110 protein-coding genes (1 of these 110 running past the window's edge) are annotated in these 115,343 nt (G+C 32.9%); 61 read left to right on the top strand and 49 right to left on the bottom strand.

Annotated features, from left to right (window positions below; all coding sequences use genetic code 11):
- Positions 1–79 precede the first annotated feature (79 nt).
- From ACFS3A_RS11665 to ACFS3A_RS11630, 8 genes are all read right to left on the bottom strand, one after another.
- On the bottom strand, positions 80–2,899 hold the full coding sequence (locus tag ACFS3A_RS11665) for a M16 family metallopeptidase (protein WP_379825632.1): 2,820 nt from the start codon (positions 2,897–2,899) through the stop codon (positions 80–82).
- A gap of 16 nt (positions 2,900–2,915) precedes the next feature.
- Positions 2,916–4,304, bottom strand: a complete 1,389-nt coding sequence (locus tag ACFS3A_RS11660) for a TlpA family protein disulfide reductase (protein ID WP_379825631.1) — start codon at positions 4,302–4,304, stop codon at positions 2,916–2,918.
- Positions 4,305–4,384: 80 nt separating this feature from the next.
- On the bottom strand, positions 4,385–5,875 hold the full coding sequence (locus ACFS3A_RS11655; protein ID WP_379825630.1) for a PKD-like family lipoprotein: 1,491 nt from the start codon (positions 5,873–5,875) through the stop codon (positions 4,385–4,387).
- A 34-nt stretch (positions 5,876–5,909) separates the two neighbouring features.
- Positions 5,910–6,683: a DUF4843 domain-containing protein gene (locus tag ACFS3A_RS11650; protein WP_379825629.1), complete on the bottom strand. Its 774-nt coding sequence runs from the start codon at positions 6,681–6,683 to the stop codon at positions 5,910–5,912.
- A gap of 15 nt (positions 6,684–6,698) precedes the next feature.
- Entirely contained in the window at positions 6,699–8,144 is a 1,446-nt protein-coding gene (locus tag ACFS3A_RS11645) for a RagB/SusD family nutrient uptake outer membrane protein (RefSeq protein WP_379825628.1), read from the bottom strand.
- A gap of 10 nt (positions 8,145–8,154) precedes the next feature.
- Entirely contained in the window at positions 8,155–11,526 is a 3,372-nt protein-coding gene (locus tag ACFS3A_RS11640) for a SusC/RagA family TonB-linked outer membrane protein (protein WP_379825627.1), read from the bottom strand.
- Between the two features lie 114 nt (positions 11,527–11,640).
- Positions 11,641–12,795, bottom strand: coding sequence for a FecR family protein (locus ACFS3A_RS11635; RefSeq protein WP_379825626.1), 1,155 nt, complete (start codon positions 12,793–12,795; stop codon positions 11,641–11,643).
- A 188-nt stretch (positions 12,796–12,983) separates the two neighbouring features.
- Positions 12,984–13,580 carry an RNA polymerase sigma-70 factor gene (locus tag ACFS3A_RS11630; protein ID WP_379825625.1) on the bottom strand — a complete coding sequence of 199 codons (597 nt, stop codon included), beginning with the start codon at positions 13,578–13,580 and terminating at the stop codon, positions 12,984–12,986.
- A 364-nt stretch (positions 13,581–13,944) separates the two neighbouring features.
- Here ACFS3A_RS11630 and pdxR point away from each other — a divergent pair, with 364 nt between their 5' ends.
- On the top strand, positions 13,945–15,357 hold the full coding sequence (gene pdxR / locus ACFS3A_RS11625) for a MocR-like pyridoxine biosynthesis transcription factor PdxR (protein WP_379825847.1): 1,413 nt from the start codon (positions 13,945–13,947) through the stop codon (positions 15,355–15,357).
- A gap of 247 nt (positions 15,358–15,604) precedes the next feature.
- Here pdxR and ACFS3A_RS11620 read toward each other — a convergent pair whose 3' ends face one another.
- Entirely contained in the window at positions 15,605–15,868 is a 264-nt protein-coding gene (locus tag ACFS3A_RS11620) for a DUF2024 family protein (RefSeq protein ID WP_379825624.1), read from the bottom strand.
- 175 nt (positions 15,869–16,043) lie between these two features.
- On the opposite strand from ACFS3A_RS11620, the gene ACFS3A_RS11615 reads away from it, so the two are divergent.
- Positions 16,044–16,775: a YggS family pyridoxal phosphate-dependent enzyme gene (locus tag ACFS3A_RS11615; protein WP_379825623.1), complete on the top strand. Its 732-nt coding sequence runs from the start codon at positions 16,044–16,046 to the stop codon at positions 16,773–16,775.
- Positions 16,776–16,989: 214 nt separating this feature from the next.
- Positions 16,990–17,703, top strand: coding sequence for an AAA family ATPase (locus ACFS3A_RS11610; protein ID WP_379825622.1), 714 nt, complete (start codon positions 16,990–16,992; stop codon positions 17,701–17,703).
- A 409-nt stretch (positions 17,704–18,112) separates the two neighbouring features.
- On the opposite strand, the gene ACFS3A_RS11605 is transcribed toward ACFS3A_RS11610, so the two are convergent.
- Positions 18,113–19,558 (bottom strand): glycosyltransferase, encoded by a 1,446-nt coding sequence (locus ACFS3A_RS11605; protein WP_379825621.1) that lies wholly within the window; start codon positions 19,556–19,558, stop codon positions 18,113–18,115.
- Positions 19,559–20,067: 509 nt separating this feature from the next.
- Here ACFS3A_RS11605 and ACFS3A_RS11600 point away from each other — a divergent pair.
- Both ACFS3A_RS11600 and ACFS3A_RS11595 read left to right on the top strand, forming a co-directional pair.
- Positions 20,068–20,520 (top strand): response regulator, encoded by a 453-nt coding sequence (locus ACFS3A_RS11600; protein ID WP_379825620.1) that lies wholly within the window; start codon positions 20,068–20,070, stop codon positions 20,518–20,520.
- A 12-nt stretch (positions 20,521–20,532) separates the two neighbouring features.
- Positions 20,533–24,552 (top strand): PAS domain S-box protein, encoded by a 4,020-nt coding sequence (locus ACFS3A_RS11595; protein WP_379825619.1) that lies wholly within the window; start codon positions 20,533–20,535, stop codon positions 24,550–24,552.
- A 76-nt stretch (positions 24,553–24,628) separates the two neighbouring features.
- Here the strand turns inward: ACFS3A_RS11595 and ACFS3A_RS11590 are convergent, their stop codons facing one another.
- Positions 24,629–25,048, bottom strand: coding sequence for a lipocalin-like domain-containing protein (locus tag ACFS3A_RS11590; RefSeq protein ID WP_379825618.1), 420 nt, complete (start codon positions 25,046–25,048; stop codon positions 24,629–24,631).
- Positions 25,049–25,155: 107 nt separating this feature from the next.
- Positions 25,156–26,148 (bottom strand): hypothetical protein, encoded by a 993-nt coding sequence (locus ACFS3A_RS11585; RefSeq protein ID WP_379825617.1) that lies wholly within the window; start codon positions 26,146–26,148, stop codon positions 25,156–25,158.
- Between the two features lie 372 nt (positions 26,149–26,520).
- Here ACFS3A_RS11585 and ACFS3A_RS11580 point away from each other — a divergent pair, with 372 nt between their 5' ends.
- The 14 genes from ACFS3A_RS11580 to ACFS3A_RS11515 all read left to right on the top strand — a co-directional run bounded on the left by ACFS3A_RS11580 (position 26,521) and on the right by ACFS3A_RS11515 (position 38,081).
- A complete protein-coding gene (locus ACFS3A_RS11580; RefSeq protein WP_379825616.1) occupies positions 26,521–26,715 on the top strand; it encodes a hypothetical protein in 195 nt (64 codons plus the stop codon).
- A 297-nt stretch (positions 26,716–27,012) separates the two neighbouring features.
- Positions 27,013–28,473 (top strand): tetratricopeptide repeat-containing sensor histidine kinase, encoded by a 1,461-nt coding sequence (locus ACFS3A_RS11575; RefSeq protein WP_379825615.1) that lies wholly within the window; start codon positions 27,013–27,015, stop codon positions 28,471–28,473.
- Between the two features lie 6 nt (positions 28,474–28,479).
- On the top strand, positions 28,480–29,148 hold the full coding sequence (locus tag ACFS3A_RS11570; protein WP_379825614.1) for a response regulator: 669 nt from the start codon (positions 28,480–28,482) through the stop codon (positions 29,146–29,148).
- A gap of 153 nt (positions 29,149–29,301) precedes the next feature.
- Positions 29,302–29,535: a hypothetical protein gene (locus tag ACFS3A_RS11565; RefSeq protein WP_379825613.1), complete on the top strand. Its 234-nt coding sequence runs from the start codon at positions 29,302–29,304 to the stop codon at positions 29,533–29,535.
- On the top strand, positions 29,532–29,813 hold the full coding sequence (yidD, locus tag ACFS3A_RS11560; RefSeq protein WP_379825612.1) for a membrane protein insertion efficiency factor YidD: 282 nt from the start codon (positions 29,532–29,534) through the stop codon (positions 29,811–29,813). Before ACFS3A_RS11565 ends, yidD begins: the two co-directional genes overlap by 4 nt.
- 92 nt (positions 29,814–29,905) lie before the next feature.
- Entirely contained in the window at positions 29,906–30,430 is a 525-nt protein-coding gene (locus ACFS3A_RS11555) for a hypothetical protein (RefSeq protein ID WP_379825611.1), read from the top strand.
- Positions 30,427–31,671, top strand: coding sequence for a DUF4407 domain-containing protein (locus ACFS3A_RS11550; RefSeq protein WP_379825610.1), 1,245 nt, complete (start codon positions 30,427–30,429; stop codon positions 31,669–31,671). The genes ACFS3A_RS11555 and ACFS3A_RS11550 overlap by 4 nt, the downstream gene beginning before the upstream one ends.
- Positions 31,655–33,202, top strand: a complete 1,548-nt coding sequence (locus tag ACFS3A_RS11545; protein ID WP_379825609.1) for a DUF4407 domain-containing protein — start codon at positions 31,655–31,657, stop codon at positions 33,200–33,202. The genes ACFS3A_RS11550 and ACFS3A_RS11545 overlap by 17 nt, the downstream gene beginning before the upstream one ends.
- 3 nt (positions 33,203–33,205) lie before the next feature.
- Positions 33,206–34,951, top strand: coding sequence for a DUF308 domain-containing protein (locus ACFS3A_RS11540; RefSeq protein ID WP_379825608.1), 1,746 nt, complete (start codon positions 33,206–33,208; stop codon positions 34,949–34,951).
- A gap of 2 nt (positions 34,952–34,953) precedes the next feature.
- Complete coding sequence (locus ACFS3A_RS11535; RefSeq protein ID WP_379825607.1) at positions 34,954–35,463, top strand: hypothetical protein; 510 nt, start codon at positions 34,954–34,956, stop codon at positions 35,461–35,463.
- Positions 35,464–35,571: 108 nt separating this feature from the next.
- Entirely contained in the window at positions 35,572–35,778 is a 207-nt protein-coding gene (locus ACFS3A_RS11530; RefSeq protein ID WP_379825606.1) for a hypothetical protein, read from the top strand.
- A gap of 107 nt (positions 35,779–35,885) precedes the next feature.
- Positions 35,886–36,296, top strand: a complete 411-nt coding sequence (locus tag ACFS3A_RS11525) for a hypothetical protein (protein ID WP_379825605.1) — start codon at positions 35,886–35,888, stop codon at positions 36,294–36,296.
- Positions 36,297–36,305: 9 nt separating this feature from the next.
- Positions 36,306–36,515: a hypothetical protein gene (locus ACFS3A_RS11520; protein ID WP_379825604.1), complete on the top strand. Its 210-nt coding sequence runs from the start codon at positions 36,306–36,308 to the stop codon at positions 36,513–36,515.
- A gap of 213 nt (positions 36,516–36,728) precedes the next feature.
- Complete coding sequence (locus tag ACFS3A_RS11515) at positions 36,729–38,081, top strand: GH1 family beta-glucosidase (protein WP_379825603.1); 1,353 nt, start codon at positions 36,729–36,731, stop codon at positions 38,079–38,081.
- A 78-nt stretch (positions 38,082–38,159) separates the two neighbouring features.
- Here the strand turns inward: ACFS3A_RS11515 and ACFS3A_RS11510 are convergent, their stop codons facing one another.
- A complete protein-coding gene (locus ACFS3A_RS11510) occupies positions 38,160–38,525 on the bottom strand; it encodes a hypothetical protein (RefSeq protein WP_379825602.1) in 366 nt (121 codons plus the stop codon).
- A 368-nt stretch (positions 38,526–38,893) separates the two neighbouring features.
- The gene (locus tag ACFS3A_RS11505) at positions 38,894–39,523 is read right to left on the bottom strand and encodes a hypothetical protein (RefSeq protein WP_379825601.1); all 630 of its coding nucleotides are present in this window, start codon (positions 39,521–39,523) and stop codon (positions 38,894–38,896) included.
- Between the two features lie 536 nt (positions 39,524–40,059).
- On the opposite strand from ACFS3A_RS11505, the gene ACFS3A_RS11500 reads away from it, so the two are divergent.
- Together ACFS3A_RS11500 and ACFS3A_RS11495 are read left to right on the top strand one after the other, a co-directional pair.
- A complete protein-coding gene (locus tag ACFS3A_RS11500) occupies positions 40,060–40,239 on the top strand; it encodes a hypothetical protein (protein WP_379825600.1) in 180 nt (59 codons plus the stop codon).
- Between the two features lie 58 nt (positions 40,240–40,297).
- Positions 40,298–42,037, top strand: coding sequence for a tetratricopeptide repeat-containing sensor histidine kinase (locus tag ACFS3A_RS11495; protein ID WP_379825599.1), 1,740 nt, complete (start codon positions 40,298–40,300; stop codon positions 42,035–42,037).
- 93 nt (positions 42,038–42,130) lie between these two features.
- On the opposite strand, the gene ACFS3A_RS11490 is transcribed toward ACFS3A_RS11495, so the two are convergent.
- Positions 42,131–42,664 carry a 5' nucleotidase, NT5C type gene (locus ACFS3A_RS11490; protein ID WP_379825597.1) on the bottom strand — a complete coding sequence of 178 codons (534 nt, stop codon included), beginning with the start codon at positions 42,662–42,664 and terminating at the stop codon, positions 42,131–42,133.
- Between the two features lie 88 nt (positions 42,665–42,752).
- On the opposite strand from ACFS3A_RS11490, the gene ACFS3A_RS11485 reads away from it, so the two are divergent.
- Positions 42,753–43,502, top strand: coding sequence for a DeoR/GlpR family DNA-binding transcription regulator (locus tag ACFS3A_RS11485; RefSeq protein ID WP_379825595.1), 750 nt, complete (start codon positions 42,753–42,755; stop codon positions 43,500–43,502).
- A 1,108-nt stretch (positions 43,503–44,610) separates the two neighbouring features.
- On the opposite strand, the gene ACFS3A_RS11480 is transcribed toward ACFS3A_RS11485, so the two are convergent.
- The 11 genes from ACFS3A_RS11480 to ACFS3A_RS11430 all read right to left on the bottom strand — a co-directional run bounded on the left by ACFS3A_RS11480 (position 44,611) and on the right by ACFS3A_RS11430 (position 56,588).
- Positions 44,611–45,123, bottom strand: coding sequence for a hypothetical protein (locus ACFS3A_RS11480; protein WP_379825594.1), 513 nt, complete (start codon positions 45,121–45,123; stop codon positions 44,611–44,613).
- The gene (locus tag ACFS3A_RS11475) at positions 45,101–45,406 is read right to left on the bottom strand and encodes a hypothetical protein (RefSeq protein ID WP_379825593.1); all 306 of its coding nucleotides are present in this window, start codon (positions 45,404–45,406) and stop codon (positions 45,101–45,103) included. The genes ACFS3A_RS11480 and ACFS3A_RS11475 overlap by 23 nt, the downstream gene beginning before the upstream one ends.
- Positions 45,407–45,414: 8 nt before the next feature.
- On the bottom strand, positions 45,415–45,918 hold the full coding sequence (locus ACFS3A_RS11470) for a hypothetical protein (protein ID WP_379825591.1): 504 nt from the start codon (positions 45,916–45,918) through the stop codon (positions 45,415–45,417).
- On the bottom strand, positions 45,896–47,302 hold the full coding sequence (locus tag ACFS3A_RS11465) for a hypothetical protein (protein ID WP_379825590.1): 1,407 nt from the start codon (positions 47,300–47,302) through the stop codon (positions 45,896–45,898). Before ACFS3A_RS11465 ends, ACFS3A_RS11470 begins: the two co-directional genes overlap by 23 nt.
- A 5-nt stretch (positions 47,303–47,307) precedes the next feature.
- A complete protein-coding gene (locus ACFS3A_RS11460; RefSeq protein WP_379825589.1) occupies positions 47,308–47,655 on the bottom strand; it encodes a hypothetical protein in 348 nt (115 codons plus the stop codon).
- A 5-nt stretch (positions 47,656–47,660) separates the two neighbouring features.
- Positions 47,661–49,469: a type VI secretion system Vgr family protein gene (locus tag ACFS3A_RS11455; protein ID WP_379825588.1), complete on the bottom strand. Its 1,809-nt coding sequence runs from the start codon at positions 49,467–49,469 to the stop codon at positions 47,661–47,663.
- A gap of 207 nt (positions 49,470–49,676) precedes the next feature.
- Positions 49,677–51,128: a TolC family protein gene (locus ACFS3A_RS11450; RefSeq protein ID WP_379825587.1), complete on the bottom strand. Its 1,452-nt coding sequence runs from the start codon at positions 51,126–51,128 to the stop codon at positions 49,677–49,679.
- Entirely contained in the window at positions 51,121–54,288 is a 3,168-nt protein-coding gene (locus tag ACFS3A_RS11445; protein WP_379825586.1) for an efflux RND transporter permease subunit, read from the bottom strand. Before ACFS3A_RS11445 ends, ACFS3A_RS11450 begins: the two co-directional genes overlap by 8 nt.
- Before the next feature lie 95 nt (positions 54,289–54,383).
- The gene (locus ACFS3A_RS11440) at positions 54,384–55,466 is read right to left on the bottom strand and encodes an efflux RND transporter periplasmic adaptor subunit (protein WP_379825585.1); all 1,083 of its coding nucleotides are present in this window, start codon (positions 55,464–55,466) and stop codon (positions 54,384–54,386) included.
- A 180-nt stretch (positions 55,467–55,646) separates the two neighbouring features.
- Positions 55,647–56,030 (bottom strand): hypothetical protein, encoded by a 384-nt coding sequence (locus ACFS3A_RS11435; protein WP_379825584.1) that lies wholly within the window; start codon positions 56,028–56,030, stop codon positions 55,647–55,649.
- A 153-nt stretch (positions 56,031–56,183) separates the two neighbouring features.
- Positions 56,184–56,588, bottom strand: a complete 405-nt coding sequence (locus ACFS3A_RS11430; RefSeq protein ID WP_379825582.1) for a GNAT family N-acetyltransferase — start codon at positions 56,586–56,588, stop codon at positions 56,184–56,186.
- Positions 56,589–56,761: 173 nt separating this feature from the next.
- Here ACFS3A_RS11430 and ACFS3A_RS11425 point away from each other — a divergent pair, with 173 nt between their 5' ends.
- On the top strand, positions 56,762–57,325 hold the full coding sequence (locus ACFS3A_RS11425; RefSeq protein ID WP_379825581.1) for an outer membrane beta-barrel protein: 564 nt from the start codon (positions 56,762–56,764) through the stop codon (positions 57,323–57,325).
- Positions 57,326–57,369: 44 nt separating this feature from the next.
- Here the strand turns inward: ACFS3A_RS11425 and ACFS3A_RS11420 are convergent, their stop codons facing one another.
- The 5 genes from ACFS3A_RS11420 to ACFS3A_RS11400 form a co-directional block, all read right to left on the bottom strand.
- Positions 57,370–57,984: a hypothetical protein gene (locus ACFS3A_RS11420; RefSeq protein WP_379825580.1), complete on the bottom strand. Its 615-nt coding sequence runs from the start codon at positions 57,982–57,984 to the stop codon at positions 57,370–57,372.
- A 152-nt stretch (positions 57,985–58,136) separates the two neighbouring features.
- The gene (locus ACFS3A_RS11415; RefSeq protein WP_379825579.1) at positions 58,137–58,529 is read right to left on the bottom strand and encodes an ACT domain-containing protein; all 393 of its coding nucleotides are present in this window, start codon (positions 58,527–58,529) and stop codon (positions 58,137–58,139) included.
- A gap of 6 nt (positions 58,530–58,535) precedes the next feature.
- The gene (locus tag ACFS3A_RS11410) at positions 58,536–60,413 is read right to left on the bottom strand and encodes a M1 family metallopeptidase (protein ID WP_379825578.1); all 1,878 of its coding nucleotides are present in this window, start codon (positions 60,411–60,413) and stop codon (positions 58,536–58,538) included.
- A gap of 261 nt (positions 60,414–60,674) precedes the next feature.
- A complete protein-coding gene (locus ACFS3A_RS11405) occupies positions 60,675–62,255 on the bottom strand; it encodes an NADP-dependent glyceraldehyde-3-phosphate dehydrogenase (RefSeq protein ID WP_379825577.1) in 1,581 nt (526 codons plus the stop codon).
- Positions 62,256–62,328: 73 nt separating this feature from the next.
- Positions 62,329–62,640, bottom strand: coding sequence for a rhodanese-like domain-containing protein (locus ACFS3A_RS11400; protein WP_091491996.1), 312 nt, complete (start codon positions 62,638–62,640; stop codon positions 62,329–62,331).
- 378 nt (positions 62,641–63,018) lie between these two features.
- On the opposite strand from ACFS3A_RS11400, the gene ACFS3A_RS11395 reads away from it, so the two are divergent.
- Together ACFS3A_RS11395 and ACFS3A_RS11390 are read left to right on the top strand one after the other, a co-directional pair.
- A complete protein-coding gene (locus ACFS3A_RS11395) occupies positions 63,019–63,645 on the top strand; it encodes a Crp/Fnr family transcriptional regulator (RefSeq protein ID WP_091491998.1) in 627 nt (208 codons plus the stop codon).
- A gap of 163 nt (positions 63,646–63,808) precedes the next feature.
- Positions 63,809–64,594: a sulfite exporter TauE/SafE family protein gene (locus ACFS3A_RS11390; protein WP_379825576.1), complete on the top strand. Its 786-nt coding sequence runs from the start codon at positions 63,809–63,811 to the stop codon at positions 64,592–64,594.
- Positions 64,595–64,820: 226 nt separating this feature from the next.
- On the opposite strand, the gene ACFS3A_RS11385 is transcribed toward ACFS3A_RS11390, so the two are convergent.
- The 6 genes from ACFS3A_RS11385 to ACFS3A_RS11360 all read right to left on the bottom strand — a co-directional run bounded on the left by ACFS3A_RS11385 (position 64,821) and on the right by ACFS3A_RS11360 (position 70,348).
- Positions 64,821–65,276 (bottom strand): GNAT family N-acetyltransferase, encoded by a 456-nt coding sequence (locus ACFS3A_RS11385; protein WP_379825575.1) that lies wholly within the window; start codon positions 65,274–65,276, stop codon positions 64,821–64,823.
- 91 nt (positions 65,277–65,367) lie between these two features.
- A complete protein-coding gene (locus ACFS3A_RS11380; protein WP_379825573.1) occupies positions 65,368–65,754 on the bottom strand; it encodes a helix-turn-helix transcriptional regulator in 387 nt (128 codons plus the stop codon).
- 234 nt (positions 65,755–65,988) lie between these two features.
- Positions 65,989–66,393, bottom strand: a complete 405-nt coding sequence (locus ACFS3A_RS11375; protein WP_379825572.1) for a hypothetical protein — start codon at positions 66,391–66,393, stop codon at positions 65,989–65,991.
- A gap of 545 nt (positions 66,394–66,938) precedes the next feature.
- Entirely contained in the window at positions 66,939–68,015 is a 1,077-nt protein-coding gene (gene cydB, locus ACFS3A_RS11370) for a cytochrome d ubiquinol oxidase subunit II (protein WP_379825571.1), read from the bottom strand.
- A gap of 2 nt (positions 68,016–68,017) precedes the next feature.
- Positions 68,018–69,364 (bottom strand): cytochrome ubiquinol oxidase subunit I, encoded by a 1,347-nt coding sequence (locus ACFS3A_RS11365; RefSeq protein WP_379825845.1) that lies wholly within the window; start codon positions 69,362–69,364, stop codon positions 68,018–68,020.
- Between the two features lie 393 nt (positions 69,365–69,757).
- Complete coding sequence (locus ACFS3A_RS11360) at positions 69,758–70,348, bottom strand: HD domain-containing protein (RefSeq protein ID WP_379825569.1); 591 nt, start codon at positions 70,346–70,348, stop codon at positions 69,758–69,760.
- Positions 70,349–70,561: 213 nt separating this feature from the next.
- Between ACFS3A_RS11360 and ACFS3A_RS11355 the strand changes: the two genes are divergently transcribed.
- The 22 genes from ACFS3A_RS11355 to ACFS3A_RS11250 all read left to right on the top strand — a co-directional run bounded on the left by ACFS3A_RS11355 (position 70,562) and on the right by ACFS3A_RS11250 (position 91,621).
- Positions 70,562–71,980: an MBL fold metallo-hydrolase gene (locus ACFS3A_RS11355; protein WP_379825568.1), complete on the top strand. Its 1,419-nt coding sequence runs from the start codon at positions 70,562–70,564 to the stop codon at positions 71,978–71,980.
- A 92-nt stretch (positions 71,981–72,072) separates the two neighbouring features.
- Positions 72,073–72,636, top strand: a complete 564-nt coding sequence (locus ACFS3A_RS11350; protein WP_379825842.1) for a YeeE/YedE family protein — start codon at positions 72,073–72,075, stop codon at positions 72,634–72,636.
- A 10-nt stretch (positions 72,637–72,646) separates the two neighbouring features.
- Positions 72,647–73,126, top strand: a complete 480-nt coding sequence (locus tag ACFS3A_RS11345) for a DUF6691 family protein (RefSeq protein WP_379825566.1) — start codon at positions 72,647–72,649, stop codon at positions 73,124–73,126.
- 218 nt (positions 73,127–73,344) lie between these two features.
- Positions 73,345–74,952, top strand: coding sequence for a glycerol-3-phosphate dehydrogenase/oxidase (locus ACFS3A_RS11340; protein WP_379825565.1), 1,608 nt, complete (start codon positions 73,345–73,347; stop codon positions 74,950–74,952).
- 289 nt (positions 74,953–75,241) lie between these two features.
- Positions 75,242–75,700: a MarR family winged helix-turn-helix transcriptional regulator gene (locus ACFS3A_RS11335; RefSeq protein ID WP_109194920.1), complete on the top strand. Its 459-nt coding sequence runs from the start codon at positions 75,242–75,244 to the stop codon at positions 75,698–75,700.
- Between the two features lie 10 nt (positions 75,701–75,710).
- Entirely contained in the window at positions 75,711–76,343 is a 633-nt protein-coding gene (locus ACFS3A_RS11330; protein ID WP_379825563.1) for an NAD(P)H-dependent oxidoreductase, read from the top strand.
- Positions 76,344–76,382: 39 nt separating this feature from the next.
- Entirely contained in the window at positions 76,383–76,949 is a 567-nt protein-coding gene (locus tag ACFS3A_RS11325; protein ID WP_379825562.1) for a YceI family protein, read from the top strand.
- 206 nt (positions 76,950–77,155) lie between these two features.
- Positions 77,156–78,436, top strand: coding sequence for a hypothetical protein (locus tag ACFS3A_RS11320; RefSeq protein ID WP_379825561.1), 1,281 nt, complete (start codon positions 77,156–77,158; stop codon positions 78,434–78,436).
- 302 nt (positions 78,437–78,738) lie between these two features.
- Entirely contained in the window at positions 78,739–80,139 is a 1,401-nt protein-coding gene (locus tag ACFS3A_RS11315; protein ID WP_379825559.1) for an anthranilate synthase component I family protein, read from the top strand.
- 91 nt (positions 80,140–80,230) lie between these two features.
- Entirely contained in the window at positions 80,231–80,671 is a 441-nt protein-coding gene (locus ACFS3A_RS11310; RefSeq protein WP_379825557.1) for a hypothetical protein, read from the top strand.
- A gap of 87 nt (positions 80,672–80,758) precedes the next feature.
- Complete coding sequence (locus ACFS3A_RS11305; protein WP_179002642.1) at positions 80,759–81,325, top strand: anthranilate synthase component II; 567 nt, start codon at positions 80,759–80,761, stop codon at positions 81,323–81,325.
- A 96-nt stretch (positions 81,326–81,421) separates the two neighbouring features.
- On the top strand, positions 81,422–82,414 hold the full coding sequence (gene trpD / locus ACFS3A_RS11300; RefSeq protein ID WP_379825556.1) for an anthranilate phosphoribosyltransferase: 993 nt from the start codon (positions 81,422–81,424) through the stop codon (positions 82,412–82,414).
- Positions 82,415–82,500: 86 nt separating this feature from the next.
- A complete protein-coding gene (gene trpC / locus ACFS3A_RS11295; protein WP_379825554.1) occupies positions 82,501–83,286 on the top strand; it encodes an indole-3-glycerol phosphate synthase TrpC in 786 nt (261 codons plus the stop codon).
- A 139-nt stretch (positions 83,287–83,425) separates the two neighbouring features.
- Positions 83,426–84,058, top strand: a complete 633-nt coding sequence (locus ACFS3A_RS11290; protein WP_379825553.1) for a phosphoribosylanthranilate isomerase — start codon at positions 83,426–83,428, stop codon at positions 84,056–84,058.
- A gap of 11 nt (positions 84,059–84,069) precedes the next feature.
- Positions 84,070–85,251, top strand: a complete 1,182-nt coding sequence (gene trpB / locus ACFS3A_RS11285) for a tryptophan synthase subunit beta (RefSeq protein WP_379825552.1) — start codon at positions 84,070–84,072, stop codon at positions 85,249–85,251.
- A gap of 70 nt (positions 85,252–85,321) precedes the next feature.
- On the top strand, positions 85,322–85,642 hold the full coding sequence (locus ACFS3A_RS11280; RefSeq protein ID WP_109194532.1) for a gamma-glutamylcyclotransferase family protein: 321 nt from the start codon (positions 85,322–85,324) through the stop codon (positions 85,640–85,642).
- A 69-nt stretch (positions 85,643–85,711) separates the two neighbouring features.
- The gene (trpA, locus tag ACFS3A_RS11275; protein ID WP_379825551.1) at positions 85,712–86,473 is read left to right on the top strand and encodes a tryptophan synthase subunit alpha; all 762 of its coding nucleotides are present in this window, start codon (positions 85,712–85,714) and stop codon (positions 86,471–86,473) included.
- Positions 86,474–86,485: 12 nt separating this feature from the next.
- Complete coding sequence (locus tag ACFS3A_RS11270) at positions 86,486–86,833, top strand: lipocalin-like domain-containing protein (protein WP_379825550.1); 348 nt, start codon at positions 86,486–86,488, stop codon at positions 86,831–86,833.
- Positions 86,834–86,994: 161 nt separating this feature from the next.
- Positions 86,995–87,624, top strand: a complete 630-nt coding sequence (locus ACFS3A_RS11265; RefSeq protein ID WP_379825549.1) for a TetR/AcrR family transcriptional regulator — start codon at positions 86,995–86,997, stop codon at positions 87,622–87,624.
- A complete protein-coding gene (locus tag ACFS3A_RS11260; RefSeq protein WP_379825547.1) occupies positions 87,614–88,936 on the top strand; it encodes a TolC family protein in 1,323 nt (440 codons plus the stop codon). The genes ACFS3A_RS11265 and ACFS3A_RS11260 overlap by 11 nt, the downstream gene beginning before the upstream one ends.
- 12 nt (positions 88,937–88,948) lie before the next feature.
- Entirely contained in the window at positions 88,949–90,028 is a 1,080-nt protein-coding gene (locus ACFS3A_RS11255; RefSeq protein WP_379825546.1) for an HlyD family secretion protein, read from the top strand.
- A gap of 3 nt (positions 90,029–90,031) precedes the next feature.
- Positions 90,032–91,621: an MDR family MFS transporter gene (locus ACFS3A_RS11250; RefSeq protein WP_379825545.1), complete on the top strand. Its 1,590-nt coding sequence runs from the start codon at positions 90,032–90,034 to the stop codon at positions 91,619–91,621.
- Positions 91,622–91,848: 227 nt separating this feature from the next.
- On the opposite strand, the gene yaaA is transcribed toward ACFS3A_RS11250, so the two are convergent.
- Positions 91,849–92,607 (bottom strand): peroxide stress protein YaaA, encoded by a 759-nt coding sequence (yaaA, locus tag ACFS3A_RS11245; protein ID WP_379825544.1) that lies wholly within the window; start codon positions 92,605–92,607, stop codon positions 91,849–91,851.
- Positions 92,608–93,137: 530 nt separating this feature from the next.
- Here yaaA and ACFS3A_RS11240 point away from each other — a divergent pair.
- From ACFS3A_RS11240 to ACFS3A_RS11230, 3 genes are read left to right on the top strand one after another with little or no spacing between them, the layout of a single operon-like run.
- Positions 93,138–93,512, top strand: a complete 375-nt coding sequence (locus ACFS3A_RS11240) for a GxxExxY protein (RefSeq protein ID WP_379825543.1) — start codon at positions 93,138–93,140, stop codon at positions 93,510–93,512.
- Positions 93,513–93,526: 14 nt separating this feature from the next.
- Positions 93,527–94,960 (top strand): CCA tRNA nucleotidyltransferase, encoded by a 1,434-nt coding sequence (locus ACFS3A_RS11235; protein ID WP_379825541.1) that lies wholly within the window; start codon positions 93,527–93,529, stop codon positions 94,958–94,960.
- 15 nt (positions 94,961–94,975) lie between these two features.
- A complete protein-coding gene (locus ACFS3A_RS11230) occupies positions 94,976–96,001 on the top strand; it encodes a COX15/CtaA family protein (RefSeq protein WP_379825539.1) in 1,026 nt (341 codons plus the stop codon).
- 96 nt (positions 96,002–96,097) lie between these two features.
- Here the strand turns inward: ACFS3A_RS11230 and ACFS3A_RS11225 are convergent, their stop codons facing one another.
- The 8 genes from ACFS3A_RS11225 to ACFS3A_RS11190 form a co-directional block, all read right to left on the bottom strand.
- Positions 96,098–96,862, bottom strand: a complete 765-nt coding sequence (locus ACFS3A_RS11225; protein WP_379825538.1) for a LytR/AlgR family response regulator transcription factor — start codon at positions 96,860–96,862, stop codon at positions 96,098–96,100.
- 39 nt (positions 96,863–96,901) lie between these two features.
- Entirely contained in the window at positions 96,902–97,285 is a 384-nt protein-coding gene (locus ACFS3A_RS11220; protein ID WP_379825537.1) for a 2TM domain-containing protein, read from the bottom strand.
- Positions 97,286–97,306: 21 nt separating this feature from the next.
- Positions 97,307–97,612, bottom strand: a complete 306-nt coding sequence (locus ACFS3A_RS11215; RefSeq protein ID WP_379825536.1) for a 2TM domain-containing protein — start codon at positions 97,610–97,612, stop codon at positions 97,307–97,309.
- Positions 97,613–97,614: 2 nt separating this feature from the next.
- Positions 97,615–97,944, bottom strand: a complete 330-nt coding sequence (locus tag ACFS3A_RS11210) for a 2TM domain-containing protein (protein WP_379825535.1) — start codon at positions 97,942–97,944, stop codon at positions 97,615–97,617.
- Positions 97,945–97,946: 2 nt separating this feature from the next.
- Positions 97,947–98,249 carry a 2TM domain-containing protein gene (locus ACFS3A_RS11205; protein ID WP_379825533.1) on the bottom strand — a complete coding sequence of 101 codons (303 nt, stop codon included), beginning with the start codon at positions 98,247–98,249 and terminating at the stop codon, positions 97,947–97,949.
- Positions 98,250–98,251: 2 nt separating this feature from the next.
- Positions 98,252–99,610 (bottom strand): 2TM domain-containing protein, encoded by a 1,359-nt coding sequence (locus ACFS3A_RS11200; protein ID WP_379825532.1) that lies wholly within the window; start codon positions 99,608–99,610, stop codon positions 98,252–98,254.
- Between the two features lie 22 nt (positions 99,611–99,632).
- Complete coding sequence (locus ACFS3A_RS11195) at positions 99,633–100,253, bottom strand: hypothetical protein (protein WP_379825530.1); 621 nt, start codon at positions 100,251–100,253, stop codon at positions 99,633–99,635.
- A 355-nt stretch (positions 100,254–100,608) separates the two neighbouring features.
- Positions 100,609–102,768 (bottom strand): TonB-dependent receptor, encoded by a 2,160-nt coding sequence (locus tag ACFS3A_RS11190; protein WP_379825529.1) that lies wholly within the window; start codon positions 102,766–102,768, stop codon positions 100,609–100,611.
- Positions 102,769–102,907: 139 nt separating this feature from the next.
- Between ACFS3A_RS11190 and ACFS3A_RS11185 the strand changes: the two genes are divergently transcribed.
- The 9 genes from ACFS3A_RS11185 (at position 102,908) to ACFS3A_RS11145 (ending at position 109,463) form a co-directional block, all read left to right on the top strand.
- Complete coding sequence (locus tag ACFS3A_RS11185; RefSeq protein WP_379825528.1) at positions 102,908–103,372, top strand: DinB family protein; 465 nt, start codon at positions 102,908–102,910, stop codon at positions 103,370–103,372.
- Between the two features lie 5 nt (positions 103,373–103,377).
- A complete protein-coding gene (locus ACFS3A_RS11180; protein ID WP_379825525.1) occupies positions 103,378–103,839 on the top strand; it encodes a YciI family protein in 462 nt (153 codons plus the stop codon).
- 8 nt (positions 103,840–103,847) lie between these two features.
- Entirely contained in the window at positions 103,848–104,417 is a 570-nt protein-coding gene (locus ACFS3A_RS11175; RefSeq protein WP_379825524.1) for a sugar O-acetyltransferase, read from the top strand.
- Positions 104,417–104,806 (top strand): SMU1112c/YaeR family gloxylase I-like metalloprotein, encoded by a 390-nt coding sequence (gene gloA2, locus ACFS3A_RS11170; protein ID WP_379825522.1) that lies wholly within the window; start codon positions 104,417–104,419, stop codon positions 104,804–104,806. Before ACFS3A_RS11175 ends, gloA2 begins: the two co-directional genes overlap by 1 nt.
- 362 nt (positions 104,807–105,168) lie before the next feature.
- Positions 105,169–106,449: a chloride channel protein gene (locus ACFS3A_RS11165; RefSeq protein ID WP_379825521.1), complete on the top strand. Its 1,281-nt coding sequence runs from the start codon at positions 105,169–105,171 to the stop codon at positions 106,447–106,449.
- Between the two features lie 100 nt (positions 106,450–106,549).
- On the top strand, positions 106,550–107,149 hold the full coding sequence (locus ACFS3A_RS11160) for an HPP family protein (RefSeq protein WP_379825519.1): 600 nt from the start codon (positions 106,550–106,552) through the stop codon (positions 107,147–107,149).
- 212 nt (positions 107,150–107,361) lie between these two features.
- Positions 107,362–107,904, top strand: a complete 543-nt coding sequence (locus ACFS3A_RS11155) for an IS1096 element passenger TnpR family protein (RefSeq protein ID WP_179002283.1) — start codon at positions 107,362–107,364, stop codon at positions 107,902–107,904.
- Positions 107,905–108,001: 97 nt separating this feature from the next.
- Positions 108,002–108,367 (top strand): four helix bundle protein, encoded by a 366-nt coding sequence (locus ACFS3A_RS11150; RefSeq protein WP_379825518.1) that lies wholly within the window; start codon positions 108,002–108,004, stop codon positions 108,365–108,367.
- A gap of 37 nt (positions 108,368–108,404) precedes the next feature.
- Entirely contained in the window at positions 108,405–109,463 is a 1,059-nt protein-coding gene (locus tag ACFS3A_RS11145; protein WP_379825517.1) for a nucleoid-associated protein, read from the top strand.
- An 86-nt stretch (positions 109,464–109,549) separates the two neighbouring features.
- Here ACFS3A_RS11145 and ACFS3A_RS11140 read toward each other — a convergent pair whose 3' ends face one another.
- The gene (locus ACFS3A_RS11140) at positions 109,550–110,131 is read right to left on the bottom strand and encodes a TetR/AcrR family transcriptional regulator (RefSeq protein WP_379825515.1); all 582 of its coding nucleotides are present in this window, start codon (positions 110,129–110,131) and stop codon (positions 109,550–109,552) included.
- Positions 110,132–110,201: 70 nt separating this feature from the next.
- Positions 110,202–110,954, bottom strand: coding sequence for an SDR family oxidoreductase (locus tag ACFS3A_RS11135; RefSeq protein ID WP_379825514.1), 753 nt, complete (start codon positions 110,952–110,954; stop codon positions 110,202–110,204).
- Positions 110,955–111,182: 228 nt separating this feature from the next.
- On the opposite strand from ACFS3A_RS11135, the gene ACFS3A_RS11130 reads away from it, so the two are divergent.
- Positions 111,183–113,552 carry a GAF domain-containing protein gene (locus tag ACFS3A_RS11130; protein WP_379825513.1) on the top strand — a complete coding sequence of 790 codons (2,370 nt, stop codon included), beginning with the start codon at positions 111,183–111,185 and terminating at the stop codon, positions 113,550–113,552.
- Between the two features lie 246 nt (positions 113,553–113,798).
- On the opposite strand, the gene ACFS3A_RS11125 is transcribed toward ACFS3A_RS11130, so the two are convergent.
- Entirely contained in the window at positions 113,799–114,977 is a 1,179-nt protein-coding gene (locus tag ACFS3A_RS11125; protein ID WP_379825512.1) for a Pycsar system effector family protein, read from the bottom strand.
- Positions 114,978–115,003: 26 nt separating this feature from the next.
- On the opposite strand from ACFS3A_RS11125, the gene ACFS3A_RS11120 reads away from it, so the two are divergent.
- Positions 115,004–115,343, top strand: partial view of a metallophosphoesterase gene (locus ACFS3A_RS11120; RefSeq protein ID WP_379825511.1) — the beginning only. It continues 3,392 nt past the right edge of the window; only the first 340 of its 3,732 coding nucleotides appear in the window; it begins with the start codon at positions 115,004–115,006; its stop codon lies beyond the right edge, outside the window.

Raw genomic sequence — 115,343 nt, 5'->3', positions numbered from 1 at the left:
TTACATTTGCTTCATAACTCAAAATAATAAATCTGTAGAGACATAAAAATCAACCTCTTTAGGAAAACTTATCTAAAATCTATTTTAAAGGTTTAAAAACGATTTCATACGAATCAGCTTTGTTTAAAAACGAATTCGCAAAATCCTGAATGTCTTTTACTGTAATAGATTTTACAATATCTTCATAATTTTTAGGGTCATCCATATTGTAGTTTTCTCTAAAATAATTGTAAAGCAGATCACTTGTGTATTTATTAAAATTTTTGCTGTCAGCTTTGGTCTTTAAATAATTCGTTCTAGTTTTCTCCAAATCTTCAGATACAATTTCTCCTTTTTTAATTTCATCAATTTCCTGATAAACAATTGGTAGTAATTGATCAACCCGATTTGCATCACAGTCAAATGAAATGAAAAGTATGGCTGTTGGAACTGGGTATTTTGTAGAAACACATTGTACACGTGTACCATAAGTTCCGCCTTCTTTTTCCCGGAGACTTTCTGTATATCTTAAAGTCAAAATATCACCTAGAAAAGAGGCCAAAATTTTATTCTTTTCAGTGTAGGCATAATCTTTAGTGTAGCTTATTTTTACAGTGCTTTTCGGAGTTTCCATTTTGATAAAAATTTCTTTGTTTATTTTACTGGAAATCCATTTAGCTTTTGAATCTTTAAATGTTTCTTTACGTTTAATACCTTTAATACTAGCAATATATTTCTCTAATAGTGGTTTTAAAACCTCAGGTGCCACATCTCCAACAATATTAAATTCAAAATTTGAAACATCAGCAAAACGATCTTCATAGATTGCTTTCATTTTATCAAAAGACAAACCGTCAATATATTGCTGATTTGTAGGATATACTTTGGAATTGTTTTTTCCATAAACAGCCACAGATAAACTATCGTTCATTATTGAATTAATATCTTTTTCTCTATTTTTAAAATTGTTTTGAAGCCTTTCTTTCAATAAAGCAAACTGCTCTTTATCAAATCTTGGTTTTTCAAAACGTAAATAAAGCAACTGCATCATTGTTTCGATATCTTTTACATTAGCTGACGCAGAAACATTTTCAGAAATAGCTGTAATGTACATTATGCAATTAGCCTGTTTCCCTTTCAACATTTTATCTAACTCTGTATCTGAAAATGCCCCAACACCCGACATTAAAGCAAGTTCTGAAAAACGATGGGCTGACGGAATATCTTTCTTTTCATATAGCGAAGTTCCACCATAACTATCAGCATATAAACTGACTGTTTTTTTATTTTTATCCGCAAATTTGTAATGCACTTTTACGCCATTACTCAATATATAAGTTGTAGCACCGATTTCTTTCACTTCTTTTTCCGACACAATTTTTCCAGGTTTTAAAACAGTACCATCCATAAGTGATTTAGAAACAAAAGTATCTACATAGGGCTGTAACGAAGCATCATTCTCTGCTTTTTCTATAATATCAAAAGCTTGATCCTGATTCAGATTATTTTCGTTTTCAACTCCAGTGACTGTTACGACACGATTTTGCGGTGTATATAATTTACTTAACTGCTCCTGCAGTGTTTTTGAATCCAGCTTTTGTAACATTTCTTTAACCATTTCAAACTCCGCTTTTGGATCGCTGATTACTTCGTGTTTCAGGTAATCGTCTTTTACCATTGAAATAATTCTCTTATGCGGAATTTCATTTATCTTTTCCAGATAATTTTCGTAACTTGAAATATTTTCAGCTACTGCTCTTTCTATTTCGCCTTTTGAAAAACCAAATTTGTAAGCGCGCACCCATTCCTTCATTACAGTTGTAAAAGCTTCTTGCTGTTTATTTGGTTTAGGAGCAATTCCTATAAATAAAATATCATTTAAACGGCTAAAGTTTTGAAAGCCTATTTGAGCACCTTTAAAAGGGCATTCCTGCTTTTGTCCCATTTCAGCCAATCGATTATTGATCAATGAAAAAGCAATGTCGCGTTGTGTAGATTTCTCTAAATCAGTAAAAGTTCCGGTTGGCTTTTCGGCTGTATGACGAATCATATAATTGATACTCGTAGACGAAATCTCTTTGTCTAAAGCCAATTTAAAAGTTGGAGCATTGTTATCTGGAATAGCAATTTCAAAACGCCTCTTTGGATTTTTAGGCATCGGAATATTCGCAAAAAGCTTTTTGATTTTCGCTTCAATTTCATTTGTATTAACATCTCCAACAATGGCGATTGCCTGTAAATCTGGTCGATACCAATCCTTATAGAAATCTTTTAGGGCCTGATATTTAAAATTTTTCACAATATCCATATCTCCAATTGGCATACGGTCTGCATATAATGAATTGTTATAAACAAAAGGTCCCATTTGGTTCAATATACGCATTCTGGCATCTTGTCTCGTTCTCCACTCTTCGTTAATTACACCACGTTCTGCATCTATTTCTTCATTTGTTAAAGACAGAAAGCCAGACCAATCATGTAAAACCAATAGACAGGTATCTATAACACTATCTTCTTTTGATGGAATGTTGTCTAGATTATAAACGGTTTCATCCATACTGGTATAGGCATTTATATTTTTTCCAAAAACGGCACCTTGTTTTTGCATCGTGTTGAGGATTCCTTTTCCTTCAAAATTTTTGGTTCCGTTAAAAGCCATATGTTCCAGAAAATGTGCCAGTCCTTTTTGTTGGTCGTTCTCTAAAATCGATCCTACATTTTGAATGATATAATAACTCGCCGTGTTTTTATTGACCGTTGTTGGATAAATATAATAGGTCATACCATTAGACAAAACCCCTTTTTTTATGGTTTGGTTGACGGCTATTGGATCATTTGCTTTAAAACTTTGTGCATGGTTTAAAAAAGTGCATCCAATTAAAAGTAAAAAAGCTAGTAACGATTTTGGTTTGTAAAACATCTGTTTTTTTATGTAATTATACTTTTAATAATTTATCTAATTCAACTCTCAATTCAGGCTCAGAAGGACGCATTGCATCTATATTTATAATTTTTCCTTCTTTATCAAATAATAAAAATCTAGGTATTGATCTTACATCATAATTTTTAGCAATGTCAGACTCAAAATCTTTGTCTGCCATTAACTGAATACCTTTTAAGTCTTCTTTTTTTACAAAGTCTTTCCATTTTTGAAGATCTTTGGCTCTATCCAGCGAAAGACTAATAAAGGCAATGTTTTTACTATGGTAATCTTCTTCCAGTTTTTTCATATGTGGAATTTCGGCTTTACAAGGACCGCACCAAGTTGCCCACAAATCGATGTACACGTATTTACCTCTAAAATCTGAAAATGCAACTGGTTTATCATTAATGTCATTATAAGAAAAATCTACACCCTTTTGTCCCACATCTTTATGAAGACCTTTTTCATAATCTACTAAAAAAGCCTTACTGGCATCGGAGATTAAATAGGGTCTTATTTTTGGGGCTATTTTTTCGTATTCTTCAAGTTTTAAGCGAGATTTTTCAAGACCATCACGAAGATAAACATCTTTTAAAGCTGGATCTGAAATTCCTTTTATAGCTTCTGGGAGATGATCTAAACGATCTATTTCCTTATCTCCAAACATTTTCATGTACATAAAATAATCTCCCATAAAGCTAACTCCATTCGCTAGTTTTAAAAGATCTGGGTCTGAAAATTTTATATCTGTTTTCCATTGTTTCATTACTGCTGGGCGGTTGTCTTTTTCGGGATGCATTGATCTAGGCATCATAAAAAACACATAACTCTGATCTTCAACATCTGTCGCAACGGCTAATTTTAATAATTTATTAAAAGACTGGTCTTTTGTGTTAATTGTTTTTTTGAAGGTTTCAGCTTTTGCCAAACCACCATCAATAAAAGGATAAAAATCTTTATAAGTTATGTTTTTACCCAAAATATTGAAAGCCGCAAAATCATTATAAATTTCATTTGCTTTTTGAACTAACACATTTTGTCCAATGTTTTTACCCGTCAAAACATATTTATCCTCAGTAATAGCAATGCTAATATCTAGCTTAGGCTCTAAATACAAACGAATTAACTGCCCTCTCCTTTTGTACTGTCCATAGTCAATATAATAAAACCCTGGCTTTGTAATAGGAAGCATAAAACCAAATTCCCCCTTTTCGCTTGTTTTTACGGTTGCGGCTACTAATGGTTTTCCCTCTTCGGCTTTATAAATAGTTATTTCTTTAATTGAAGTTTCAGGAATCGAAATGGTTCCATTTATTAAAGCGTAGTCTGTTGTAACTTCAGCAAATCCTAATTGGGTCATCAGGAAAATTACTAAAATGAAATATAGACTCTGTTTTTTCATAATATTGTTTATTTTTTGATTATTCTTTATTTTAAAGACGAATGAATTTTGAATATCCATTCGTCTTTTTTATGTACTGATTATCTCTCTCTATAAGCAACATCAACAATTTTGCACAAACCTTCGTATTTATTTAATAAAATTAAATTGCCATTTACTGGAGGAACTTGATATAATTCTAACTTTCCGGTAGTTCCATAACTTCCAACAATCAAATATTTGGATTTATTTGCAGCCCTTGGATTAAAATTTATATAAGTAATTTCCTCAGCACCTTTATCTAGCATCAATTTAGCTGTTTGGGTTCCGTTATCATACTCATATAATTTGCTTCCAACTGCATAAAATAAATATCCTGAATCTGGACTGACTGCAAATTTTGTTGCTTTATCAAAATCAGGCGCGTTCAAAATTTCTTTGTAATACACTTGTACCAAAGATCTATTGAAACGAAGCAAATTAAATTTTCCAGTAGTTAGGTTTTTCAGAACTGCAAAGTTCTCATTTTGATTGAAAGCAGAAGTGGTCATATAAATCAAATCAGAATTGGTATTATTCCAATCTAAAGTGTTGTCTGAACCAGTAACAGGAGGCATTGGTGAACAACTTCCTTTTGAAGTCGTGTATCTTACAAAACGTCTGGCTGTTTGATCATAAAACACTGGTGTTCCAAGCGAACTTCCATTCTCTGCTATAAATGGTGCCGCATAAAAAGTTTTAGTTTCTGTTTCTAATTTATTTTGAGGCAGACCATATTTTATTTGTAATGCTCTAAAAAAATAATAAATATCGCCTTTACTATAAATCAGATTTTCTCCGCTTCCAGTAGATTTCATAAAATCGACTCCAAAATTTGTAGGCAGCGATCCTCCTAAGGTTTCATATGCTAAATTTTGTGATTGTGTCCATCCAAAAGACTCCGGATCTAATCTCGCCGTTCCGTTTTCTGTTGTGGTTACATAAATTCCATAAACTAATGGCGAAAATATGGGCTGATCAAAACATTCTACATCTACTGCTTTTCCTGTTAATTTAAGAGCTGAACCTGCAATATCTAATACATCTGTAATAATACGTGTCGTTGATACGCCAGGGAGAATCGATATCATATCAAGGCGTGGTTTTCCGTTAGCATCACCAATAATCATCCACCCCTCATAAGTAGAAGAAACAACATTTAAAGTAAATGGCACATGCTTCCAGGTGATTCCGGTAACTTTGTCTTTTACAAAATAATAAACGTTGTATTTTGCAGGTGGTAACTTTAATTCAGCATCAAAATCTTTGTTTGTACCTATAACGAATTTAGAGTCTGCTACAAGTTTTATTGGATTGATAGCCACCCATTCGTACGTATAGCGGTCAGGATCTGTATTGTCATCTAAGGTCGCATTTAAATTTGGTGTAATTTTAAGTTTATCACCCGTATAAGCGGTATATGATTCTTCTATTCCCGTTACGTTGATTTCGTTGATTTTATTATAATTGTAATTTCCTTCATCATTGGCACAACTGGAAACCAAAATAATCAATACGGAAAGGGTTAAATGAATTTTTATTTTTTTTAACATCTTGTTCTATTTTTTAGTTTAAAATAAATGCGCTTTATGGAAAGATCATTTCTTTTCCATCCACTTCATAAATAATATTTCCTTGTGCTTTTTGATCTGCCAGATAACGTTTCATAAAATTTTGATAATATTGAATATCCGCAACTGACAATCCAGGAGATCCGAGTTTCTGATTAAACATAGCCGGATCTAAATGCATTAAATCACACATTAAGAAAAATTTCTTCGCCGTAAAAACTCCTAAAAAGCTGGCAAACCATCCTGGTGGCTGTGATAATTTATCATCAAATGTTAATTTGTATGAAATATAACTCATGTTTTTATTGGTAAGCGGATTTATTACCTTGCTTTTCATATTAGTAGCAAACGATTCGTTTTCTTCCAAATTTAAAATCAGCAAAAAGCTATTCGTTTTCATATCAGCAGTTCTGTACACTTTTACCTCAATTGTATCTACAGCTTTTCCGGCACCTATAACAATATTATCTGGAAGCTTAAAATGAGTTCCTTCTATAGCTGTGCTTTTTGAATCGATTGCAACTTTTACTTTTCTGTCGACATCACTTAACTTTCCTTGTACTCTAATAGGAATTTTGTAAATACGATCTACTATTGCTGGTTTATCTAGTGCAAAACTAAATCCTGTACTATCAGTCGTAATTAGTGACCCGTTTATCAGAGTTGGAAAAACAGAAAGCGAAAAATAAATATTATCTGTATTTTGATAAGTTTCTATTTCGTCTTGGTTGCATGAAGTAAATCCTAAAAAGAATAAAAATGCAAAGCTTAAAATCAATATTTTTTTCATGTTTATCTTTTTAAATTATTGAAAGTTAATTTCGGCATCTGGCAAAGGCACAACATATTGAAGAGCTCCCATTGTAATATTTCCAGAAGATGATGAACCATTTGGAATTGTAGTGGTATTATTTCTTTTGTAATAAAAGAAAAGCTGCCCTTCTCCCATAAATTCTTTCCTATATTCCTTTGTGACTTCCGTTGACAAATCAGCTGTAGCAGCTAGATTTGTTAAACCTCTGTTGTAACGAAGTGTATTCAGTAATGTGATACCATTTGCAGGTACTGTTGCAGTTTCGGCTGCAATTAAATACATTTCTGAGAGCTTGAACATTGGAATCTGCATTCGAAAAACCATTTTGTTATCTGCTACATCTGCATATTTAAAGAATGTTCTTTGAGTTTTCCCTCCTACAAGAGGAATTTTCCAGCTCGGCAGACTTCGGTAATCATTATCATTCGACTCAAAAACTGAAGTTAATCTGCTCAATAATGGAGCATAAATCGTCGCATCTTTTAACTTAGAATCAAACAAATCTTCTTGTGTTTTATACAAAGTGTAATCGCTTAAAGCGAAAAAGTTCTCTGAAGAAAAAATTCTGTCAGGATTTGCAGAATTCGTAGCATCTAAAAATGTTGTCCAAGGAAAAAATGTTGTCGATTTTGTAAAGGTAATCACTTCATTTGCAACTGTTGAAGCTCCTGTTTTATCTCCAGCGTATAAAAGTACACGCGCTTTTAAACATTTTACTGCAAGATAATTCATTCTCATACCTCTATTTTGAGAATAATACGGATTTGCATCATAGGCTGTTGTGGCTTTGTACTTTCCTGTTGTGAGGATTGGATCTTTTTGTAACAGTGTCAATGCTGTATCAATGTCTGCCAATATCTTGCTCATCGCATCTTTTGCTGACAAAATTGGATTATTTGAAGTTTTAGGTGCATCATAATAAGGTATTGAAGGCATAGAAGGATCTACTTTATAAATTGGGCCGTATAATCGTAGCATATCAAAATGCAGCATGGCTCGTATTGCAATTGCTTCACCTTTTAAAAGATTTGCTTTTTCCTGAGAGACAATTCCATTATGTTTGTCCAAACTTTCTAAAAATTTATTGGCTGACAAAATTGTGGTAAAAGCTTTTTGCCAAATGTTTGTAAAAACTCCTTTTGGATTGGCTTCAGCGTAAGCGTATGAAGCCATTTTTGTTTTCGTATGAGAAGCCGGCATATAGTATTGTTGGCCTAAAATATCTACTGCATCCATTGTAAGCTGTCTACCATAAAGCTCATCAGATGCAAGCATCACATAAAGTCCGTTATGCACATTCTGCATTCCAGTTTCATCTTTAAATATTTGAGATTCTAAAATTTTATTCTGAGGCACCACATCCAAAAAATCACTGCAGCTTACTGCCGAAAACGCGATCAGGATTGATAATGCAATTTTATTTAAATACTGATTCATAATAATGGTATTAAAATGTTACGTTTAGACTTAGAGAAAAAATTCTTGAAAAAGGATAGCTGATTCCTCGTTCGGTTTTCATAGTCGAAACTTTGAAAAAATCATTGGCATACGCATTAAATCCTAATCCAGCCATTCCTGATTTCTTCAGCCATTCTCTGTTAGTCACTCTGTATCCTATACGAAGAGATTCTCCAGCTATATAATTATCTTTTTGAATAAAACGGGATGAAATAGGAGTTACACTTGTCAAACTGATTGCCTTAAACTGAGCCATTTGACCTGGTGTAGTCCAACGATCTAAAAATGCTCTTGCATCCTGATTTTCAAAAATATTATCTGAATTGATATTTTCTACTTTGCTGTACAATGCCGTATTAAATCTATCTGCACCATAACTGTATCGTACAAATAATCCAAAACTGAAACCTTTATACATTAAGTTGGTAGAAATAACTCCAGTTGCTTTTTCTCTGGAATTACCCATTACAACCTCATCCTTTTTATCTAATACAAAAGTGGTTTCTCCATTTTTCTTTAAGAAAATTTCTTGTCCTGTTCCAGGGTCAATTCCTAATGAAGGCACTGCCCAAAGATCATTTGTACTTGCTCCATCATAATATCTGGAAAGGCTGGATGTTTGTTCAGCAGCATCATTTAAAGAAGCCAGTGCATTATTAAACCCTCCTAATTTATTTTCATTTGTCGTTGCTGTTAATCCGATACCCCAAATAATGTTCTCTCTTAAGTTACTGATGATATTATAATTTGCTTTAAGTTCTAAACCTCGGGTAGTGATGTAACCAACATTTAACGGATAAGCATTTACTCCAGTAGAAGCAGCAAGATCTATGGCAACAATTTGTGGTGATGTCTGGCGTTTATAAGCCCCTAAAGTCATTGTAAGTCTATTTCTAAACATTGCCAAGTCTAATCCTAAAGATAAATCTTCTGTTTTTTGAGGCTTCAAATCAGCATTTGATAATTGGACAATGTTTAATCCTGCTCCAAAAATATTAGTATTAGGATCGTATGCATAAACATCATGCGATGCATATCCAATCAAGTTTTGATTTCCTGTTTGTCCAAAATTGGCACGAATCTTAAAAATGTTTACAATATCTTGATCCATTTTAAATTCGTTATTGATGTTCCAACCCACACCAACACCCCAATAAGGTGAATATTTTTTATTTGTCCCAAAGTTTGTCGCTCCTGAAATTGTCTGAGTAAAATCAAACAAATATTTTCTGTCATAAGCATAGTTAATCTGATTAGTCAAATCAACACTTCTAACTAATTCATTATCGACATACGGCTGTGAATTTTTTTCAAATCCAAAAGCAAAAGACGGTTTTCCTGGAACTCCTAAAGGGAATCCTCTTAAGATAGAGCCGTAAGCATCATAATTTGTTTCGTATGCCGAAGCTCGTATTGTATAATTTACAGAATGAACATTATTAAAAACATTTGAATATGTACCTCCAATGTTCGCATTCCATTTATTAGTCAAATAATCTCTTCTTTTATATTTTCCTTTCTCAGATGGAATATCTAATATATATTGCGTATCATCCGGCGAAATAAATTCTGTTTTCTCTCTGTCAATTCTTGTAACAGAAACTGCTGCAGTTGTTTTTATATGTGGATTGAAATCATAATTAAGTGTAAAGTTGTTGGTAAAATTAAATTCACCGCTTTTGTTATAACTATTTAATCTCACATTGTACAGAGGGTTTAATGGCTGATTAATAACCAATTCATCTGGTGGCAATGGTATTGAAGTCCCATCTAAATAGCGAGTTGCCACACCATTTTGATTATATTTTTCATAGTATGGACTCAACTTTGCCCAAGTAGCAAAATCACCATAAGGAGATTCTCGATTGTCAGCTCCTGAAACCAATAGATTATTATTGATGCTTAATTTTTTACGTTTATATGTTATATTGGCACTGTAACCCCAAGTGTTATGTTCAGCACCTTTCATTGTTCCTGAAACAGTTTTGTAATTTCCAGCCAAATTAAATCGAAGTTCTTCTGATCCTCCGCCAATAGTCAAACTGTGTCCAGATGTTAATCCCATTTGTATAGGTTCGTTTAACCAATAGGTATTAACACCACGACGTACTGCAGCCAAACGCTGGTTATAAACTTCATCCCATTTATAAACATCTTTAAAAGGAGTGTCACGTTTTGGAGTATAAGCTCCCGAAATTCTTTCAAATTCTAGTTTTTGCTCTGCATTCATTAAATTATAAACACTCAAATCTGCAAATTCAAAAGAGGAATTATAAACATAAGAAAATTGTAGCTGTCCAGGAACTGGTTTATTGGTCTCAACAACAACAACTCCGTTTGCTGAACGTGAACCGTACAATGCTGTAGAAGCCGCATCCTTAAGCAAAGTAACGCTCGCAATTCTATTAACATCTAAATCAACAATCTGCTGTAAAGTAGTTGGAAATCCGTCCAAAATAAACAAGGGCTGGTTTGGATCTTCTTTAAATTGATCATCTACCTGATTAACGGATAAACTTGTTTGCCCTCTTACCTCAATTACGGGTAATACATTTGGATTAGACCCTGCAATATTATTGTTCAAAACAATAAAAGAAGGATCTAAAGTTTTTAAAGCCTGCACCACATTTTGTGTAGAAATCTGTCTTAATTCTTCCCCTCTAAAGGTTGAAACTGATCCCGTAATCAATTCCTTTTTACGTACAGTAACTCCTGTATTGATTGTAACACCGGTTAACTCTCTAGTTTCTTCTGTTAACGTTATATTTATTACTTTTCTAGACTTAATTTCTACTATTTCAGCCTTATAACCAATAAAGGTAAACAGTAGCGTTGCGTCATCTGGAGCTGTAACAGTATATTTACCATCAAAGTCTGTTTGCACTGCGAGTTTTGTTCCTTTAACAATTATATTAACTCCAGGCAGAGGTTCTTTTTTCTCATTGGTTACTACTCCTTTTATTTCTATAGATTTTGACTGTTCGATTATTGCCGCTTTTTGTTTTACCACAATAGTATTATTGGAAGTAAAACTGTAATCAAAATCTTTTACAGGAAAACTTGATTTCAACAAATCATCTACTCTTATAGTTCCCTTTTTTAAATGCACTTTGGGAAGCTGCTTAAATAAATCTTCCTGATAAATAAAAGTATAGTTAGTCTGTTGCTTAATCATATCAAAGACTTCGTCAACAGTGACCATTTTATCGGCAGGAATTACAATTTTTGAGTTTTGAGAAAAAACACTAGCAGGCGAAAAACCAAAAATTGTAGTGCAGAACAAGAAGATAAAGGTTCTCATAATGGTAATAATTAGTCTTTTTCTAAAATAGAAAAGAACGTCGGTTAATTTAAATTTCATAGATTTACATGTTAGTTGGTTGGTTAATTTTTTAGAATTAATTAATAGGCTCGCATTGCAAAAGGGATAAAGTGCAGTACGGTGAGAGGTCTAAACTTTATTCCCTTTTCTTTTTTACTTAATGGTTATGGTTTTGTCTTTTATTTCATAGGCATTAATAAAATTACTGTTCTTGATTGTGGCTACTATTTCTTCGAGTTTCTGGTTTTTATTTAAAACTCCGTTAAACTTTACATTTCCTAGTTCTGGATTCGCAAAAACAATATCGGCATCATACCATCTTGATAATACTTTTGCGATTTCTTTTAATGGCATTCCTTTGAAAACAAAAAGTCCTTTTCGCCATGAAATCACATTATCGACATCTACTTTTGAAATGAGAATATCTGTATTATCTTTCCTAATTACTGATTGTTCATTTGGCATCAGGAATTCTTTTGTTTTTGCATTGCCTATGGCTACTTTTCCTTTTACAAGAGTGGTATAAATGGTATTTTCGTCTTTATAAGCTTTAATATTAAATTCTGTTCCCAGAACTTCAACTTGCTGCATTTGCGTTTTAACATTAAATTTTGCTCCTTTATGTTTAGTGCTTGGCGACACTTCAAAATAAGCTTCTCCATAAATTAATTCTACTTGTCTTGTCTGTCCGTCAGTAAAAGCAACTGGATATTTTAATTGCGATTCAGAGTTCAGCCAAACTTTTGTACTGTCTGCCAATTGCACAAAAAACTGACCGCCTCTTGGTATTGTCAATATGTTGTTGGCTATTTTCTCCGATTTATTTTTTGCATCATAAACCAGTTTTTCTCCATTGCTCGAAACATTTCCTTTGCTATAGGCTTTTCCTTTTTCAAGGGCTACAACAGATCCGTCTTCTAAAGTCAATGTCGCTTTGTCGCTTCCTATTGAAATGTTTTGGACTGCTACAGCTGGTAAAGTCTCTGGTATATCCCTTTTTAGAGTTTCGTTTTTAAATAGCGAAGCAATAGAAATCAATAACACCACAGCCGCTGCAGCGGTAATTTTGAAAATAGTTCTAGAATAAAATGGCTTGAACGATATAACTTTAACTTCTTCAGCATTTAAACTCTCTTGAAGTCTTAACAGCATTCTGTTTTCCAGCTCCTCTTTTGAACCTAATGATTCATCCCATTCTGCATCTGTTTGAAAACTTTCATAATAATTCAATAATTTTTTATACTCTTTGCTATTGGTTTCACCAGAATTAAATCTTTGCAGCAATACCAAAAATTTGTCTTTTTTCATTTTGTCTTGTTCGTTAATTGGGGGCTATTTTAAGTAAGTGTAAAAAACACCTCTTATCCCCTAGTCGAGATGGCGCTTTTTTTTATTTTTATTTTTGAGAGAATTAAAAAATAATATGTAAAGCCTGCTATTCTTAAGAATAACAGGCTTTTTCTTCTATTAATTTAAAGGCGTGTAAAAGAGTAATCTTACTTAAAAAGATTTTTGGAAAGCCATAAAACCATTGCCACACTAGTACTGGTTCCCATTGCTAAACGAATGGCATGAAGTGCTTTCGTAATATGATTTTCGACTGTTTTTGCAGAAATATTCAAACGTTCGGCAATTTCTTTGTGGCTAAGCTGTTCTTCTCGGCTCAGTTTGTAGACCAATTGACATTTTTCAGGAAGATTGTTTACAACCATATTAATATGCTGGACCAATTCGTCATGCATCAATTGGGTCTCGGGAGTGGTATTTTGAAAACGGGTATTCAAATCTTCAAAAAGTGCAACGCGAATTTTGTCCTTGTTCTTTTTGATTTGATTAAAAACCTGATATCGGGCACAAGCATACAAATAACTTTTCAGCGAAGTATGAATTTCCAGTTTTTCGCGATTGTGCCAAATATTCATAAAAACGTCCTGAATAACGTCTTCACTTAATTCTTTATCTTTTAAAACATTGTAGGAAGCCATAAATAAAGGTTGCCAGAAATTAGTATACAATTCTGTCAAAGCAGATTCATCACTATTTTTCAGACGATTAAGTATAAGAATATCTTGATTTAGGTCCTGTTCTAACAATTTACTTCAATTTTAAATAAGTATAAAGTCACGGAATTTGCCAATATTTCGAACCCGTTAAGATTCAGCATAATAGTGTCTAAAATATTTACCAATTATGTCTGTCGTGACTAAAAACACAATTGATTCTAAAGAATATACATTTTATAATTCTTAAAGCTGTTTTTCTTTATATTTTAAAACATTAAAAATCAATTATTTACGACACGAAATTACACCAAGCTCGCTTATGACATATTCTGTAAAAGTTTAAAAAACAATAAAATAAGTTTTATTTTTCAAGGAATTAGTATTGAATTATTCGGTAAAAAAATTAAATTTGGACTACCAAGAAATTATTTTAAACTCAAAACAACCAGTCCAGATGCTTCGTCCTTGGCCATTAGAAATTCAGCTTGACAAAAAATCAGATAAAGCCATTTACCTTCAAATTGCCGATGCGGTAATTGATGCCGTAAAAACAGGAAAATTAATTGGTGGAAATGCATTACCTGGAAGCAGACAACTCGCCGAATTATTAAAAGTCAATCGAAATACTGTAGTGGAAGCTTTAGACGTTTTAATTGCCGAAGGCTGGCTAATCTCGGTGGACCGAAAAGGAACTTTTGTTACCCATTCACTTCCAAAATTTTCCCTTCTTTCTGAAAATAAAAAAGAACAACAAAATGTTATTGAAGAATCTAAAAGTTATTTAGTTTTTGATGACGGACTTCCCGACAGCCGATTGGCGCCAATGAATGATCTCGCGAGAGCCTACAGAGAATTATTCAGCCGAAAATCACGCTGGCAGATTATGGGTTACACCAGTGAACTGGGAAATCCTGAATTCAGAAAAGCGATTGCCCAAATGCTGAATTTTAAACGAGGTATGAGCATTTCACAAGATCAAATTTGTATTACGCGCGGCAGCCAGATGGCTATGTATCTTGCTTCGCATTGCATTTTAAAATCGGGAGATTTTGTGTTAGTTGAAAATCCTGGCTACAAACCTGCTTGGGAAACTTTTGAAAATGCTCGGGCAAAATTACTTCCTATAGATTTAGAGGCTGACGGACTGAATCTCAATCAGGTTGAAGAATATCTGCGAAAGCATCCAACCATAAAAGCGATTTATGTAACACCTCATCATCAGTTTCCGACTACCGTAACTTTGTCTTTAAAAAAGAGATTAAGATTAATCGAATTATCCAATCAATACGGATTTACAATTATTGAAGACGATTATGATAATGAGTTTCATTTCGGACAACGCCCAATATTGCCGCTTTCCAGTTATTCGGCTTTAAAAAATTACATCTATATTGGAACCTTCAGTAAAATTGTGGCGCCAGCGTTACGTATTGGTTATTTGGCAACTTCTTTTGAAAACATTCAGAAAATAGCCAAACACCGAAAAATAATTGATGTCCAAGGCGATAATATTATGGAAGAAGCGGTTTTAAGCCTCATCAACGAAGGTAAAATAAAACGTCATCTTAAAAAAGCTAATCTGGTTTATAAAAATAAAAGGGATTATTTTGAAAGTCTCTTAATAGAATATCTTCAAAACAAAATTACTTTTTCAAAACCCGAAGGCGGACTAGCTTTTTGGATTGTCCCCCATTCTGAAATCAATGTTTTACAGGTTTATGAAAAACTAAAATCGCAGGGCATTCAAATTATGAGCCCGGAAAGATTTAGCTTCAGCGAAACCATAAAAGGCTTTCGTCTCGGTTATGCTTCCCTTTCAGAAAAACAAATGGAAGAAGGAATTAAGGCGCTTGCTAAGCTTTTATAATTTAGACGCAGATTTTACAGATTTGCTATCGCAAAGACGCGAAAAAAACTGATTTTAAAATCTGCGTCAATCAGCGTTTTCGCGATAGCGAATCCGTTTTATCAGTGTTCGATTAAATTAAAACAAACAATAAATTAGATGCGGATTTTACGGATTTGCTACCGCAAAGACGCGGAAAAAAAACGGATTTTAAAATCTGTGTCAATCAGCGTTTTCGCGATAGCGAATCCGTTTTATCAGTATTCCATTAATTACAGTTTTCCATTTCAATAATAGAAAACCCATTTTCCCGAATCTGGTTTTCAACCTCGATTGGTGCTTTATCAATGTGGCAGAAACGGCATTCTTTAGACGATAAAGCCTGTCCTTCCTGCGCTACACTTTTTAAGTATTTTTTACCGTATTCATACACTTGTTCTGCATCATTTACATTTTCATCCACCAAAATATCAAAGTGCATAATTTTTCCGTCTTTGCGGGTTACATAAGTATCCCAAACTGCTATTTTCATTTTTTTATTTTTTAAAGATTCTAAGATACTAAGTAGCTATCCCGATAACTATCAGGACTGAGTTTTTACTCTGCAAATTTAGATTGGTTTTGAAATTGCGAAATCATCCAGTTTTTTCATTTTTTGAATTATACTGGTCCAGTACAATTCTGAAGCTTAGAATTAATTTTACAACATGAAAAATGAGATAATTTTTAATTTACTAAAGGTGCATCAACGCATCGAAAATGCCTGTAAAGTTTCGGGACGAAATCCATCTGATGTTCAGCTTTTACTGGCTACTAAAACTGTTCCGGCAGATCGAATCAGAATTGCAATTGAAGCGGGAGAAACTTTAATGGGCGAAAATAAAATGCAGGAACTACGGGATAAAGATGCTGAGTTGAAACACCTACCTGTTGAACGTCATTTTATTGGACATCTTCAAACCAACAAAGTAAAAGATGTCTTGAAATATGCCAATTGCATTCAATCGCTTGACCGTTTGAATCTGGCAGATGAATTGCATAAACAACTTCTCAATCAAAACAGAAAACTGGATGTTTTTGTGCAGGTGAATACTTCTTATGAAGAAAGTAAATTCGGCTTGGAACCTGATTCTGTTTTGGACTTTATAAAAAAAATAAAATCTTACGAAACTTTAAATATTAAAGGTTTAATGACGATTGGTTTATTGGATGTGGAGAAAGAAAAAATGATTCCGTCCTTAAGGCTTTTAAGAACGATTCGGGATGAAATTTATTCGCAAGGAATTGAAGGTTTACAAGATTTAAAACTTTCGATGGGAATGTCTCAGGATTTGGAACTTGCCATTGCCGAAGGTTCTAATATAGTTCGAATTGGTACTTCGATATTCGGAAACCGCTTTCTGGGAAAAGAAATCTGGAATGAAAACATTGCAGAATAAAACTTAATTTTGCCAAATTAAACAACAGATTTAAAGAAAGCTTTTTGTTTCAGCAACGCGAAATTTGCACGCAAAGGCGCAGAGATGCTAAGTTTTGCACTTTATTTTTAAGATTAAAAAAGAATTAGATAAAATCTTTGCGTCTTAACTCCCGCTAGCTATCGGGATTGCGAGATTAAAACAGAAAGCCTTTAATTAAAAAGAGTTAGATAGAATGAACCTGAATGATCTTACCGTAAACGATACCGAAAAAATTGCTTTAGGCGATTTATTCTTTAGCAACGAAAATAAATCTGCTTTGTTACAGATTATCAAAGAACACCAATATATTGAAGAGCTCAAAAAGTATAATCTTAAAGTTGATAATAAAATCTTACTGCACGGAAGTTCCGGATGCGGGAAAACTACAACAGCAAAAGCAATTGCCCATACGCTAAACAAAAAGATCATTATTGTCAACCTCAGCACCATAGTCGATTCCAGGATTGGTGAAACTTCTAAAAACCTTAAAGCGATTTTTGACAAAGCGATCCGTGAAAGAGCAGTTTTATTTTTAGACGAATTTGATCAAATCGGAAAAAGTCGTGACAGCGACGATAAAGATGTGGGAGAAATGCGACGTTTGGTAAATACGATTATCCAGCTTTTTGATTATTTTCCTGCCGATAGTTTATTAATCTGCGCTACCAATCATTACGAAATCATTGACAGTGCTTTGCTTAGAAGATTTCAGCTTCGTTTGAAATATGAAATGCCAGCAGACGATCAGCTGAATGTTTATTATGATAAAATTTTGAGCGGATTTCCATCAGAATATCAAAACATCGAAAGACATTATGCTATTTCTTATGCTGAAGCTTTGGATTATATTCATACCACAATGAAAAAGCAGATTATTGCATCATTAGATTTAAATCAAAATGCATAAAAACAAAACATCTAAAGATGGCAACAATTGTTTCGTAGGAACATTTCATCGATAAAAAAATCAAAACGCATTAAAAACAATCCATCTATAGACAGCGACAATTGTTCCGTAGGAACATTTCATCGGTAAAAAAATCAAAACGCATTAAAAGCAATCCATCTATAGACAGCGACAATTGTTCCGTAGGAACATTTCATCGGTAGAAAAAAATATATTGATATTCATTTTTTTTTCGTTTCGTAGGAACGTTTCATTTTTTTACCAATGAAACATTCCTACGGAATGATTGCTGAACATAAAAAATGAAAAGCTATGCTTTCCATATAAACATAACAAAGGGGTTGTATCAAAATTGATACAACCCCTTTTTCTTGGGTGGAGTTTTATATAGAAATATAGTGTACAAATTTTATAAGCCTCTTGTCAGCCAGCCTTTTTTGTTTGCTGTTGCAATGGCGTAAGGCGCAATCCAAAATAAACTGAAAGTGTAGAAAACACTGTATGAATAGGCCCAGAAAGACTCAGCCAAATTGTATCTTTTGGCATAGAACAACATTGAAAAACTGGAGAAAATTAAAATTGCCAGAAATGTTGAACTTATGAATAATATTGGGTGAACTGCAATAAAATAAAACATAAATAAGATAAAAGGATACGTCATTGCAATTTTGAAAAACTGATTGGCGAACAACATTCTTGCTCCAAATTTTGATCCTTTTCTAAAATCTGTGAAAACGTATTTTGCCATCATTAAGTTTTCACGAACGTTACTTCTCGCCCATCTGATGAACATTTTATATAATCCTTTGTATTCTTCCGGAACGTTTGTTAATACAACTGCATTTCTCTGGAATTTAACTTCAAAACCTTGTTTCAAAATCATATTAGTCAAAGCACGATCTTCTCCAATATCTGACGGCTCACCCATAAAAGTCTGGCTGATCCATTCCGGAAGACAGTTGAATACAGCATCTCTTTTGTAGGCTGCCAAAGCACCCGGAGTACATAATACAGATCCTAATTCGCTTTCAGCAGAACGTTGGAATTCAAAACTCATTACAAAACTTACATTCAGCATTTTTGGTAAAATAGCCGATTTGTTGTTTAAAACCTGAACGTTTCCTGCAACGGCACCGCATTTTTTGTTTACCACAAACGGACTAACCAAGTTTCTTAAAGTATCTTTTTTCACAATAGAATCACTATCAACTGTTACAAAGATTTCTCCCGTTCCCAGTTTAAATCCTCTGTATAAAGCCTGACGTTTTCCCTGGTTTTTTGGTTGTTGGAAAATCGTTACACGATCTCCTAATTTCGCTTTAGCTTCCTGCATCCAGTACCATGTATCATCTTTACTTCCATCGTCAATAGCCAGAAGCTGTAATTTTTCTGCCGGATAATCGCTGTCTGCAAGGCTCAATAAAGTATCCCAAACTAATTTTCCTTCGTTGTAAGCCGGAACGATAATCGTACAAGTCGGCAATAAATCATCTGAAACAGATTCGATTGGTTTGTATCTTAAATACAAATAAGAGCTGTACAAGAAAACCCCTGTTTGATAAAAGAACAAAATGGTCGTAATAATTAAAAATGGTAATCCCCAAGTCGAAGCGATTCTTTCAAAATGAAATTGTTCAAAATCGTCTTGTAAAAGATATACTGCATATACCCCTGCCAGCATTAGCACAAATGTTCCAATAAGAACAGCTAATCCGAACGGACTTGTTGGTCTTTCTACGTGTATTTTTTTTGATTTTTCTTTAGTTCCGAAAATAGAACTTTTTACTGATTTTTCGCTAATAGCCGAACTTCCGTTCGAATAAAATTGTTCTGAGATAAATGTTTCGCTTTCCATGCTTATACTCCTTATTTGATTGCTTAATTATGGGCTTTTAGTAAAATCTTTTCTTTTTTCATTTATTTGTTACTCATACCTGGAGAAACAATAAAAAAACAAACACATCAAAGATTTTGACATTATCACAATTTGCAAGCGGCATGCCAATACAGTTTAAAGCTGGTATAGAGCCATTTAGAAAAACAAGACTCAAAAATAGTGTGTAATTATTTCACACTTTATGGATACTGTATACAATAAACATCTAACTTTTGAAATGGGAAAAACAGTATTTTAAAGGAGTTTCAAGAGATTGGGATTTCTGTAATCATGATTTTTACCCAAATACCATAAGAACAGTAATAACGTAAGTCCTAAAAACAAAATTGTATTTCTCTTAAAAAAAATGCTTGATTTTTCTGTTTTTTTCATCTTTCAAAAAACATTCTTCTCAAAAACAGAGAAAATCTTACGGAAAAAAGTTAAATTTAACCAAATAAATATAACCCTAATTGAGAGAATAAAAAATGAGTACTGAGCAATACAATCTTTTGCTGGCAGATGATGATGAAGATGACTGCCTTTTCTTTAAAGAAGCTCTCGACGAAACGTCAATTAATGCTCCTCTTTCTATAGTTCATGATGGTGTGCAATTGATGGATTATTTAAAATCAAATAATACCACGGCTAATTTTCCGGACGTCCTTTTTCTGGATTTAAATATGCCAAAAAAAAACGGACTGGAATGTCTGGCAGAAATTAAGGCAGATGAAAAGCTTAAGAAATTGCCGGTAATTATTTTTTCGACCTCACTGGATAGTGAGATTATCAACAACTTATATAAAAATGGTGCTTCCTATTACATTCGAAAACCGGGTGATTTTTCTAAATTGAAAAAGGTCATAGAGATTGCACTGACTGCAGCATCTGAGAATAATTTCAAACAGCCCGAAAGAGCTAATTTTATATTGCAACCCTAAATCTGCCTTGGAATGAACCGCAAAAAAAAGGAACATTATTTTCTTTCCGACGGAGGAGAAATGGGAACTTTAATACGTTCCGCAGATTGGAGCAAAACACCATTGGGCGATCCTGAAAAATGGCCTCAGAGTTTAAAAACCATGACCGCAATGATGCTAGGCAATCCTTTTGGGATGTATATTGCCTGGGGGAAAAACTATACTCAATTATATAATGATGCTTTTCGTCCTATTTTGGGCGCCACAAAACATCCTGAAGCTTTAGGCGGAAGTTCTCAAAATACATTTGCAGAAATCTGGGCTACCATTGGCCCAATGTTCGCTGACGTCATGAAAGGCAAAGCGGTTAGTTTTCCTGATTTTAAAGTCCCTCTTCATCGAAACGGATACACCGAAGACTGCTTTTTCGATTTTTCATATAGCCCTATAAAAATAGAAGACGGTTCAATAGGAGGTATTTTAGTTACTGTTATTGAAACCACGGAAAAGAAAATCGTCGCAGATGCTTTGCAGGAAAGTAATGCAAGATTTGTCAATAATATTATGCAGGCTCCCGTTGCCATGTGTATTTTTAAAGGCGAAAATCATATTGTTGAAATTGCTAACGAACAAATGATTCAGCTTTGGGAAACAACAGAAAGCAGTATCATCAATAAGCCTATTTTTGAAGCTCTTCCCAAATTAAAAAAACAAGGTCTTGATACCATTCTCCATAACGTTTTTACAAGCGGTAAAAAAGTAACTACCGACGAAAGTTTTGTTCAATTAAACCGAAATGGACAAACCGAAAACACGTATGTCAATTTTGTTTACGAAGCTCTTAGAGAAGCTGACGGAACAATTTCTGGTGTCGCAGCCATTGCTACCGAAGTTACCGCACAGGTTTTGGCACGATCTAAAGTAGAAGAAAGCGAACAAAAAATTCGACAACTGGTAGAGAATGCGCCTTTTCCTATTGCAGTTTATGTAGGCAAGGAAATGCGTATCGAATTAGCCAACGATTCTATTATAAAAGTTTGGGGAAAAGGTCCTAACGTAATTGGAAAAACTTATACGGAAATTCTTCCCGAATTAAAACACGAGCCCATTTTTAAACAAGTCGAAACTGTCTATGAAACAGGACAGTCATTTCATTCTCAAAATACCCGAATTGATATTATTGTCGATAATGTATTAAAGACCTCATATTTCAATTACAGTTTTACACCACTGTATGACTTACATGGTAAGGTATATGCCGTAATGAACACTGCTGTAGAAATTACCGATTTATACTTAGCAAAACAAAAAATTGAAGAAAGCGATAAACGTTTCCGTAATACCGTAAAACAAGCGCCTGTTGGAATTACAATTCTTCGAGGACCTGAATATGTAGTCGAAATGGCCAACGAAGCTTATCTAAAACTGGTTGATCGTGAAGAAGACACTTTTGTTGGCAGACCTTTATACGATTCACTCCCAGAAGTAAAAGATACTGTAAGTGCCCTGCTTGATGGTGTTTTAAATACCGGGATTCCTTTTCATGGCAACGAAGTTCCGGTTCCTTTAAACCGCTATGGAAAAATAGAAACGTCTTATTTTGATTTTCTATACCATCCTTTAAAGGAAGAAAACGGAACAATTTCAGGTATTTTAGTCACCGTTACAGAAGTAAGTGAAAAAGTGCAAGCGCGCAAAAAAATCGAACTTAACGAAGATCGTCTTAAAATTGTAGTTGAAGCCAGTGAATTGGGAACCTGGGAACTAAATGTCAAAACAAGAAATCCGATTTATTCTAAAAGATATCTCGAAATTATAGGCGGTTATACCGAAGATGTTTCGTTAACTCACGAAGAATTGCTGGCTCATCTGCATCCTGATGATTTGCATGTTAGAAATAAAGGATTTAAAGAAGCTTTGAGTTCCGGCTTTTTAAATTATGAAGTACGTGTAATCTGGAAAGACAAATCCATACATTGGGTTGAAGGAAAAGGAAAAGTCTTTTACGATGAAAACCATGAACCTGAAAAGCTTATTGGAACTATCAGGGATATTACAGAAGAAAAAAAATACCAGCAGAAAATTGAAGAGAGCGAAAAAAAACTACGCAATCTCATTATGCAATCCCCTGTTCCAAAGGCAATTTTACGGGGGAATGACTTTGTAATTGAAATGGCCAATTTTGTGCTCTTAAATAATATCTGGAAAAAAGAAGAAACTGAGGTGCAGGGAAAAAAACTTTTTGAAATTTTTCCTGATCTCAAAAAACAGAAATACGCCAAATTACTTCAACAGGTTTATGAAACAGGAGAAGTATATTCAGAATCAGAGTCACTTCTTTTTATTGGCGATGAAAAGGAAGACAGCCCGTTTTATGTAGATTTTGAATTTGCTCCACTACGCGAAAGTGACGATTCTATTTCAGGAGTACGAATGACACTTATTGATGTTACTGAAAAAGCAGAAGCCAGAAAAAAAATCGAAGAAAGCGAAAAACGATTCCGTTCTCTTACCGAAAGTATTCCCCAACTAATCTGGGAAACGGATGCCGAAGGAAACGCGTTATTTACTTCCGGAAAATGGTTCGAATATACCGGAATTCATCCTGGTCGGGAAGGTTCCTGGGAAGCCATGATACATCCGGATGATTTTGAAGAAAATATCAGAATCTGGCAAAACGCACTTACAACGGGCGAAATGTACCGATGCGATGTTAGAATGAGAGGAAAAGACGGAAGTTACAGATGGCATACTGTCATTGGAGAACCAGTGTACAATCCCGATGATAAAATTATAAAATGGGTGGGTGCTTTTACAGATATTCATACCGAAAAAGCTTTTACACACGAACTCGAACAACAGGTTACTGCGCGAACGAGAGAATTAATTCAGATGAACGAATCGCTCCGAAAAAGCGAAGAACGTTATCATTTGATGGTTGAAGAAGTTCAGGAATACGCTATTCTATATCTGAATCCCAACGGTATTATTGAAAACTGGAATGTCGGAGCAGAAAAAATAAAAGGCTATAAAGCAGACGAAATTGTCGGAAAATATTTTTCGCTTTTTTATACCAAAGAAGATCAAAAAAACAATCTTCCCGAAAAATTGTTGGAGCAGGCAAGAGAAAAAGGCAAAGTCATTCATGAAGGCTGGCGCACGCGAAAAAACGGAAATTTATTTTGGGCAAGTGTTGTGATTACGGCAGTTCACAACAAACAAGGTGAAATTATCGGTTTCTCAAAAGTAACCCACGATCTAACCGATAAAAAAAGAGCAGACGATACTTTAAAATTGAATGCTATGGAACTGGAGCAAAAAAATAATGAGCTCGAAGAAATGAACAAAGAACTTCAGTCTTTTGCTTATATTTCGAGTCATGATTTGCAGGAACCATTACGTAAAATTCAGACTTTTGCTTCGCAGATTATAGAAAAAGAAGCTGTTAATTTATCTGAAAACGGATTGGATAAATTCAAAAGAATGCAAAATGCAGCACAACGAATGCAGACTTTAATTAACGATTTACTATCGTACTCCAGAACCAATATTCAGGAACGTGTTTTTATAAAAACAGATCTTGTTCAGATTATCGAAGAAGTAAAAGACGATTTAAAAGAAGAATTGGAACAAAAAAATGCTGTAATTGAAGTAGAGAAAACATCAGAAGTTGATATTATTCCGTTTCAGTTCAAACAACTTTTATATAATTTAATCAGTAATTCATTAAAGTTTTCCGATCCGAATGTTCCAATCAAAATCAAAATTAACAGTGAGATTCATCAAGGAAAAGATTTGGATAATGAAAAATTAATCTCTTATAAAAATTATTGTCACATTCAGGTTTCAGATAACGGAATCGGTTTTGAATCACAATACAATAAAAAAATATTCGAAGTTTTCCAACGTTTACACGGAAGAGACCGCTATAACGGAACAGGAATTGGTCTCGCAATCGTAAAGAAAATTGTAGAAAACCATAACGGAGTCATTACAGCTTCGGGTATTCAGAATGAAGGTGCTTCTTTTGATATTTACATTCCGGTGAGCTAAAAAATTCCAAATTCCAATAAAAAAACGGAAATAACTTTTAAGTTATTTCCGTTTTTATTTTTTTTTAGAAATCTAATTATCTAGAGAAAACGGTAATTACACCAGTTGTTTTGTCTTTAATTTTAAGTTCTTTGTTCGTAAGATTCATAATATCACTAGTTGTCGTAACACCTCCAATAGTAAGTGTTAAATCATTGTGAGATCTTACATAAGTTCCGGTTGTTTCTACCAATGCGCAATTGCTTCCATTATAATCTCCATAAACTGCTGCATTACTTAACTTTAGCTCTAAATAATCAACAGAACAGCCGCTTTGATTTGCTGTTGCATCAACTAAAACTTCTTTTCCGTCAGGACCAATTGTCCCTGTTTGTCTTAAGTTATATTTCCCCTGAAGTGGAATAATTGTTTCTCCTTCATTATCGTCACTGCTACATGATGCGGCAAATAATCCTAAACTTAAGGCTGATACTAATAATAATCTTGTAGTTTTCATGTTTGATTTGTTTTTTATTGATATAATTTAATAATGCTAAATTAAATGTATATCCTTACAAAAAATTTCATGATTTAAAGAAATTATTACATAAATCGCATTTTAACTCAATTTTGTTTTCTTACATATTTATTAATAATATAAGGTGTAACTGGTTTTAATCCTCTTCCAGTTTCGGGATGCATCCCATGTGTATTAAAGAATTCAATACTATCTCCCACTTTAGCATACCAGATAATGGCTTTTTCATTTTTAAAAAAAGTTGTCGTATCGCTAACTTTAATTTTTCTAAGATTTATAATTCTTTCATCATAAGGTTCTGGCGAGTTAAATATTCCTATTCCTTGTATTTTTAAATCACAGCTAACTTCTTCGTAATGATCACCAGACCATTGTATACATTCTTTCTTTGAGAAGTCAAAATAAGTGATTAAACCTAATCCAATAAGAACAGCTGTAATTAATAAATTTCTCAACATTTTACTTTTTGGTTTATCTCCTACAATAACTAAAGTTGTAGTAGGAATTGATTCTTGTTCTTGTTTTTCCAGTTCTTCCAGTTCTTCTTCTTGTTTAGATTCTAAACTTTGACTTTGAAATTGCTCTTCAATATCGGAAGTTACTTCTGAATCAATCGAATTTTCAACTTCCACCTCATCAATCAAATCATTAGAAGAAAATTTATTAGAAAATTTGGTGTCTCTTAGATCATTTATTAAGACTTCCTCATCCTCCTCATGCTGTTTTATAAACTCTCTAAAAGGTCTTGGCCGAAGATCTACTAATATTGCTGCTAATTGAATCGTATCTTCAGCAGGCTTTTCTGTTTTACCTAAAAGAAACCGCTTAACAGCTTCCAATTTATTCAGCTCGTCATCTCCAAACAAGTTTTTTTTATCCTTATCAAATGGAAAATCGAAAAAAGATTCAAAGGCAATTAAATCTTCTTTATTATTGTTTGATTGGAATCTTTTAATACATAATTTTTTAAGCTTAGCCGGTGTTGGCGAACTTAAATTATTTGAATACTCTCCATTTATTTCTTCTTCATATTTAGCTTTAATAGCTTTTTTGTAATCTTCAATAGTATAGTTTGACATAGGCATTTTGAACTTTTTAAAACTTTTCTAAGGTACTTTGTTCTACTTTTTATGACTTCTTCGAACCTATCCAAACTTTAGAAAAATAAATTAAACTTTCCTGACTTTCTAATCAATACAGGCTCGAAACCGTTGTTACTTTGCCTCAACAAAATTAGTTAACGTTTTGATCTGCAGGTCAAAAACAAATGTACAAAACTAGTCAAGTAACCAAGTGCGGAAAACCGTAAAACGGAGTTTATCCGGGAAGTATAAATAAAGTTTTATAGTTCTACGCATTTCACTTCCCAAACAAGTCGGCAATGCCATAACAAAGTTCAGAACCTTTCTGAACGGCAAAGCCCTTTTACTAAATCTTAAATCATTAAAAAAATGAAATCACTATTTACATTGGGAGCGTGCGCGCTATTAAGTCTGACCATTTTTTCTTGTTCAGCTGATGAATTTGAAACATCAAATAAAGATAAATCTACAAATGAGGTAAAAAAAGATACCACACAAACCAAATATGCAACTGGTCCGGATGATGATCCTGTACCTGTAACACCTCCTCCACCAAAAAAATAAAAAATAAAATTTATAATAATTAATTTATTGCTATTTTCGGGGAAAGTACGATTTATGTTACGATCCCCGTTTTTTTCTCTTACTTTCCTTTTCCTTCTGTTTTTCTCTTGCCAGAAAAAAACGCCTGTATCACCTATTAAAGAAACTACTTACAAAGAAGCCAGGCTTCTACAACAAAAGGCAGATAATCATTTTTATAAGAATAATTACAACAGTGCCTTTTACTTATTTAACAAATCTAAATTACTATTTGAGTCAATTAAAGATAGTAGCAACATCGTTTTTAATTCTATTCAAATGGCCAACATACAGCAAATAAATGGCGATTATTACGGAAGTAAAGAAACCTTAACAGAAGCACTTCCTTATAGCAATAATGACAAAAATTATACAGTAGCCATTAATAATTTCTTCGGAATTGCTTATAAAGAACTTTTTCTATATAATGATGCTATTTTTTATTACAACCAAGCCATTATATCATCTAAAGATTCCATTTCTAAACAATCACCATTAAACAATATTGCTGTTGTCTATATAAAACAAAAAAAATATGATAAAGCAATTAAAATTTTAGAATCTATTTTAGAGGAAAAAAATCCAGATAAAAACATTTCTTTAAAAAGTAAATCAAGAGTAATTGACAATCTAGGGTTTGCTTTTTTTAAGAAAGGAATACCTGATAAAGGTTTTCAATTTTTAGATGAAGGATTAAAATTAAGAATCCAGATCAATGATAATTATGGTGCAATTGGAAGTTATCTTCATTTTGCCGAATTCTATTCGAAAATCAATATTTTGAAATCAAATGAATATGCCAAGAAAGCTTATGAAACTGCTACAAAATTTAATAGTGTTGATGAGCGTCTGAAGGCTTTATCTATTTTAATCTCTAATGGTTTGGGAACAAATTATGCCCAAAAATATATTTCGATTAATGACAGTATTATTAGTATTCGAAATAATTTTAAAAACAAGTTTGCAAAAATCAAATACGATTCTAAAAAGGAAAAAGACGAAAACCAAAAACTTCGTTTGGAAAAAGCAGAGAATTTAGTAGCATTAAAAGATGCCGAAAACCAACGAAATATTTTTATTGCCTCTTTTGTTGCCTTTATTTTTTTACTGGTTTATCTGAAAAAACAATATGATAACCGAAATCGAATAAAAAATATCAAAACAGCTTATGATACCGAAACCCGTATTGCAAAAGACATTCATGATGGTCTGGCAAACGATGTTTTTCATGCTATTACTTATACACAAACCCAGCCTTTGACCAACGAGAATAATAAAGAAAATTTGCTGCAAAAACTAGATAGTATTTATTCTCGCGTTCGCGGAATTTCTCGTGAAAACAATGATATTGATACTGGTTCAGGTTTCTCAAAAAACTTAAAAGAAATGCTTTCTACTTATAATAGCAGTCAAACCAATGTTATTATCAATGGTGTCGAAAAAATAAATTGGGATTCTGTTGAAGAATTAAAAAAGATAGCCATCCAGCGGGTATTGCATGAATTGATGGTCAATATGAAAAAACATAGTGAAGCGCCGGTAGTCTCTATAAAATTTAATAACAATTCAAATTCTCTGTTTATTGATTACAGCGACAATGGAAAAGGCTGTGAAAAATCAAAAATTATAAAAAATGGTTTACAAAATATGGAAATCCGTATTCGGGCCATAAAAGGAACTATTACTTTTGAAACTGAACCTGATAAAGGTTTTAAAGTAAAAATAACAATGCCTAAATAAAAGCCTATGTTTAAAAAAGTAATAATAGCGGAGGATTTTGAAGAATTCAATTTAGCTGTAAAACAAACTTTGAATGATCTTAACATTGTCAATTTTCAGCACGCAAAATATTGTGACGATGCTTTTCTAAAAATAAGAAAAGCTATTCAGGATAATGAACCATACGATTTATTAATTAGTGATCTTTCGTTTAAAAAAGACCATCGTGAAGTAAAAATTGGCAGTGGTGATGAATTAATTCAAAAAGTGCGTGAACTACAACCTGATATTAAAATCATTGCCTATTCCATCGAAGATAAAAACGCCCGTATAAAATCACTTTTTGATGATTCTGAAATTGATGCTTTTGTACTAAAAGGCAGAAACAGCATTGAGGAACTTAAAAAAGCGCTTACTATTATTTCGGCTTCTGATCAAAAATTTATTTCTCCCGAAGTTGCTTCTGCTCTTCAGGAAAAAGGCAATTATGAAATAGATGATGTCGATATTAAAATCCTCAAATATTTAGCTGCCGGAACTTCACAAGATGAAATTATTGAGATTTTTAAAAGCTCGGATGTTAAGCCCAATAGCAAAAGTGCTATGGAAAAAAGATTATCTAAACTCAAAGACTTTTTTAAAGCTAACAATACCGTTCATTTGGTTTCTATTGTAAAAGATATGGGAATAATTTAAATTCCTCTTCACTTCATTTTAAAGCTCCTTCGGGAGCTTTTTTTATTTCTTCGATTTAAATTTTTGGATTATGGATTTCCGTAAAATACTGGTTTTGATTGGTTCTACTTTTGGATTAGTAAATAATTTAAAATTAATTAAAACCAAAAAATTATGGAATATAAAGTAGTGCCATTTGTGGCTTCAATCGATCCAAAAAAAGGAACATCTAATCATGTTGCTGAGCAACTTGAAAGTTTAATAAAAAATTTCACTAATCAAGGTTGGGAATATGTGCGTTTGGAAAGCGTATCAACATTTGTTCATCCTGATAGCGGATGTTTTGGATTAGGTGCTAGACCTGGTTACACAACAAATAGTCAAATGGTTGTTTTTCAGAAAAAATGAAATATATCATCTTATTAATTATTCGAATGTATTGGATTTTAATTCCTCAGTCGAAAAGAAGAAAATGCATTTTTAAAAAATCCTGTTCAAATTATGTTTTTGAAACAACTCAAAAAGAAGGACTCATAAAAGGTTTACAAGCATTTCAATTTCGATTTAAAAACTGCAGAGGAAATTTTTCAATTTTTCATAATCCAATTGACAATAAAATTCAAATGATTCTTCCTTCTCTTATTATAGTTGAGAAGGAAGAAATTGCTGAAAGACTAATTACTTAAGCCCAAAACAAAATCAGGTATTTGTACTCTTTTTGAAGGACTTAATTCTAATTAGATTTATCCAATATCATACATACTAAAGTTTTTAAATTTTGCTTTCACAACATCTAAAAAATTTATTCAAACAGATAGCCTTTACTAAAACAGTATTGAGCAGATTCTTAATTATTCTTTTTAAGAGAAATAAAAATATTGAGATATTAAAATTAAACTACCAAATAAATTATTTGTTCAAAAACAGTTTTATAATAATTGAATATGAGTTTAAAAATGCTTTATGGTATTCATTTAACAATAAAAAAACTTTAGAAAGGAGCATCAAAATTTTCAATCTAGAAAATATACCTTCAAGCATGGATATAATAATTCATGGTTTTTTTAGAAAAAAGAAATATTCGCTAAAATTTGAGCCAACGCTAAAAATAGAAAACCAAAGTTTCAAAACAAACTTTTCAAATCTTTCCTTAAATCTGAAAGAGAATCTAATTCCTCAATTAACTCATTCTTCGATTGATTTTTCTATTTCAAAACTAGAAGTAAAAACTTCAAAAGTTACTTTAAAAAATCAAGCATTTAATTTGAATCATAATACTTATAACCAAAACGAATTTATATGATACGAGAATATTACAAACTACCGGAATCTAGTGCAGTAATGCGATTTTTATGGAAATGCGCGGGAGGCGATCGCTATTTACTTGAAAGAGCCACCTATTCTGATCAAATAAAATATATGTGTTTAGGAGGAATTGTCTTTGCAACTGGCGCTTTAGCTGGAATTGCTGGAGGCTATGCCTTTTATACCATATTTGAACCTCGCGGATCAGCAATTGATAATCCTATAGATTTTCAAACTATTTGTATCGCTATCTTGTTTGGAATTGTTTGGGGATTGATGATATTCAACATTGATCGATTTATTGTAACAAGTACGGGAAAAGGTGATGGAACCGAAGCCATAACAATGGGTGAATTAAAAAGTGCTCTTCCTAGAATTTTAATGGGAATGATTATAGCCATGACAATTTCAAAACCAGTTGAAATCCGAATGTTCAAAACAGAAATTGATATAAAACTAAGAGAAAAACAGCTAGAACAACAAGCCGAATATCAGAAAAAAGTAGACAAAACTTATGCTGATCGAGAAAAATTACTAACAGCAGAATTTGGAACTATTGCACAAGAAAGAAATGCATTAAACGAACGAATTAAATTAGCAGAACAAGCTTATACAGACAATTTAATGGGAAAAGCTAAAGGAATTGTTGGTGGAAATGGCCCATTATCAAAAGCATTAAAATCACAATTAGACGATTTAACAAATCAATTGGTAACTTTTGATAAACAAAATGGAAAAGATTTAGCCGAACTAAATAAAAGAAAAGATTTCTTAAGAATAGAAAAAGACAAAGCCAGAGCGGATAATACTAAAATAGCTAATGGCCTTGATGGTTTACTTGAGCGTATAAAAATTGCTCATGAAGTAGCTGGTTTTTGGATTTCTCTTTTTATCACTTTACTATTTATGGCAATAGAACTTACTCCTATTTTTTTCAAGTTAATGCTAACCAAAACTACCTATGACTATTTAGCAGAAAACCGTGATGAATTAATTAAGGCAGAGTACGGGATTGAAGTAAAATATGATTACTACAAAGACAAGCAGGGAGTTGAAAAACATTTGGTAGTTAATCACGAAGCTGAAAAGTTAATTTTTGAAAAGATAAAAGTTACTGAAATTCAAAAAGAACTTACAGAATATGCTGTAAAAAAATACAAAGAAAGAGAAATGAGTAAAATAGATAATAATCTTGATGCTTATATAAATTCAATCGAAAAAAATGAACAAAGCAGTTAACGAAATTCGGCTTTTTTTATTTACCTGTTCTGGAGAAGATAATTACATTTTAAAAAGATGTAATAAACGAATCCAGAAAAGATTTGCTTTACTTGGCTCTTTTGTACTTCTAATATTTGTTGGATGCTTCTTCAGTGCAACATTTTTCATTATTTCATTATTTAATGGAGCTCACTTTTTCGGCATCATCATTGGTCTTATTTGGGGAGCGGTAGTTGTAAATATGTATTTATTATTACTTCATACTATCTCACCAGCAATAATCCCTTTATCATCAAAACGAAAAAAGAATAAAAGTTCAAGTAACAATCTCGAAGGAATAAATCCGAGCCAAAACAGTTCTTTAAATCTTTCTATGATTTTGAGAATTGGCTTTATGACTTTACTGGCTGTTATTATTGCTCAGCCTTTAAATGTATCTTTTCTTTCTTTCTCTGTACAAAGTGACATTGAAAAACATAAGATTTCGGAAAGAATTAAACTATATACATTAACAAATAAGCAATTAATTAAAGAAGAATTTCTAAATCAAAAAGACTTCAATTCTAAAATTATCAGTCAGGTAGGTTATAAAGAAGTAAACTCTTTTAAAAAACAAATTGGTATAATCGATTTAAAAATTAAAACAGATAGTTTGTTTATCATTAATGCATCAAAGCAATTAGCTGAATTTAATAAAATTGATAAGCAATTTAGTTTAAGTAATAAAGAAGAATTACAGAAAGCTAAAATATTAAACAGCCTTGAAATTTTATTAGACAATGAATTAACATCAGATCAGAATTTTCTAATAAATATTAATTCTATAGCTGTAGAAGGCTCACTAAAAACAGATTTTGATAGTTTCAAAAAAAAATTAAACGCTTTAGTCACAAATAAAATTGACAACTATAATTCTTTAAATATTCTTTTAGATAAAAGTAATTTTTATGTAAAAACAATTCAGTTATTATTTACTGGAAATCCATTTTCATGGATTATTACAATAATGGTTTGCTTAATATTTCTATTACCAATCTATTTTAAATATAAAACTCGTGATTTATGTTCGAGAATATTCAATACTAAAGAAAGTAACGAACCCGATATTATCAAATTAAGGCAAGAACTTATAAACACAACTAATTTTAATTGGTTAGAAAATAAAATAAAATCAGTAAACATAAATAGTATTAATACATCAGATTATTATTTCCAAAGAATGTTAATTGAACATCGAATTATTTTAGAAGAATACGACCATTCTAAAAAACTTTTTACAAAAAAATTATCTCATAATATATCCTATTTCAACAGAGAATCATTAAATAGATTAACTCCCCTATTAGAAAAACTAAAAAAGTTTAATATTCAAAAATATAATGAGATTGTAAGATCGATTAATAAAGAATATACGGACGAAGAAATGTTTAAATATGAATATTGGTTAGATTCTCCTTTTAGAACTAAAATGAGGTTAATTACAAAGACTTCAAATGATGAAAAAGGACTACTAGAATTTCTCTATGATCAAAAACCCGAAAACGATTAGAAAATGCTAGATAAAGTAGTAAATATCATCAATGAAGAAACTTTTGTAGGAGAAGACAATCTAACCTATAAAAAAATTACATATGAAATTCTTACACCAAGAAAGACATATTTAAAAGGAATTATTTCTGGAAAATATAGAGGTATCAAAATCGAAGACGATTATGAAAAAGCTGATTTGTTTGATTTTGAAATTTATGAAGCAAATGTAACAACTGAAAGTCGTGATGACTTTAGAGCTAACGAACCATTTATTTTTCCCAGAGATTTTGAAAATGTTATTAAAAGAAAAAGAATAAAAGGAAATAAATTTCCAAAAGAAAAATTACCTAAAGATCTTCCCGTTACAATAACTGCAAATGAAAAATTATTTGGAGTAAATGTATTAGAACCAAAATTATTTGAATTTGAAATAATAAGAAAACTTCACCAAACAGAAGGTGATGAAATTTTCGGATCTTTTAATGCTTACATTACAGGATATATTATTGATAAAACAAGAGAAATCGAAGAAAAAGTCATTTTGGTTCAAGATGAAATAACTTCTATTCCAGAAACTCCTTCAATCTGTGTATGTAGCAACATTGAAACAGGTAAAACAGAAATTAAAAACAATTATATCCGAAGAGAATATAAATGCAAAAATCATAATGACAATGTTTGGGGTAATTGGGAATATTTAAAAAATAATCAGCCATTAAATTTTAGATCTCGTAATAATATTGGCAATAATCCAGGGTGCGCAAGTCAAGTTATCGGCATTCTTGGCATTTTATTCGGATTAGCATTTATAATATTTATGCTTCCAAGCATTTTATATATTGCTGCCCTTTTCGCAATTATGCTAATTTTAGGTAATCTTGGGTCATTTTTGAAACCATTATTTAGAATAATTGGAGTATTATTTTTAATTGGATTTATTGCTTCTCTAATTCATTCTGTTAGCACACAATCACATATTTATAACCCAAAACCACTAATTGTTGATTCACCGAGAGAAGTAGCTCCGTATATTCCCATTGACGAAACTAAACATGAAGACCAAAATATTGAAAATGATAGTATCATAACAAGATATAGATTATGGAAAGATTATTCTGGAAACCAATATGAAGGTCAATATAAAATTAAATTAAGTGATTATAAAAAAGCTCATCTATTCAAGGAAAGTCTTCCTTTAAGCTCAAATACTATGAATGCTTATGATAAAGTTATTTTTGATTTAAAAGAATTTGATAAAAATAATTTTAACAGCCTATTTCAACTTTTTGATAGTATTGGTAAAGCAAAAAAATTAAACAAAATACAATTTGCAGAAATGATTGTAACATTTGTTCAAGATATACCATATGCCTTAGTACTTGATAAAGACTGTAATTCTAATTTATATAGTGATCGTTTTACAAGAAATTATCTTTTAAGCAATAAAGGAGATTGCAATGGAAACCAACGATTTGGAATCAATACTCCTGTAGAATTTTTAGTCAATCTAAAAGGCGACTGTGACACACGCACATTATTATTATACAGCATTTTATCCCATTATAATTATGACATTGCACTTATGAGCAGTGAATTTTACGGACACTCAATAATTGGAATTAATTTACCAATTAATGGTACGGCTTATAATTATAAAAACCAAAAATATATTCTATGGGAAACGACAGCTCCCAATGCTAAACCTGGAAATATCCCAAATGAAATTTCAAATTTAAATAACTGGAGAATCTCTTTAAAATCAAAATAATTATGGACAAACAAAGTTTATTTTTTACCTGCATCATAGCAATAGTTTCAACTTTATTGATGCTAATGTCAATTCAATTTTTAGCAAAAAAACTAAATATCAAATCTGAACAACAAGAAAAATTAAAACTCTCATATACAATATGGCTTATTTCAATTCTCACCTCTTATTTCTTATTCTTAAAAACAGCTTTAGAATTAATCGAAAATTCCATTGAAATAATCATTTATTCAAAAACAATAGAAAATACATTTTTAGTATCAATGCAAAAAATTACAGTTTTTATTGGTTTTACTTTTTTCTTCACTTTCGCATCTTATTTTATAGTTGAAAGAATATTGCAGTTATCATTTGGCAAAAGATTGGACAATATTGAAATTGAAAAAGAAAATATTGGTTACTATCTTATAAAAGGAAGTTTATTAGTCTTACTTACTTTTTCTTTAATAACCATATTTGAACATTTCTTACAATGGTTTATGCCGACAGTAGACACTCCATTTTATCATTAATTATAAAAGTCAAAGTTTTCGCTCATTATGGTTTTCCATAATATACTGATTTTTATTGGTTTTACATTTGAACAAAACAAATATTTTTTTAATTAAAATTTTAAAATCATGAAAAATTATTATGTAAATCAAAACGCACAATCAAACGGTGATCACGAAGTCCACAATGGAGATTGTGTTTATTTACCATTACCTCAAAATCGAAAATATTTAGGAATTTTTTCGAACTGTAAGGATGCCGTTACTGAAGCAAAAAAAACTTACACAAAATCAAATGGATGTAAAACTTGTTGTAAAGAATGTCATACTAGTTAATCCGTATTAAACTTTATTCTTCCCTCTGAAACATATTGAAAGAGGGAAGAAAAAGTTTTGGAGCTTACAGTTTAATTAATTTTTTCATATAAACCCCCCAAACGCCTATGCAAAAAAACTACCTCATCTTACTTTTTGTTTTTATATTTTTTTCCTGTAAACATGCTGATGCTCCTCCACCGCCATCTCAGATAAATTCATTTTATAAACCAGTCATTACATCAGATGATCGTAAAACGATAACTCCGGAAGAAGCCAAAAACTATCATGTAAATACAACTTACAAATACAAATACAGAACTGGAAATTCTGGACATTATAAATACAATTATGATGTAAAGGGAATAAATATAGCTGGAGACTCGGTTTTTGGGAATATAATTGTTCAAGGAAAATTTGGAGCTGGAGTCTTAATTGACAGCCTTAGTGAAACTGAAATAAATACCGAATGGATTGCTCACGGAAAACTAAAAGCTCTTGACAAACATGGAAATGAATACCATTTAATTGTTAAATAAAATTATCTAATGAAATACACTTTACTCTTATTTTTTGTTTTCGCAACTTCATTTTGTCCACCCGAAACGGCAGTATATATTTGTGGATCGAGTGGTGCGAAAAAATATCACCTCAAAGAACATTGCCGTGGTTTATCCAGCTGCCGAAGCGAAACTGTAAAAACATCACTCAAACAAGCTAAAGGACTTGGTTTATCTCTTTGCGGATGGGAAGATTAATTATCTTCCCATTTTTCACATTTAATCATTTGATAATAATCGCTTTACAATAAATTCACATTAGTTTTAGTAATTTGAAATAAAACTAATCGTTATGAAATTCTTTAATCTAAATTTTCTGGTATCATTCAAAGAATGGCTTTTTTTAAGAGCTATGCAATCATCTTTCCTACACTAAATAAACCATTTAAAAATAAAGGAAAGTCTTATTGAATGAATAAAATTGAAAACTCATTTTTGAACAAAAACCAATTTGGGGAAGATTTCTTGTGGGGTGTTTCTACCGCCGCTTTCCAAATTGAGGGAGCACATGATTCTGACGGAAAAGGTTCTTCTATCTGGGATGTCTTTACTTCCCAAAAAGGAAAAATAAAAAACGGACATCATGCCCTGACCGCCTGTGATTTCTATAATTCTTATCAGGATGATATTGATCTGATTCGAGAATTAAATATTCCGAATTTTAGATTTTCTATCAGCTGGCCCAGAATTATGCCAACCGGAATTCATCCTGTCAATCAGGCTGGTATTGATTACTACAACAAAATCATAGATTCACTTCTTGCTTCCGGAATCGAACCCTGGATCACACTTTACCACTGGGATTTGCCACACGAACTCGAATTAAAAGGAGGCTGGACCAACCGGGAATCGGTTTCCTGGTTTTCAGAATATGTAGCAATTTGTGTACAGCATTTCGGCGACCGCGTAAAAAACTGGATGGTCATCAATGAACCTTCTGTATTTACAGGTGCAGGTTATTTTTTAGGTATTCATGCTCCCGGAAAAAAAGGAATTACCAATTACTTAAAAGCAATGCACCATGTTACTCTGGCAACAGCTGCAGGAGCAAAAATTATTCGGAATAAAATTCCGCACGCTAATATCGGAACTACCTTTTCTTGTACGCACATCGAGCCTGCTACAGAAAACGCAAAAGATATTGAAGCCGCAAAACGTGTCGATACTTTACTGAACAGAACTTTTATTGAACCTATTCTTGGTTTAGGTTATCCACAAAAAGATCTTCCTGTTCTCAAAAAACTCAATAATTATATTTTAGAAGACGATTTAAACAATCTCGCATTCGATTTTGACTTTATCGGTCTTCAATGTTACACACGCGAAGTGGTCAAATCGGCCATGTTGATTCCGTATATTGGAGCTGAATTAGTCAGTGCCGAAAAACGAAATGTGATTTCTACCGAGATGGGCTGGGAAGTTTATCCACCGGCACTGTATCATGTTCTTAAAAAATTCAATAAATACGAAGGAATTCGAAAAATTATTATTACTGAAAATGGCGCTGCTTTTCCGGATACGGTAACCAACGGAAAAGTATTCGATATCAAAAGAACGCATTATATTCAGGATCACCTCGAACAGATTTTAAAGGCCAAAAACGACGGTTTAAATGTCGAAGGATACTTTGTATGGAGTCTGACCGATAACTTTGAATGGGCAGAAGGTTACAACGCCCGCTTCGGATTAATTCATGTGGATTTTGAAACACAAAAACGAACTATTAAAAATTCAGGATTATGGTTTAAGGATTTTTTATCCTGAAACTAATTCCTAAAAATATAAAAGGCTTTTACATTAATTGTAAAAGCCTTTTTTTATAGTTGAATAGCGCTAAATCTGTTAACGCAGTCTGTATTTATAATTTTGCTTTAAAATCCCGACATGAACTTTGCCATTATTTTTTAAGTGTGTTGTTATAAGAATAAATCTTTCATCTGGATAATTTACAGTATAGCTAAAGACCGTATCTTTTACCTTGACCTGCAGCAAATGTTTTCCGCCCTCAGAGACTGATAATGCCGCTGTCTCGTAGGTAGGCAGAGCTTCAGTGGCTTTTAAAGTAATGTCTTTCACTTTTTCTTTATCCAGAAGTATTTCCAGTTTTAAATTATCCAGTTTCATGTCTGTTGGCTGTTCAAACGATACAACATATTTTTTACAACCGAAAGTGCACAAAACGATTAATAATAGCAATAATTTTTTCATGAAGATGTTTTTAAACAGATGATTATTCGGAACCAAAATTCCTTTTAATATTTTATAAATATAACCAATTTTATTACAATCCAGCCTCCAAAAAAGCAAGTTTGACCGTCTCCAAAATTAGTTTTTAACTGGGAAAAGTTTCTTGAAAAAAAATCAAAAAAAAAGATAAAAAAAATCGATTATTTCGTTGATTTTATTAGGTTTAAAGGTTATTTTTTCTTATCTTTATAGTGTAAATAACAGTAAATATATGCCGAAAAACAAACTTTTTAAACGCCAAAATTACATTTCAAAAAATTATTCTTTTTACTTCTTAAAACATTTTATTTTTCAAAATGTTTCCAAATTTCATTTCGAAATTTTTCTATCTAATCTTTTTTCTGCACAAAGTATAAACAAGCAGATGAAACCAGGGCAACCGCTCCAATTGCAATCGTAATTATTTTACGGGGATATATTTTCTGAACTACTTTTTTAGAAAATAAATCTTTAAAATTAAATAAAAGATTTCCTTTTTGAGGAAGCTCTTTTAACTCTTCATGTTCATTATTCACCAAAACTCTTTTTTCTATGCCATTATTTTCGATTTCAGGATTCGCCTTTTCATTGACACTTTCAATTTGTTTCGCCAACTCCATTCTACACTTTTCATTAAACTTTTTAAAAGGTCGGGGCTGAAAATCGACTATAACTGCCGCAAGATTTATAGCATCAATATTTGAAGGATCTGTTTCGCCTTTAAAGAAAGTTTCAATGGGTCTAAACTTATCTTTTTGTTCCTTAAACTTATTCTTTTTGGTATGATCAAAATCCAGACACAACAGGTTTTTAAAAACATTCAAATCATCCTGACTTGGGTTGTTTTCATAAATGAGCCAGCATAAATCACGGAGTTTTCCGCGGGAAGGACTATGCAAATAATCAAAGTGTTCTCCCTCTTTTTCGAGTTCGTACTTAATTTTAATCGCCTTTTTATATTCTTCTAATGTATTATTCATCTTCGCTTTTTTAGGAACCACTTTGAACTGTCTATTTTATTTTTAACAAAACACTTTTATATGCCTTCAAACACTTTCAAGTTTTATTCCAATTTCAATATTATTTCTACATTTTTTTTAAACTGTTCAGCCAACTTTTCGCAGGCTTCTTGCATCTATAATAATATACAGATTCGTTTAAAATTAAATAGCATTTAATAAAAAAACAGGCATTGCATTTTTATAGTATTGGGAATTCACGGGAATCTCGGGAAAACGCGGGAATTTCGGGAATACCTTATCCACAGTGCTCTAAAAGTGCCTTTCCTTTGCATCAGAAATTAGTTCAGGTTTTGTCTGCAGACTAAAACAAATATATAAAACTAGTTCTAATTCACATTGTGGAAAACCGTAAGACCGGGTTTATTCGGGAAGTATAAATTACGTCTTACAGTTCTACACAAATACTTCCCCAAAAAACAATTTTGGTGTCGCCAAACAGACTCCGGATCATTCCGGACAGCCACACCTATGTCTAATTTCTAAATCAAATCAAAATGAAAAAATTAATACTATTTATCGCTTTTGCGCTATTGTTCACTATATTTTCTTGTACTCCGGATGAGTATGAGACACAACCAACAAAAAAAATCGAGAAAAACATCGATAAATTAAAAGCTGGTGGTGACAAACCTGATGGTCCTGGTGATGAACCAAAACCGCCAATCAAACCATAAGCTAAAAATATATTTTTAGTATGCAATTAATTACTATTTTCGGGGAAAGTAAATTTACATGTTACGGTCCCCGTTTTTTTATTTCATAATACCACTTTTTCTTTTTTCCTGTCAGGAAAAAAAGATTATAAATAATGATAACGAATCTATACGAAAAGAGGCACTTACTTTAAGAGATAAAGCTGATGAAAATTATCAAAAGCAAAATTTTAATACTGCTTTCTATGAATTTAACAAATCAAAATTACTTTTTGAAACTATAAAAGACAGTTCCAATTTAGGATATGTTCTTATTCAAATGGCAACTATTCAGCAAGTCAATGGAGATTACTATGGGAGCAAAGAAACCGTAACAGAAGCACTAACTTATTCTAAAAAAAACAAAAGCTTCGCTAGCTCCATAAATAACGCGTTAGGAATTGCTGATAAAGAACTATCTCTTTATGATGATGCGATTTTTTACTATGAGGAGTCTGCAAATGAATCTCTAGATTTTGAAGGAAAACAAGGTCCTTTAAACAATATTGCTGCTGTTTATATTCAACAAAAAAAATATGATAAGGCAATCACAATTTTAGAATTCCTTCTAGAATCTCCTTCTAGTAAAAAATTACTAATGTATAAAGATAAAAGAAATAAAAAAGCCAGATATCAAGATAACTTGGGCTACGCTTATTTCAAGAAAGGAGTAAATGAAAAAGGGTTCCGTTTAATGAATGAAGGCCTACAAATTAGAAAGGAAATTAACGATACCTATAGCAGCATTGAAAGTTATCTACACCTTGCCGACTACTATTCTAAAAAAGATCTTCAAAAATCAGACGAAAATGCTCTTTTGGCTTATAATACAGCCACAAAACTCAATAGTGTTGACGAAAGACTGGAAGCACTTCAAATTTTAATTTCCAATAATCACAGTGCACAGGACACCAAATATGTACAAAAGTATTTTTCCTTAAATGACAGTATTATTAAAGTGAGAAACAACTTTAAAAATAAGTTTGCCAAGATTAAATACGATTCTAAAAAAGAAAAAGACGAAAATGAAAAACTTCGTTTAGAAAAAGCCGAAAATGAACTATCGTTGCAAAAAGCCAGTTACATGCGAATTGTATTTGTAATTGTATTTGTTTTCTTAGTGATTTTAATTGCAATTTTAATCCGTTACTATAAAAATAAAAACAAGGCTATAGAATTAAAAACTTCTTACGATACAGAAACCAGAATTGCTAAAAAAATCCACGACGAACTGGCTAATGACGTATTCAATGTAATTGCTTTTACCGAATCTCAGTCTTTATCTACAGAAAATACCAAAGAAAATCTGCTTCAAAAATTAGACGACATTTACGGACGTGTAAGAGGAATTTCAAGAGAAAATAATAGTATTGATACGGGAATAAATTTTACCCGAAGCATCAAAGAAATGCTTTCGGCTTATAATACCCACGAAAGAAATATCATTGTGACCAATTTGGAAGAAATAAACTGGGAATCAATCGATGATATGAAAAAGATTACCATTAGCCGAATTTTACAGGAATTAATGGTAAATATGAAAAAACACAGTAAAGCAAACCTTGTGGTAATAAAATTTGAAAGTGACCTAAAAACGATCTTTATCAATTATATGGACAATGGTGTGGGCTGCGAAAAAAGTACTATTGTAAAAAATGGTCTTCAAAACATGGTAAACCGCATTATAGCCGTTAACGGAACTATTGATCTTGAAACAGAACCAGACAAGGGCTTTAGAGTAAAAATAACAATGCCGGAACAAACACTTATAAAAGCTTAATATATTATTGAACTCCATAAATTAAAAAGCCTTTCAGAATCTTCCGAAAGGCTTTTCTCTTCAAAAAACAATAAAATTATAACCTTTTAAAGCTTATAATGTTTCGTTTAAAACCGCAACAGCTTCTTTCCAATTATTGACTCTTAAATGATGCGTTTTATTTATATTATGAAATGCTGTAAACATAATTGGTTTCCCAATACAATAATCCAGGTTTTTACAATGATCATCAATCAGATAATCAGTATTGATAATTCTTTTGCTTCCGCATAAAACGATATTTTCCCATTTGATAAAAGGAAAATGTTCTGCAAGCCAGGCTACTTTTTCGGCAAGAGAAACCGGAAATTCTGTCGCTGCCGATACAATAAAAATTTCAAAGTTCTTTTGTAATTCACGAACACTTTCTACAGCATCGGGCATTACAGGAAGAGACCTGAAAAAATTATCTTTATTTAAAACTTTGACTAATAAATCTCTATCCTTAAAAGCCTCATCTTCACTCAATCCTTGAATACTCTCTTTTGTTAAACTAGTTCCGTATGCGGTATTATAATGATCTATTAACTGAGATTCAAAATCAGCCAATACACCATCCATATCGATTGCAATTGTTTTCTTCTTCATTGTAAATTTATTTTGCGGTAAAATTATGCGAAAATTGCAATATATTGCAATTTTTAACTTATTTTTGCAATATAAAACCGCAAACAAAATGAAAAAGGAAGAACGTCAAAAAGCCATTTTAGAATATTTAGCCAAAGAACATCGCGTAACCTCCATAGAACTAAGCGAATACCTCAGCGTTTCTGAAGATACAATAAGACGCGATTTAAAAGAACTTTCAGATCAGGGACTTTTAAAAGCCGTTCGTGGTGGTGCGGTTGCTCCTTCTCCAATTCCGTTGCATTATAGAAAAAGAGAAAAGCACGATATCGAAAACAAAAAGATTATTGCGCAAAAAGCAATTTCGTATTTAAAAGACGGACAAGTCGTTTTTATTGACGGAGGGACAACTTCTTTAGCTTTAGTAGCAAGCTTTCCTTACGATCTAAAATTAACGGTTATTACCAATAGTTTTCCGGTTGCTTCATTGGTGGAAGATTTACCCAATATCGATTTAATTTTTGCGGGCGGTAAAATGTGTAAAACTTCGTTTACGACTTCAAGTATGGAAACAATGGATTTTTTTAGAAATTTCAGAGCCGATGTCTGCATTTTAGGAATCTGCAGTATTCATCATGAACGTGGGATTACAGGAATTTTATATGATGATTCGATGCTGAAGAAGAATATGGTTCAGCATTCTAATTTTGTAATCGCATTGAGTTCCATCGAAAAAGTAGAAACTGCCGAATCGTATTTTGTCTGTCCAATAAAAGATATCAATGTTTTAGTGACGAATGTTTCGCCTGAAGAAGAGATTTTAAAAGCATATAAAAATACGGGATTAACAGTTCTTTAATTTTTAGAATTATAAGGAGCTATTCCAGCCATCCGCTATATCTTTTCCTGCCTAAAGAAGGCAGAAAAAGGATGCCGCTTCTGTCTGGGCTAGGGCACTCGGTTTCATAAGAACTTTTTTTTAATCATTGTTTCAAAACACAAAAAAGCCTTTCAGAATTTTACTCCTGAAAGGCTTTCTTTCTCTACAAATTAATTGGCAATATTATTTTCATCTGTCACCAATACCCCGTAAATCTTCGTATGATAAGTTTTTCCTTAATTTTCTCTCATTTTTTTATAACGTGAAATTTAATAAAATAAATTAGACAGTTCAAACATATCGCCACACGAAAGGATTCATGCTGGAGCGGGGGGTATTTTACATTTATTCATTTGACCAATATTATTTTTGAGCCTGATTTCCATATATGATAATGTTAGCTTGATTGTTCTCGCTATTAGCTTTATGACCATTAATACTCATTGAATTAAAAATGTAGTTTATATAATACTTTCTGCCTAAAGTAAAAGTGTAAAGAGTTGTATCAACTTTACTTTTTATATCTGTTATTTCATATTTTAAATTATCATCGATAATAATTTTATGTCATAATTTATTTCACCAACATAAGGGGTATTAGGACTAAATATTACCTGATTATTTATTGAATCACAAATAATATTAAATGCGGAATCTTTCTGAATAATATGTTCAAAGTTTGAATTCTTTAAATATTTCTCAGTAATAATTTTTTGAGGACACTCAATTGAATTTTGTTTTCTTAATAAAATTGTATTAAAAGAATGATTTTCGTTATGGTATTCATTGCAACTAATAAATAATATAATACAAAATAAAAAATTAAGATATTTCAATATACCCATAATAGTTTGATTTAAATGATTCAATTTTTATTCTTTGACGTGCATGAATTAAAATCTTTCTAGAAGGTGAAGGATTTCCTAATTCATCAAGTTGAGTTATTGGATTATATCCCCAAGTATAAATACTAAAAAAAACTTTCTCCGCTTGCCCTATTTTGGCTGTAATATTTCGATAAATGTCTGTTGGCTTGAGTGTCTTGATTCTTGATGCGTAAAAAATTATAGCTATAAAAGTTTACTTATCATTTTAATTTATTTTTAATTATTCTTCCAGATTTTGTTATTAAAACAATATTATTTATAGATTTTTTATTGTCATATTGATGATCATTAACCAGCATTGAATAAATTGTATTGTCAATGTAACATTTTCTACCTAAGGCAAATACATATTTTGTAGTATCTCTTCTGCTTTTAATATCTGTTATTTTATACTCTAAACTATCATCAATAACTATCCTGATATCATAATTTATTGTTTTGTTAGTTAAAATTTTTGGGGTAAATAATCTTTGGTTGTATTTATGCATTTCAATTTCGCAATCTCTTATTTCGAAACTAGAATGAGTATATATAATTTTTTTAAAATTTGTATTTTTTATATATTCCTCATAAACTACTTTTTTAGGACATATCGAAGAATTCCATTCTTTTAAGTAAATCCCTTGTAATGAATAATCTCTATCAATATATTCATTACAACTGATTAATAGGAGAGAGATAAGCATTAAACTAAAACACTTCAATGTATCCATAGTAATTTGATTTAAATGATTTTGTACTAATAAAATTTTTTCTATAAATTAAGATCTCACTATGATGTGCTTCGTTTCCAGATTCATCACGTTGGTTTATAGGATCATATCCCCAAGTATAAATACTAAAAAAGACTTTTTCTGCTTGCTCTACTTTAGTTGTAATATTTCCGTGGATGTCATAAAATGTTAATCCTCCTTCGTAAACAACCCAATGCGAATTTGTAGTTAGATTTTTAGGATTGTAACTTGAAACATCTTCAATCATGTTCAAATCAATCATCAAGTCTATTACTTTTTTATAATTTTTCCGAGATTTGTTGGAATACTAAAACTAAGAGGTTTTTTTGTGTTATCAAGTTTTTTTCCATTTACAACCAATGACTTTATATTATTCATAATGATCCATTTTCCAGGACCGGAATTCCCTGAAATTGTATCTAATTTATCTTTAATATCAGTTATTTTATATTCTAAACTATCATCAATTATAATTTTCATATCATAATTGATTGGGCCTGTATAACTAAATTTAGGGGCAAATACTCGTTGATTAAATTTGTAATAAATAGAATCACAACCATTTATATCAAAATCTTTGTTACTATCAATTAGTGTCTTAAATGATGTGTTTTTTTTATACCTCTCTAAAATAATTTTTTTAGGGCACGTTAATGAATTCCATTCTTTCAAATGGATATCATTAAAAGAATTATCAATTTTTTTGTATTCAATTTTCACACAGCTTGAGAGCATTAGTAAAATAAAAATCTTAATATGCTTCAATGTATCCATAATAATTACTTTTAAATGATTTAATAGAAATGCTTTGTTTTTTATATATAAGTGGTCTTTTATATTTATTATCATCATTTCCAAATTCATCAAGCTGAGTTACTGGGTCAAATCCCCAAGTATAAATACTAAAAAAAACTTTTTCTGCTTGCCCTACGTTAGTTGTAATATTTCCATGAATATCATAAAATGTTAATCCTCCTTCGTAAACAACCCAATGCGAATTTGTAGTTAGATTTTTAGGATTGTAACTTGAAACATCTTCAATCATATCAGAATCTATCATCATCAAAATAGTATGCCCTGCATTGTATTTTTTCTCAATAGTTTGAAGTTCTAACAAATCAGAATTAGAAACATAATCATGAGCTTTGGCTTCAATTCCTTTTTTATTCATGATTGAATATAAATTTAACCCAAATGATTCTGCATTTGTATAACCAGCAACTTCTTTACACATTCTGGTGAGCATATCAGGCCAGTTTACGGCTTTTAGCATATCCACATCACCATTTTCAAAACCGTTATAAACAAATTGGCTATTTAAACTTTCTTTGCTTCGAGTGGTTGCCAATACAATCCAGTCAACTTCACTCATACCCATGGATTTGTAATTAGAATCTGTTGGTTTGGTCTCATACATGCTTAAAGCTTTTTCATGAGGTTTTACAACATAAGTGCCTATTTTGTATTCGCCTGTTCGAAACAATTCCTTCGCTAGATTTTCATAAGCTTTTGGATCGCGTTTTATCATGGCATAATACAAAGCCGACATTCCGCAAAGCGAACTATATTTTTGATCTATTTTCCATGGATCTTTAACGCGATCGTTTATTTGTTGATGGACTTCAAATCTATTAAACCACCTAAAACGATTGTGTTTCCATTCTTTATATTCAGCTTCCGTTTCTGGATCGTTCACATAAGCACGAACATAAATATAACGTCCACACATATCTTCGTCATTTAGTGTAATTTTTACAGAATCGCCTTTTGCAGAAAGAGGTATTTCCAGCCACTTGTTTTGAGACGGGCTTTTATATTTCAACATCCAATTGATATCTGATAGATTTGCAGGAGGTTTTTTCACATAACTTTTTACTTTAAAATGATAGGTATTTCCAAAAATCATTCCTAGCTGGGTTTTCGTTGATTTAGGAATATTATCGGAACCCAAATCTAAGGCTGTTAAAAGTTCAATTTCTTTTACAGCTCCATCCATAATTTTTACCGGTGGATCCTCCGGATCTCCATACAAGTATTCGGGAGCATAATAATTTATTTTTCCGTTCGAATTTATTTCTACTCCCTCTTTGGCATATAGTCTTGTTGTACCGCCTACTTTGGTTGTAATATTTCCTTTTACTCTTAAATTGAATGACATAGTTATTATTTTTCTTCGGTTATAATAAATGTTAAAAAATCAACAGCATGAAACTGTTCGTCAGCATAAAAAGTTTTATTGGCAATTTCCTGGATTTCTTTTTTGGGCATCATAATCATTCTTGTACCGTCTGATCTTCTTATTTCGTCTCCATAATTGTTTAGTGCAAAATGCTCAAAATTTATTCTTATTTGTCGAGGTGCACTTGTCATGTAATTGCCAAAAGGGTCATCGTAAAATACTTCTCCATCTTTACTTACAGTAAAAGATGCCTGATTATGAGTATTTCTATAAATCCATACATTTCCATCACTATTCAGTGTTAAATCTATTCCGCTTACTTTTTTTCTCATTTCTATTAGTTTTGAGTAGTATCTTCACCGCTGTTATTTTTAATGTTCTTTTTAGAATGTATTTCATGAGATTCATCGCTATTAGAAATTATTCTTCCATTACTAACCGTATTATGGTCTTTTTTTAAATCTGAATTGTAATCGCCTTCAATGTTTGCGTTATAATCTCCTTTCACATCTAAAATTTTATTTCCACCAACACTTGTGTATAAAATTCCGCCAATACTGGTAGTTTTATTTAAGAATGCGTTTTCAGAAATATCAGTTCCTGCCTTTAGTGTAATACTCTCAGTTGCCTCAAAAACAATATTTTTAGCTCGTATGGTCACTGTTTCCGGCGAAGTCACATTTATGTTTTTATTCTCTTCATCCAAATGAATTTCATTCCCGCTCGGGTCAGAAAGCCAGATACCTATCTTCTCAATAAATTTTAATAACATTCCAAATCGAAGTTTCCAGCCTTTTATCATATTCTTCGGGTCAAAAAACTCCGGTTTTTCTTTTCCGTTGTAATAGGTTCCTGAAACATAAGGGCATTCGGCATTGCCTCCCTGAAAACTAACCTGAACTTCTTCGCCTATTTCAGGCCTGAAATAACCTCCCTTTCCTGATCCGGCATATAGCTGTGTTACGCGCATCCATTCGCTCTCATTGCCCCAGCCATTCCAATAATATTGCACTTTAACACGTGCTAAACCTTCCGGATCATTATTGTCAGTTACTTTTGCAGGCTGGACTTCGGCAAAAGCAAAGACATTTACATTCGTATAATGTGGTACGGCAACATCAGATGGAATGGCTTTGAACTCACATTTGTAATCTCCATTTACTTCAGAATAGTGAATAACTTCTACAGCTATCAGGTTATGTTCGACTGTTTTGTTTTGAATGCTAAAAACCTGCCCGACACCAATTGGGAAATAGGATATACCACTGTAAAAAACACAATTGGCATTATGCGCCGAAGTTTGCAGTTTCACCATTTCATCAATTTCTTCCTTATTTTGTGCATTATTGGTATAGGCGCCTACATTTACTTCCTTTGTTGTTACGGCTAACTGATTCCAAACCATTGAGGAAGTGAATCTATCTCGGCTTCCGTTATTATTGACCAATGCACCATTGCGAATATTTGATGCTGTGAGGTAATCATAACCTCCAAAAGAACTTTTATGTGAAAACAGATTGGTTTCTATTGTAAACTCATGTAACGACGAACCGTTAATTAGTTTAATATTGGTGACTTTAGTTTCTCCAAACTGCATTCGCATTCCATCAAAATAAAACCACTGTCCATAGCGTTCAGAGAGACGTTTTAAGAAATTAAAGTTGGTTTCGTTATACTGCGGTTTAAAAGAAAAACTTTTGGTATAAGTCGGTTTGATTGCTTGTGTCTGATAAAATTCATCGGATTGGGTTTCTGCAAATATTTCAAGTGCAATTTGTTGCAGGTTTTTACCGAGAAAAATTCTTGACTTAGGGCCGTCTTCCAAAAAAACAGTGTGACTTATTCCATAAACATGAAGACCAGCGGGACTTCCATGACGATCAATTGATTTCAATCCTCGAACAATACCTTTGGACATTAACTTAATTCCGTTGACTTTAAAAGTAAAAATAACTTCACTTCCAATGTACTTTGAAATAGCATTAGCTTGTTTTTCAGGATCAATTACAGCTTCTGCTGTGTATTGCCAGACAAAAGAAAAGTAATGATGGTTTGCCATTGACTGAGTCAGCTTTAAATCATAGTAAACAATGTTTTTTTTAAAAGTACTGATAGAAATATGAACTTGTTCTGAAAATTTACTCATAGCTTAAAGGTTTTAGTTAATTACAATTGTTTTAAACTTATATTTAGTAAAACAATCACAAAGCCTCTAAAAGCTATAATTATGACAGAATATGTTTTATTTTAAAAGTTAAGGATTTGAATCTATCAGAATATTTCAAAACACAAAAAAGCCTTTCAGAATTTTACTCCTGAAAGGCTTTCTTTCTCTACAAATTAATTGGCAAAATTATTTCCATCCGCCGCCCAGGTCTCTGTAAACATGAACTGCAGCATTAAGTTGTTCTTTTTTAGTATCGATCAATTCCAGTTTAGCTTCTAATGCATCTCTCTGTGTCATTAAAACTTCGAAATAATCTACTCTTGCCGATTTAAACAAATCGTTTGAAACATCAATAGAAGTATTTAAAGCGTCGACTTGTTTTGATTTCAAATCGTAACCTTTTTGAAGATTATCGATCTTAGACAATTGATTGGAAACTTCTAAATAAGCATTTAAAACCGTACGATCATAATTGTACAAAGCTTGAAGCTGTCTTGCGTTTGCACTAGCAAATTCTGCTTTGATTGCATTTCTATTAATCAAAGGCGCCACAAGATCTCCTGCTAATGAATACAAAAGTGATTCTGGCATTGTAAACAAATAAGAAGGTTTAAAAGCATTTACTCCAATCGCTGCTGTAATATCCAAAGAAGGATAAAACTCAGCACGAGCTACTTTTACATCTAATTTTGACGCTACCAATTCTAATTCTGCCTGCTTAACATCTGGGCGATTCTCTAACAATTGAGACGGAATTCCTGAAGTTACAACCGCCGGCAATAAGCTTAAGAAATTATTGTTGCTCGTTCTTTTAATTTCCTGCGGATATCTTCCTAACAAAAAGTTGATTTTATTTTCGGTTTCTTTGATTTGCTGTAAGATATCAAACTCCATACTTTGTGAAGTTAAAACCTCAGCTTCAAATTTCTTAACTCCCAATTCAGTTGCTCTTGCGGCCTGCTTTTGAACTTTTACAATTTCCAAAGCATTAGTCTGCAATTTGATAGTTTGTTTTACAATATCCAACTGATTGTCCAAAGCCATTAATTCGTAATAAGAATCGGCCACTTCAGAGATGAGGTTTGTAATCACAAAGTTTTTACCTTCAACTGTAGCCAAATATCTGTTTAAAGCTGCTTTTTTAGAATTACGCAGTTTTTTCCAGATATCTACTTCCCAATTTGCGTAAGCAGAAATAGTAAAATCCCCAAGCGGATCCGGCATTTCTTTTCCAGGCTTAATTTCAGTCGAAGCATCACCTGCACCCTGGCTTGTATATCTTCCTACTTTTTCTACTCCTGCTCCGGCACGAACACCAACTGTTGGTAACAAAAGTCCTTTTTTAACACGAATATCATTCTTTGCAATTTCGATTTCCTGCAAAGTAATATTTAGTTCCTGATTATTTTTAAGGGCAACATCTATTAAATCTACCAGATTCTGATCCTTAAAATAATCTTTCCAGTTTAATGCTGCCGTATTATTGTTGGCATCCTGAGCCTGGGTTGTCGAACCAAACGATTCAGGTACTGGTGTGCTTGTCGTTACTGCTGCCTCAGGTGCAGGGGTTTTACACCCTGCAACTGTTAGACATGCAGCCAATACAATGCTATATTGATATGTTTTGAATTTATACATGATTGTTATCAATTTCTTCTGTTAATGGATTTTCTTCTTCATGTTTTACCAATTTATGTTTTTCGGCAATCTTAGCGAAGATGAAATACAATCCAGGAATTACAAAAACTCCGCAAATAGTTCCGATAAGCATACCTCCGGCAGCGGCAGTACCAATAGTTCTGTTTCCAATTTTACCCGGACCTGTTGCAAAAGCAAGTGGTAATAAACCAGCGATAAATGCAAACGAAGTCATCAAAATTGGACGGAACCTTGCTTTTGCTCCTTCCATTGCAGACTGTAATACAGATAATCCTGCAGCGTGTCTTTGAATCGCAAACTCCACAATCAGTACGGCGTTTTTACCTAATAAACCAATCAACATTACCATGGCCACCTGAGCATAAATATTGTTCTCTAATCCTGTTAATTTTAATAAAAGGAAAGCTCCAAAAATACCTGCCGGTAAAGAAAGAATTACTGATAATGGCAGAATAAAACTTTCGTACTGAGCAGCTAATACTAAGTAAACGAATCCTAAACAGATTAAGAATACCCAAATAGCCTGATTACCCTGAGCAACCTCATCGGCAGAAATACCTGCCCAGTCAATATCATATCCTCTTGGTAATTTTTCAGCAGCTATTTTCTGAATCACTTTAATTGCTGTACCAGAACTATAACCCGCAGCCGGTGAACCACTGATCTGCGTTGAGGTATACATATTATGACGAGTGATTTCTGAAAGTCCATATACTTTTTCTAATTTCATAAAAGCAGAAAAAGGTACCATTTCATCACGATCATTTTTCACATACAGTTTTAAGATATCATCTGGCTGTGCACGATATTCCGGTGAAGCCTGAACAATTACTTTATAGTTGATACCAAATTTGATAAAACTGATTTCGTAGTTACTTCCCACAAGAGTTGACAAAGTATTCATGGCATTTTCGATAGAAACTCCTTTTTGTTGTGCCAAATCGTTATCAACTTTCATCATGTATTGAGGGAAACTAGAACTATAAAAACTAAATACGTTTGTTAATTCCGGTTGTTTGTTCAGTTCCGCAACGAAGTCGTTGTTAACCTGTTCCATTCTCTTGTAATCTACAGAACCGGTTTTATCTAACAAACGAAGCTCAAATCCTCCAGCAGCTCCATATCCAGGTACGGCAGGCGGTTGGAAAAACTCGATATTAGCTCCTGTAATATCTTTACATTTTTCCTCCATTTCGTGCATAATTTCCAAAACAGATTCTTTTCTGTCGCTCCAGTCTTTCAGGTTCACCAAACACGTTCCTGAGTTGGCTCCTGTACCTTCAGACAGAATTTCGTAACCTGCTAATGAAGAAACTGATTTTACTCCGTCTATATCTTCTGCTATTTTCTGAACTCTCTCTGCAATATTATTAGTTCTTTCCAAAGAAGAACCCGGAGGTGTCTGAATTACAGCGTAAAACATTCCCTGATCCTCATTTGGAATAAATCCTGAAGGAACAGAACTGCTTATTAACCATGTTCCAATACAGAAACCTACAAGTGCCACAATCGTAACCACTCTTCTGTCAACAATTTTACCTAACAGATTTTGATATTTACCTTGCGCTAAATTGAACTTTTCGTTGAAAGCATCAATAAATCTATTGGCAGGTGTTTTCTTTTTAGGCTGACTGTGATTGTTTTTTAACATCATCGCACAAAGTGCCGGTGTCAATGTCAAGGCCACAATACCGGAAAGGATAATCGCAGTTGCCATCGTTACAGAGAACTGTCTGTAGAATACTCCAACAGGACCAGACATAAATGCAACCGGAATAAATACTGCCGCCATTAAGAATGTAATTGCAACAATTGCTCCTGCAATCTCATGCATTGCTTTTTTTGTTGCTTTAAATGGCGAGAGATGTTCTTCTTCCATCTTGGCGTGAACGGCCTCGATAACCACAATCGCATCATCGACGACGACTCCAATTGCTAATACTAAAGCAAACAATGTAATTAAGTTCAATGATATATCGAAGAATGTCATGAACACAAAAGTTCCGATTAGCGATACAGGTACTGCAATTGCCGGAATTACTGTAGAACGCCAGTCTCCTAAGAAAAGGAAAACTACCAAACCTACCAGAATAAACGCTTCTACCAAAGTATGAATTACTTTTTCGATAGAAGCATCAAGGAATTTAGAAACGTCATACGAAATTTCATAATCCATTCCTTTTGGGAATCTTTGCTTGATTTTTTCCAGTTTCGCTTTTACTTCTTCAATAACCTGATTCGCATTACTTCCAAAAGATTGTTTCAATACAATTGCAGCTGATGGTCTTCCATTCAAATTAGAATAGATATCGTACATCGAACTTCCAAATTCAACTTTAGCAACATCTTTCAATCTTAAAAGCTCTCCGTTTGGATTTGCTTTTACCACAATATTCTCATACTGCTCTTTTGTTGTAAAACGTCCCGAATATTTCAATACATACTCAAATGCCTGAGAACGTTTACCGGAACTTTCTCCCGTTTTACCCGGAGAAGCTTCCAAACTCTGACTGGATAATGCTTCCATTACTTCATCAGCAGAAATTTTATAAGCTAGCATACGATCTGGTTTCAACCAAATACGCATAGCATATTCACGTGTTCCTAAGATATCTCCGGAACCAATACCGTTTACCCTTTTCAATTCTGATAGTACGTTGATATCGGCATAGTTGTATAAGAACTTCATGTCGGTATTTTTATCTGTACTGTAAAGGTTCACGTACATCAACATACTTGGTACTTCTCTTGTAATTTTAATCCCTTCACGAATTACCAAGGGAGGTAATTTATTGGTAACCGAAGCGACACGGTTCTGAACGTTAATAGCCGCCTGATTCGGATCTGTTCCTAAGTTGAACACTACTTTGATTGTAGCCTCCCCATCATTCCCGGCGTCAGAAGCCATGTATTTCATTCCCGGAACCCCGTTTAAGGCTCTTTCCAAAGGAATCACCACCGCCTTGATCATCAATTCACCATTAGAACCCGGATAATCTGCGGTAACATTCACCATTGGAGGTGAAATGGTAGGGAATTGTGTAATTGGTAAATTCAATACAGACAAAACCCCTAAAAAGACAATTATCAGCGATATCACTATCGACAATACTGGTCTTTGAATAAATTTATTAAACATTTTTATATTTTTTAATGATTAAACTTATTTGAAGTTTAAAAAGAGTTTCAGGTTTCAGGTTACATTACGAAACTTGAAACAATTAAAACAAAAACCTATTCCGCTTTTAAGCGAAGGTTATTAATTACCTTTTTAGGAGATTCAAACTCGTATTTAATTTTGTCGTTTTCTTTTACTTTCTGAACACCTTCAAGTAAGATTTTATCATTTTCGTTAAGACCGCTTTTGATCACGTATAAATCAGGAATTTCGCCTGTAATCGTGATTTCTCTAGAGCTCACTTTATCGTCTTTACCTACAACGAAAACATATTTCTTATCCTGAATTTCGTAAGTAGCTTTCTGTGGAATTACAATAGCGTTTTTCAACGGAACATTCATCTGAACTTGTCCTGTCTCACCGTTTCTAAGCAATTTATTTGAATTTGGGAATCGTGCTCTAAAAGCGATATTACCAGTTTCATTGTTAAATTCACTTTCTATAACTTCAACATTTCCTTTGTCTTTGAAAATATCTCCGTTAGCTAAAACTAAATTCACTTTGTTATCAGCTCGATCTTTAATGTTTGTTTCATAGCTGATATATTCCGGCTCAGAAACATTGAAATAAGCAAACATTTGACTGTTGTCTGAAAGACTTGTCAACAATTCGCCTTCGTCAATTAAACTTCCTAGTTTTAATGGAATTCTGTCAATTGTTCCGTCAAAAGGAGCTCTGATTTCTGTGAAAGATAAATGCAGTTTTGCCAATGCAACCTCAGCTTTTGCAGACTGTAATTTTGCTTGTGCTGAACTTAATTCGTTTTTAGAAACGATATTTTTATCAGCAAGTAATTTTGAATTTTGCAATTCAATTTCTACTGATTTTTGCTCAGCCTGTGCTTTAAGCAATTCAGACTGATACATGTTTGGCATGATTCTGAACAACAACTGTCCTTTTTTAACAAACTGTCCTTCATCAACATAGATGTTTTGTAAAAACCCTTTTTCCTGGGCACGGATTTCGATGTTTCGGACCGATCTGATCTGCGAAACGTATTCCTTCGTAAATGAAGTATCAATTTTTACCGGATTAGTTACAGTGAACTTTTCCTCTTCTTCTTTTTCTTCTTTTTTTTGTGTACAACTGGTTAAGCACACCAAGGCCATAAAGCCTGTGATCAAGATGATTCTTTTCATGATTTTTAAATGGAAATTAAGCGATTGAATGCTTGGAATACAAAGATTCCTTAAAGATGGAATGTAACATCAGTAAGCCCTGGTCTGACCTTAATTGTCATATAAGCGGAAGTAAGAAAAAAATATACAGCAGCAAGATATGCAGGATCGCAACTTAGGCAACCAATGTATATTTTAAAATCAAATTCTTAATACTCGTTGAGTAATGTATAAAGGATTTGAATGCCCAAAGAAAGGCGTAGAAATTTTAAAACGATTGGAATCATTTGCAACAGACTGATCTGATAAAGCCAGATATAAATCGTCTATTAAACTGTAAGACGTCGCAAAGAATTTGTTCGTAAGTCCATCAACATCATCACTCCCAAGAAGATCTTCTTCAAGATCAATATCTGTAGCATCTTCAATAGTAGAAGATCCACGATCCTGATTAGTAAATTTAACTCGATGTTTCTTTTCAAGATTATGGTGTTGAGGTAAGCCAAAAGTATTTGCATTAAGATATTGACCTCCGCCGAACAGAAGCATATTCATGAATACTAAAAATACTATTAACTTTCTCATTTGGGTGCGAAAGTAATAAAAGATTGGAATAAAAAAAATAAAATAAGAAATCCTTAACATGTAATCGCAAACGAAAACGTTTTCAATTCAAAATAAATTTTAAAGTGTCGGATTTAGACATCAAAAGCAAACAAACAACTATTAATCAACAACTTAAAACAAAATTTGCATAATCGTAAATTCTTGTCCAGCTTTGATAAAAGTATTTCCGGTATCCTTCATGCCAAATTTTTTATAAAATTCTTTTTTTTCTGTTCTGGCATTACACCAAATTTTTTTAATTCCTTTCTCTTCTGCAGCTTTAAAAATATGTTTCAGCAGTAAAGATGCAATTCCTCTGCCCTGATAGTCAATTAAGGTTGCCAATTTTCTAAACTGCATAACCTCTCCTTCGATAAAACAAGAAACTATAGAAACTAATTGATTGTCTTCAAAAACACCATAATGCAGACCAAAATTATCTTCCTCAAGCTGGACAAATTCAAATGGCTGATTGGGCCACATCACTTCGTGTCTGATCTTCCAGGTATCGGCAGCATTAATCATTCTAATTTCCATTTTTAATCTATTTTAATTAAATCAAAAATAACTATTTACGATAAAACAGGAAAAACAAGAGTTTTTGCATCCTTTCCTTTTTTAAAAAATTACAAAAAAATAAATCAGACAAATCATTCATTTTAAACCTTTTATGATTATTTTTATACAACCAAAATCAAACAAAATCCGTTATGAAAAAATTCTTTTTAATAGCATTTTTATGTATTTGCGTAAATGGATTCGCGCAGTTACTGCAGGTTGGTCCTCAGATTTCTACTAATATTACTTCTATAAATACCAATAATTTTAGTTCGGATCATACTAATACGGGAATTGGTTTTGCCGCATTTGCCAGAGTAAATCTTTTACTTTTTTATGGACAGGCCGAATTTGGTTATGCCAAATCAAATTTCAGCGTTTATCAGAATGGTGTTGGGGAAACCGAATTCAAATTAGGAGGAACAGACGCTTCTTTAATTGCAGGATACAAACTTATACCTCTGGGGAAATTAGGAAACGTAAGGCTTTTTGTTGGATACAACTGGAAAAATTACTCCGATATTAGTACAAACAATGGTTTAAATTCTATCGCAATAGACAAAAATAACCATAGTATAATTGGCGGCGTTGGCGTTGATGTATGGAAACTGACTTTTGATGTAAGATATCTGGCCGGTTTAAGCGACATTGATTCTTCTAACGGAGAAATAAAAACTGGTGTCACCAATTTTTCACTCGGATTTAAATTCTTGTAAAAGATTATTCTATAAAAAAGGGAATCGATTGATTCCCTTTTCTATTAGTTTTTAATATAATAACTTTCTTCGTTATCGTTTTGTATTTTTTCAATTCCATCTTCGGTTTTAACCGCAACATTAATAACATGAAGTACATCTGCTTTTTCATTGATACTGCAATTCCAAATAGTACCATCAGAAAGGATAATTTCAGAAAATGGAGATGCTGTACTATTGGCATCATTATAAATTAAATTTTCTGTTTTTAAAAGTTTCTTGGAGTTCGTTTTTTTATCTACTTCGTAAAATAAAATCTGATTTTCTTTAATTTCAATCAACTCTTCAGATGTAGATTGACTTTCAGTATTTACAGCTGTACTTGCCCAAACCGGTTTATTACCCGATTTTTTCCAGGTTCCAACTGCCTGATCCATAATTTCTTTTCGCAAAACTTCACGTAAAGTATCCACTTTTTTACTTGCTTCCTGAGCAATTTCATTTTCAGGTTTAATTTTAGCTGCTAAAGAGAATAAATCGATAGCTTTAACAAAATCAGCTTTTTTGTAATAAGAAACAGCTAATTCATACTTGCTTTTTTGAAATGCAGTCTTTTGATCATTTTGTCCAAAAAACTTAAGGCTAATCAAAAAAACAATTAGGGGGAATGTTTTTTTCATTATTAGGGGGGATTGATTTGTTGCTTTGCAAACCTAATTTTTTTGAATAAAGTTTCCTACTTTTTTTTAGATTTTTAAACTATTTAAAATCAATCAAAATAAAAAGATAACCCAAACATTATATTCTCTTTTTATTTTGATTAAAATCTCTATTAATTCGAAAACGAATTCAGGATTTCGATTGCTTTTTTTGCATCTTTTTTATTTACAAAAATATGATCGTGATAATAAGCTGCAACAACATTACAGCTGATTTCATTTTCCGAAAGTGCTTTCGAAAACGCTGCTGTTAAACCCACAGCTTCTAACGACGAATGTACAGTAAGCGTTATCCAAGCCATTAGAACTGAATACTCTAATTGTAATAAATCGGCAGTTTCTTTTTTTAGGATTAAAGTAATTGCTTCTTTTTCTTTAAAAAACATTTCAATACTATCTAAATCAACCTTTTCTAAGTTTTCTACTTTACAAAAAACATAATCTCCCGTATTCAATTCAGGTTTCATGCTTTTTAGTAATTGTTGTAAATCTTTTTCTCCTGACATTTTTAATTATTTCAGTATTAAGCTGTTATTTTTAGGAGTTGCATCCATAAAAATACCACCATCAAGCTCTACTTGTTTAATTTTCTTAGCGCTTTTCAAAACAATTTTAGCTGTTTTTGGATTCTTTTCCCAAATTGCAGGTGTTTGATGTAAAGTTATTTTTGAATTATCTGCATAAGTAATTATAACATCAAAAGGAATCGCAAAACCACCAATATTCTCTACTGTAATAACTTTATTATCTGTAGAAACACCTTTAACTGCAATGTCTAAGTAATTATTGGTAAAAAACCAGTTATTGAAAAACCAATTTAAGTTTTTCCCTGTTGCCGTATTAAAAGAATTAAAATAATCCCACGGAATTGGATGTTTTCCATTCCAGGTATCCATATAGTCATGTAACGCTTTTTTAAACAAATCATCGCCTAACATATCTTTTAAAGCTAAATAGGAAAGAGAAGCTTTTCCGTATGAATTATTCCCATAACCTGCTCCGGAAACCTGAGTAGACATTGATATGATTGGCTGATCTTCTTCGGTAGAACGATCATTTATATACCCTTTAACTCTAAAATTTTTATAGAATTGATCTGCAGCTTCCTGACCATGTTCTGCAATTCCAATTAAATATTCAAAAGTAGTTGCCCAGCCTTCATCCATGAAAGCATAACGTGTTTCATTAATTCCCATGTAAAAAGGAAAATAAGTATGCGCTACTTCGTGATCTTGCACCAATTGGGCAAATTTTGCATCTCCCATTTGCGAATCATTACACATCATTGGATATTCCATATCGGCAAAGCCCTGAAAAGCCGTCATTTTTGAAAACGGGTACGGAACTCCCGGCCAGTGATTAGAAAACCAATCTAAAGCATATTGATTGTTTTTAACGGAATTTACGAAATCTGTTCCCTTAATATCATAAGCGGCCTGAACACTTGCACGACGATTTGTTTTCTTGTCTACAATTACACTGCTTGCATCCCACAAATAATGATCGCTCAAACCAAATGTAACATCAGTAATATTTTTAGCTTCAAATTTCCAAACATTCCAATCGTATTGTTTCGTTACAATACCGCTTTTCATTTCCTGTTCGTTTGCAATATGAAGAATTTCATCTGTTGTATAAGATTTTTTCAAACGAGCAGCAAACTCCGGTTGCAAAACCTCATCCGGATTTAACAAGTCTCCTGTTGCATAAACCACATAATTCTTAGGTGCTTTTACGGAGAAAACATAATCATTAAAATCATTGTAAAACTCCTGACGATCTGTATGTGGTAACATATCCCAACCGTTATAATCATCATAAACTGAAATTCGGGGATAACTATAAGCCACAAAAAAAGTCGTTTCGTCTATCTGACCTTCTCTCCCGCTTTCCTTAGACAAAGGATAATTCCACTGAATATTTATGATCGTTTTAGAATTTGGTAAAATTGCTTTTTTTAATTTTACAGCTCCAACAGTTCCCCATTTTCTGGCATTCTCTTTATAGACTTCATTCTCTATTTTTAGTGAAGTAATAGTTAATCCGTCACTTAAAAAATCGTCGCTTACACTGCTGCCACGAGGCGATGAAGGTTTATGAAGATTGTTTACAAAACGAATAGCCAGACTTCTTAACGTATCTTTACTATTGTTTTCATATATAATGGTTTCTGTTCCGCTTACTATTTTCGTTGCAGGATCAACGGCAATTTCCATATTGTATTTTCCGTGATTCTGCCAATAGTTTTTTCCTGGTTTTCCGTCTTTAGAACGTGTTCCTTCTGCGAAAGCTTGTTTTATATTTCTTGGCATGTAAAGCTCTTGGGCAAAGTTATTTTGAGCAAAAAAAACAAATGCTATTACTGCAAAATGCAATATTCTCTTTTCCATAAGTTATTCTTAGGTCTTTTAAATTAATTTTTAATAACAAATTAGTGGATATCTTTCTACTATTGTTACAAAGCGATGCAAATTTAATTATTAATTGTGAATTGTTAGAGATTGATGTTTTGTAGTTTATCGTTTATGGTTTATCGTTTTAAAAAACTTAGAATCTTAGCGTCTTAGTATCTCAGCATCTTAAAAAAGAAAAACCGTCTGCCACCAAAAAGGCAACAGACGGTATCTACAATTAATATATAACCTTGATTACTACAAAATATAATCGGTATTAATAAAATTCGATTCTTTGCTGTTAAGCAATTCCTGCAGAATCTCGTTATTATAACCAATATCTTTTGAAGCGACAAACGTACGAATTGAGAAAGAACGCAAAGCATCCGGAATACTTAAAGTTCCTACAGCAGAATCTTTACGTCCTGTAAAAGGGAATGCATCTGGTCCTCTTTGGCAAGAACTATTTAAGTTTACTCTGCAAACTAAATTTACTAAGGCATCAATAAGCGGTGCAAGCGTTTTAATGTCTTTTCCAAACAAACTTACCTGTTGTCCGTAGTTTGATTCGGCCATATCTTTCAATGGTTCTTTTATATCTTTGAACGAAAGAACAGGAACAACAGGTCCAAATTGTTCTTCGTGATACACTCGCATTTCTTTATTTACCGGATACAAGACAGCTGGAAAAATATAATTATCGGTATGTTTTCCTCCTTTTTCATTAATGATTTTTGCGCCTTTTGAAGTTGCATCATCAATTAATCCCTGAATGTAAGCTGGTTTTTCTGATTCCGGAAGCGGTGTCAAAGAAACTCCATTATCCCATGGATTTCCAAAAACTAAACTATCTACTTTTTCAGCAAAACGTTTGTTGAATTCTTCTCTGATAGATTCGTGAACGTATAATACTTTTAAAGCCGTACAACGCTGTCCGTTGAAAGACAAACTTCCTGTAATACATTCCTGAATAGCCAAATCCAAGTCGGCATCCGGAAGAATAATCGCTGGGTTTTTAGCTTCTAAACCTAAAATCAAACGCAATCTGTTTTTGTTTGGATGCTGATCTTGTAAAGCAATCGCTGATTTACTGTTTCCAATTAATGCCAAAACATCAATTTTTCCGGATTTCATAATCGGAGAAGCTACTTCACGACCTCTTCCATAAACAATATTGATTACCCCTTTTGGGAAACTACTCCTAAATGCTTCCAATAAAGGCGAAATACATAGAACTCCATGCTTAGCAGGCTTGAAGATTACAGTATTCCCCATAATCAAAGCCGGAATCAATAATGAAAAAGTTTCATTTAATGGATAGTTGTAAGGTCCAAGACACAAAACTACTCCAAGAGGTCCACGGCGGATCATAGCGTTTACGCCTTGTACTTTTTCAAAATGAGAACTTCTTCCGTTTAGTTCTTTATAACTTGCAATTGTATCGTAAATATATTCTACTGTTCTGTCGAACTCTTTTTGCGAATCTCCCAATGATTTTCCAATTTCCCACATCAGGTATTTTACTACCTCTTCGCGGGTTTCTTTCATTTGTTTCACAAAGTTCTCCATGCTTTTAATACGATCGGCAACTTTCATGGTTGGCCATAAGCCCTGCCCCATATCGTATGCATTGGTCGCCGCTTCGACAACTTCTGCTGCTTCTTTTTCTCCCATAAAAGGAATTGATCCTAATAAAGTCGGCGAATATTTTTCTGTTGAAGAAATAGTTGAAAACACAGGTGTGGTTTGCCCTGTCCATTGTTTCAATTCTCCATTTACAAGATAAGTATCTTGATTGATCAGCGTATTAATCTGATATTCTTCTGGTATAAAACTCATAGTTTGGTTATTTAATGGTCTGGTAATTCTATTTTCAAAAGAAAAAAGAGGCTTTTGTATGCCTCTTCTTCTTTTATGGTTGTACTGTTTCGCCTTCCCAATCCAGGATTCCGCCAAGCAGATTGTAGGCATTCTGTATACCCAACTCATTCATGATCTGGCATGCTTTTGCACTTCTTGCTCCAGAACGACAGTATACATAATAGTTTTTATTTTTGTCTAATTCTTCGATTTCATAGATGAACCCCTGCCCTTTATTGATATCAATGTTTAAAGCATTCTCAATGTAGCCGTCATTAAATTCGTCTTCAGTTCTTACGTCAAGTATAACTGCATTTTCGTCAGCTTCTAACTGAGCAACCCAATCTTCTTGTGATAAATTCATAATAAAATGTGTTTTTGTAAAATTACGACGTTTCTATTTATAAAAAACGTACCAAATGCGATTTCGATTATTATTCTCAGAAAACGTTTTAGAGAAAGTATTATAATCAGTGATTTACAAATTTAGTTACTATTTTTAAAAATTCAGTCTACAAAATCGGTAGAAAATAGGATTTTTTCATTTTCATAAAATACATCTAAAATCATATTTACTGACAATTAATCCCATTTCAATCTATTATCTTTGTAATAAATTATAATTTTTAATTTCTTTTTGACAAAATTTAAGGTGCAAAAAAAATCACATCTGTCTGTTCGAGCAGAGTCTAAAACTCTATAGATCTCGACTCCGCTCGATGTGACAAAACAATTTATAACAATGCAAAATTCATTAAAAACCATCTTTCCTAATTTCTCCAATGAACTTATTGCTACTATTGAAGAAAATGGAAGCCTTCAGGATTTTGAAGCCGGAACTATTTTAATGCGTACCGGGCAATACATCAAGAATACGGCTTTAATTACCAAAGGTAAAATCAAGATTTATCGTCAGGGAGAAGATGGAGGCGAATTTTTATTGTATTATTTACAGCCAGGTCAGGCTTGCGCAATTTCAATGATTTGCACTGCAAAAAGTGAGAAAAGCCAGATTATGGCAAAAGTTGTTGAAGATGTGTCTGTAATGATGATTCCGCTGCAATCTATGGACAAATGGATGATGGAACACAGAAGCTGGTACGAATTTGTAATTGAAACTTACAGAAGCCGTTTCGAAGAAGTTCTAGAAGTAGTCGACAATATTGCATTCCGTTCTATGGATGAACGTTTGGAATTTTATTTAAAAAGACATTCTGATGCCTGTGGCTGTTCTGAAGTAAATCTTTCGCATCAGGAAATCGCAACCGAATTAAATACTTCCCGTGAAGTCGTTTCCAGATTACTCAAAAAAATGGAACAGCGCGGTTTAGTTAAACTCAACCGAAACCAAATTGAGTTATTAAAATAGTTTTTCTGTTGTCAGGCTGAGCGAAATCTAAGCCCAAAAAGCATTTCGACTTCGCTCAATGCGACACAATAATTCGTGAATTCGTGGCGAAAAAAATCCTTCTGTGATAAATGTTACTGTAGGTTTCTAATTTCCGAAGCAACTTTGCATTAAAATAAATGCAATGGAATACTTTGGCTTTTTTGCTTCAATCATAATCGGAATCACACTTGGCTTAATTGGCGGAGGCGGATCGATTTTGACTATTCCAATTTTAGTTTACTTATTTAAAGTAAATCCGGACCAGGCCACTTCATATTCTTTATTTATTGTTGGTTTAACTGCATTATTTGGAAGTTACAGCCATTATAAAATGGGAAATCTAAAATTAAAGTCGGCTTTGTATTTTGCCGTTCCATCAGTAATTTCTATTTTGATTATACGTGAAGTAATTTTTCCTCAAATTGCCAAAACTCTATTCTGCATAGCATCTTATACGGTTTCCAAAGATTTTCTAATCATGGTAATTTTTTCTGTATTAATGATTACTGCAGCCATTTCGATGATTAAAAAAAATCAGCCAGAAATAAAATCTGCTGAAACCAATTATCTTCAATTAAGCATAATTGGATTTTTAGTTGGAATCGTAACCGGATTTCTTGGAGCGGGGGGAGGATTTTTAATTATTCCTGCACTGCTTTTCTTTGCTAACTTACCAATGAAACAAGCCGTTGGTACTTCATTATTAATCATTACCATTAATTCATCAATTGGTTTTGCCGGTGATTTATACATCGGAACGCCTATAGATTATACTTTTCTTTTGAGTGTTTCGGCAATGGCTCTGATCGGAATGTTGATTGGAAGCCAGCTTTCTAAAAAAATAGACGGCGTTAAACTGAAACCGCTTTTCGGATGGTTTGTCCTTGTAATGGGAATTTACATCATTACAAAAGAAATTTTGTTTTAGAATTTAATATTTATCACTGATTGAGCGATTAGTATAAATTTTTAAATATTTTGAATTTAGTTTTACTTGTAGAGTAATCTTTGTCAAAGTTTTACACTTTGACAAAGATGAAACTAAAAAATCCGTTTATCCCTAAAGATAAACGGATTTTTTTTAGACATAATTTTTATATAAAGTCCGTTTTGAATATAGACCAGAACTAATTCTCACCAATCCAGTTTTAGTCTTACTTTTCTATTCGCCACCAATGATAATAATTATGAAGTCCATCATATTCAAATCCACATCGAGGATATAATTGATTTCCTATATCATTAGTTTTTTCTGTTTCCAGCATCAAGCCACACGCTCCCGTTTCTTCACACCATTGTTTGCTTCGATCAATTAATGCAACAGACAAACCTTTACCACGATAATCCGGATGTACAAAAAGATCGCTTAACAACCATTGTTTTTGCAGTTTTGTATAATGAAACAATTTGTATAGTTGTACAAAACCGACTGCTTTTTCGTCTACAAAGGCTAAAAAAATATCCGATTCGTTATTTAACAATCGATCTTTAAGAAATGCTTTCCCTTTTTCTACATCTGACTCTTGTCGATAGAAAACACGATAAAGATTAAAAAGTTCTGCTGCTTCATTGAGATCTTCGATACTTGCTTTTTTAATTTTGTAAACCATTGCTTTAAATATTTAGTTAAAAAGCGAAAATATTACAAAGAAGAAACCCATTTATAGTCCAGTTTTCAGAAAACAAGCTCGTCCAGCAATTTCATATCTCTCCAAATTTGATTTTATAACGTTGCAGTTCATGTTCAGTTCTGTTTAAGAGTTTTTCCAATAATTGAATCTTATCTTCATAAAGCTCTTTTAATACAGATGAATTGTCGGCATTTATTAAAATACTTCCGTTATTGTTTCCTGTAATTTTATTGAAGTTGTTAAAATACTTATCGTAATCAAAGCTAATTATATCCTCAACACTGACATCTAAAATTCTTCCTATATCAACCAATTTCTCGTAACTCAAAGAAGTCTTTCCTTTTTCAATTTTACTGTAACCTGCCTGGGTTACACCTAATCTTTCTGCCATATATTCCTGAGTATAATTCTTTAACTCTCTAATGTTTTTGATTTTGTTTTTAATTGTTGCGGCCATAATTTTTCTGATTTGCGGTCATGTATAGTTAAAACAGCCAGCTGCTAAATTTAATAACAGCATAACTATACTTATTTTTGGGTATTCTAAAGCTACTTTATAATTGGGAATTTATAAAGCACTATTTTATTAATTTTCTCTTTTGGTAATAAAATAACCATACATCAAAGCTGCCATTATGAGAACAAAATCATAACGGTAAATTTCACATACAATCATTTCTCAATTATTATATTACGCGGTTCTTCTTATATTTCTTTCAAACTGAAGATCCAAATAATGATCAATCTGCCTGCCTATCAGGAGACGATCTTTTGATGCAATTTTTGTTCTAATTTCGCTTTTGTATATATCTTTTACAAAAATAAAATAGACAAATTCAGTCTTACTTTTAAATCCAGAAGTTATTATAAGAATATAACACAAAAGCACTGGAATAACATAGTTCAAATCCGTTAGTTCGGAAAAAATCATACCGCAATAAGCTGCAGTAGCTCCGGCAATAAAGGTGCCATTTTGTATAAAATATTTTTTCTTTTTCTTAAGAAGTCCAAGCTCTTTTATTTCATCAAATTGGTACTGCCATTTTTTAGATTTGTAATCAAATTTAATCTTGTCGGGAAAAATTTTCAAGGGCATAATTCTAGTAGGTAAAAAATAAATTTAAGTGTTTTTTGGAAATTATTTTTTTAAGAATTCCAGGGGAAAAATTCTTAGTTTAGCAATATTAAGCAATAACTTCTTTTTTTTTCTACACCTTAACTTATAGAATATAACTATTAGTTGTAATTAAATCTTTAATAAATGATTATGCTAATAAAATGGGCTTATTTAGGACATTATATTTTTTTATTCTGCCAAAAATCAAAATAAAAATCCGTTTATTTTCAAATGATAGGCAGATTCTTAATTTGATATTATTCTATATCATATTAAGAACTCTTCTTCTGTCAATGCCTTTAGAAAAACAGATCCTAAATATTTTTAAAGTTGTTTTTTTTTTCTGAATTGCCTTCTATTTCAGCCAGAGGTAAACAAATCTATACAAATAAAAGACATTAGTCAAACTTCTACAATTTGGCTAAACTATAATCCTTGACTCAAACAAAAAACCTCCAGTTAAAACTGGAGGCAATTCATTTCGTAATTAAAATAAAAATTCGTGAATTTTGGGCTATAAAAAATCAATGTTCACCATATCCAATATCGTCCATCTTCCCACTAAACACTCTATATTGAATAATAAAATAAACAATCACCAGAAATAAAGCCACAAAAAACCAGCTCAATCCTGCATTTAATCCATATTCATGAGCGGCAGTATTATAAATCGTTAATGAAGGATTTACTTTATTGGTTGAAGGTAAAACATTCGGGAAAATAGAAACCGCTGTTGAAGCAAATCCCCCGACTAAAAACAAAGTTGAAAATATAAATCCGTGACCATCTTTTTTAAAGGAACGGACTTTAAACAACCCCAAAATCCCAACAAAAGTTATGAAAGGGAAAAACCATAAAATCGGGTTTTCGACGAAATTATGAAATGGTTTTGGCTCAATAAAATGCCAAATTTGTAATGAAATACAAACTAAAACCAATAGAACAATATTCAAAGCAAAAACCACTTTTTTAAGTTTTGGATTCAGTGACGAATTCGTTTTATAAATAATCCAGTTTGCACCGTGAATGGTTAGTGCTACAACACTCACAATTCCTAAAAAAAGCGTAAACCAGTCGATGATTCCCAATTCATTTGCCTGCGGACTAAAAGTTGGATTCCATAAAGGCAGAAAGAAATAATGCGCTTCCTGCGTAGAAATACCATTTTGAACCATTCCGAGATTGACGCCGCGAACGATATTTCCTAAAGCAATTCCGAAAAACAAAGCCAAAAGTAAACTTGCAATTCCAAAAGCTTTATCCCAAATACTTTCCCACATATGATTGTGTACCTGACCGCGCATTTCCAATCCGATGGCGCGGAAAATCAAAAGCCATAAAATCATAATCAATGGCAAATAAAAACCACTGAAAGAAGAAGCGTATAAAGTCGGAAAAGCAAAAAACAAAACACCTCCCGCCGCAATCAGCCAAACTTCATTGGCATCCCAAAACGGACCAATTGCACTTGTAATTGCTTTTTTGTCTTTTTCTGTATCAGCAAAAAATAAATGAATAATTCCTGCGCCAAAATCGTAACCATCTAAAACGAGATAAACGGCTAAAATTCCCATTAAAACTATATACCAAAAAAATTCCATACTTATATTTTTTCTGTTGAAAGTTCCACTTTGTGCGGTCCTTTATTGATAATTTTTCCAATTAGAAGTAAAAATAACATTCCAAGTAAAAGGTACAATCCTATAAATCCTAGTAATGTAAACAAGGTATTTCCTGAGGAAACTGTAGGTGAAGCCCCTGCTGAAGTTCGTAATAAATTATAAACCAGCCACGGTTGTCTTCCTAATTCGGCAGTGTACCATCCGGTTGTATTCGCAATATAAGGAAATGGCATCATGAACATTAGAGACCATAAAAGCCATTTGGTTTCAAACAATTTCCCTCTGATTAATTGAAAAAGTGAAAGCACCATCAATCCAATAAAAACCGTTCCGAGTCCAACCATAATATGGTACGCATAATACAATCCCGAAATATTGGTTGGATGAAGATCTTCTTCAAACTGATCTAAACCTTTTATTTCCTGATCCCAATTTCCGTAAGTCAGGAAACTCAGAATATTTGGAACAGCAATTTTATTGTCCAGTTTCTTGTCTTTTACATCAGGCTGACCAATTAAAACAATTTCAGAACCTTTTTTCTCTGTATGAAAAATCCCTTCCATTCCGGCAAAAGTCACAGGCTGATATTTTACCACATTCTTAGCCAGTAAATCTCCAGTAGGAACTGCTACAATAATACTAGAAATCAATCCAAAGATTACTCCTGTTTTAAGAAATAATTTTCCAAAAGAAACATTCTTTTTACTTAAGATATAGAATGCTCCAATTCCTGCCACAACAAAAGAACTTGTTACCAAAGAAGCAGCCTGATTGTGCAAATAGGAAGGCCAAAGCCAAGGATTTAAAAACAAAGCCTGAAAATTATTGAGTACAAATTTTCCGTTTTCCAGAATTTCATAACCAACCGGATTCTGCATCCACGAATGTGTAGCAATGATAAGGAATCCGCTGGCCCAGGAACCAATCATGATTAATAATCCGGTTACAAAATGCCATTTATGTCCGAGCAATTTTTCTCCAAATAAAAATATTCCAAGAAAAGAAGATTCGAGAAAGAAAGAAAACATTCCTTCCATTGCCAGTGTCTGACCAATGATTCCGCCTGTTAACTCAGAGAACTTTGCCCAGTTGGTTCCAAACTGAAACTCCATCGGAATTCCGGTGACAACACCCATTGCAAAATTGAGGGCAAAGATTTTCATCCAGAAATGGGTGGCGTGATTGTATTGTTCGTCTTTAGTTTTAAGATATTTCCATTTGAAGTAAACAATGATAAGCGAAAGACCCATTGTAAGCTGTGGAAAAAGATAATGAAAAGTAATGGTGAATGCGAATTGCATTCGATCATAAAAGAGCATTTCTTCCATAATGGTAATTTGTTTATGAAGTTCCACAAATTTAACCATTAGAACCCGAATTAACGCCCTTTAAAAAAAGTTTATCGCCTGATATTTGTTAAACTTTTCAACAATTTTGAAAATTGGAAATCACACTTGTCTTTTCAATGTCTCCTTAATATTTGTCAATTTCGACTGAAAGTAGAAATCACACTAGAAACTCGACAAAAATTGACGATATACATTACGGAATTCCGTGTGTGATTTCTCCTTTCAGAAATGAAATGACAAGATTATCTATAGATTTACGTCCTTAAACATAGCCCGCGGTTTCAACCGCGGGAAACGTATCGTGATTATGCATGAGTTCCTGCGGTTGAAACCTCAGGCTAAGTTTGATTTTGATAACGCGGTTATTATTGATTATTTTTCTAAAATCCCTTTTTCAACACTTTCGTTAATCAGACCTTCGGCATAATTCCATAAAGTTGTTGATCCGTTTTTGATAATGCTTTTTTTAGCATGAACTTTATCATAAGTCACTCCAAATTCTTTCCAGGTTCCACCGTTGTTAGAAGTATTTTGTAATAAAGGTTCTAATCTGTCCATAGATCTGGCAAATTTAGCTTCATTGGTTTCGCCTGCTTCAAATTCTTCCCAAATGGCTATTAATTCTTCAGCTTGCTTTTTCGGCAGTAGGCCAAAAATTCTGTTTGCCGCCAATCTTTCTTCATCCGTGTTATCATGGCTTTTTACTGTATCATAAATAAAAACATCTCCAGCATCAATTTCTACGATATCGTGTATCAAAACCATTTTTACGACTTTCAAAACATCAATTGGCTCATTTGAATGCTCCGCCAAAACAATTGCCATTAAGGCCAGATGCCAACTGTGTTCTGCATCATTTTCGCAGCGGTCACTGTTGAATAATTTTGTCTTACGCTGAATGTATTTTACTTTATCAATCTCTTTTATAAAAGCAATTTGACCTAATAAATCTTTCGTGTTCATATAACTGATTATTTTTTTTTCTTAAAAATGACATTCGTCATATACAAAATTAGAAGTAAAAGCGTAATTGCTCAACTTTAAATCACTTTATATAACTCCCATGACAAAATCCACGTTAAATTTTAACAGAAATCGAATTTCTGTAACATTAGTCACCTATTTTCCGAGAAAACAGCATTACATTTGTACCCCACATATTTTAGATTTCATATCATGAAAATAGAACAAATTTACACCGGATGTTTAGCACAAGGTGCTTATTATATTACCTCAGATGGTGAAGCCGCTATTATTGATCCTCTTAGAGAAACTCAGCCTTATTTAGATCGTTTGGAAAGAGATAACGTAAAATTGAAATACATTTTTGAAACTCATTTCCACGCCGATTTCGTTTCCGGACACGTTGACTTAAGTAAAGAAACAGGCGCTCCAATTGTTTACGGACCAAACGCTGCCTGCGAATTTGACTGCATTTCTGCAAAAGACGGACAAGAATTTAAAATCGGACAAGTAACTATCAAAGTATTGCATACTCCAGGTCATACTATGGAGAGTACAACATTTTTGCTTATTGACGAAAACGGAAAAGATCATGCTATTTTCTCAGGCGATACTTTATTTATTGGAGATGTTGGACGCCCTGATTTAGCACAGAAAGCAGCGGGAATGACACAAGATCAACTGGCTGGAATTTTATTTCATTCTTTAAGAGATAAAATCATGACGCTGAACGATGATGTGATCGTTTATCCTGCGCACGGAGCCGGAAGTGCCTGCGGAAAAAACATGAGTAAAGAAACCGTTTCGACTATTGGAAACCAAAAAGCAACAAATTATGCTTTGCGCGCGAACATGACTGAAGCTGAATTTATTGAAGAAGTAACTGATGGTTTATTGCCTCCTCCTGCTTATTTCAGTATGAACGTTGCGATGAACAAAGGCGGATATGAAAGTTTTGAAACAGTTCTTCATAATGGAATGAAAGCCATTAATGTAAATGAATTTGAAGCAGTTGCAGAAGAGACCGGTGCTTTAATTCTAGACACTAGAAGTGCGGCCGATTTTCATAAAGGTTTTATTCCTCAGTCTATTAATATTGGAATCAATGGTGATTTTGCTCCTTGGGTTGGAACTTTGATTGCTGATGTAAAACAGCCAATTATTCTGGTTACAACCGTTGGAATGGAAGAAGAAACCGTTACACGTTTAAGCCGAGTTGGTTTTGATACAATCATTGGACATTTGGAAGGCGGTTTCGAAGCCTGGCAAAAAGCAGGTTTTGAAATCGATACCGTAAACAGAATTACTGCAGAACAATTTGCAAACCAAGTAAATATCGAAACTGATAAAATTGTAGACATTCGTAAAGAAACAGAATACGCAGCAGAACATATCGAAGACGCTTACAGCAAACCTTTGGCATATATTAATGACTGGGTAAAAGATATTAACCCAAATGAGCATTTTTATCTGCACTGCGCCGGCGGATACAGAAGTATGATTGCCGCTTCAATATTGCAAGCACGAGGCTTTAGAAATTTCTCTGAAGTTGAAGGTGGTTTTGGAGCGATTTCAAAAACCAATCTTCCAAAATCAGATTTTGTTTGTCAAAGCAAAACATTAAACGCATAATTTTAAGGTACAGAGATGCAAAGGTGCAAAGCGACAAAGTTTTCCCCTTTGAACCTCTGAACCTTTGAACCTCTGAACCTAAAAAAATGAGTATACTTGAAATCATTAAAGAACCTTGGCCTTGGTATGTTGCCGGCCCGCTAATTGGATTAACAGTTCCTATTTTATTAATTATCGGGAATAAATCTTTCGGGATTAGTTCTTCGCTTCGTCATATTTGTGCGGCTTGTATTCCGGCAAATATTTCATTCTTTAAATACGACTGGAAAAAAGAAAGCTGGAATTTATTCTTTGTTTTCGGAATATTTCTTGGCGGTGTTATTGCTGCTTATTTGCTTTCTAATCCAAATCCAGTTGCAATTGCGCCGGAACTTTCAGAGCAATTAGCAGGTTACGGAATTACAGATCATACCGGTTTAGTTCCTGCTCAACTTTTTTCATGGGAAAGCTTATTTACACTTCGTGGTTTCATTATGATGGTTGTCGGTGGATTTCTAGTAGGTTTTGGAACACGTTACGCAGGTGGATGCACCAGCGGACACGCCATTATGGGAATTTCAAATTTACAATGGCCTTCTGTTGTGGCTACAATCTGTTTTATGATTGGCGGTTTTGTAATGTCACTTTTGATTTTACCTTACATTCTTTCACTTTAAAATTTCAAAAATGAGCAATTTAGAAAATAAAAATACAGACAGCGAAGGAATCAACGCAAGCCATAAAAAAGAAACTGCATTTGCCAATCTTAAATATTTAATAGTCGGCATCTTTTTCGGAATTGTATTCGTAAAAGCAGAAATCATCAGTTGGTTCCGTATTCAGGAAATGTTCCATCTTGAATCGTTTCACATGTACGGGGTAATTGGTTGCGCTGTTTTTGTTGGATTAATTTCAGTACAATTAATTAAGAAATTCAACATCAAAACTCTTGATGGCGAGAAAATCGAAATTCAGCCAAAAACTTTCAATAAAGGACAAATCTACGGTGGACTAATGTTTGGTTTCGGATGGGCAATTACCGGAGCTTGTCCAGGACCACTTTTTGCTCAAATTGGAACTGGCGCAACTGTAATCGTGGTTACTTTAGTAAGTGCCATTTTCGGAACCTGGGTTTATGGATTGATTAAAGATAAACTTCCTCATTAAAATTTGTTTCAGGTTTTCTTTATTTCAAGTTTCAAGCTGATTTAACCGCAAAGTTCGCAAAGTTTATTTACATAGCTTTGCGAACTTTGCGCTTTATACGACCTAATTAGAAAAGAATCTTGCGTGCTTTGCGGTTAAATATCTTTCTTCATCAATTTTTAATTTCCTTTTGTTAAGTTTGTTTAAAACAAATAAGTTCCATAAAAGCAGTGTAAAATATGAATCGTTCAGAGCAGTTATCCAAACTACAGAATACCAAAAATTGGGACGTAATAATTATTGGCGGTGGAGCAAGCGGACTAGGAACTGCAATTGATGCTGCAAGTCGTGGTTATAAAACCATTTTATTAGAAGCTGTAGATTTTGCAAAAGGAACTTCCAGCCGAAGCACCAAATTGGTTCATGGCGGTGTACGTTATCTGGAACAAGGAGATATTCATTTGGTCAGAGAGGCACTAAAAGAAAGAGGATTGATGGCTCAAAATGCAGGTCATTTGGTCAAAAATCAATCCTTTGTGATTCCGAATTACAATTGGTGGAGCGGTTATTTTTACACTATCGGATTAAAAATTTATGATTTATTGTCGGGCTGTTTGAGTTTAGGAAGTTCGAAATACATTTCAAAAAAGAAAACTATTGAAATGCTTCCAAATGTAGAAGAAAACGGATTAGTAAATGGTGTTATTTATCACGACGGTCAATTTGATGATTCCCGTTTGGCAATTAACCTCGCACAAACTGCTGTCGAAAATGGAGCTTGTATTTTAAATTATGTAAAAGTTGTCAATCTATTAAAAGACAATAAAAATCAGATCATTGGAGTTCAGGCAACCGATCAGGAAACTGGAATTACTTATGAGCTAAAAGGTTCTGCTGTTATAAATGCTACAGGCGTTTTTACCAATGCCATCATGAAATTAAATGATAATGTTTATAAAAAATATATAGTTCCAAGTCAGGGAATTCATTTGGTATTTGACAAATCTTTTCTGCCTGGTGAACATGCCTTAATGATTCCGAAAACCAAAGACGGAAGAGTTTTGTTTGCTGTCCCCTGGCATAATCGTGTTGTTGTAGGCACGACGGATACTTTAATAAAAAAGCAAAGTTTAGAACCGATTGCTTTAGAAAGCGAAATTCAATTTGTTCTGGAAACGGCTCAACGATTTCTGACAAAAAAGCCAACAAGAGCCGATGTACTTTCTGTATTTGCTGGCTTACGTCCTTTAGCAGCACCAAAAGAAGAAGGAAAAAGTACCAAAGAAGTTTCCAGAAGTCATAAAATAATTGTTTCTGAAACCGGCTTAATAACTATTACCGGAGGAAAATGGACAACGTATAGAAAAATGGCCGAAGAAATAATCGATAAAGCTATTTTAAAAGGAAAACTTCCTAAAAAAGAGTGCGTTACACAGCACTTATCCATTCATGGAAATAAACCTACCACAACTCGGGACAGAGAGAATCATTTGTACATCTATGGTAGCGATATTCCTTATATACAACAATTACAAGAAAACGAACCTGAATTAAAAGAAAAAATACATCCCGATCACGAATTCACGATTGCTGAAGTCGTTTGGGCTGTGCGCTACGAAATGGCCCGAACCCTTGATGATGTTTTGGCAAGACGTGTTCGCTTATTATTTTTAGATGCAAAAGCAGCAATTCTGTCTGCTGAAAAGACAGCCCAAATTATGGCTAAAGAATTGGGTAAAGATGAAAATTGGATCATAAAAGAAATGGAAGATTTTAATGAAATTTCGAAAGGTTTTCTGCTTTCTGAGTTCAGAAACAGCTCAAAAATGGATTTTCAGAAGCAATAAATTTCATAATTAAAACAAAAGTCAAAAAAAACATATCGTTTTTAATTACTTCTTACCGCCAGCAAATAATTGATTTCACCTAATTATCCTTCAAGATTATTTTTAAGTTAAACATTTAAAAAACAACACTTTAATTCATAAATTAAAATTAACTTTATTCTCAAATTCAATTTTAATTACTCTTTGAATTCCTACAGGTTTTTATAATTAACAAATTTTTAACATGACACTTGTATATACAACTATTAAAAGTTCTACATTTGTATATACAAATTATACACTTACGACTATGACAATTGAAGAGGTTATTAAGAGTACGGTTAAGATGGATAATGCGAAAAAAGTTATACTGAATATCATGTACACACAAAATGTGGTTCAGGATCATTTCAACGAGTTAATTAAACCGTATGATTTATCTGGAGAGCAATATAATGTGTTACGTATATTAAGAGGGCAAAAAGGGAAACCAGCCAACATGTGCGTAATACAAGAACGAATGCTTGCTAAAACAAGCAACACAACAAGATTGGTGGACAAATTGTTATTAAAAGAATTTGTAACACGAAATGTCTGTCCGGATAATCGACGAAAAATCGAAGTTTTGATTACCCAGAAAGGATTAGATGTTTTAAAAGAATTAGATCCGAAAGTAGACGAACACGAAAAAACGTTTGCTGACAATCTAAAACCAGAAGAATTAGTTTTCTTAAATCAGTTATTAGAAAAATTTAGAACCAATAAATAAAATTACTATTATGAGCAATATCGTAGAAAATCTAAATTGGAGATACGCAACAAAACAGTTTGATGCAACAAAAAAAATCTCTGATGCAGATCTAAACACTTTAAAAGAAGCAGTTAGATTAAGTGCTTCTTCATACGGATTACAACCCTATAAAGTTGTTATCGTTGAAAATCCAGCGTTAAGAGAAGAACTAAAAGCGGCAGCCTGGGGACAAACTCAAATTACAGATGCTTCTCACCTATTCATTTTTGCAAATGACTTAAACCTTGACACTGCATCTGTAGACAAATACATCAGCAACATTAGCGAAACCAGAGGTGTACCAGTTGATGCTTTAGGCGGATTCAGTGATATGATGAAAGGTGTAATCACCAATTTATCTGCTGAAGCAAAACACATCTGGACTGCAAAACAAACTTATTTAGCTTTAGGAAACTTATTAAATGCTGCAGCAGACTTAAAAATCGATGCAACTCCAATGGAAGGCTTCAATGCTGCAAAATTTAACGAGATTTTAGGTTTCGATAAATTAGGTTTAAATGCATCAGTAATTGCAACTGTAGGTTACAGACATGATGAAGATACTACACAGCATTATAAAAAAGTTAGAAAATCAAACGAAGAATTATTTATCACACTATAATTATTTATTAATCCAATTCAAATTTTAATTTTAAAAAACATGAAAAATTTAAAAACTATTGCAATAGCATTATTCGTAGCAGCAGCTGGTATCTCAGTAAACGCTCAAACTAAAAAAATCGACGTAAAAGCATCTACTATTAAATGGGTAGGTAAAAAAGTAACCGGAGAACACTCAGGAACTGTAAACTTCAAAGACGGAGCTGTAGTTTTCAAAGGAAAAAAATTAACTGGTGGTAGCTTTACTGTTGACATGACTTCATTAACTGCAACTGATTTAACTGGAGAATACCAAGGAAAATTAAACGGGCACTTAAAAGCTGACGATTTCTTCGGAACTGATAAATTCCCAACTGCAAAATTAGTTTTCAAAAAAATCGGTTCTAAATCTGCTGATGTTTATACAGTAACTGCTGATTTAACTATCAAAGGAATCACTAAACCTGTAACTTTTGATATCACTGTAGCTGGAAACACTGCAACAACTGCTTTCAAAGTTGACAGAACTAAATACGATATTAAATACAACTCTGGTAATTTCTTCCAAAACTTAGGAGACAAAACTATCAATGACGAATTTGAATTAGCTGTAGCTTTAAAATTCTAATTTTTAAGACTTACTAGTTCAGAAAATCATAAAACCCTGACAGTTTTAAACTGTCAGGGTTTCTTATTTATATACTTTTCACAACCTTAACATTCTTAACTGTATAGTAACTCTTTCGTAATAAGCATCGGGACTTTGATTAACATACGGCTTCTATTTTTGGGGAAATTTAAAAAAATCAAAAACTAGAAATTAAAGTCATAGTTATGAAAACAAAATTACGTATTGCATCTATTACATTCATTATCAGCTTTTTCGTACAAGCCCAGCAACAACCAAAAGGAATAACTGGAAACACAAACTGGATGAACAACTGGACTAGTTTTAGACCTGCTGCAAATGACTATAGTGAAGCAACCAATATAATTGCCGGAACTATTGATAAAGACACCAGATTAGTAAAACGTAATGTCTATCATTTAGTTGGTGTTGTTTACGTGACCAATAATGCTACTTTGACTATAGAACCAGGAACAGTTATTCGTGGAGACGACAAAACTTGTGGTACTCTTGTTATTACAAACGGTTCAAAAATTATTGCAGAAGGCCTTGAAACTGATCCAATTATTTTTACATCTGAAAATGAAATAAACAACAGAAAACCGGGCGACTGGGGCGGAATCATTGTTTTAGGAAAAGCGCCGATTAATACTTTAGGCGGCGTTCATACTTTGCCTTTTGACCTTGAACCAACTTTAAATCATTACGGTGGCCAGGATCCTGAAGATAATTCAGGGATTTTAAAATATGTTAGAATTGAATATGCAGGAAGAAAACTAAGTGCTTCAAAAGAACTTAATGGACTATCTCTTGCTGGTGTTGGAAGAAAAACAATCGTAAGTAATATTCAAATTAGTTTCTCCAATGATGATTCTTTCGAATGTTATGGTGGAGATTTAAATCTTAGCAATTTAATTTCTTTTAGAACCACTGATGATGACTTTGATTTTACTCAAGGTGCTCAAATCAACATTAGTAATAGTATTGCGATTCGTCATCCGTTTTCTTCAGATATTTCGGGTTCAAGATGCTTTGAGGTTGACTCTTACGAGAAAATTGCTAATACTGATATGACCAAAAAAATGACTAAAATAAATGCGAGTAATATCACTTTGGTTAATCTGGAAGAAAACAATCAAGGTTTGGTTAGAGAATCTGCTTACATCAGAGAAAATACTTTTTTTAACTTAACCAATAGTGTAGTTTCCGGTTTTGAACCTTTCATTTTACTAGAAGGTGCAATTGGAAACGGAGAAGCTAATCTTTCTAAAATCAGCTTTAAAAATGTTATCGCAAACAATTGTAAAGGTGAGATCGAAAGTGAATCTGCAAGCAACAATTCGGGAATAAAAAACTATTATAGCAATCCTCAAAATGATATTCAATTCACTAAAGTGAAGTTAAGTGAGCTGTTTTATCTTCCAAATATAAAAGCAAATCCAGATTTTAGATTAAATGTAAACAACACGCTGGCTATTGGAAATTAAGGATTTGCAACCTATTGCACGAATAAAATTTAACAAATTTTGAAATTTTGAAAAGATTTTTTTGAAATTTTATGTACTCTATTTAAAATTACATTTATATATTTGTGACATCAAAATAAAGAAATGAGAACAATTTTAAACAATACTTGGTGGTGGAGCAATTTACGTCAGACGTCGTGAACAAAGCTTCCTATGGTATTGTAAGAAAACTATAAATATAAAAGGCTTGTCATCACGACAAGCCTTTTTTTTTGGTCCAAAATTGAAATAAAAAAACTAACACAATTAAAAAACTATATACATTGAAACCTTTTATCCTTAATACCAATTACAAGCAAATTCTGGCAGATACTGTTACACCGGTTAGTATTTACTTTAAAATCAGAGATAAATTTCCAAACAGTTTATTATTGGAAAGTAGTGATTATCACGGAAATGACAACAGTTTCTCTTATATCTGCTGTAATCCAATTGCTACTATCAAAATAGAAAACGAAGTTATCTCCAAAACTTTTCCTAACGGAACTTCTGAGAAAATTAATATTGATTCTTCAACAAATATTCCACAGGTTATTCAGGAATTTTCAGGTCAGTTTAAATCGGAGAAAAATGATTTCAAGTTTATCAACAACGGTTTATTTGGATATATTTCTTACGATGCTGTTCGTTATTTCGAAAAAGTTTCAATTGCTAAGAAAGACAATGCAACTTCAATTCCGGATGTTTTTTATGCGGTTTACCAAAATATTATCGCAATCAACCATTTCAAAAATGAAGCATATATTTTCTGCCATAGTTTAGACGGAAAAAACAATATTGCTGAAATCGAACAATTATTACAATCCAGAAATATTGCTTCTTATAAATTTTCTAAAGAAGGTGAAGGTTTCTCTAATTTAACTGATGAAGAATTTAAAGAAAATGTGGCTTTAGCCAAAAAGCACTGTTACCGAGGAGATGTATTTCAATTAGTATTATCCAGAAGATTTACTCAAGGTTTTAAAGGTGACGAATTCAATGTTTACAGAGCTTTAAGAAGCATTAATCCTTCTCCGTATTTGTTCTTTTTTGATTATGGAGATTTCAAAATATTCGGTTCTTCTCCGGAAGCACAAATTATTGTCAAAGACAGAAAAGCTGAAATTCATCCAATTGCAGGAACTTTTAAAAGAACTGGAGATGACGAACGTGATGCACTTTTAGCCAAAGAACTTTCTGAAGATAAAAAAGAAAACAGTGAGCACGTAATGTTGGTTGATTTGGCCAGAAATGATTTAAGCCGAAATGGTCATGATGTTAATGTAGAAAAATACAGAGAAGTTCAGTTTTTCTCTCACGTAATTCACTTAGTTTCAAAAGTAACAGGACATTTACACGATAAAGCAACAACTATGCAGGTTGTAGCAGATACTTTCCCGGCAGGAACATTAAGCGGAGCTCCAAAACACAGAGCCATGCAGTTAATTGAAGACTGCGAAAAAACAAATCGTAATTTTTACGGAGGCGCAATTGGTGTTATGGATTTTGATGGAAATTTTAACCACGCGATTATGATTCGAACTTTCCTTTCTAAAAATCATCAATTACATTGTCAGGCTGGTGCCGGAATTGTAGCCAGTTCTGATGAAGAAAGTGAAATGCAGGAAGTTTACAATAAATTAAGGGCTTTAAATACAGCGCTGGAAATGGCGGAAAAAATATAAGTTTTTTTTGTTTCAGGTTTCAAGTTTCAAGTTGTTGGAACGTAAAACAAACCTGAAACTTGAAACAATTAACCAACAAACCATAAAAACCATGAAAAAAGCAATTTCGATTTTGATTTTAATTATTACTATGACGTCTTGCAATTCTGAAAAGAAAAATCCGATTGAAGGAACCTGGCGTCTTATATCAGCTGAAACTACTGAAAAAGATTCGACTTTTTCAACTTTCAATAAAAACACCAAAATGATTAAGATTATAAATGACTCTCACTTTGCTTTTCTAAATCATGATTTAAAAAACGGAAAAGATTCAACGACAGCATTATATTTTGCAGGAGGCGGAAAATATACTTTGAAAGACAGTATTTATACCGAAAATCTAGAATATTTTAATAATCGCAACTGGGAAAATAACAAATTCGAATTTGTAGTAAAAGTTCAAAACGACACCTTAATTCAAAAAGGAATCGAAAAAGTAGAAAAATTAGGCGTAGATCATATTATTATTGAGAAATACGTTCGAGAAAAATAAGAAAATTTGGTTTTAGGTTTAAAGTTTCACGTTCCAACAACCTGAAACCTGAGACAAAGAAAACCTGAAACAAAAAAACACAACACAATGAAAAAGATTTTAGTTATAGACAATTACGATAGTTTCACTTACAACTTGGTGCACTATTTAGAAGATTTAAACTGCGAAGTTACTGTTTACAGAAACGACGAATTTGATATTGATGAAATCGCTTCTTTTGATAAAATATTACTTTCTCCGGGACCTGGAATTCCGGATGAAGCAGGTTTATTAAAAGCAGTAATCGAAAAATACAGTCCAACGAAAAGTATTCTTGGAGTTTGTTTAGGACAACAGGCAATTGGCGAAGTTTTTGGCGGAACACTTTCCAATCTTGACAAAGTATATCACGGAGTTTCAACGAATGTAAAAACAGTAGTAGATGACGAAATTCTGTTTGAAGGTTTAGGAAAAGAATTTGAAGTTGGAAGATACCATTCGTGGGTTGTAGATACCAATCTTCCTGACGAACTTGAAGCAACTTCGTTTGACGAAAACGGACAAGTAATGTCTTTAAGGCACAAAAATTATGATGTAAGAGGCGTTCAATTCCACCCAGAAAGTGTACTGACTCCAAACGGAAAAAAAATGTTAGAGAATTGGATTAAGAGTTAGTGATCAGTTTCAGAATTTTAGTATTCAGTCACAGTTTACAGTCACAGTAAAAACTTAGAACCTTAGTCTCTTAGTAACTTAGAATCTTAAAAAAAAATGAAAACTATATTAAATAAATTAATCAATCACGAAGTGCTTTCTAAAGAAGAAGCGAAACTAGTGTTAATTAATATCTCAACAGGTCAATATAATCCAAGCCAGATTTCGGCATTTTTGACTGTTTTTATGATGCGAAGCATAACAATCGATGAGCTTTCGGGATTTCGCGAAGCCTTATTAGAATTATGTATTCGTGTCGATTTATCTGCCTATAACACCATCGATTTATGCGGAACGGGTGGCGATGGAAAAGACACTTTCAACATTTCGACTTTAGCTTCTTTTGTTTCTGCAGGAGCCGGAATTAAAATTGCCAAACACGGAAATTACGGTGTTTCCTCTATTTCAGGATCGAGCAACGTGATGGAAAAAATGGGAATTAAATTCAGCAATGATCCTGACTTTTTAGAAAAATGCATCGATCAGGCTGGAGTTTGTGTTTTACACGCTCCCCTATTTCATCCTGCAATGAAAAATGTTGGACCAATCAGAAAAGAACTGGCTGTAAAAACGTTTTTCAATATGTTGGGGCCAATGGTAAATCCATCTTTTCCACAAAATCAATTGGTTGGGGTTTTCAACTTAGAATTGGCAAGAATGTATGCCTATTTATATCAAAACACCGATGTTAATTTCACCATCTTACATTCGCTTGACGGCTATGATGAAATTTCATTAACTGGCCCAACCAAAACAATTTCGAACCACATGGAAGGAATGTTAAATCCTGACGATTTTGGCGTTCATCTTTTATCTCAAACCGAAATTGAAGGAGGTAAAACCATCGAAGAATCGGCTGAAATCTTTACCAATATCATTTCTGGAAAAGGAACCGAAGCCCAAAACAATGTAGTTTGTGCCAATGCCGCAATGGCAATCGCAACCGTTACAAAATGTTCTCCAAAAGAAGGTTTTGAATTAGCAAAAGAAAGTCTTTTGTCAGGAAAAGGACTAAAAGCTTTACAGAAATTACAAGAGTTAAGTAAATAAATTTGTTTCAAGTTTCAGCTTTCAAGTTGTTTGAACGTTCGACAAACTTGAAACCTGAAACTTAAAACTTGAAACCAATCAACACAATGAATATCCTAGATAAAATAATAATAGACAAGAAACGAGAAGTTATTTTAAAGAAATCAATCATTCCGGTTTCTCAATTGGAAGCTTCGGTATTTTTTGGAAAACAAACTATTTCTCTTAGTCAGAAACTAAAAGAAAGTAATTCCGGAATTATAGCAGAACACAAACGTCGTTCTCCTTCAAAATCAATCATCAACAATAATTTTACGGTTGAAGAAGTAGTAAAAGGTTATGAAGATGCCGGAGCTTGCGGAATCTCCGTTTTAACAGATGGAAAGTATTTTGGAGGATCCTTAGACGATTTACTTTTGGCAAGAGCATCTGTAAATATTCCGCTTTTACGAAAAGAATTTATTGTAGACGAATACCAAATCTTAGAAGCCAAAGCACATGGCGCCGATTTAATCCTTCTAATTGCAGCAGTTTTAACGAGAGAAGAAATAAAATCTTTATCTGAATTTGCTAAGAAACTAGGTTTAGAAGTTTTACTGGAAGTTCACAATCAGGAAGAATTAGAAAAATCAATTATGCCAAGTTTGGACATGATTGGTGTGAATAACAGAAACCTGAAAACATTTGAAGTAAGTTTAGATTTCAGTAAAGATTTAGCATCGCAAATTCCTGACGATTTTGTAAAAGTTTCGGAAAGCGGTATTTCATCAGTAGAAGCTATTCAAGAACTAAAACCTTACGGTTACAAAGGTTTCTTAATTGGAGAAAACTTCATGAAAACCGATAATGCGGGACAATCCGCAACAGAATTCATCAGTCAAATAAACCAATAAGATTTGCCACAAAGTCACAAAGGCGCAAATTTAACTTGTACTCGTTTGTAAAAAAACTTAGTGTCTTGGCGTCTTAGCGACAAAAAAACAATTAAAACTTAGTGTCTTAGCGCCTTCGCGGCAAAAAACAAATAAAAAAATGAAACTTAAAATATGCGGTATGAAATATCCTGAAAATATTCTCGAAGTAGGCGCACTTTTGCCTGACTATATGGGATTTATTTTCTGGGAAAAATCCGCGCGATATTTTGACGGAACTATTCCTGAATTGATCAAAACAGTCAAAAAAGTGGGTGTTTTTGTAGATCAAAGTCAGGAAGAAATTCTGGAGAAAGTCGCAAAATACAATTTACAAGCCGTTCAGTTACACGGAAATGAATCCGTTGAATTTTTATCGGAACTAAAAGAACAATTACCTAAAAAAGTCGAAATCATAAAAGTATTTTCAGCCGATGAAAGTTTTGATTTCGAAGTTATAAAACCTTTTGAGCCAGTCTGCGATTATTTTTTGTTTGATACCAAAGGAAAACTTCCGGGCGGCAACGGAACAACATTTGACTGGACCATATTAAAAAAATACAATTCCAAGAAACCTTTCTTTTTAAGTGGTGGCATTGGAATGAAAGAATTAAAAGCCATTGAAGAAATTTCAAAAACCAATTTACCAATTTACGCTGTCGATGTAAATAGTAAATTTGAAATTGAACCAGGGCTGAAAAACAGAAATTTATTTAGCAATTTCAAACGAAAATTTGATGTTGCCAACTTTTAAAATTTAAAAAAATGAGTTTTAACGTTAACGAAAAAGGATATTACGGAGAATTTGGAGGAGCTTACATTCCCGAAATGTTATATCCAAATGTAGAAGAACTACGCCAGAAATACTTAAGCATAATGGACGAACCAGATTTTAAAGCGGAGTTCAACCAATTGCTTAAAGATTATGTCGGACGACCAAGTCCGTTGTATTTTGCAAAACGCTTATCAGAAAAATACAATACAAAGGTTTATCTAAAAAGAGAAGACTTAAATCATACCGGAGCGCATAAAGTTAATAACACAATCGGGCAGATTTTATTAGCTAAACGTTTAGGTAAAAAAAGAATCATTGCCGAAACCGGCGCTGGTCAACACGGTGTAGCAACTGCAACAGTTTGTGCATTAATGGGAATTGAATGTATCGTTTACATGGGCGAAATTGACATTGCACGTCAGGCACCAAACGTAGCGCGTATGAAAATGTTAGGCGCAGAAGTTCGTCCGGCACTTTCAGGTTCACGAACTTTAAAAGATGCGACAAACGAAGCGATTCGTGACTGGATTAACAATCCTGTGGATACGCATTATATTATTGGATCTGCAATTGGACCGCATCCTTATCCGGATATGGTAACACGTTTTCAGAGTATTATCTCGGAAGAAATCAAATGGCAGTTAAAAGAAAAAGAAGGTCGCGAGAAGCCTGATTATGTTGTAGCTTGTATTGGTGGCGGAAGTAATGCAGCCGGGACTTACTATCATTTTTTACACGAACCAGAAGTTGGAATCATTGCAGTTGAAGCGGCAGGAAAAGGAGTTGATAGCGGTCATAGTGCCGCTACGAGTAAATTAGGAAAAGTTGGTGTTATTCACGGTTGTAAAACGCTGTTGATGCAAACTCCAGACGGACAAATTACAGAACCGTATTCTATTTCGGCTGGATTAGATTATCCCGGAGTTGGCCCATTGCACGCGCATTTAGCACAAACCGGACGTGGAGAATTTTTCTCAGTAACCGATGATGATGCCATGAATGCAGGTTTACAATTGACAAAATTAGAAGGGATTATTCCAGCCATTGAAAGTGCTCATGCCTTTGCCGTTTTGGATCAAAAGAAATTCAAACCGACAGATGTTGTGGTAATTAGTCTGTCCGGACGTGGCGATAAAGATTTAGATAATTATATTGATTACTTTAAATTGTAATAAAAATTGTAATTTGGACATTGGTTTTTAAAATCGCCAACGCTAACAAATAACGAGAAAAATCATAATTATGGAACTATTATTCTCATACGGAACACTAAGATCGAAACAAATTCAGATGCAGATTTTTAATAAAGTTTTAGTTGGAACTCAAGATCAAATATTGGGTTACAAATTAAAAAGTTTACAAATTGAAGAAGAATTTGGAATGGCTGATTATGTTGTTGCAGTGCCTAGCGAAAATCTGGAAGACATTATACATGGTGCTGTTTTTGAAGTGACTAATAACGAATTATTAAAAGTCGATCAGTTTGAATCTAATTCTTATAAAAGAGTTCAGGTTAAACTAAAATCAGGAAGAACGGCGTGGATTTATACAGAAAATAAATAATCGCTAAATATATTACGATAAAAAACTTAACCGATTTTGGAAATCGGTTAAGATAAAAAATACATATTAATGAACAGAATAACTCAAAAATTACAAGAAGATAAAAAGATCCTTTCGATCTATTTTTCTGCAGGTTATCCCAACTTAAATGATACCGTGCAGATTATTCAGGACTTAGAAAAAAACGGAGTTGATTTAATCGAAATCGGACTTCCGTTTAGTGATCCTTTGGCAGACGGGCCGACCATTCAGGCGAGTTCTACACAGGCACTTCATAACGGAATGACGACTCAGATTCTTTTCGACCAGCTAAAAAACATCCGCGAAAGCGTAAAAATTCCATTGATTATTATGGGATATTTTAATCCGATGTTGCAATATGGCGTTGAAGCTTTCTGTAAAAAATGTGCCGAAATTGGAATTGACGGTTTAATTATTCCTGATCTTCCGGTTGACGTTTACGCTGATGAATACAAAGCAATTTTCGATAAATACGGATTAATCAATGTATTCTTAATTACCCCGCAAACTTCAGACGAAAGAATTCGTTTTATCGACAGCGTTTCAAACGGATTTATTTATATGGTAAGTTCTGCAAGTGTTACAGGATCACAATCTGGGTTTGGAAATACTCAGGAAACTTATTTCGAAAGAATTGCTGCAATGAATTTGAAAAATCCTCAAATTGTTGGTTTCGGAATTTCGAATAAAGAAACTTTCAATCAGGCTACTAAATATGCTAAAGGTGCAATTATTGGAAGTGCTTTTATTAAACATTTAAGCGAAAGCGGAAGCGGAAAAATTGAAAAGTTTGTTGGAGGGATTCGATAAAATAACTTTCAAATGAAACACTCTTTAATTTTATTACTCTGTTCGTTAGTAATTTCATGTCAAAAAATCGAAACTAAAAATTTAGTTGGAATCTGGAAAACGAAAGATTTTCTTGATACTACAAATAATAATTTTGAGGATAAAATAATATTCACTAAAGACAATTTGCTTATTATTGAAATAGTCTCTAAAGGGAAAGTGGTTAATAAAGAAACTGGAACTTATGAATTGAAAAATGATACGATTACTATAAAATTTAATAATCAATATTCATTTGATTTTAGAATTTTAAAGCTAGATGAATCCGAAATGGAGTTATTAAATATTAAAGAAAACAAAGTCATTAAATATATTAAATAATCACATTATTGTTCTAGAAAAGCTGAAACGCAAAAGTGTTTCAGCTTTTTTTTGGTCCAAAATATCGAAACCGTTTTATGTTAATATTGTGTTAAAATAAAATTAAACAAGCGTTTAAATTAAACAACTGTTTAATTTTGCATCCGATTAGAAACAATACCATGTCACAGATTGAATTAAACGACAAAAAAATTCAGATTCTTAATGTTGCTGAAAAGCTATTTTCTGAGAAAGGATTTGAGGGTACATCTATACGGGACATCTCCAAAGAGGCAAAAATCAACATTGCCATGGTTTCGTATTATTTTGGTTCAAAAGAAAGACTTCTGGAAGCTCTGATTTTTCACAAAACTGTTGATTTAAAATTGCAACTCGAAAATTTATTGCAGGAAAACATCCAACCTCTTGAAAAAGTCAATAAATTAATCGAAATTTACATTAACAGAATTTGTCTTAACAAAGGGATTTACAGGGTTTTACATTTTGAACTTTACAATAAAAAAAGAGAAAAAAGCCTTCAGGCTTTTACTGAACTTAAAAAAGGAAATTTAAAATCAGTAGAAAGCATTATCAAGCAGGGTCAATCTCAGGGAGTTTTTAGAAAAGATATTAATATCCAGCTTATTACCCCAACAATTATTGGAACCTTTTTTCACTTTCACATGAATCGCTCTTTCTTCGAGGAATTATTTGATTTAAAAACGGAAGAAATGTTTAACAATTACATTAAAAACGATCTTACAAAGCACATTCAACAAACTATAAAAGCGCTACTTGTTTATGAAAATTAGTCAATTAATGCTCTTTGGAGTTTTCTTTATAGGAATATCTTCAGTAGAAGCACAAGAAAAAACAAGTTTAACTTTAGATGAAGCCGTAAAAATGGCCTGGGAAAAGAGTAACGAAGTTACGCTTGCCAACACTAAGGTAAACACCAAAAAACACGAGTTAACAGCCGTAAAAAACAATCAGTATCCGGATCTTAAAATTTCCGGTCAATATCAGCGCCTTACAAAAGCTTCTATTGATATGCACAACGAAGGTGAAAGTGCTGCCACTCTGGCTTCTCCGGATCGTGCAATGCTTGGAATGGCAAATTTAAGCTTACCTATTTTTGCCGGTTTTAAAATCCAAAGCAGTATTGATGCTTACGACAGCATGTATGAAGCTGAAACTGCTAATGCTGCAAAAACTAAAGAAGATGTTGCTTTAAAAGTAATTACGTATTACACTGCTTTGTACAAAGCGCAAAAAACTTTAGATGTTTTAAACGAAAATCAAAAAAGTGCTAAACAGCGTGTAACAGATTTTACAGAATTAGAAAAAAACGGAATTATTCCGAGAAATGATTTGTTGAAAGCACAATTATTAGTTTCAAAGACACAATTATCTATTGATGAAGCTAAAAATAACTTAAACAATATTAATTTTTATCTGACAACTTTATTGAAAATGGCTCCTGAAACACAACTTCAGGTAAATGAGGCTGATTTCTTTAATTTAAAAACCAATAATGCTCCAACAACTGATGCATTAGCGTTGGAAAGCAGAAAAGATTTAGAAGCAATCCGCTTACAGTCTAAAGCTTCAGAGGCAAATATTAAAATTGCAAAAGCAGGTTATTACCCAACGCTTTCTTTGCTTGGAGGTTATACAGCTTTAGATCTGAAAGATATTATTACGGTGAAATATGCAATGAATTTTGGTTTAGGCTTATCTTATGATTTATCGGGAATTCTAAAAAACAGTGCTCACGTTAAAGAAGCGGAAAGCAGAGCTTTGGAAGTAAAAAATACCGAAGCAATCATGACAGACCGTATTAAAGTTGAAGTTCAGAAATCTCTTGAGGATTATGACTTAGCCATCAACCAAAGTGTGGTGTATGAAGAAGCTCTACAACAAGCTGCTGAAAATTACAGATTGGTAAAAGATAAATTTGACAACGGTCTTGCGGATACTAATGACTTAGTTGAAGCAGATGTTGAACAACTAAGCGCAAAAATTAATACAGCTGTTGCAAAAGCAACAATCATTCAGAAATACTACGAATTACTTTCAGTATCAGGACAATTATCACAATCATTCAATCTTTCTAAAATATAATCGATAGCTCTCATGGAAAAGAAAAAGACAAATAAAAAATTCATCATCATACTAGCCGTTTTGGTTTTAGGGGGAGGAACTTACGGAATATCAAAATACTTACACTCTCAGGCTCACGAAGAAACAGATGATGCTCAAATCGAGAAAAGAATGAATCCGATTATCCCGAGAGTTTCAGGATATATCAGCAAAGTTTATGTGAAAGATAATGATTATGTAAAAAAAGGAGATACTTTGTTTACTATCGATAAAAGAGATTATCAATTAAAGATTGATGAAGCAAATGCTGCTTTATTAGGAGCTGAAGGTCAATTTGAAGCTGCAAAAGCTGATATTGGAAGTGCTTATGCAAGTATTTCGGTTTCTGACGCTCAAATGAGATCTGCAAGCGGTTCTATCGAAAGTGCAAAAATCAGATTGAGACAGCTTACAAACGATTATAACCGTTACAATAACTTGTACAAAACGCATACTATTACAAAACAACAGTATGAGCAGGCTTTAACAGCAAAAGAAGAAGCTGAAAACCAGGTACGTGTATTAGAGCAACAACAAAAAGCTACATCTTACCAAAAATCGGTTATTCAGTCAAAATCTAAAGTTTCTGACAAACAAACTGAAGTTGCTGCAGCGAATATTAAAAAAGCAAAAACAATGTTGGATGTTGCCCATTTAAATCTTTCTTATACTGTAGTTACAGCTGCTATTGACGGTCAGGTTTCTAAAGTAGATATTCAGCCGGGACAATTAGTTCAACCTGGACAATCTTTATTCTACATCATTAACAATAATGAAGCTTGGGTTGTAGCTAACTTTAAAGAAACACAATTAAATAAAATGGTTGTGGGTCAAAAAGTAGGCTTAAAAGTAGATGCTTATCCAAACTATGAGTTTAAAGGAACCGTATCTTCTTTCTCTCCTGCAACAGGATCTCGTTTTTCATTATTACCTCCTGATAACGCAACAGGAAACTTCGTAAAAACAATTCAGAGATTACCAGTAAAAATCACAATCGACGAATCTAACGATCCTGAAAAAGTAAAACTTTTAAGACCAGGAATGAACGTTGATGTTGATGTACATTTAAAATAAAACATGGCAGGAGCAGTACAAGCAGACGACGATTTAGTAGAATACGGTTTCAGACGAGTTATCATTACGATTACAGCAGTACTTTGTGCACTGCTGGAAATCGTAGATACTACGATTGTAAACGTAGCGCTGACAGACATGCGCGGAAGTCTTGGTGCTACCTTGACCGATGTGGCATGGGTTATTACAGCATACGCAATTGCGAATGTTATTGTAATTCCGATGACGAGCTGGCTATCACAGCAATTTGGGAGACGTAATTATTTTGTGGCTTCCATTATAATATTTACAGTCTGTTCATTTTTATGTGGTAATGCCACCAATATTTGGGAACTTGTAGCCTTCCGATTCGTACAAGGTATGGGTGGTGGAGCGCTGCTGGTAACAGCCCAAACGATTATTACAGAGAGTTATCCCGTGGCAAAGCGTGGTATGGCACAGGCTATTTACGGAATGGGTGTAATTGTTGGTCCAACTTTAGGTCCGCCTTTGGGAGGATATTTAGTAGATAATTATTCCTGGCCGTATATTTTCTATATCAATATTCCATTAGGAATTATTGCTACCATTTTGGCATTAACTTTTGTTAGAAGTCCGAAATATGGGGAAAAATTAAAAGCCAATCAGGTTGACTGGTGGGGGATTATTTTGTTGAGTACTTTTATTGGATCTTTACAATTTGTATTGGAACATGGACAACAAGACGACTGGTTTAATGATTCTTTAATTATAACCTTAAGTGTTGTCACAGTTCTTGGATTGGTTTTGTTTATCTGGAGAGAGCTCACATACAAACATCCAATTGTGAACTTAAGTGTTCTAAAAGATGGAAATTTAAGAATTGGAACCATAATGTGTTTCATCTTAGGTTTCGGTTTATACGGTTCAACGTTAATTATTCCAATTTACACACAGTCAATATTAGGATGGACAGCAACTGATGCAGGTTTACTATTGATTCCGGGATCTATTACAACGGCTATAATGATGCCATTTGTAGGGAATATGATTCAGAAAGGTGTACCACAGGGTTATATGGTTGGAGTAGGATTTTTAATTTTCTTCTTCTTTACCTTTATGATGTACAGCCGCATGACACCGGACACTGGTGTTGAACATATGTACTGGCCTTTAATTTTAAGAGGAGTTGGATTAGGATTGCTTTTCGTTCCAATTACAACACTTTCTCTTTCAACATTAAAAGGAAAACAAATTGGTGAAGGAGCTGCATTTACCGGAATGATGCGTCAGTTAGGTGGATCTTTTGGTATTGCGATTATTACCACTTTCATCACACGTTTTAGCCAGTCTCACCGAGTAGATTTGATAAACAATTTAGATCCGGCCAAATTTGAAGTGCAACAACGAATTGCAGGAATGCAGCACGCTTTTATGGCAAAAGGATATAGCGCTGATGTTGCTCTGAAAAAAGCATATCAGGCAATCGAAATGTCTGTCATGAAACAAAGTACCGTAATGGCTTATATGGATATTTTCCTTTATTTAGGAATTATGTTTTTATGTTGCATACCGATTATTCTCTTTATTAAAAAAGGGAAGAACAAAATTAGTGCAGCCGACGCAATGCACTAATAATAATAATAATTTTATAATACGCAGAAACGCCGAATTCATCATTTAGAATTCGGCGTTTATTTTTTTATTTAACCACAAAGGACTCGAAAAATTTTAATTTCGAGAATCGTTAAAACGCAAAGTTCGCAAAGCTTTGTGATAAAAACTTTGCGAACTTTGCGTAAACTTTGCGTCTTTGCGGTAAAAAAACTTAGCATCTTAGTACCTTAGCATCTTCAAAAAATCTATCTCGTAAAAACCAAATGATTTCCTTTAGAAAGATTAGCATCAAACTGATACCCTTCGTAATTAAATCCTTTTAAATCATCAATAGTTTCGGCATTCGTATCAATAATATAACGCACCATCATACCTCTCGCCTTTTTGGCGAAAAAGCTGATCATTTTTAATTTCCCGTCTTTATAATCCTTAAAGTCAGGAGTGATAACAGGAACTTTTAAAGCTTTTACATCTACAGCAGAAAAATATTCGTTACTTGCTAAATTCACAAATAATTCGTCTTTTTTCAATTCTTTGTTTAAAGCTTTTGTAACAGTTGGTTTCCAGAATTCGTGCAGGTTTTTAGATTCGCCCACAGGCATTTTTGTCCCCATTTCCAGACGATACGCCTGCATTAAATCTAAGGGTTTCAACAGACCATAAAGTCCGGATAAAATTCTCAATTTATCTTGCAAAACATCTAATTTTTCTAACGGAATGGTATAAGCATCCAAACCAGTATAAACATCACCGTCAAAAGTATACACTGCAGGACGTGCATTTTCTGGAGTAAATGGTGTCTTCCAATCCTGATTACGTTTCCAGTTCAGGTCGGCTAATTTGTCTGAAATCGACATTAATTCTGACAATTCAGCCGGCTTTTTTTGTTTTACTACTTTATGAACCACTTTTGCTTCTTTTAAAAATGAAGGTTCAGTATATTGAGATGTTGGTAATTCTTTTTCGAAATTCAGTGATTTCGCAGGAGATATAACAATTTTCATGTGTGCATTTTTCTATGATTCAAAAATACAAATTGCAATTTTAAAAATTGATTATCGTAATTGATTTGTTTTATGAGAGCATAGTTTTTTTTGCCACGAATTCACGAATTAACTTTTTATAATCTTTGAGCATAATTTCTAATGAATTCGTGTAATTCATTACTCTAATTTATTCGAAATGATTTAGATTAATTCGTGAATTCGTGGCGGATAAAAATTTAGATTATGTCAAAACCACGAATTATTTTTCATTCTTTGAATATGATTTCGGATAAATTCGCTTAATTCAACTTTGCTATTTTTTATTTTCATAAAATTCAATTGAAAAATTGTGAATTTACTCAAAAAAATAGGCTATAGATTATAAAAGGCATTTTCTATGTTGTAAATTTGCAACCATAAAATTCCAAAAACATTTTCAATACAAAAATTGAAAGTTGTATTCTAAATAATAGCCACGAATTCACGAATTAACTTTTTAAAAATTAATTAGAAAAATTCGTGAATTCGTGGCGGAAAAAATTTAGATCATGACCAAAATATTGTATCAACAGGAAAGTTATCAGATAATAGGAATTTTATTTGATGTTCATAGAAATTTAGGTGGAGGCTTTTCTGAAATTGTATATAAAGATGCTATAGAATACGAGCTCAAAAAAGCAAATATTCCATTTGAAAGAGAAAAAGAATATTTAGTAAATTATAAAGACATTATTTTAGATCACAGGTTTTATGCTGATTTTGTTTTGTTTGATAAAATTATACTTGAAATAAAATCAAGTGATTTTCTACATCCAAAATATATTTCACAGTGTCTTAATTATTTAAAAGTGTCCAAAAATAATTTAGCTATTCTAGCGAACTTTAATTCTAACTCTCTTGAACACAAACGTATTATTTTATAAAAATTAGTGAATTCGTGGCGATACAAACAAACTATAAAACTGCTTTACAAAACAAAATCTTCGATATCATTTCGAAAGCTTCTCAGGAATTAAATGTTGACTCTTATGTAATAGGAGGATTTGTCCGTGATTTGCTTTTAAATCGAGGTTCCAAAAAAGATATCGACGTTGTGGCAGTTGGAAGCGGTATCGAATTGGCGCTTAAAGTTTCTGATTTACTTCCGAACAAACCAAAAGTTCAGGTTTTTAAAACGTACGGAACAGCGATGCTTCGTTTTGAAGATACCGATATTGAATTTGTCGGTGCACGAAAAGAATCTTATACCCGAGACAGCCGAAATCCAATTGTGGAAAACGGAACTTTACAAGATGATCAAAATCGTCGTGATTTTACGATTAACGCTTTGGCACTTTCTTTAAACAAAAATAATTTTGGAGATCTTTTAGACCCTTTTAACGGTTTAACCGATTTAGAAAACAAAACCATCAAAACGCCTTTGGATCCAGATATTACGTATTCTGATGATCCTTTGCGAATGTTGCGTGCTATTCGTTTTGCCACTCAGTTGAATTTTGAAATTGAAGAAAATTCATTGAATGCCATCACAAAAAATGCTGATCGTATTAAAATTATTTCTGGCGAAAGAATTGTAGATGAATTGAACAAAATTCTTTCTACGCCGAAACCTTCAACTGGATTTTTACTTTTATATAAAACTGGACTTTTAGATTTAATCTTACCTGAATTAACAGCTTTAAATCAGGTGGAAGAAATTGAAGGTCATACGCATAAAAACAACTTTTATCATACGCTTGAAGTTGTCGATAACATTTGCCCAAATACAGATGATGTTTGGTTACGTTGGTCGGCTTTATTGCATGATATTGGAAAAGCACCAACAAAGCGTTTCACTAAAAAACAAGGTTGGACTTTTCACGGACATGAGTTTTTGGGTGGAAAAATGGCGAAAAAAATATTCGAACGTTTGCACATGCCATTAAACCATAAAATGAAATTCGTTCAGAAAATGGTCATTATGAGTTCACGCCCGATTGTTTTGGCACAGGATATTGTAACGGACAGTGCAGTACGCCGTTTAGTTTTTGATGCTGGCGAAGATGTTGAAGATTTAATGACTTTGTGCGAAGCTGATATCACAACCAAAAACCCATCGAAATTCAAAAAATATCATAAAAACTTTGAAATCGTCCGCAAGAAAATTGTAGAAGTAGAAGAACGCGATCATGTTCGTAATTTTCAGCCGCCAATTACTGGTGAAGAAATTATGGAAATGTTTGATTTAAAACCTTCACGAGAAATTGGAGTTTTGAAAGAAGCCGTTAAAGAAGCCATTTTAGAAGGTATTATTCCAAATGAATATCAGGCTGCTTATGATTTTGTGATTAAAAGAGCGGCAAAATTGGGCTTACAAAAAGTTGAAAAATAAGTATTATTTAATAAAATGAAAAAAGAGAATAAATCAGTAATCATTTGGTTACTATCGGGCTGTGTTTTATTGTTTTTAATGGTTGTTGTGGGAGGAATTACCCGTTTAACCAATTCAGGTTTATCTATGACTGACTGGCATTTGGTAACCGATACCTTCCCTCCTTTGACAGATGCAAAATGGCAGGCAGCTTTTGATGAATATAAAAAGTTTCCGGAATACCAGAAAATCAATATTCACAACGATTTTCAGTTGTCAGATTATAAATTCATTTATTTCTGGGAATGGTTTCACCGTTTCATTGGCCGTATTATTGGTTTGGTTTTCTTTGTTCCTTTTGTTTACTTTTTAGCAAAAAAGAAATTAGATACGCCAACTATTAAAAAATGCATTGTGCTTTTGGCAATGGGAGGTTTCCAGGGATTTTTAGGCTGGTTTATGGTGAGAAGTGGTTTGATTGACAATCCGGATGTAAGTCACTTTAGACTTTCATTACACCTGACTTTCGCATTTATCACTTTTGCTTATACGCTTTGGGTCGCTCTGGATTTGATTTATCCTGAAAGAAATATCAATAAAATTTTACCGCTTCGTAAAATTGCACGTTATGCCTTAGTGGCTTTATTGATTCAGATTATTTATGGAGGATTTGTTGCCGGGTTAAACGCGGGATTAATTCACAATCATTGGCCATTAATGAGTGACGGAGAATTTATTCACGAATCGGTTTTTATTGAACAGTCCAGTTTAATTAAGAATTTGATTGAAGGAAAAAGCGGTGTTCAGTTTGTACACAGGACTTTTGCTTATGTTGTGGTAGCAGCTATTTTATTTCTTTTCTTTAAAAGCAAAAAATACACACTTACAAGAACACAGTCAAACGGAATTAATACTTTAGTAGTTTTTGTTTTTATCCAATTCTTACTTGGCGTATTTACTTTATTATACAGCGTTCCTTTGGCATTGGGATTAATTCACCAGATTATGGCATTTTTCCTTTTAAGTGCGATGACATTTACTTTACATAGATTGAGTAAATAAAAATATATAAAAGGAAAAGGAGTCTTAAAATTTAAGACTCCTTTTTTTATTTAATCGATTTCACTTCTAAGAATTAAAATCTGTAATAATCTATTTTTATCCCAGCCAGGATTTAAAATCCTGTACTTTCTCACGACTCACAACTACCTCATCCTCTTTATAACTTGGTAAAATCACTTTTAAACGTGAATTGGTATAAACCTGAATTTCTTTAATTGCTTTTAACGGCACAATAAATTTTCTGCTTACGCGAAAGAAATCTTTTTTATCCAGTTCCTGCTCTAAAATCTCTAAAGTCGAATCGATCAAATAATCACGATTTTCGTAGGTATGGATATATGTTCCTTTATTTTCGCTGAAAAAACATTCGATTTCTTCTGTCGTAATAACTTTTAAATGCTGTCCTATTTTAACGGTAAACCTTTTTTTATACGCCTTTTCGAAAGGATTGGAAAGCATTTGACGAATCTGCTCAAAGTCCAATTGCATATTTGAAGTTTCTGCTGCTTTCGGCATTCGGGTTTTAAATTTAGAAACTGCCGTTTCCAGATCATCTTCATCAATTGGTTTTAGAAGATAATCGATACTATTTAATTTAAAAGCTTTTAATGCATATTCATCATAAGCTGTTGTAAAAATGATAGCACTTTTAATATCAATCTTTTCAAAAATTTCAAACGACAAACCATCTGATAATTGGATATCCAGAAAAATCAAATCCGGATGCGGATTGTTTTCAAACCATTCGATAGATTCTTCAACTGAATGAAGCATCGTTTCTACTTTTACCTCTAACTTTTCAAGTTTTCTTTGCAGTAATCTTGCAGCTGGTTTTTCGTCTTCTATAATTAATGTGACCATTTATTAAACTGTAAAATTTGAAAAAATATGAGTTCAAAGTTACTCCCATTTATTTTTATTTGAATTGTCTTTATCCATATATTTTTGAATTTTTCTTTGCTCCCAGTCAGAACCAAAAAACCATTCTGAACTAAAAACAGACAATCCGTGTGCTGCTAAACCAATTCCCCAAAAGAATGCTGTTGAATAAGTATGCCATTCTGATAAACCGCTGAAATCAATTCCTTCTGTAAAATTGCCTCTGGTTAAACTCGATACAATAATAATCAGATTTACAATTATATAAACTTTTAAATGCGAATAAAATCCCTTTATCTTTTTTACTTTTTTGTAAGCTGCATTGTAATTTTCATCTGTGCTAAATTCTCCCGAATATTGGCTGGCATATTCCTCGTACATATGTCTTCTAAAACGTCGTCCCATAATGCTATGATTTAAAAACTATTATTTCCACTTATTTTTATTCTGTTTTTCCTTTTCCATAAACTCTTTGATTTTTCTTTCTTCCCATTCTTTACCCATTGACGGAAAAACTTCAAAAACCTTTAATCCATGAAAAACTACTCCTATTCCCCACCATAATAATGGCCAGAAAAACCATAAATACTGCGGCGATGTGTATAGGTTTATAAAAATTAAAATTGCATTTACTAATACGAAAGCCACCAGGTTTCCATAAAAACCTTTTATGTTTTCGACTTTTTTTCTAGCCTGAAGGTATCTGTCCTCTTCGTTTAAATTCATTTCCATGATTACTCCCATTTTTGTTTTTTTTCTCTTTTATCTAAAATACTTTTTACTTTACGTGCCTCCCATTCTTCATCAAAAATCTTGAAAGAAGCAAAAACATCAATTGCTGAACCTATGTATACTGCTGACCATATAATCATTACTACACCATTTAAAAACTGAATTGGAAAAACGTTCAAAGGCAGTTCTGTATATTCTTTTAAAAGAAAAAGAGTCATTCCAATGATATAAAGAAAGGTATGCTTATAAAAAGATTTCAGCTTCAAAACTTTCTTACTGGCCAACTGTTTCAGTTCCTGTTTTTCCTGATCGGTATTAAAATTAGTTTCCATACTTATTCCCAGGTTTTTCTATTCTGTTCTTTTTCCATGATTTCTCTGATCTTTTTCTCTTCCCATTTTTTATTAAAAAAAGGAGGAAAACTAAAAACTTTCAGTCCGTGTAAAATGATTGCCATTCCCCAGCCCATCAAACACCATAAAAACCATAAATATCCAGGCGAAGTCATTAAATTAACGAAAATTACAATTGGATTTACCAGTACATAAACTGTAAGATGCTCATAAAACTCTCTAATTTCTTTTACTTTTTTCTGAGCATCGTAATAACGATCTGCTTCTGTAAAATCTTTTTCCATGATTATTTCCAGGTTTTTTGTTTGTTGTCTCTTTCCATAATCTCTCTAATCTTTCTTTCTTCCCAATCGGAGCTGTAACCAAACACTTTAAAAGCGTGCATGGCAACTCCAAATCCCCATCCTAAAGCAGAAAACCAAAACCATTGGAATCCTGGTGAAAACCTTAAATTGATAAAAATTAAAAGCGGAATCACACAACAATAAGAAATGACATTGGCATAAAATCCTTTCAGTTCCTCCACTCTTTTTTTAGCTCTGTAATAGGCTTTTGCTTCGTCGTTAAAATCTGCATTTGCTTCCATAGCTGCAATTTGTTTTGTTAAAATTGGAATTCTAACCGTGAAATTATTTTCGTCTTGCTCTACAATCACTTTTCTGTCGGTAATAATTCCATATCGATTTACAATATTCTGCAGTCCAACACCTCGTCTGTCCTGCAGTACTTCTTTTTTCTGAAGATCATTTTGAATTACTAAATAATCTTTTTCAATAAATATTCTAATGTGAAGCGGTTTTTGTTCACTTACCACATTATGTTTCACCGTATTTTCAAGCAGAAGCTGCAGCGAAAGCGGTACTACTTTTGCTTCTGGACTGATGCTTTCTGATGGCAGTTCATAAAACAAACTATTTTCAAAACGCATTTTCAACAGATTCATATACGTTTTTGCGAATGATAATTCGTCTTCAACCGAAACCAATTCTTTATCTTTCTGTTCTAAAACGTATCGATAGATTTTAGATAAAGAAGTGGTAAAACGTTGCGCATTATCCGGATTTTCTTCGATCAAAGAACTTAAAACGTTCAAACTATTAAAGAGAAAATGCGGATCTATCTGATTTTTTAAACTTTCAAATTGTGCATTTGCCGTTCCTGCAATAATTTTTTGCTGTGTCAGTTCGAATTTAGAAGCTTGTTTCCATTTTATCATAAAACTTCTGGCCTGCATAAAAGTCGAAACTCCTAAAGAAAGAATGATATAAAAGAGATGTACCCATATCATTCTCGGCCCAAAAAACACGTCTAAACTCTGGTTTTGCAAGACAACAAAAATAAAATAGTTGATTGCTAAAACTACAGGAACAGTGTATAGAACCGTAACCAGAATTCCGTAATATACTCTCGTGTTAGTATGTTCTTTCCAATCCCATTTTTTATCAAGAAGTACGTTCAGGAATCCGTTACCCATACCTATTCCAAAAGAATACAGACAGCTTACAAAAAAAGTGACAAGAACATTTCGAACATTTAAATCGTCTCCTAAAAAAGCTGTGAAAATTACTGCAAAGACCATAGAAATCTTGAAACATGTTATTGTTCCACTTTTCAAATCAGTAAATAAGAGTTCACGGTCTTTCATTCTAAATCAGCTTTAATTAATTTTATTTACAAGTTTTTTGAACTTCCAAAGCTCTTTCCAATCCCCATTTTGGAGAAAAAGGCGTTTCTGGTTTAAATGTACCAAAAAGTTCGATAGCTTTATTAACTTGTGCACACAAAGGTTTTGTATCAACACCTGTCCATTTTGCACCTCCCAATTGATAATCTGCTTCACCAAAAACAGCTCTTGGGTTGTTTGGATCTAACGCTTTTGCTTTCGCGTAAGCTTCCATCACTTTTCCGGAATATTTCATTCCGTTTGTCATTGGATCTGCTACCACATATCCGGTATAGATTAAAGCCTGTAAAACGTATAGTTCTGAATTGCTTTGATCTTTTAACATTTCTGCATCTACAGCATCTTGAGCTTTTACTAATAATAACTCTATTTTAGTTTTATCTTTTTCTGTAAAAACTGATAATGTGTTTACTAATCCAACATAATAATTAGGAAGCCAGCTTGTTTTTTCTGCCGCAGCAATTCTTTCAAACATTGCAGAAGCCTCTGTATTTTTACCTTCTTTCCAAAGCCCGAAAGCTTTTCCCATTCCTTGTTCAAATTGTGTTTGTGCAGATAATAAACTGCAGATAAATAATGTAATAACTGTAATAATTTTGGTCATGATTTCTTTTTTTTTTAAAGTTTTTAAGTTACTAAGGTTCTGAGGTTTTAAGTTTTTTTTATTGATGATTAAAACTCTTTTTTCAGGTTCAAAGGTTCAGAGCTACAAAGGTTCAGAGTATTGATTTTTTTATTATTAACATTTAAAAAACTTTGCCCCTTTGTCACTTTGTTTCTTTGTCCCTTTTAATTTATACTTCAAAAGTATATCGGATTTTACTGTTTTAAAATTAAATGATACTGAGTTGTTGATTTTTGATGATGAATTGTTTCTTTTTAAGATTCTGAGTTTCTGAGATGCTTAGCTTCTAAGTTTTTTTCTTAGTATCTCAGAAGCTTAGCATCTATACCACGAACTACAAGTTTTTCAACTGATTCTCATTTTTATTCTGACTAATTGTCCAGAAAAAGCCTACGAAGAAAAATCGATCTGCGGTTGGCACAACGGCTTGTCTTTGATAAACTCCGCTTGCATCTGGTGTTTTGGCATAATCGTATCCGAAAACATTCTGTGTTCCTAAAATGTTCGAAACGGAGAAATAAAGGATTTTTTGTGTAGTCAATAAATACGCCCAGTTGAAACTTAAACTATTGTATGATTTTGTTTTACCACTCATAAATTGTGTCTGATTAGGATCATTGTATGGACGACCTGAACTAAAGCTGTTTGTAAATCCTACTTGTGATTTCCAGTCTGTAATAAAATATTTGGTTACAATTGACAAACTGTGATTCGCAATAAAATTTGGAGTTGCCATATTCGGGAAGTTTTTATATTGTCTTTCTGAGTCGATATAAGAGTACGAAATCCAATATTCTAAGTTTTTGTATAGATTGCTGTCTCTCCAAAGCAAATCGAAACCTTTAGCGTAACCTGACCCATTGTTATTGAAAACCGAATTATACTGAATATCTCTTGTATCGTATTGAACTAAGTTACTATAATCTTTATAATACAACTCTGTTCTAAGTAATTGTCCAGGTCTTGTAAATGTATAATTGAAAATATAGTGTCTTGCTTTTTCACTTTCAAACTGATGGTATTTTGAATATTTAATGTAATCAACCACAGGAGTTTGACTAAAATCTCCGTAAGCAAATGAAAACTGACTGTATTTTGAAGCTTTAAATCCTAATGAAGCCCTTGGCGCAATATTATTTTCATTTAATAAACTATTATTCGAATATCTCAAACCAACTTTTAAAGCCAGATTTTTGGAGAATGAAATATCACCTTCTGTATATGCTGCAAAAATATTAGAGTCGTAACCGTTTGCTCCTTTGATAGAAACATTGTCATCAAAATTTTGGTTGTATTTTGTAATGAAATAATCGCTACCAAAAGACAATCTGAAATAATTAGAAACTTTTTTAGACAACTTCAATTTTAACTGCGCAGCATTTTCATTACTGTCAACATCTGTAATGTCGTATTTCAATTTATTTTTACTGTAACCGTAGCTGATTCCTGAAGTTAACTGCCAACCCGTTCCAATCATTCCTTTATAAGAAGAATTCAAATAAAAGTTATTATTGTTCATATCCGTTCTTATCGGATTTTCAAAATTGATATTTTTCTGATTTAAATCGAATTTTTCTGAATCGAAAGAAGCATATAATTTGAAGATTCCGTTTGTGAATTTATATCTGTAAACAGTTTCTCCGCCAAGCGATTGATACGGATTATTCCAATCTACATTCTGAGGAATCACTGCCTGATAAGGAGCCAGATTAATATAAGCCATGTTCACACTCAAAGAACTCTTTTTCCATTTCTGCGTATTTCCAATACTCAAACCAACCGTCATTAATCCGATATCTGTTTTTTCGTGATCTTCTTCGTCATTCGTATTCAAAAGCAAAACACTGGATAAAGCTTCACCATATTCTGCTGAATAACCTCCGGTTGAGAAAGCAATTCCGCTAAACAAGAAAGGAGAAAATCGGCTTCTTGTTGGCAAATTATTTGTTGTTGCACCGTATGGCTGTGCTACTCTAACTCCATCAATAAAAGTCTGTGTTTCGCTGGCTTCCCCTCCACGCACGAACAATCGTCCGTCTTCGCCAACCGTTTGCGTTCCCGGCAAAGTTTGTAAAGCTGCTACAATATTACCTGCAGAACCTGCCGTAGTTACAATGTCTAAAGGTTTTAAAACCGAAACTCTTGCTTTATCTCCAGATTCTAAAGTTCCTGCTGTAATAACAACTGCATCCAGAGCATTCATATTTTCTCTTAGTTTTACTGTTTGATCTTTAAAATTGGCAACATCGATTTCTTTCTTGTAAGTTTCGAAAAGTAAAAAGCTCACCACTATAAATTGATTTCCCTGAGTAGTTGTTTCAAAAGAAAACTCTCCAGTTTCGGAACTGGTTGCTCCATCATAGGTTCCGTCAATATAAATATTTGCACCGGCAACTGGTTTTCCTTTTTGGTCTGTTACTTTTCCGGAAATAATATTCTGAGCAAAAGTCAAAGTGCTTAACAATAATAAAATAAAAGTAATTCTGGTTTTCATGATTATTGGTTTTTGATGAAGCAAATGTATTTTAACAATTCCTGTTAAAAAATATATAATAACCCAATTGTAGAATTTCGAGGATGAGTTGTAAAATACTAATTTGTATCTTAGCTAGGAATTCCAAAATCATCATTTTATGTCAGAAAGTAAACGAATTTCAAATCTATATCAATCCATTTATAATGGAAATCCGTGGTTGGAAGTAAATCTTGCCAACACTTTAAAAAATGTAACAGCAGAGCAAGCTTACCGAAAAGCAAATCCAAATTTAAACACGATTTGGGAGATTGTAAACCACCTTATACAGTGGAGAAGAAATATTTTAGAGCGCATGCAGGGCGAAGTTATTGTAACGCCGGATCATAATTATTTTGTTCCTGTTTTAGATCCCTCTGAAGCCGCTTGGGAACAATCGCTTCAAACATTAAGTAAATCGCAAGATTCATGGAATAGCTTTTTTGAAGAGTTTAATGATGAAGATTTAGCCAAAATATATGTAAATAACGGTCATACTTATTATGAACATATTCATGGTATTATTCAGCATGATGTTTATCATTTGGGACAGATTGTTATTTTGAAGAAATTATTAAACACATAACAACTATGAAAAACTTCATTTTTTTTCTAGCTTTTTTATTCTTTTCTACAACCGGCTGCTTTTCGCAGGAAACGGAAGCCAAATATGATGAAAAACTGGCAAAATCTTTAAATGCCGATGAGTACGGAATGAAGAAATATGTTTTCTGTTTACTAAAGTCAGGAAGCAATACAACGGCATCAAAAGAAGAAACCAAAAAACTATTTGAAGGCCACATGGTCAACATTACTAAATTAGCCGAAGAAGGAAAACTGGTTGTTGCCGGACCTTTTATGAAAAACGACAGAAACTATCGGGGTATTTTCATTTTTAATGTAGAAACTGTCGAAGAAGCAAAAAAACTTGTAGAAACAGATCCTGCCATAAAAGCCAATTTATTCGAAGCCGAATTAACGCCTTGGTATTGTACCGCAGCTTTACAGGAAACTGTAAAAATACACGAGAAAATTACCAGGACGAAAATGTAATACCTTATATGAAAACAGAAAAAGAAAAAATGATCTCCGGCGAATATTACAATGCCTTTGATCCGGAATTAGTAAAAGGCCGTCGAACAGCCAAAAATCTTTTACACAGCTTAAATGTAAAAGAATATAGGGTTACCAAAAAAGCTAAAGAAATTTTAAAAGAACTGATTCCAAACACAGGAGAAGGTTTTTATATCGAACCACCTTTTCATTGTGATTATGGTTATAATATTTTTTGTGGAGACAACGTTTATTTCAATGTAAATTGTGTTGTTTTGGACTGTGCACCCGTAAACATTGGATCAAACGTATTTATTGCGCCAAACGTTCAAATTTACACCGCTTCGCATCCGCTTGACGCTGAATTAAGAAAAACACTGGAAAATGCTTATCCTGTAACTATTAGTGACGATTGTTGGATTGGTGGTAATTCAGTTATTTGTCCTGGCGTTACCATAGGAAAAGGCTGTGTTATTGGCGCCGGATCTGTAGTGACAAAAGATATTCCGGACAACTCACTTGCTGTTGGAAATCCAGCGAAAGTTATTAGAAAATTAAATCAAGAATCTGAATCATAATGCTTACTCTCAACAAAGTTCACCATATCGCCATTTTATGCTCCGATTACGAAAAATCGAAATATTTCTACACTCAGATTTTAGGTCTTACCATTGTTAGAGAAATTTATCGCGAAGAGCGTCAGTCTTATAAATTAGATTTGGCTTTAAATGGTTCTTATGTGGTTGAATTATTCTCATTTCCAGATCCGCCAAAAAGACCTTCAAGACCTGAAGCAGTTGGTTTAAGACATTTGGCTTTTGAAGTTATCAATCTGGAAGAAACGATTGCTTTTTTAACTTCAAAAAATATAGAATCAGAACCGATAAGAATCGACGAAACTACCGAAAAACGTTTCACTTTTATTGCAGATCCTGATTTATTGCCGATTGAGTTTTATGAAAGATGAGTTTTTTTGCCACGAAGGCGCTAGGACACAAAGTTTTTTGTTTTTTTAGATTGAATTGCGTCCAGCTTTAGCTGGATGGCAAATAGAAACATTTAAAAAAAGGCTTTAGCCAAACTTTGCAGATTCGGCTAAAGCCTTTCACTTTCACTATTTAAAACTTAATCTTAATCCCCTCCAAAGCTAGGGGCTATTAAAAAAATCTTTTGTGCCTTAGCGCCTTCGTGGCAAAACCACACATCGAAAGAATTTTCCTGTTTATATCGATTTTAACACACTAAATTAAAGATTTTCTATAAAAAACCGAATTTGATGCTTAATTTTGTAATCCGCATAAAAAAAGTGCGATTTCAAATTTACTTCTGATGAACAAAACGGCGCAAATCAAAAAAAATCATCAATTCATTAAATTCCGAAAATTAGTTATTGTTTCTATTTTAATTGGCTTTCTTTCAGCCTTTCTCGGAATTTCACTAAAAAAAATAACTGAATATTACGAAGAAATCTTCTTTCATGAAGTATCGGTTCATCCCGTATTCTACATTGTTTTTCCCGTTTTCGGATTATCCGTAATTTATTTTCTAAGGCAATACCTTTTTAAGAAAAAAGAAAACAAAGGGATCAAAGAAGTTTTTGAAAGTACAGCATCAAAATCTAAAAATCTTCCTTCCTATAAAATCCCATCTCACTTTATAAATGGATTATTAACCGTTATTTTTGGAGGTTCAACAGGAATCGAAGTTTCGACAGTTGTAGCGACAGCAACAATTGGTTCTGTTGCACATGAAAAAGAAAATGTTTTCCGTCAATACAAAACAGAATTAATCTGTGCTGGAGTTGCGGCAGGAGTTACTGCACTTTTCAGTAGCCCGATTGCGGGAATTTTATTTGCTTTTGAAGTAATTTCCAGAAAAGTAACCCGTGCTTTTATTATTTCAAATATAATTGCAGTTTCAATTGCTTTTGGTTTATTGACCATTTTAAAAGAAGAGCCTTTGTTTGCCGTATCTGTTACAACTTGGCACCTAAAAGCGATTCCGTACTTTATTCTTTTGGGAATTTTAGCTGGAATGAATTCGGTTTATTTGACCAAATGTGTTTTATTTATCAAATCACAATTCGGAAAAATCAATAAACACTATTATAAAATCATTATTGGATCTTTAGTTTTAAGCATTTCGCTGTTCTTCTTTCCTCAATTATACGGAGAAGGTTATCATGCTATCAAAGGAATTTTCGGAACATCCAATCAGCTTCCTTTAACTATAACTCTGGCTTTAACTTTTATTGGAATCTTAATTTTAAAACCTATAGTAACTTCAATTACTCTTGCTTCGGGAGGCGACGGCGGCGTTTTTGCCCCTAGTCTTTTTATTGGAGCTTTTTTAGGATTACTACTGGCTTCATTTTTAAACACCTTTTTCCATGTCAATGTAATTCCTGTAAATTTTATGATTATCGGAATGGCAGCGGTTTTAAGTGCCAGCATTCACGCTCCGTTTACCGCCATCTTTTTGGTTTGCGGCTTAACGAATGATTATACTTTGTTTTTACCAATTTTGGTAGTTTGTTTGATTTCAAAATACACAGCAAAAACAATTTATCCTTATACCGTATACAGTTATTCTCCAAGCCTAATTAAATAATCTTCAACTAACAAGCTATAGATTGACAAAGCAATAAAGCTTGATAATATACCGCAAAGTATATTTAAAAACATAACGAGCAAAATAATAATACCATAATATGCCCACTGAAAAAATAAAAAGAAGCTATCGCAAAACACGCTATATTCTTTACAAGGAAACTTTAATAGATTATAAAGAACATTTTTGGTCCTTTTTAGGTTCGTTTGTAGGAATTGGAATTTTGGCTTATGTGCAATCCATACATTTTTCGGGAAGTGATGCCGTTTATTTAATTGGTTCTTTTGGTGCTTCGAGCGTTTTGGTTTACGGAATTATTCAGAGTCCGTTTTCTCAACCGAGAAATTTAGTTGGCGGACATGTAATCTCCGCTCTTGTTGGGGTAACTGTTAATAAGCTGGTTCCGGATATTATGTATATCGCTGCTCCATTAGCCGTTTCTATCGCTATTATTTTAATGCAGATTACTAAAACACTTCATCCGCCTGGAGGAGCAACTGCTTTGATTGCTGTTATTGGAACCGAAAAAGTAAAAGCTTTGGGGTATATGTATGTTCTTTCTCCCGTTTTTACAGGAGTTCTGATCTTACTTCTAACAGCTTTAATCTTTAACAATATGACTTCAAGCAGAAGTTATCCAAGTCATAGCACTTACCACAAACACTATCATAAACTTAGAAAAAGATTGACTGGAAAGTAATTCTAATCCCTATTCCTGCAAGGTTTTCAAAACCTTGTAGGTATAACTTGAAATACAAATGCAAACCTACAAGGTTTTGAAAACCTTGCAGGAGCGCCAGCTAAATAACTACAGGAAATCAAAAGATTAAAATCTTTTCAACAAATCGTAATTCAAAATTCGTATTTCATTTTTTATATTTTACCTTTGACCTCTCAATAAAAACAAAGATTATGGTTTATAAATTTAGAGTAATTCTAGACGCCGAAGAAGATATTTTTAGAGACATTGCTATTCTTGAGGAAGATACACTTGAGGATTTACACAATGCAATCTTCAACGCTTTTGGCTTTGACGGCTCAGAAGTGGCTTCATTTTATACTTGCGATGATACCTGGAATCAGGAAGATGAAATTCCGCTTTTTGATACAGGAGATGTTCCTGGCGAAATAAGAACCATGAACGATTATCCGTTATCTAGTATCTTAGATAAAGAAAATACAAAAATTATCTACGTTTATGATTTCATCAGTATGTGGACTTTCTTAGTAGAATTGGCTGCTGTCGAAGATGAAGCTGTTGGTGCAACATATCCTGAAACTTTATTTTCGCACGGAGAAATGCCTTCAGACGCCATCGAAAAGAACTTCGAAGCCGATGATATGCACAACGATATCTACGGAGAATTTGAAGACGACTTAGACGAAGACGATCTTGACATGTTCGAAGGTGATGACAGCTTCGAAGATTATGGATTTGAGGAGAATTGGAATTAATTTGAGGTACTAAGGTACTGAGATGCTAAGGTTCTAAGGTTTTTATTTTGAAAGTTTTTTCCTATTTTTAATTTTTCACAAATTAAAAATTTTAGATATGAGTAATTTTAGAAGCTTGCTTATCTGGCAGAAATCAATGGCCTTGACAACCAAAATTTATTTTTCAACAACCAATTTTCCTAAAGAAGAAATCTTTGGATTAACTTCACAAATTAGACGCAGTTCAATTTCTATTCCGAGTAATATTGCAGAAGGATTTGGCAGAGAAAGTGATAAAGATCTTTTACGATTTTTAAACATTTCTGTTGGTTCCTTATTCGAAATGCAAACTCAATTAGAAATAGCAAAAAATATATCTTATCTAAAAGAACAAGATTTTAACAACTTATATGAGGACAGTCGCGAAGTAGAAAGAATGTTAGTTTCTTTTATCAAGAAAATAAAAGATAGAACAAAACCTTAGTACCTTAGCCTCTCAGAACCTCAGCACCTATACACACATGATAAATCTATTCAACACCCACATCGAGACGCTTTCCATACATCGCGTAGGAAATAAAAGCCGTAACGAAGCTATTTTTTTATCAGAGCAGCCATTTAATCTTAATGACGAAATTGTTCCTTTGATAAAAGAATTCTTTTTTAAGCCTTTTAGAGAAAAAGAAGAAAACTATTATCAGTTTGCACACGAAGTGGATCTGGATTACAACGACATGTTTAAATATGCCACTGAGATTTTTACTAATCCGGCAAGTGTTCATGAAGTTTCTAAAAACATCACAAAGCATTTGTACGAGCAGTCCAATCATCCGCATATTAAGAACGGAGAGGTTTATGTAACTTACTTGACCAATTTAAGTATCGATAACAATGTAGTTGATGCAATTGGTATTTTTAAAAGTGAATTACAAGCTGACTTTTTACAGTTTGAAGAAAAAGAAAGTAACCTTGAAATGATTCTGCAACAGGGAATCAACCTGAATAAACTGGATAAAGGATGCTTGATTTTCAACTTTAAAAAAGAAGAAGGATACAAAATCCTGACTGTAGACAGCAACCGTTACGACGCACGTTACTGGTTAGAGCACTTTTTATCTGTAGATGCTTTTGAAGATGAAAATTTCATCACTAAAAAATATTTAAAATTCTGTCAAAACTTCGCAAAAGACGTTGTTTTGCCAGCAGAAGACAAGAAAGAGGAAGTAATGTTTATGAACCGATCTGTGAATTATTTCGCAAAAAATGATCAGTTTGAAGAGCAAAATTTCTTGAATGAAGTACTAGATAATCCTGAATTAATTCCTGAATTCAAAAACTATAAAGTGGATAAAGGAGAAAAATACAGCATCGAAGATGTAACCTCATTCCCTATCGCCAACGCAGCAGTTTCTGACGCTAGAAAATCGATTAAAAACGTAATTAATCTGGATACTCACATTCAGATCAAAATGGATTTCATTAATCCTGAAAGTGCAGAAAAGTTTGTTGAAAAAGGCTGGGATGAAGAAAAACAAATGTATTACTACTTAGTTTACTTCAACAAAGAAGAAAAAAGCTAAGAAGTTTTCATTTTCTATTACTTACTTAAAACAAAAAAAGGCAGTTACATTTGTAATTGCCTTTTTTTATAGTCATTATTCTCAAGTTATAAAACAGAGAACACCGCTTTTACAATATCATCGTACACTTGTTTATCCCTTTCTCCGGTTCGAGCCAAAACCCGAATTCCGGAATAATTATTAAAGATAAATCGAGCCAGAACTTTCGCATCCAGCTGGTTTGAGATATGTCCTGCCTGCTGTCCTTTCTTAACAGCGTTGGTAAAAACTTCTTCCATTATCTGACTGTTATTTTTTACAATTTTGGCAATTTCCTCATCATGCATAGCCAATTCTACAGAAGAATTGACCATAAAACAGCCCTTTGTAATGCGGTCTTCAAGGCTTTCTATGACAGCTTGTTTAAAAATGTCTTTCAGCGTTTCTTTAACATTCTCAGACTTTTCTAAAAGATCTTTTACGGAATCCTGAGCCTGTAGTTGATAACGCTGCAGCGATTTGGAAAACAACTTTTGCTTATCGCCAAATGTATCGTACAAACTCGAACGGCTTAAACCTAAATGCGCTACTAAATCCTGAGCCGATGTTCCGTTATATCCTTTATGCCAAAAAATTTCGATTGCTTTATCTAAAGCCTTTTCCTCATTAAATTCTTTCGTTCTAGCCATGATATCCAAATTAATTCTATACAAAGATAACAATTTAACGGAACAATCGTTCCTGAATTAGTCAAAAAAATTATAATACTGTGTTTACAGTAAGTCCACCGTCGACAACAATTTCTGTTCCTGTAATAAAGGAAGAATCATCTGAAGCAAGAAAACTAACTGTTTTGGCAACTTCAGAAGCTTGTCCAAAACGTTTCAATAAAATCTTTTCGCCTAAAGCTGCTCCTAAACCTTCTACTTCTTCTTTTTCTAAACCAACTTTACCATATAAAGGGGTTTCTATTGGACCGGGAGAAACTGCATTCACTCTGATTTTTCTTCCTGCTAATTCAGCAGCAAAGATTTTGTTTAATGATAAAACAGCTGCTTTACTTGCTCCGTATACACTTGAACCAGGCATTCCTAATTGAGCATTAACCGAAGTATTAAAAATAATAGAACCTCCATCATTTAAAATTGGCAATACTTTTTGAACGGTAAAATAAACTCCTTTTACGTTCACATTCATAATACTGTCATAATGTTCTTCTGAAGCTGAATCTACTGGAGCAAAAGCCGCAATTCCTGCATTTAAAAAGATGGTATCGATTTTTCCAAACTTAACTTTTACTTCTTCTACTAAATTGTCAATTGATTTTAGATCCGATTGATCTGCTACAATTCCGGTAACATTCAATTCTGTTTCAGCTTTTGTCAATGCCTCTTTGTTTCTTCCTGTTACAATTACTTTTGCACCTTTTGATGCTAATTCTGCTGCAGTTGCATATCCAATTCCACTGTTTCCGCCTGTTACGATTGCAACTTTGTTTTCTAAATTTTTCATTTTATTTGTTATTTAAGTTATTGATTATTCAATTATTATGGTACAAAGACACAATAACGGAACGATCGTTCCGTTATTATTAAAGTTAATTTTTTGTTAAAAAAACTAACGACTTTTAGAAATGCCTGTCAAATAAGGAGTTTTATCTATTGAATGATAAAGGAAAGAAATCGTAAAATGTCGCTGATTCTTAATTTATCCTTAATTTTGCATTAAAAAATAAACAAGATGGATATTCATTTTTTCAAAGAAAGTCCTTTCACTACGATAATATCATTCCACAAACTAATTGAATCGTTTGAAGAAATTGCTTTGTCTGATGTAGATTACAGATCAGATTATGCAAAAGCAATTCTAAAACAAATCGAATCAATACCTGAATTACGAACCGGAATTCAGGATTATTCAGTTATCAAAGAGAATGAAGCTTTAATCAAAAATATATTAGCCGATTTATTTCCGACTGCTTTAACGCATAACGAAATAAAAGCGGTTACCATTCCATTTCAAAATATCTCCTTTAATTATACTGAGCGTTTCAAGAAAATACTAAAAAATGCCGGAGATGAATTTTACATGGAAATTCGTGATTTTGATGATCATCAATTTTATGTAAATAATTGCTGTTTGATATTGGCCTATTATTACAATTATAATATTGATTTTAACAAACCCTTTTTCTACGACATTCCAGACGAAGAAGGTGTTGAAAAACACTATCGCATTTTGTACAATGCAGATTTCATGGAAATTACTCCAACTGAAAATTCTGTACAGCTAAGTCAGGAAGACATTGATCAATTAATTGATAACTACAATGACATTGATTTATGGAAATCAAAATTCCCTCCCGGAAGCTGGATTTTAAAAGGTTTTGGAATTGTCTCTCTTTTTGATGCTACTACTGAAAGTGCAATTTCTACATTGAAAAGTAATCTTTTGAAACCAAATACAAAAAGTTTAGACTCTGATAATATTCTGGAAAACATTTTTAGATCTATTTTTAAAATTCCGAGTCTAAAAGTCGGTTTCATCATTTACAATCCTGAAGAAGAAAAGTTCATCAGACCGATTAAATTTGATAAACAAATAACTAGTTTTTTACTTCAAACGGATCAGGAAGTTGATTGTAAAAATGCTTTTTTTGGTTGTTCATTTGAAAATCTTTTGGATAAAAATGAGCCTTTTGTAATTTCTAATGTTAAAAAGTTTATTGAAGAATCAACAAACAAGCATTTAGGTGAACATTTATTAAGACAGGGAATTCAAAGCTGTGTTTTTGCTCCAGTTACAAAAGATGGCCATTTATTAGGTGTAATCGAATTGGTTTCGGAAAATCCGAGAGATTTAAATAGTGTAAATGCAACAAAACTAGAATTGGTACTTCCGTATTTAACTGATACTATTGATCGTTACAATACAGATATGCAGCACCAGATCGAAGCGATTATTCAGCGTGAATACACAACTATTCATCCAAGCGTGTATTGGAAGTTTAGAAAAGAATCTCAAAACTATTTTCAAAATATAAACCATACAAAAGATTATATTTTTAAAGAAATAGTCTTTAAAAATGTATTCCCTCTTTATGGTCAGATTGATATAAAAGGCTCTTCTGAACATCGTAATGAAACGGTTAAAATTGATTTAAAAAATCAGCTTACGGCTATTCTGGAAATTTTTGATAATCAAAAACCAAATTCGAATCTTGTCCTTTTGGAACAAAGAAAATTTGAATTAGAATCACTTCGTGCTGAATTGGATTTTCCATTGAAAGCTGATATGGAACAACATATCCAGCGCTATATAGAAGAAGAAATTCATCCTATATTAAAGAATACAAAAGGTAATGCCAAAAACGAAAAATTAGCAGAACTATATTTTGAAAGATTGGATGAAAAAACAGGAATGTTTTATCAGGAAAGAAAGAAATTTGACAATGCCATGTCAATCATTAATAAAAGACTGGCATCCGTATTAGATAAAAAACAAGTTGAAGCACAACAGATTTATCCGCATTATTACGAGCGTTTTAAAACTGATGGTGTCGAACACAATTTATATATCGGAGCTTCGATTTCTCCAACAAAACCATTTGATATCATGTATCTGCACAATCTGCGTTTGTGGCAATTGCAGACTTTATGCGAAATGGAGCTGGAACATCACGAACTTAAAGAATCGCTTCCATATGAATTGGATGTAACTTCTTTGATTTTAGTTTTTAGTTCGCCACTTTCTATTCGTTTTAGAATGGATGAAAAACGTTTTGATGTTGATGGAACTTATAATGCGAGATACGAAGTAGTTAAAAAACGAATTGATAAATCACATATTAAAGGAACAAGCGAAAGAATTACGGAAAAAGAGAAAATTACAATTGTATACTCTCAAAATAGCGAAGAGGCAGAATATTTAAAATACATTAAATACCTGCAGCATAAAAAAATTCTTGAACCGGCAATAGAACAATTTGAAGTTGAAGATCTTCAGGGCGTTTCTGGTTTAAGAGCCATTCGTGTAAAAGTGATTAATAACACTTCAAACTCGGCAGTTAAAAAGATAACCTATCAGGATTTATTAGATGAGCTCAACTAAAAGTTGAGCTTTTTTTTATTTTTTAAACACATAGAAACATAGATTTTGAAACTTAAAAAAAGGCGTTTCACTTGCATTAATTCACATAGATAAGCTATGTGTTAGAAACTAGTTTCTTTCTTTATTCTTTGTAGATAAAGAAAAAACTATGTTTCTATGTGTTTAAAAATATTTTTGCATAAAAAAACTTTGTCAAAGTTTGAAACTTTGACAAAGTTGCTAATCTTAAAAATAGATTCTAAAATTTTAAATTGATTTAAAAGCAATTACGAACGAGATAACCGTAATAATCAACCCGAACATAAAGAAGTTATATGCAATTCGAAGTAAATTATACTTTCGCTGTAAAACCAAACCTAAATAATACAAATCCTTTATCATGGTTGAATACAAATAATCGCGGTCTTTCATCATTTCATTCATAGCCCAGTCGTAATCTTCCAAAGGCATTTTATAGAAATTTCCAAAGAACATTAAATTTACTTTTTTTGCTTCAACATCGTCACGTGTAAAAAAACCTGATGTTACTTTCGGTCTTGTAGAAAGAATCGCAAAAATAATGGTAATTACGCTTGACATCAACATGATAAAAGTCGGAACGACCAAATGAGCATTTTTTGGACTGTCCAGTTTTGGAATAATAGAAGACAAAGCAATCGAAATTATAATCGCATTTACCGACAATAAAATATTTGCTTTACTGTCAGCAATTCCACTTAAACGAGTATGATTTCCGAGAGTAACGCGAAACAAAGTATCGATTCCGCGATCTGGTTTTTCAACTTTTTCTTTCTTTTTGTTTTCCTCTTCTATTGCTGCAGCCGCTTTCAATTCTTGTTTATTTATTTTTTTCTGAATCAATAGCAGATTTTTTTCTTTTAAAGGCTGCCATTTTCTTAAGGCATAATCAGTATAAAATCGGTGTTTATTTAGTAAAAAATTTAGATTTTCTCTTGTCCATTCGGCATTAGAGAAACTTACAATTCCGGTATTTTTTAGTTCAAGACGCAATAATTCGCAAGTTGTGGTATATTCTTCCCCCATTAAGTGCGCATAATCAGCATCTCTGATTATTTTTTCTAAATGCGTTTTAGGTTCATATTCTTTAACTGTTGCGAGAATTAAACTGGAAACCAATGCAATAAATTCTTCCGATTTCCCTTTTTCACGCAGAAAATCAGCGGCTATTTTAGTGCTGGCTTTTTCATGGTTTTCGTAACCCTCAACATATCCTGCATCATGAAACCATGCGGCAACCAAAAGTGCCTCTTTGTCCTCATCTTTAACATCCTCTTTTTTACAGAGTTCTTTTACTGCAGTAACTACTGTGAAAGTATGGTTAAAATTATGATAAGAATATAAATTAGAAAGTTTATCTTTGAGTAAATTACTGACGAAATCCTCGGATTGTTCTATTAGATTCATAAAGAATATTTTTATACCACTAAATTATGAAATTGTTTTTGGATAATCATTTTATTGCAAAAATTAAAACCGGAACGGTTGCTTTACTTCTACTTTTCCTCGTTTATTCTTGTGCAACCCACAAGCCACAATACGGAAAAAATGTAAGCTCAGTCGAGAATGAAAACGCAACAGATACTATAAAAATTGCGCATACTTTCTTTCTTGTCGGAGATGCCGGAAATGCTGACGAACAACAAGCGCAGCAAACGCTCGAACTATTACATCAGAGACTCAAAAAAGCCAATAAAAAATCAACGTTGCTTTTCTTGGGAGACAACATTTATCCTAAAGGTTTTCCTAGTGATAAAAAGTCCGGAGATAAGG

It is taken from the genome of Flavobacterium notoginsengisoli (assembly GCF_042686225.1).
Lineage (GTDB): Bacteria > Bacteroidota > Bacteroidia > Flavobacteriales > Flavobacteriaceae > Flavobacterium > Flavobacterium notoginsengisoli.
The sequence above is the reverse complement of the archived record's forward strand: the minus strand, read 5'-3'. Positions and strand labels throughout refer to the sequence as shown.

What these genes read in the sequence shown, in the direction of transcription:
- ACFS3A_RS11440 (WP_379825585.1), bottom strand. Translation starts at nt 55,466, where the DNA reads ATGAAAAGAATCATCTTGATCACAGGCTTTATGGCCTTGGTGTGCTTA.
- ACFS3A_RS11595 (WP_379825619.1), top strand. Translation starts at nt 20,533, where the DNA reads ATGAACCGCAAAAAAAAGGAACATTATTTTCTTTCCGACGGAGGAGAA.
- ACFS3A_RS11375 (WP_379825572.1), bottom strand. Translation starts at nt 66,393, where the DNA reads ATGCCCTTGAAAATTTTTCCCGACAAGATTAAATTTGATTACAAATCT.
- ACFS3A_RS11335 (WP_109194920.1), top strand. Translation starts at nt 75,242, where the DNA reads ATGACAATTGAAGAGGTTATTAAGAGTACGGTTAAGATGGATAATGCG.
- ACFS3A_RS11290 (WP_379825553.1), top strand. Translation starts at nt 83,426, where the DNA reads ATGAAACTTAAAATATGCGGTATGAAATATCCTGAAAATATTCTCGAA.
- ACFS3A_RS11565 (WP_379825613.1), top strand. Translation starts at nt 29,302, where the DNA reads ATGGAATATAAAGTAGTGCCATTTGTGGCTTCAATCGATCCAAAAAAA.
- ACFS3A_RS11395 (WP_091491998.1), top strand. Translation starts at nt 63,019, where the DNA reads ATGCAAAATTCATTAAAAACCATCTTTCCTAATTTCTCCAATGAACTT.
- ACFS3A_RS11505 (WP_379825601.1), bottom strand. Translation starts at nt 39,523, where the DNA reads ATGAATAATACATTAGAAGAATATAAAAAGGCGATTAAAATTAAGTAC.
- ACFS3A_RS11660 (WP_379825631.1), bottom strand. Translation starts at nt 4,304, where the DNA reads ATGAAAAAACAGAGTCTATATTTCATTTTAGTAATTTTCCTGATGACC.
- ACFS3A_RS11380 (WP_379825573.1), bottom strand. Translation starts at nt 65,754, where the DNA reads ATGGCCGCAACAATTAAAAACAAAATCAAAAACATTAGAGAGTTAAAG.
- ACFS3A_RS11365 (WP_379825845.1), bottom strand. Translation starts at nt 69,364, where the DNA reads ATGGAAGAAATGCTCTTTTATGATCGAATGCAATTCGCATTCACCATT.
- ACFS3A_RS11175 (WP_379825524.1), top strand. Translation starts at nt 103,848, where the DNA reads ATGAAAACAGAAAAAGAAAAAATGATCTCCGGCGAATATTACAATGCC.
- ACFS3A_RS11125 (WP_379825512.1), bottom strand. Translation starts at nt 114,977, where the DNA reads ATGAATCTAATAGAACAATCCGAGGATTTCGTCAGTAATTTACTCAAA.
- ACFS3A_RS11415 (WP_379825579.1), bottom strand. Translation starts at nt 58,529, where the DNA reads ATGTCAGGAGAAAAAGATTTACAACAATTACTAAAAAGCATGAAACCT.
- ACFS3A_RS11540 (WP_379825608.1), top strand. Translation starts at nt 33,206, where the DNA reads ATGCTAGATAAAGTAGTAAATATCATCAATGAAGAAACTTTTGTAGGA.
- ACFS3A_RS11345 (WP_379825566.1), top strand. Translation starts at nt 72,647, where the DNA reads ATGAGCAATTTAGAAAATAAAAATACAGACAGCGAAGGAATCAACGCA.
- yaaA (WP_379825544.1), bottom strand. Translation starts at nt 92,607, where the DNA reads ATGAAAATTGTTATATCTCCTGCGAAATCACTGAATTTCGAAAAAGAA.
- ACFS3A_RS11520 (WP_379825604.1), top strand. Translation starts at nt 36,306, where the DNA reads ATGAAATACACTTTACTCTTATTTTTTGTTTTCGCAACTTCATTTTGT.
- ACFS3A_RS11610 (WP_379825622.1), top strand. Translation starts at nt 16,990, where the DNA reads ATGAACCTGAATGATCTTACCGTAAACGATACCGAAAAAATTGCTTTA.
- ACFS3A_RS11445 (WP_379825586.1), bottom strand. Translation starts at nt 54,288, where the DNA reads ATGTTTAATAAATTTATTCAAAGACCAGTATTGTCGATAGTGATATCG.
- ACFS3A_RS11260 (WP_379825547.1), top strand. Translation starts at nt 87,614, where the DNA reads ATGAAAATTAGTCAATTAATGCTCTTTGGAGTTTTCTTTATAGGAATA.
- ACFS3A_RS11280 (WP_109194532.1), top strand. Translation starts at nt 85,322, where the DNA reads ATGGAACTATTATTCTCATACGGAACACTAAGATCGAAACAAATTCAG.
- ACFS3A_RS11340 (WP_379825565.1), top strand. Translation starts at nt 73,345, where the DNA reads ATGAATCGTTCAGAGCAGTTATCCAAACTACAGAATACCAAAAATTGG.
- ACFS3A_RS11195 (WP_379825530.1), bottom strand. Translation starts at nt 100,253, where the DNA reads ATGACCAAAATTATTACAGTTATTACATTATTTATCTGCAGTTTATTA.
- ACFS3A_RS11410 (WP_379825578.1), bottom strand. Translation starts at nt 60,413, where the DNA reads ATGGAAAAGAGAATATTGCATTTTGCAGTAATAGCATTTGTTTTTTTT.
- ACFS3A_RS11405 (WP_379825577.1), bottom strand. Translation starts at nt 62,255, where the DNA reads ATGAGTTTTATACCAGAAGAATATCAGATTAATACGCTGATCAATCAA.
- trpA (WP_379825551.1), top strand. Translation starts at nt 85,712, where the DNA reads ATGAACAGAATAACTCAAAAATTACAAGAAGATAAAAAGATCCTTTCG.
- ACFS3A_RS11615 (WP_379825623.1), top strand. Translation starts at nt 16,044, where the DNA reads ATGAAAAATGAGATAATTTTTAATTTACTAAAGGTGCATCAACGCATC.
- ACFS3A_RS11530 (WP_379825606.1), top strand. Translation starts at nt 35,572, where the DNA reads ATGAAAAATTATTATGTAAATCAAAACGCACAATCAAACGGTGATCAC.
- ACFS3A_RS11355 (WP_379825568.1), top strand. Translation starts at nt 70,562, where the DNA reads ATGAAAATAGAACAAATTTACACCGGATGTTTAGCACAAGGTGCTTAT.
- ACFS3A_RS11635 (WP_379825626.1), bottom strand. Translation starts at nt 12,795, where the DNA reads ATGAAAAAAGACAAATTTTTGGTATTGCTGCAAAGATTTAATTCTGGT.
- ACFS3A_RS11535 (WP_379825607.1), top strand. Translation starts at nt 34,954, where the DNA reads ATGGACAAACAAAGTTTATTTTTTACCTGCATCATAGCAATAGTTTCA.
- ACFS3A_RS11390 (WP_379825576.1), top strand. Translation starts at nt 63,809, where the DNA reads ATGGAATACTTTGGCTTTTTTGCTTCAATCATAATCGGAATCACACTT.
- ACFS3A_RS11545 (WP_379825609.1), top strand. Translation starts at nt 31,655, where the DNA reads ATGAACAAAGCAGTTAACGAAATTCGGCTTTTTTTATTTACCTGTTCT.
- ACFS3A_RS11130 (WP_379825513.1), top strand. Translation starts at nt 111,183, where the DNA reads ATGGATATTCATTTTTTCAAAGAAAGTCCTTTCACTACGATAATATCA.
- ACFS3A_RS11575 (WP_379825615.1), top strand. Translation starts at nt 27,013, where the DNA reads ATGGCCAACATACAGCAAATAAATGGCGATTATTACGGAAGTAAAGAA.
- ACFS3A_RS11640 (WP_379825627.1), bottom strand. Translation starts at nt 11,526, where the DNA reads ATGAAATTTAAATTAACCGACGTTCTTTTCTATTTTAGAAAAAGACTA.
- pdxR (WP_379825847.1), top strand. Translation starts at nt 13,945, where the DNA reads ATGCTTCGTCCTTGGCCATTAGAAATTCAGCTTGACAAAAAATCAGAT.
- ACFS3A_RS11550 (WP_379825610.1), top strand. Translation starts at nt 30,427, where the DNA reads ATGATACGAGAATATTACAAACTACCGGAATCTAGTGCAGTAATGCGA.
- ACFS3A_RS11590 (WP_379825618.1), bottom strand. Translation starts at nt 25,048, where the DNA reads ATGAAAACTACAAGATTATTATTAGTATCAGCCTTAAGTTTAGGATTA.
- ACFS3A_RS11165 (WP_379825521.1), top strand. Translation starts at nt 105,169, where the DNA reads ATGAACAAAACGGCGCAAATCAAAAAAAATCATCAATTCATTAAATTC.
- ACFS3A_RS11465 (WP_379825590.1), bottom strand. Translation starts at nt 47,302, where the DNA reads ATGTCATTCAATTTAAGAGTAAAAGGAAATATTACAACCAAAGTAGGC.
- ACFS3A_RS11420 (WP_379825580.1), bottom strand. Translation starts at nt 57,984, where the DNA reads ATGAAAAAAACATTCCCCCTAATTGTTTTTTTGATTAGCCTTAAGTTT.
- ACFS3A_RS11620 (WP_379825624.1), bottom strand. Translation starts at nt 15,868, where the DNA reads ATGAAAATAGCAGTTTGGGATACTTATGTAACCCGCAAAGACGGAAAA.
- ACFS3A_RS11150 (WP_379825518.1), top strand. Translation starts at nt 108,002, where the DNA reads ATGAGTAATTTTAGAAGCTTGCTTATCTGGCAGAAATCAATGGCCTTG.
- ACFS3A_RS11600 (WP_379825620.1), top strand. Translation starts at nt 20,068, where the DNA reads ATGAGTACTGAGCAATACAATCTTTTGCTGGCAGATGATGATGAAGAT.
- ACFS3A_RS11500 (WP_379825600.1), top strand. Translation starts at nt 40,060, where the DNA reads ATGAAAAAATTAATACTATTTATCGCTTTTGCGCTATTGTTCACTATA.
- ACFS3A_RS11305 (WP_179002642.1), top strand. Translation starts at nt 80,759, where the DNA reads ATGAAAAAGATTTTAGTTATAGACAATTACGATAGTTTCACTTACAAC.
- ACFS3A_RS11495 (WP_379825599.1), top strand. Translation starts at nt 40,298, where the DNA reads ATGTTACGGTCCCCGTTTTTTTATTTCATAATACCACTTTTTCTTTTT.
- ACFS3A_RS11220 (WP_379825537.1), bottom strand. Translation starts at nt 97,285, where the DNA reads ATGGGACGACGTTTTAGAAGACATATGTACGAGGAATATGCCAGCCAA.
- ACFS3A_RS11400 (WP_091491996.1), bottom strand. Translation starts at nt 62,640, where the DNA reads ATGAATTTATCACAAGAAGATTGGGTTGCTCAGTTAGAAGCTGACGAA.
- ACFS3A_RS11180 (WP_379825525.1), top strand. Translation starts at nt 103,378, where the DNA reads ATGAAAAACTTCATTTTTTTTCTAGCTTTTTTATTCTTTTCTACAACC.
- gloA2 (WP_379825522.1), top strand. Translation starts at nt 104,417, where the DNA reads ATGCTTACTCTCAACAAAGTTCACCATATCGCCATTTTATGCTCCGAT.
- ACFS3A_RS11270 (WP_379825550.1), top strand. Translation starts at nt 86,486, where the DNA reads ATGAAACACTCTTTAATTTTATTACTCTGTTCGTTAGTAATTTCATGT.
- ACFS3A_RS11480 (WP_379825594.1), bottom strand. Translation starts at nt 45,123, where the DNA reads ATGGATACATTGAAGTGTTTTAGTTTAATGCTTATCTCTCTCCTATTA.
- ACFS3A_RS11320 (WP_379825561.1), top strand. Translation starts at nt 77,156, where the DNA reads ATGAAAACAAAATTACGTATTGCATCTATTACATTCATTATCAGCTTT.
- ACFS3A_RS11665 (WP_379825632.1), bottom strand. Translation starts at nt 2,899, where the DNA reads ATGTTTTACAAACCAAAATCGTTACTAGCTTTTTTACTTTTAATTGGA.
- trpD (WP_379825556.1), top strand. Translation starts at nt 81,422, where the DNA reads ATGAAAACTATATTAAATAAATTAATCAATCACGAAGTGCTTTCTAAA.
- ACFS3A_RS11580 (WP_379825616.1), top strand. Translation starts at nt 26,521, where the DNA reads ATGAAATCACTATTTACATTGGGAGCGTGCGCGCTATTAAGTCTGACC.
- ACFS3A_RS11460 (WP_379825589.1), bottom strand. Translation starts at nt 47,655, where the DNA reads ATGAGAAAAAAAGTAAGCGGAATAGATTTAACACTGAATAGTGATGGA.
- ACFS3A_RS11330 (WP_379825563.1), top strand. Translation starts at nt 75,711, where the DNA reads ATGAGCAATATCGTAGAAAATCTAAATTGGAGATACGCAACAAAACAG.
- ACFS3A_RS11145 (WP_379825517.1), top strand. Translation starts at nt 108,405, where the DNA reads ATGATAAATCTATTCAACACCCACATCGAGACGCTTTCCATACATCGC.
- ACFS3A_RS11190 (WP_379825529.1), bottom strand. Translation starts at nt 102,768, where the DNA reads ATGAAAACCAGAATTACTTTTATTTTATTATTGTTAAGCACTTTGACT.
- ACFS3A_RS11645 (WP_379825628.1), bottom strand. Translation starts at nt 8,144, where the DNA reads ATGAATCAGTATTTAAATAAAATTGCATTATCAATCCTGATCGCGTTT.
- ACFS3A_RS11360 (WP_379825569.1), bottom strand. Translation starts at nt 70,348, where the DNA reads ATGAACACGAAAGATTTATTAGGTCAAATTGCTTTTATAAAAGAGATT.
- trpB (WP_379825552.1), top strand. Translation starts at nt 84,070, where the DNA reads ATGAGTTTTAACGTTAACGAAAAAGGATATTACGGAGAATTTGGAGGA.
- ACFS3A_RS11140 (WP_379825515.1), bottom strand. Translation starts at nt 110,131, where the DNA reads ATGGCTAGAACGAAAGAATTTAATGAGGAAAAGGCTTTAGATAAAGCA.
- ACFS3A_RS11655 (WP_379825630.1), bottom strand. Translation starts at nt 5,875, where the DNA reads ATGTTAAAAAAAATAAAAATTCATTTAACCCTTTCCGTATTGATTATT.
- ACFS3A_RS11455 (WP_379825588.1), bottom strand. Translation starts at nt 49,469, where the DNA reads ATGAGTAAATTTTCAGAACAAGTTCATATTTCTATCAGTACTTTTAAA.
- ACFS3A_RS11525 (WP_379825605.1), top strand. Translation starts at nt 35,886, where the DNA reads ATGCAAAAAAACTACCTCATCTTACTTTTTGTTTTTATATTTTTTTCC.
- ACFS3A_RS11435 (WP_379825584.1), bottom strand. Translation starts at nt 56,030, where the DNA reads ATGAGAAAGTTAATAGTATTTTTAGTATTCATGAATATGCTTCTGTTC.
- ACFS3A_RS11265 (WP_379825549.1), top strand. Translation starts at nt 86,995, where the DNA reads ATGTCACAGATTGAATTAAACGACAAAAAAATTCAGATTCTTAATGTT.
- ACFS3A_RS11490 (WP_379825597.1), bottom strand. Translation starts at nt 42,664, where the DNA reads ATGAAGAAGAAAACAATTGCAATCGATATGGATGGTGTATTGGCTGAT.
- ACFS3A_RS11470 (WP_379825591.1), bottom strand. Translation starts at nt 45,918, where the DNA reads ATGGATACATTGAAGCATATTAAGATTTTTATTTTACTAATGCTCTCA.
- ACFS3A_RS11430 (WP_379825582.1), bottom strand. Translation starts at nt 56,588, where the DNA reads ATGGAAATTAGAATGATTAATGCTGCCGATACCTGGAAGATCAGACAC.
- ACFS3A_RS11250 (WP_379825545.1), top strand. Translation starts at nt 90,032, where the DNA reads ATGGCAGGAGCAGTACAAGCAGACGACGATTTAGTAGAATACGGTTTC.
- ACFS3A_RS11240 (WP_379825543.1), top strand. Translation starts at nt 93,138, where the DNA reads ATGACCAAAATATTGTATCAACAGGAAAGTTATCAGATAATAGGAATT.
- ACFS3A_RS11485 (WP_379825595.1), top strand. Translation starts at nt 42,753, where the DNA reads ATGAAAAAGGAAGAACGTCAAAAAGCCATTTTAGAATATTTAGCCAAA.
- ACFS3A_RS11605 (WP_379825621.1), bottom strand. Translation starts at nt 19,558, where the DNA reads ATGGAAAGCGAAACATTTATCTCAGAACAATTTTATTCGAACGGAAGT.
- ACFS3A_RS11215 (WP_379825536.1), bottom strand. Translation starts at nt 97,612, where the DNA reads ATGGAAATGAATTTAAACGAAGAGGACAGATACCTTCAGGCTAGAAAA.
- ACFS3A_RS11650 (WP_379825629.1), bottom strand. Translation starts at nt 6,683, where the DNA reads ATGAAAAAAATATTGATTTTAAGCTTTGCATTTTTATTCTTTTTAGGA.
- ACFS3A_RS11385 (WP_379825575.1), bottom strand. Translation starts at nt 65,276, where the DNA reads ATGGTTTACAAAATTAAAAAAGCAAGTATCGAAGATCTCAATGAAGCA.
- ACFS3A_RS11515 (WP_379825603.1), top strand. Translation starts at nt 36,729, where the DNA reads ATGAATAAAATTGAAAACTCATTTTTGAACAAAAACCAATTTGGGGAA.
- cydB (WP_379825571.1), bottom strand. Translation starts at nt 68,015, where the DNA reads ATGGAATTTTTTTGGTATATAGTTTTAATGGGAATTTTAGCCGTTTAT.
- ACFS3A_RS11570 (WP_379825614.1), top strand. Translation starts at nt 28,480, where the DNA reads ATGTTTAAAAAAGTAATAATAGCGGAGGATTTTGAAGAATTCAATTTA.
- trpC (WP_379825554.1), top strand. Translation starts at nt 82,501, where the DNA reads ATGAATATCCTAGATAAAATAATAATAGACAAGAAACGAGAAGTTATT.
- ACFS3A_RS11310 (WP_379825557.1), top strand. Translation starts at nt 80,231, where the DNA reads ATGAAAAAAGCAATTTCGATTTTGATTTTAATTATTACTATGACGTCT.
- ACFS3A_RS11200 (WP_379825532.1), bottom strand. Translation starts at nt 99,610, where the DNA reads ATGAAAGACCGTGAACTCTTATTTACTGATTTGAAAAGTGGAACAATA.
- ACFS3A_RS11475 (WP_379825593.1), bottom strand. Translation starts at nt 45,406, where the DNA reads ATGATTGATTTGAACATGATTGAAGATGTTTCAAGTTACAATCCTAAA.
- ACFS3A_RS11210 (WP_379825535.1), bottom strand. Translation starts at nt 97,944, where the DNA reads ATGGAAACTAATTTTAATACCGATCAGGAAAAACAGGAACTGAAACAG.
- ACFS3A_RS11160 (WP_379825519.1), top strand. Translation starts at nt 106,550, where the DNA reads ATGCCCACTGAAAAAATAAAAAGAAGCTATCGCAAAACACGCTATATT.
- ACFS3A_RS11230 (WP_379825539.1), top strand. Translation starts at nt 94,976, where the DNA reads ATGAAAAAAGAGAATAAATCAGTAATCATTTGGTTACTATCGGGCTGT.
- ACFS3A_RS11255 (WP_379825546.1), top strand. Translation starts at nt 88,949, where the DNA reads ATGGAAAAGAAAAAGACAAATAAAAAATTCATCATCATACTAGCCGTT.
- ACFS3A_RS11450 (WP_379825587.1), bottom strand. Translation starts at nt 51,128, where the DNA reads ATGTATAAATTCAAAACATATCAATATAGCATTGTATTGGCTGCATGT.
- ACFS3A_RS11225 (WP_379825538.1), bottom strand. Translation starts at nt 96,862, where the DNA reads ATGGTCACATTAATTATAGAAGACGAAAAACCAGCTGCAAGATTACTG.
- ACFS3A_RS11325 (WP_379825562.1), top strand. Translation starts at nt 76,383, where the DNA reads ATGAAAAATTTAAAAACTATTGCAATAGCATTATTCGTAGCAGCAGCT.
- ACFS3A_RS11585 (WP_379825617.1), bottom strand. Translation starts at nt 26,148, where the DNA reads ATGTCAAACTATACTATTGAAGATTACAAAAAAGCTATTAAAGCTAAA.
- ACFS3A_RS11185 (WP_379825528.1), top strand. Translation starts at nt 102,908, where the DNA reads ATGTCAGAAAGTAAACGAATTTCAAATCTATATCAATCCATTTATAAT.
- ACFS3A_RS11205 (WP_379825533.1), bottom strand. Translation starts at nt 98,249, where the DNA reads ATGGAAAAAGATTTTACAGAAGCAGATCGTTATTACGATGCTCAGAAA.
- yidD (WP_379825612.1), top strand. Translation starts at nt 29,532, where the DNA reads ATGAAATATATCATCTTATTAATTATTCGAATGTATTGGATTTTAATT.
- ACFS3A_RS11510 (WP_379825602.1), bottom strand. Translation starts at nt 38,525, where the DNA reads ATGAAAAAATTATTGCTATTATTAATCGTTTTGTGCACTTTCGGTTGT.
- ACFS3A_RS11135 (WP_379825514.1), bottom strand. Translation starts at nt 110,954, where the DNA reads ATGAAAAATTTAGAAAACAAAGTTGCAATCGTAACAGGCGGAAACAGT.
- ACFS3A_RS11155 (WP_179002283.1), top strand. Translation starts at nt 107,362, where the DNA reads ATGGTTTATAAATTTAGAGTAATTCTAGACGCCGAAGAAGATATTTTT.
- ACFS3A_RS11425 (WP_379825581.1), top strand. Translation starts at nt 56,762, where the DNA reads ATGAAAAAATTCTTTTTAATAGCATTTTTATGTATTTGCGTAAATGGA.